This is a genomic window from Roseateles sp. P1_C6 (assembly GCF_056406315.1).
This window is the reverse complement of record NZ_JBFUAK010000009.1, coordinates 1-115343: the sequence shown is the minus strand read 5'-3', so window position 1 is coordinate 115343 and position 115343 is coordinate 1. Positions and strand designations below refer to the sequence as shown.

At 69.1% G+C, this 115343-nt stretch carries 98 protein-coding genes (1 of these 98 running past the window's edge); 54 read left to right on the top strand and 44 right to left on the bottom strand.

Features of this window, described 5'->3' with window-relative positions; all coding sequences use genetic code 11:
* The 5 genes from AC1D29_RS20190 to ileS all read left to right on the top strand — a co-directional run.
* A protein-coding gene (locus tag AC1D29_RS20190) for an acyl-CoA dehydrogenase family protein (RefSeq protein ID WP_477900726.1) crosses the window boundary here: on the top strand, positions 1-598 show its 3' portion. 530 nt of this gene lie to the left of the window's left edge; 598 of the gene's 1128 nt are visible here — the last part of the coding sequence; its start codon lies off the left edge, out of view; the stop codon is at positions 596-598.
* Positions 599-614: 16 nt separating this feature from the next.
* A complete protein-coding gene (locus tag AC1D29_RS20185) occupies positions 615-1169 on the top strand; it encodes a DUF3617 domain-containing protein (protein WP_477900724.1) in 555 nt (184 codons plus the stop codon).
* Positions 1166-1903, top strand: coding sequence for a pseudouridine synthase (locus AC1D29_RS20180; protein WP_477900722.1), 738 nt, complete (start codon positions 1166-1168; stop codon positions 1901-1903). Before AC1D29_RS20185 ends, AC1D29_RS20180 begins: the two co-directional genes overlap by 4 nt.
* Before the next feature lie 22 nt (positions 1904-1925).
* Entirely contained in the window at positions 1926-2942 is a 1017-nt protein-coding gene (locus AC1D29_RS20175; RefSeq protein ID WP_477900720.1) for a bifunctional riboflavin kinase/FAD synthetase, read from the top strand.
* 73 nt (positions 2943-3015) lie between these two features.
* Positions 3016-5838, top strand: coding sequence for an isoleucine--tRNA ligase (ileS, locus tag AC1D29_RS20170; protein WP_477900718.1), 2823 nt, complete (start codon positions 3016-3018; stop codon positions 5836-5838).
* A gap of 92 nt (positions 5839-5930) precedes the next feature.
* On the opposite strand, the gene AC1D29_RS20165 is transcribed toward ileS, so the two are convergent.
* Positions 5931-6437, bottom strand: a complete 507-nt coding sequence (locus AC1D29_RS20165) for a DUF1269 domain-containing protein (RefSeq protein ID WP_477900716.1) — start codon at positions 6435-6437, stop codon at positions 5931-5933.
* A gap of 118 nt (positions 6438-6555) precedes the next feature.
* On the opposite strand from AC1D29_RS20165, the gene lspA reads away from it, so the two are divergent.
* A complete protein-coding gene (lspA, locus tag AC1D29_RS20160; protein ID WP_477900714.1) occupies positions 6556-7047 on the top strand; it encodes a signal peptidase II in 492 nt (163 codons plus the stop codon).
* A gap of 93 nt (positions 7048-7140) precedes the next feature.
* Complete coding sequence (locus AC1D29_RS20155; RefSeq protein WP_477900712.1) at positions 7141-8634, top strand: sensor histidine kinase; 1494 nt, start codon at positions 7141-7143, stop codon at positions 8632-8634.
* A gap of 6 nt (positions 8635-8640) precedes the next feature.
* Here the strand turns inward: AC1D29_RS20155 and AC1D29_RS20150 are convergent, their stop codons facing one another.
* Positions 8641-9630, bottom strand: a complete 990-nt coding sequence (locus AC1D29_RS20150; protein ID WP_477900710.1) for a quinone oxidoreductase family protein — start codon at positions 9628-9630, stop codon at positions 8641-8643.
* A 60-nt stretch (positions 9631-9690) separates the two neighbouring features.
* Between AC1D29_RS20150 and AC1D29_RS20145 the strand changes: the two genes are divergently transcribed.
* The 8 genes from AC1D29_RS20145 to AC1D29_RS20110 all read left to right on the top strand — a co-directional run bounded on the left by AC1D29_RS20145 (position 9691) and on the right by AC1D29_RS20110 (position 18112).
* Positions 9691-10593: a DMT family transporter gene (locus tag AC1D29_RS20145; RefSeq protein ID WP_477900708.1), complete on the top strand. Its 903-nt coding sequence runs from the start codon at positions 9691-9693 to the stop codon at positions 10591-10593.
* Positions 10593-11183 carry an RluA family pseudouridine synthase gene (locus AC1D29_RS20140; protein ID WP_477900706.1) on the top strand — a complete coding sequence of 197 codons (591 nt, stop codon included), beginning with the start codon at positions 10593-10595 and terminating at the stop codon, positions 11181-11183. The genes AC1D29_RS20145 and AC1D29_RS20140 overlap by 1 nt, the downstream gene beginning before the upstream one ends.
* A gap of 147 nt (positions 11184-11330) precedes the next feature.
* Positions 11331-12917 (top strand): hypothetical protein, encoded by a 1587-nt coding sequence (locus AC1D29_RS20135; protein WP_477900704.1) that lies wholly within the window; start codon positions 11331-11333, stop codon positions 12915-12917.
* Between the two features lie 43 nt (positions 12918-12960).
* On the top strand, positions 12961-13659 hold the full coding sequence (locus tag AC1D29_RS20130; RefSeq protein ID WP_477900702.1) for a hypothetical protein: 699 nt from the start codon (positions 12961-12963) through the stop codon (positions 13657-13659).
* A gap of 70 nt (positions 13660-13729) precedes the next feature.
* Entirely contained in the window at positions 13730-14374 is a 645-nt protein-coding gene (locus AC1D29_RS20125; protein WP_477900700.1) for a hypothetical protein, read from the top strand.
* Between the two features lie 32 nt (positions 14375-14406).
* On the top strand, positions 14407-15111 hold the full coding sequence (locus AC1D29_RS20120; protein WP_477900698.1) for an SDR family NAD(P)-dependent oxidoreductase: 705 nt from the start codon (positions 14407-14409) through the stop codon (positions 15109-15111).
* Between the two features lie 58 nt (positions 15112-15169).
* Positions 15170-16015, top strand: coding sequence for a Tim44 domain-containing protein (locus tag AC1D29_RS20115; RefSeq protein ID WP_477900696.1), 846 nt, complete (start codon positions 15170-15172; stop codon positions 16013-16015).
* Positions 16016-16099: 84 nt separating this feature from the next.
* Positions 16100-18112, top strand: coding sequence for a S9 family peptidase (locus AC1D29_RS20110; RefSeq protein ID WP_477900694.1), 2013 nt, complete (start codon positions 16100-16102; stop codon positions 18110-18112).
* On the opposite strand, the gene AC1D29_RS20105 is transcribed toward AC1D29_RS20110, so the two are convergent.
* The 9 genes from AC1D29_RS20105 to rpsP all read right to left on the bottom strand — a co-directional run bounded on the left by AC1D29_RS20105 (position 18087) and on the right by rpsP (position 24374).
* The gene (locus tag AC1D29_RS20105) at positions 18087-18617 is read right to left on the bottom strand and encodes a histidine phosphatase family protein (RefSeq protein WP_477900692.1); all 531 of its coding nucleotides are present in this window, start codon (positions 18615-18617) and stop codon (positions 18087-18089) included. The two genes, AC1D29_RS20110 and AC1D29_RS20105, sit on opposite strands and share 26 nt — an antisense overlap.
* Positions 18617-19378, bottom strand: coding sequence for an adenosylcobinamide-GDP ribazoletransferase (gene cobS, locus AC1D29_RS20100; RefSeq protein ID WP_477900690.1), 762 nt, complete (start codon positions 19376-19378; stop codon positions 18617-18619). The genes AC1D29_RS20105 and cobS overlap by 1 nt, the downstream gene beginning before the upstream one ends.
* A gap of 3 nt (positions 19379-19381) precedes the next feature.
* Complete coding sequence (gene cobT / locus AC1D29_RS20095) at positions 19382-20404, bottom strand: nicotinate-nucleotide--dimethylbenzimidazole phosphoribosyltransferase (RefSeq protein WP_477901102.1); 1023 nt, start codon at positions 20402-20404, stop codon at positions 19382-19384.
* Between the two features lie 21 nt (positions 20405-20425).
* A complete protein-coding gene (locus AC1D29_RS20090; RefSeq protein WP_477900688.1) occupies positions 20426-21415 on the bottom strand; it encodes a CobD/CbiB family protein in 990 nt (329 codons plus the stop codon).
* A gap of 23 nt (positions 21416-21438) precedes the next feature.
* Positions 21439-22122 (bottom strand): CoA pyrophosphatase, encoded by a 684-nt coding sequence (locus AC1D29_RS20085; RefSeq protein WP_477900686.1) that lies wholly within the window; start codon positions 22120-22122, stop codon positions 21439-21441.
* A gap of 143 nt (positions 22123-22265) precedes the next feature.
* The gene (gene rplS, locus AC1D29_RS20080) at positions 22266-22619 is read right to left on the bottom strand and encodes a 50S ribosomal protein L19 (RefSeq protein ID WP_310259721.1); all 354 of its coding nucleotides are present in this window, start codon (positions 22617-22619) and stop codon (positions 22266-22268) included.
* Positions 22620-22745: 126 nt separating this feature from the next.
* Positions 22746-23510 (bottom strand): tRNA (guanosine(37)-N1)-methyltransferase TrmD, encoded by a 765-nt coding sequence (gene trmD / locus AC1D29_RS20075; RefSeq protein ID WP_477900683.1) that lies wholly within the window; start codon positions 23508-23510, stop codon positions 22746-22748.
* A 10-nt stretch (positions 23511-23520) separates the two neighbouring features.
* Positions 23521-24042, bottom strand: coding sequence for a ribosome maturation factor RimM (rimM, locus tag AC1D29_RS20070; protein WP_477900681.1), 522 nt, complete (start codon positions 24040-24042; stop codon positions 23521-23523).
* Between the two features lie 74 nt (positions 24043-24116).
* Entirely contained in the window at positions 24117-24374 is a 258-nt protein-coding gene (gene rpsP / locus AC1D29_RS20065; RefSeq protein WP_477900679.1) for a 30S ribosomal protein S16, read from the bottom strand.
* Positions 24375-24564: 190 nt separating this feature from the next.
* On the opposite strand from rpsP, the gene AC1D29_RS20060 reads away from it, so the two are divergent.
* The gene (locus tag AC1D29_RS20060) at positions 24565-25104 is read left to right on the top strand and encodes an N-acetyltransferase family protein (RefSeq protein ID WP_477900677.1); all 540 of its coding nucleotides are present in this window, start codon (positions 24565-24567) and stop codon (positions 25102-25104) included.
* The gene (locus tag AC1D29_RS20055) at positions 25101-25529 is read left to right on the top strand and encodes an NINE protein (RefSeq protein ID WP_477900675.1); all 429 of its coding nucleotides are present in this window, start codon (positions 25101-25103) and stop codon (positions 25527-25529) included. Before AC1D29_RS20060 ends, AC1D29_RS20055 begins: the two co-directional genes overlap by 4 nt.
* Here the strand turns inward: AC1D29_RS20055 and AC1D29_RS20050 are convergent.
* The 10 genes from AC1D29_RS20050 to murJ form a co-directional block, all read right to left on the bottom strand.
* Positions 25523-26533, bottom strand: a complete 1011-nt coding sequence (locus AC1D29_RS20050; protein WP_477900673.1) for an inorganic phosphate transporter — start codon at positions 26531-26533, stop codon at positions 25523-25525. The genes AC1D29_RS20055 and AC1D29_RS20050 overlap by 7 nt on opposite strands.
* A 12-nt stretch (positions 26534-26545) precedes the next feature.
* On the bottom strand, positions 26546-27193 hold the full coding sequence (locus AC1D29_RS20045; RefSeq protein ID WP_477900671.1) for a DUF47 domain-containing protein: 648 nt from the start codon (positions 27191-27193) through the stop codon (positions 26546-26548).
* A gap of 64 nt (positions 27194-27257) precedes the next feature.
* The gene (locus AC1D29_RS20040; protein ID WP_477900669.1) at positions 27258-27611 is read right to left on the bottom strand and encodes a DMT family protein; all 354 of its coding nucleotides are present in this window, start codon (positions 27609-27611) and stop codon (positions 27258-27260) included.
* A gap of 16 nt (positions 27612-27627) precedes the next feature.
* On the bottom strand, positions 27628-28098 hold the full coding sequence (gene folK, locus AC1D29_RS20035) for a 2-amino-4-hydroxy-6-hydroxymethyldihydropteridine diphosphokinase (RefSeq protein ID WP_477900667.1): 471 nt from the start codon (positions 28096-28098) through the stop codon (positions 27628-27630).
* 13 nt (positions 28099-28111) lie between these two features.
* Complete coding sequence (gene pcnB / locus AC1D29_RS20030) at positions 28112-29668, bottom strand: polynucleotide adenylyltransferase PcnB (RefSeq protein WP_477900665.1); 1557 nt, start codon at positions 29666-29668, stop codon at positions 28112-28114.
* On the bottom strand, positions 29665-30333 hold the full coding sequence (locus tag AC1D29_RS20025; protein WP_477900663.1) for a histidinol-phosphatase: 669 nt from the start codon (positions 30331-30333) through the stop codon (positions 29665-29667). The genes pcnB and AC1D29_RS20025 overlap by 4 nt, the downstream gene beginning before the upstream one ends.
* A 16-nt stretch (positions 30334-30349) precedes the next feature.
* On the bottom strand, positions 30350-31015 hold the full coding sequence (gene hda, locus AC1D29_RS20020; RefSeq protein ID WP_477900661.1) for a DnaA regulatory inactivator Hda: 666 nt from the start codon (positions 31013-31015) through the stop codon (positions 30350-30352).
* Positions 31012-32085, bottom strand: a complete 1074-nt coding sequence (locus tag AC1D29_RS20015) for an AI-2E family transporter (protein ID WP_477900659.1) — start codon at positions 32083-32085, stop codon at positions 31012-31014. Before AC1D29_RS20015 ends, hda begins: the two co-directional genes overlap by 4 nt.
* Positions 32086-32113: 28 nt before the next feature.
* Positions 32114-32971 (bottom strand): SirB1 family protein, encoded by an 858-nt coding sequence (locus tag AC1D29_RS20010; protein ID WP_477900657.1) that lies wholly within the window; start codon positions 32969-32971, stop codon positions 32114-32116.
* Positions 32971-34533: a murein biosynthesis integral membrane protein MurJ gene (gene murJ, locus AC1D29_RS20005; RefSeq protein WP_477900655.1), complete on the bottom strand. Its 1563-nt coding sequence runs from the start codon at positions 34531-34533 to the stop codon at positions 32971-32973. The genes AC1D29_RS20010 and murJ overlap by 1 nt, the downstream gene beginning before the upstream one ends.
* Positions 34534-34653: 120 nt before the next feature.
* Between murJ and rpsT the strand changes: the two genes are divergently transcribed.
* Positions 34654-34950 (top strand): 30S ribosomal protein S20, encoded by a 297-nt coding sequence (rpsT, locus tag AC1D29_RS20000; RefSeq protein WP_477900653.1) that lies wholly within the window; start codon positions 34654-34656, stop codon positions 34948-34950.
* A 240-nt stretch (positions 34951-35190) separates the two neighbouring features.
* Here rpsT and AC1D29_RS19995 read toward each other — a convergent pair whose 3' ends face one another.
* Positions 35191-36069: an alpha/beta fold hydrolase gene (locus AC1D29_RS19995; RefSeq protein ID WP_477900651.1), complete on the bottom strand. Its 879-nt coding sequence runs from the start codon at positions 36067-36069 to the stop codon at positions 35191-35193.
* A gap of 82 nt (positions 36070-36151) precedes the next feature.
* Positions 36152-36490 carry a DUF3579 domain-containing protein gene (locus AC1D29_RS19990; protein WP_477900649.1) on the bottom strand — a complete coding sequence of 113 codons (339 nt, stop codon included), beginning with the start codon at positions 36488-36490 and terminating at the stop codon, positions 36152-36154.
* 152 nt (positions 36491-36642) lie between these two features.
* Between AC1D29_RS19990 and AC1D29_RS19985 the strand changes: the two genes are divergently transcribed.
* Together AC1D29_RS19985 and argF are read left to right on the top strand one after the other, a co-directional pair.
* Positions 36643-37848, top strand: coding sequence for an acetylornithine/succinylornithine family transaminase (locus AC1D29_RS19985; protein WP_477900647.1), 1206 nt, complete (start codon positions 36643-36645; stop codon positions 37846-37848).
* A complete protein-coding gene (argF, locus tag AC1D29_RS19980) occupies positions 37845-38807 on the top strand; it encodes an ornithine carbamoyltransferase (protein WP_477900645.1) in 963 nt (320 codons plus the stop codon). The genes AC1D29_RS19985 and argF overlap by 4 nt, the downstream gene beginning before the upstream one ends.
* Positions 38808-38869: 62 nt before the next feature.
* Here the strand turns inward: argF and AC1D29_RS19975 are convergent, their stop codons facing one another.
* Entirely contained in the window at positions 38870-39463 is a 594-nt protein-coding gene (locus AC1D29_RS19975) for a PEP-CTERM sorting domain-containing protein (RefSeq protein ID WP_477900643.1), read from the bottom strand.
* A gap of 186 nt (positions 39464-39649) precedes the next feature.
* Between AC1D29_RS19975 and AC1D29_RS19970 the strand changes: the two genes are divergently transcribed.
* The 9 genes from AC1D29_RS19970 (at position 39650) to atpE (ending at position 50102) form a co-directional block, all read left to right on the top strand.
* On the top strand, positions 39650-40105 hold the full coding sequence (locus AC1D29_RS19970) for a copper chaperone PCu(A)C domain-containing protein (protein WP_477900641.1): 456 nt from the start codon (positions 39650-39652) through the stop codon (positions 40103-40105).
* A gap of 117 nt (positions 40106-40222) precedes the next feature.
* On the top strand, positions 40223-42508 hold the full coding sequence (locus tag AC1D29_RS19965; protein ID WP_477901110.1) for a hypothetical protein: 2286 nt from the start codon (positions 40223-40225) through the stop codon (positions 42506-42508).
* 202 nt (positions 42509-42710) lie between these two features.
* On the top strand, positions 42711-43511 hold the full coding sequence (locus tag AC1D29_RS19960) for a peptidyl-prolyl cis-trans isomerase (RefSeq protein ID WP_477900639.1): 801 nt from the start codon (positions 42711-42713) through the stop codon (positions 43509-43511).
* A complete protein-coding gene (locus AC1D29_RS19955; protein WP_477900637.1) occupies positions 43508-44467 on the top strand; it encodes a HupE/UreJ family protein in 960 nt (319 codons plus the stop codon). Before AC1D29_RS19960 ends, AC1D29_RS19955 begins: the two co-directional genes overlap by 4 nt.
* Positions 44464-45090 (top strand): putative 2OG-Fe(II) oxygenase, encoded by a 627-nt coding sequence (locus AC1D29_RS19950; protein WP_477900635.1) that lies wholly within the window; start codon positions 44464-44466, stop codon positions 45088-45090. Before AC1D29_RS19955 ends, AC1D29_RS19950 begins: the two co-directional genes overlap by 4 nt.
* Positions 45087-47519, top strand: a complete 2433-nt coding sequence (locus AC1D29_RS19945) for a spermidine synthase family protein (protein ID WP_477900633.1) — start codon at positions 45087-45089, stop codon at positions 47517-47519. The genes AC1D29_RS19950 and AC1D29_RS19945 overlap by 4 nt, the downstream gene beginning before the upstream one ends.
* A gap of 15 nt (positions 47520-47534) precedes the next feature.
* Entirely contained in the window at positions 47535-48341 is an 807-nt protein-coding gene (locus tag AC1D29_RS19940; RefSeq protein ID WP_477900631.1) for a metallophosphoesterase family protein, read from the top strand.
* Positions 48338-49786, top strand: coding sequence for a protein kinase domain-containing protein (locus AC1D29_RS19935; protein ID WP_477900629.1), 1449 nt, complete (start codon positions 48338-48340; stop codon positions 49784-49786). The genes AC1D29_RS19940 and AC1D29_RS19935 overlap by 4 nt, the downstream gene beginning before the upstream one ends.
* A 73-nt stretch (positions 49787-49859) precedes the next feature.
* A complete protein-coding gene (atpE, locus tag AC1D29_RS19930) occupies positions 49860-50102 on the top strand; it encodes a F0F1 ATP synthase subunit C (protein ID WP_457427064.1) in 243 nt (80 codons plus the stop codon).
* A 3-nt stretch (positions 50103-50105) separates the two neighbouring features.
* Here atpE and AC1D29_RS19925 read toward each other — a convergent pair whose 3' ends face one another.
* Positions 50106-50777, bottom strand: a complete 672-nt coding sequence (locus AC1D29_RS19925; protein ID WP_477900626.1) for a cupredoxin domain-containing protein — start codon at positions 50775-50777, stop codon at positions 50106-50108.
* Between the two features lie 59 nt (positions 50778-50836).
* On the opposite strand from AC1D29_RS19925, the gene AC1D29_RS19920 reads away from it, so the two are divergent.
* On the top strand, positions 50837-51163 hold the full coding sequence (locus tag AC1D29_RS19920) for a YkgJ family cysteine cluster protein (protein WP_477900624.1): 327 nt from the start codon (positions 50837-50839) through the stop codon (positions 51161-51163).
* On the opposite strand, the gene AC1D29_RS19915 is transcribed toward AC1D29_RS19920, so the two are convergent.
* On the bottom strand, positions 51160-52365 hold the full coding sequence (locus AC1D29_RS19915) for a tetratricopeptide repeat protein (protein WP_477900622.1): 1206 nt from the start codon (positions 52363-52365) through the stop codon (positions 51160-51162). The genes AC1D29_RS19920 and AC1D29_RS19915 overlap by 4 nt on opposite strands.
* 269 nt (positions 52366-52634) lie before the next feature.
* Here AC1D29_RS19915 and pulA point away from each other — a divergent pair, with 269 nt between their 5' ends.
* The 3 genes from pulA (at position 52635) to AC1D29_RS19900 (ending at position 57660) form a co-directional block, all read left to right on the top strand.
* Positions 52635-56240, top strand: a complete 3606-nt coding sequence (gene pulA / locus AC1D29_RS19910; RefSeq protein ID WP_477900620.1) for a pullulanase-type alpha-1,6-glucosidase — start codon at positions 52635-52637, stop codon at positions 56238-56240.
* 10 nt (positions 56241-56250) lie between these two features.
* Positions 56251-56814 carry a PEP-CTERM sorting domain-containing protein gene (locus tag AC1D29_RS19905; protein ID WP_477900618.1) on the top strand — a complete coding sequence of 188 codons (564 nt, stop codon included), beginning with the start codon at positions 56251-56253 and terminating at the stop codon, positions 56812-56814.
* 75 nt (positions 56815-56889) lie between these two features.
* Positions 56890-57660, top strand: a complete 771-nt coding sequence (locus tag AC1D29_RS19900; protein ID WP_477900616.1) for a substrate-binding periplasmic protein — start codon at positions 56890-56892, stop codon at positions 57658-57660.
* On the opposite strand, the gene AC1D29_RS19895 is transcribed toward AC1D29_RS19900, so the two are convergent.
* Complete coding sequence (locus AC1D29_RS19895; protein WP_477900614.1) at positions 57657-60362, bottom strand: alpha-1,6-glucosidase domain-containing protein; 2706 nt, start codon at positions 60360-60362, stop codon at positions 57657-57659. The genes AC1D29_RS19900 and AC1D29_RS19895 overlap by 4 nt on opposite strands.
* A gap of 117 nt (positions 60363-60479) precedes the next feature.
* On the opposite strand from AC1D29_RS19895, the gene AC1D29_RS19890 reads away from it, so the two are divergent.
* The 3 genes from AC1D29_RS19890 to AC1D29_RS19880 are packed head-to-tail and all read left to right on the top strand — an operon-like array spanning position 60480 to position 65574.
* The gene (locus AC1D29_RS19890; RefSeq protein ID WP_477900612.1) at positions 60480-62129 is read left to right on the top strand and encodes an alpha-amylase family glycosyl hydrolase; all 1650 of its coding nucleotides are present in this window, start codon (positions 60480-60482) and stop codon (positions 62127-62129) included.
* A 5-nt stretch (positions 62130-62134) separates the two neighbouring features.
* A complete protein-coding gene (locus tag AC1D29_RS19885; RefSeq protein ID WP_477900610.1) occupies positions 62135-63739 on the top strand; it encodes an alpha-amylase family glycosyl hydrolase in 1605 nt (534 codons plus the stop codon).
* Complete coding sequence (locus tag AC1D29_RS19880; protein WP_477900608.1) at positions 63736-65574, top strand: glycoside hydrolase family 13 protein; 1839 nt, start codon at positions 63736-63738, stop codon at positions 65572-65574. The genes AC1D29_RS19885 and AC1D29_RS19880 overlap by 4 nt, the downstream gene beginning before the upstream one ends.
* 3 nt (positions 65575-65577) lie before the next feature.
* On the opposite strand, the gene AC1D29_RS19875 is transcribed toward AC1D29_RS19880, so the two are convergent.
* A complete protein-coding gene (locus tag AC1D29_RS19875) occupies positions 65578-66201 on the bottom strand; it encodes a hypothetical protein (protein WP_477900606.1) in 624 nt (207 codons plus the stop codon).
* A 112-nt stretch (positions 66202-66313) separates the two neighbouring features.
* Here AC1D29_RS19875 and AC1D29_RS19870 point away from each other — a divergent pair, with 112 nt between their 5' ends.
* The gene (locus AC1D29_RS19870) at positions 66314-67171 is read left to right on the top strand and encodes a LysR substrate-binding domain-containing protein (RefSeq protein ID WP_477900604.1); all 858 of its coding nucleotides are present in this window, start codon (positions 66314-66316) and stop codon (positions 67169-67171) included.
* A 46-nt stretch (positions 67172-67217) separates the two neighbouring features.
* On the opposite strand, the gene malQ is transcribed toward AC1D29_RS19870, so the two are convergent.
* From malQ to AC1D29_RS19850, 4 genes are read right to left on the bottom strand one after another with little or no spacing between them, the layout of a single operon-like run.
* Positions 67218-68729 (bottom strand): 4-alpha-glucanotransferase, encoded by a 1512-nt coding sequence (gene malQ, locus AC1D29_RS19865; RefSeq protein ID WP_477900602.1) that lies wholly within the window; start codon positions 68727-68729, stop codon positions 67218-67220.
* On the bottom strand, positions 68726-70810 hold the full coding sequence (glgX, locus tag AC1D29_RS19860) for a glycogen debranching protein GlgX (protein ID WP_477900600.1): 2085 nt from the start codon (positions 70808-70810) through the stop codon (positions 68726-68728). Before glgX ends, malQ begins: the two co-directional genes overlap by 4 nt.
* Before the next feature lie 11 nt (positions 70811-70821).
* The gene (gene glgB / locus AC1D29_RS19855; RefSeq protein WP_477900598.1) at positions 70822-72999 is read right to left on the bottom strand and encodes a 1,4-alpha-glucan branching protein GlgB; all 2178 of its coding nucleotides are present in this window, start codon (positions 72997-72999) and stop codon (positions 70822-70824) included.
* Positions 73000-73001: 2 nt separating this feature from the next.
* On the bottom strand, positions 73002-75464 hold the full coding sequence (locus AC1D29_RS19850) for a glycogen/starch/alpha-glucan phosphorylase (protein WP_477901100.1): 2463 nt from the start codon (positions 75462-75464) through the stop codon (positions 73002-73004).
* A 362-nt stretch (positions 75465-75826) separates the two neighbouring features.
* On the opposite strand from AC1D29_RS19850, the gene AC1D29_RS19845 reads away from it, so the two are divergent.
* The 9 genes from AC1D29_RS19845 to AC1D29_RS19805 all read left to right on the top strand — a co-directional run bounded on the left by AC1D29_RS19845 (position 75827) and on the right by AC1D29_RS19805 (position 86870).
* Positions 75827-76948, top strand: a complete 1122-nt coding sequence (locus tag AC1D29_RS19845; protein ID WP_477900596.1) for an ABC transporter ATP-binding protein — start codon at positions 75827-75829, stop codon at positions 76946-76948.
* Positions 76945-78120: a maltose/maltodextrin ABC transporter substrate-binding protein MalE gene (gene malE, locus AC1D29_RS19840; protein ID WP_477900594.1), complete on the top strand. Its 1176-nt coding sequence runs from the start codon at positions 76945-76947 to the stop codon at positions 78118-78120. Before AC1D29_RS19845 ends, malE begins: the two co-directional genes overlap by 4 nt.
* On the top strand, positions 78117-79712 hold the full coding sequence (gene malF / locus AC1D29_RS19835) for a maltose ABC transporter permease MalF (RefSeq protein WP_477900592.1): 1596 nt from the start codon (positions 78117-78119) through the stop codon (positions 79710-79712). Before malE ends, malF begins: the two co-directional genes overlap by 4 nt.
* 6 nt (positions 79713-79718) lie before the next feature.
* Positions 79719-80609, top strand: a complete 891-nt coding sequence (gene malG, locus AC1D29_RS19830; RefSeq protein ID WP_477900590.1) for a maltose ABC transporter permease MalG — start codon at positions 79719-79721, stop codon at positions 80607-80609.
* Between the two features lie 4 nt (positions 80610-80613).
* Positions 80614-83001 carry a glycoside hydrolase family 13 protein gene (locus AC1D29_RS19825; RefSeq protein WP_477900588.1) on the top strand — a complete coding sequence of 796 codons (2388 nt, stop codon included), beginning with the start codon at positions 80614-80616 and terminating at the stop codon, positions 82999-83001.
* Positions 82998-83876, top strand: a complete 879-nt coding sequence (locus AC1D29_RS19820; protein WP_477900586.1) for an aldo/keto reductase — start codon at positions 82998-83000, stop codon at positions 83874-83876. The genes AC1D29_RS19825 and AC1D29_RS19820 overlap by 4 nt, the downstream gene beginning before the upstream one ends.
* The gene (locus AC1D29_RS19815) at positions 83858-84949 is read left to right on the top strand and encodes a hypothetical protein (RefSeq protein ID WP_477900584.1); all 1092 of its coding nucleotides are present in this window, start codon (positions 83858-83860) and stop codon (positions 84947-84949) included. The genes AC1D29_RS19820 and AC1D29_RS19815 overlap by 19 nt, the downstream gene beginning before the upstream one ends.
* Positions 84950-85061: 112 nt before the next feature.
* Complete coding sequence (locus tag AC1D29_RS19810; RefSeq protein ID WP_477900582.1) at positions 85062-85916, top strand: hypothetical protein; 855 nt, start codon at positions 85062-85064, stop codon at positions 85914-85916.
* Between the two features lie 177 nt (positions 85917-86093).
* On the top strand, positions 86094-86870 hold the full coding sequence (locus AC1D29_RS19805) for a substrate-binding periplasmic protein (protein WP_477900580.1): 777 nt from the start codon (positions 86094-86096) through the stop codon (positions 86868-86870).
* Between the two features lie 16 nt (positions 86871-86886).
* Here AC1D29_RS19805 and AC1D29_RS19800 read toward each other — a convergent pair whose 3' ends face one another.
* The 9 genes from AC1D29_RS19800 to glk form a co-directional block, all read right to left on the bottom strand.
* A complete protein-coding gene (locus tag AC1D29_RS19800) occupies positions 86887-87726 on the bottom strand; it encodes a PA4780 family RIO1-like protein kinase (RefSeq protein ID WP_477900578.1) in 840 nt (279 codons plus the stop codon).
* A 22-nt stretch (positions 87727-87748) separates the two neighbouring features.
* The gene (locus tag AC1D29_RS19795; RefSeq protein ID WP_477900576.1) at positions 87749-88483 is read right to left on the bottom strand and encodes a sugar nucleotide-binding protein; all 735 of its coding nucleotides are present in this window, start codon (positions 88481-88483) and stop codon (positions 87749-87751) included.
* Complete coding sequence (locus AC1D29_RS19790) at positions 88480-89868, bottom strand: glycoside hydrolase family 32 protein (RefSeq protein ID WP_477900574.1); 1389 nt, start codon at positions 89866-89868, stop codon at positions 88480-88482. The genes AC1D29_RS19795 and AC1D29_RS19790 overlap by 4 nt, the downstream gene beginning before the upstream one ends.
* Entirely contained in the window at positions 89865-91148 is a 1284-nt protein-coding gene (locus tag AC1D29_RS19785) for an alpha-amylase family glycosyl hydrolase (RefSeq protein WP_477900572.1), read from the bottom strand. The genes AC1D29_RS19790 and AC1D29_RS19785 overlap by 4 nt, the downstream gene beginning before the upstream one ends.
* Positions 91149-91158: 10 nt before the next feature.
* Positions 91159-92658, bottom strand: a complete 1500-nt coding sequence (locus AC1D29_RS19780; RefSeq protein WP_477900570.1) for a tryptophan halogenase family protein — start codon at positions 92656-92658, stop codon at positions 91159-91161.
* Between the two features lie 16 nt (positions 92659-92674).
* Positions 92675-94204 (bottom strand): tryptophan halogenase family protein, encoded by a 1530-nt coding sequence (locus tag AC1D29_RS19775; protein ID WP_477900568.1) that lies wholly within the window; start codon positions 94202-94204, stop codon positions 92675-92677.
* A 3-nt stretch (positions 94205-94207) separates the two neighbouring features.
* A complete protein-coding gene (locus AC1D29_RS19770) occupies positions 94208-95725 on the bottom strand; it encodes a tryptophan halogenase family protein (RefSeq protein ID WP_477900566.1) in 1518 nt (505 codons plus the stop codon).
* A gap of 82 nt (positions 95726-95807) precedes the next feature.
* A complete protein-coding gene (locus tag AC1D29_RS19765) occupies positions 95808-98549 on the bottom strand; it encodes a TonB-dependent receptor (RefSeq protein WP_477900564.1) in 2742 nt (913 codons plus the stop codon).
* 466 nt (positions 98550-99015) lie between these two features.
* Entirely contained in the window at positions 99016-100017 is a 1002-nt protein-coding gene (gene glk, locus AC1D29_RS19760) for a glucokinase (RefSeq protein ID WP_477900562.1), read from the bottom strand.
* A 352-nt stretch (positions 100018-100369) separates the two neighbouring features.
* On the opposite strand from glk, the gene AC1D29_RS19755 reads away from it, so the two are divergent.
* The 7 genes from AC1D29_RS19755 to AC1D29_RS19725 all read left to right on the top strand — a co-directional run bounded on the left by AC1D29_RS19755 (position 100370) and on the right by AC1D29_RS19725 (position 110180).
* Positions 100370-102277: a glucokinase gene (locus AC1D29_RS19755; RefSeq protein WP_477900560.1), complete on the top strand. Its 1908-nt coding sequence runs from the start codon at positions 100370-100372 to the stop codon at positions 102275-102277.
* A gap of 183 nt (positions 102278-102460) precedes the next feature.
* On the top strand, positions 102461-103609 hold the full coding sequence (locus AC1D29_RS19750; protein ID WP_477900558.1) for an efflux RND transporter periplasmic adaptor subunit: 1149 nt from the start codon (positions 102461-102463) through the stop codon (positions 103607-103609).
* Positions 103610-103692: 83 nt separating this feature from the next.
* Positions 103693-105720 carry an ABC transporter permease gene (locus tag AC1D29_RS19745; RefSeq protein ID WP_477900556.1) on the top strand — a complete coding sequence of 676 codons (2028 nt, stop codon included), beginning with the start codon at positions 103693-103695 and terminating at the stop codon, positions 105718-105720.
* 5 nt (positions 105721-105725) lie between these two features.
* Complete coding sequence (locus tag AC1D29_RS19740) at positions 105726-107108, top strand: TolC family protein (RefSeq protein WP_477900554.1); 1383 nt, start codon at positions 105726-105728, stop codon at positions 107106-107108.
* A complete protein-coding gene (locus AC1D29_RS19735) occupies positions 107105-107443 on the top strand; it encodes a low molecular weight protein tyrosine phosphatase family protein (RefSeq protein WP_477900552.1) in 339 nt (112 codons plus the stop codon). The genes AC1D29_RS19740 and AC1D29_RS19735 overlap by 4 nt, the downstream gene beginning before the upstream one ends.
* A gap of 4 nt (positions 107444-107447) precedes the next feature.
* Complete coding sequence (locus AC1D29_RS19730; RefSeq protein ID WP_477900550.1) at positions 107448-108239, top strand: glutaminyl-peptide cyclotransferase; 792 nt, start codon at positions 107448-107450, stop codon at positions 108237-108239.
* A gap of 195 nt (positions 108240-108434) precedes the next feature.
* Complete coding sequence (locus AC1D29_RS19725; protein ID WP_477900548.1) at positions 108435-110180, top strand: methyl-accepting chemotaxis protein; 1746 nt, start codon at positions 108435-108437, stop codon at positions 110178-110180.
* A gap of 59 nt (positions 110181-110239) precedes the next feature.
* Here AC1D29_RS19725 and AC1D29_RS19720 read toward each other — a convergent pair whose 3' ends face one another.
* Complete coding sequence (locus AC1D29_RS19720; RefSeq protein WP_477900546.1) at positions 110240-110701, bottom strand: YybH family protein; 462 nt, start codon at positions 110699-110701, stop codon at positions 110240-110242.
* A gap of 62 nt (positions 110702-110763) precedes the next feature.
* The gene (locus AC1D29_RS19715) at positions 110764-111942 is read right to left on the bottom strand and encodes an acyl-CoA dehydrogenase (RefSeq protein WP_477900544.1); all 1179 of its coding nucleotides are present in this window, start codon (positions 111940-111942) and stop codon (positions 110764-110766) included.
* Positions 111943-112084: 142 nt separating this feature from the next.
* Between AC1D29_RS19715 and AC1D29_RS19710 the strand changes: the two genes are divergently transcribed.
* Positions 112085-112957 (top strand): LysR family transcriptional regulator, encoded by an 873-nt coding sequence (locus AC1D29_RS19710; RefSeq protein ID WP_477901098.1) that lies wholly within the window; start codon positions 112085-112087, stop codon positions 112955-112957.
* 6 nt (positions 112958-112963) lie between these two features.
* Here AC1D29_RS19710 and AC1D29_RS19705 read toward each other — a convergent pair whose 3' ends face one another.
* Positions 112964-115030, bottom strand: a complete 2067-nt coding sequence (locus tag AC1D29_RS19705) for a hybrid sensor histidine kinase/response regulator (protein ID WP_477900542.1) — start codon at positions 115028-115030, stop codon at positions 112964-112966.
* Positions 115031-115343: the final 313 nt, after the last annotated feature.

The following is a 115343-nucleotide window of genomic DNA, read 5'->3' as shown; positions in this document are numbered from 1 at the left end:
GCTCTATCTGGTCGAACGCTCGGCCGCCGGCGTGCAGACGCGCTCCTACGCCCTGTACGACGGCTCGCGCGCTGCCGAGGTGCACTTCGACAACACGCCAGCCCAGCTCATCACCGGCCCCGACCAAGGCCTGATGCTGCTGGAACTGGCGGCCGACGTCGGCATCGCGGCGCAGGCCGCCGAGGCCGTGGGCGTCATGGAGAAATACCTGGCGCTGACGGTCGAGTACATGAACACGCGCAAGCAGTTCGGCGTGGCCATCTCCAGCTTCCAGGTGCTCAAGCACCGCATCGCCGACGTGAAGATGCAGCTTGAGCTGGCCCGCTCCATGAGCTACTACGCCACGCTGCGCCTGGGCGACGTGCCGGCCGTGCGCCGCCGCGCGCTGTCGCAGGCCAAGGTACAGCTTGGCAACGCGATGCGCTTCGTCGGCCAGCAGTGCACACAGCTGCATGGCGGCATCGGCGTGACGGACGAGTACGCCGGCAGCCACTACTTCAAGCGCCTGACGGTCATGGAGATGCAGTGGGGCGATACGCTTCATCACCTGGGTGAAGTCAGCGCGCGAATGCAGGACACTGCGGGGGTGTTTGCCTGACCGTGGAGGTCACCCGATGAAGTTCCCTGCCCTGCTGCTGGCGGCCGGCCTGGCCGCCGTCATTCCCCTCAAGGCCCACGCCCAGACGATGAAGCCTGGGCTGTGGGAGTTCAAGCAGACGCCCCAGCTCGACGCGGCGCGCCAGGCCCAGATGGCCCAGGCACAAAAGGCGATGGAAAGCATGCCGGCCGATCAGCGCAAGATGATCGAGCAGATGATGGCCCAGAAGGGCGTCAACGTGAGCATGGCCGGCGGCGTCATCACTGTGAAGGCCTGCATCACCAAGGAGCAGGCCGAGCGCAACATGGCGCCCGTCAACCAGCACGGCAACTGCACCCAGGACGTCAAGCGCAGCGGCAACGTCATCCAGACGCACTTCGTCTGCACCGATCCGGCGTCCGAGGGCGATGCGACCGTCACGCTGCGCGGCAACGACGGCTTCACGAACGACGTCACGATCCGCCACCAGCGCCAGGGCAGGACAGAGACCACCAAGGTCAATGGCGAAGGCCGCTGGCTTGGCGCCGACTGTGGCGACGTGCAGCCGATGAAGTCCCAGGCCAAGCCTTGAAGCAGAAGCTATCGCAGATCCTGTTCAGCCAGGGTTTCGGAACGCGCCGCCTGTGCGCGGGCCTGGTGTGGCACGGTGAGGTCATGGTCAACGGCGAAGTGGTGGAAGAGCCGGACACCGAGTTCGAGACCGAGGGCTTGCGCTTCACGGTCAATGGACAGGAATGGCCCTGCTTCGACAAGGCGCTGATCCTGCTGAACAAGCCCGCGGGCTTTGAGTGCTCGCAAAAGCCCAAGCACCACCCCAGCGTGTTGAGCCTGCTGCCGGCGCCGCTGCGCGAGCGCGGCGTGCAGCCCATCGGCCGGTTGGACGAGGACACGACCGGCCTCTTACTGCTGACCGACGACGGCTCGCTGATCCACAAGCTCACCTCGCCCAAGCACCACGTGCCCAAGGTCTACGAGGCGCGCTGCAAGCACCCGCTGACGCCCGCGATGGTCGAGCAGCTGCTCGCTGGCGTCGAGCTGAAGGAGCCCGAAAGCAAGGTGCCCGGCAAGTTCCAGCGTCCGCCCGAGATCAGCAAGGCCGAAGGCGCCGAGATCGTCGACGACACGCTGCTGCGTCTGACGTTGATCGAAGGCAAGTACCACCAGGTCAAGCGCATGGTCGCCGCCGTGGGCAACCGCGTCGAGGCGTTGCACCGGCCGCAGTTCGGCGCGCTGACGCTGTCGGCCGACCTCAAGCCCGGCGACTGGCGTTGGATCGCGAGCCCGGCGGAGGTCTGGGGCCCATGACGCAGCAGGGACAATGAGCCCGATGCGAGTTTTCAGAGGCTTTCACCACCGCGGCATCGCGCCCGCCTGCGCGCTGACCATCGGCAACTTCGATGGCGTGCACCGCGGCCACCAGGCCATGCTGGCACTGCTGCAGTCCGAGGCCAGGCACCGCGGCCTGCCGAGCTGCGTGCTGACCTTCGAGCCCCACCCGCGCGACTTCTTCGCGGCCAAGGCCGGCAAGCCGGAACTGGCGCCCGCCCGCATCGCGACGCTGCGCGACAAGCTGGGCGAGCTGGAGCGCTGCGGCGTAGACCAGGTCGTCATCCTGCGCTTCGACGAGGCGCTGGCCTCGCTGCCGGCGCAGGATTTCATTCGCCAGGTGCTGGGCGAAGGCCTGGGCGCGCGCTACGTGCTGGTCGGCGACGACTTCCGCTTCGGCGCCAAGCGCCAGGGCGACTACGCCACGCTGGACGCCGCCGGCCAGGCGCGCGGCTTCGACGTCGCCCGCATGATGAGCTACGAGGTGCACGGCCTGCGCGTCAGCAGTTCGGCCGTGCGCGAGGCGCTGGCCGCCGGCGACATGGCGGGCGCCGCGGCGCTGCTGGGCCGGCCTTATGCGATCTCCGGCCATGTCACGCACGGCCGCAAGCTGGGGCGCCAGCTCGGCGAGAGCCAGCCCGGCGCCGCGGACGGCTTTCGAACGCTGAACCTGGGCTTCGGCCACGACAAGCCCGCAGCGAGCGGCATCTTTGCGGTGCTGGTGCACGGCCTCGCGCCCGAGCCGCTGCCCGGCGTCGCCAGCCTGGGCCGCCGGCCCACGGTGGAGGACGCCGGCCGCGTGCTGCTGGAAGTCCATTGCCTGCGCTGGCCCCTCGGCCTTGAGGGGGGCTACGGTAAACTTGCCCGCGTGGAACTGCTGCACAAACTTCGCGACGAAGCCAAGTACGACGGGCTTGACGCGCTGACGGCCGCGATTGCCGCCGACACCGAGGCAGCTCGCGCCTTCCTGGCCACCCACGCCTCTCAGCGCCGCCAGACCACGCGCGACCGAATTTGAAGCGGCTCCCCGCCGCTGTCGTTCCGCCCTCCCCGCCTTTCTGACCGCCAGGCCCGCCGCCTGGCCGCACGCCATGACCACCCCGGACTACCGTTCCACGCTCAACCTGCCCGACACGCCCTTCCCGATGCGCGGCGATCTGCCCAAGCGCGAGCCGGGCTGGGTCAAGGCCTGGGACGAGCAAGGCCTGTACAAGCGCCTGCGCGACGCCAGCTGCGGTCGCCCGAAGTTCGTGCTGCACGACGGCCCGCCCTATGCCAATGGCCAGATCCACATCGGCCACGCGGCCAACAAGATCCTGAAGGACATGATCGTCAAGGCGCGCCAGCTGGCCGGCTTCGACGCGGCCTACATCCCCGGCTGGGACTGCCACGGCCTGCCGATCGAGAACCAGATCGAGAAGACCTTCGGCCGCGGCCTGCCGCGCGACGAGGTGCAGGCCAAGAGCCGGGCCTACGCGACCGAGCAGATCGACGGCCAGCGCACGGACTTCAAGCGCCTGGGCGTGCTGGGCGAGTGGGACAACCCGTACAAGACGATGAACTTCGCCAACGAGGCCGGCGAGATCCGCGTGCTGAAGCGCATGTTCGAGCGCGGCTTTGTCTACCGTGGCCTGAAGCCGGTCAACTGGTGTTTCGACTGCGGCTCATCGCTGGCCGAGTTCGAGATCGAATACGCTGACAAGCAGTCGCCTGCCGTTGACGTGGCCTTCCTGTCGGCCGAGCCCGAAAAGCTCGCTGCCGCATTCGGCGTGCCTGTGCTGACCAAGGAAGCGTTCACCGTCATCTGGACCACGACGCCCTGGACCATCCCGGCCAACCAGGCGCTGAACCTGAACCCCGAGCTGCCCTACGCACTGGTCGATACGCCCAGGGGCTACTTCGTCGTCGCCGAGGCGCTGGTGGAGAAATGCCTGGCTCGCTGGCAACTGGAAGGCAGTGTCGTCGCCACCACGCCGGGCCGTTCGCTGGAGCTGCTGAAGTTCAAACATCCGCTGGCCCACGTGGACCCCGGCTATGACCGCGAAAGCCCCGTTTACCTGGCGGACTACGCGACAGCCGAGGACGGCACCGGCGTTGTCCACTCCGCGCCCGCCTACGGCCTGGACGACTTCCAGTCCTGCGTCGCCCATGGCCTGGCTTTCGACGACATCCTGAACCCCGTGCAAGGCAACGGTGCCTACGCAGCGGACCTGCCGCTGTTCGGCGGCCAGCACATCTGGAAGGCCAACCCCGTCATCGCGCAGGCGTTGCTGGATGCCGGCCGGCTGATGGCGCAAAGCAAGATCACCCACAGCTACCCGCACTGCTGGCGCCACAAGTCGCCTGTCATCTACCGCGCCGCCGCCCAGTGGTTCGTGCGCATGGACGAAGGCGACGGCCTGTTCACGACCAACAAGGCGCCGCAAAGCCTGCGCGAGACCGCGCTGGCCGCCATCGAAGCCACCAGTTTCTACCCCGAGAACGGCCGCGCCCGCTTGCACGACATGATCGCTGGCCGGCCCGACTGGTGCATCTCGCGCCAGCGCAGCTGGGGCGTCCCGCTGCCCATCTTCCTGCACAAGGACACGGGCGAGGCGCACCCCAACACGCTCGAGTTCATCGAGCGCGCCGCGCAGCTGGTGGAGCACAACGGCATCGGGGCCTGGTCCAAGCTGGACGCCGCCGAATGGCTGGGCGACGAAGCGGCCCAGTACACCAAGGGCCAGGACATCCTGGATGTCTGGTTTGACTCGGGCTCCACGTTCGAGCATGTGCTCAAGGGCAGCCACAAGGGCGCCGCGCACGACACCGGCCCCGAGGCCGACCTCTACTTGGAAGGCCACGACCAGCACCGCGGCTGGTTCCACTCGTCCCTGCTGATCGCCTGCGCGCTGTACGGCCGCGCGCCCTACCGGGGCCTGCTGACCCACGGCTTCGTCGTTGACGGCCAGGGCCGCAAGATGAGCAAGTCCATGGGCAACGTGGTCGCGCCGCAGGCCGTGTCGGACAAATACGGCGCCGAGATCCTGCGCCTGTGGACGGCGGCGACCGACTACTCAGGCGACCTCGGCCTGGACGACAAGATCCTGGCCCGCGTGGTGGACAGCTACCGCCGCGTGCGCAACACGCTGCGCTTCCTGCTGGCCAACGTCAGCGACTTCGATCCGGCAACGGATGCCGTCGCGGCTGCAGACCTGCTGGAAGTCGACCGCTACGCGCTGGCCCGCGCCACCGAGCTGCAGGCCGACATCCTGGCCCACTTCGAGCGTTACGAGTTCCACCCGGTGGTCTCGAAGCTGCAGGTCTACTGCTCCGAGGACCTCGGCGCGTTCTACCTGGACGTGCTGAAAGACCGCCTCTACACGACGGCGCCCAAGAGCCTGGCGCGCCGCTCGGCGCAGACGGCGCTGTGGCAGATCACCCAGGCCATGCTGCGCTGGATGGCGCCCTTCCTCAGCTTCACGGCCGAAGAGGCCTGGGCCATCTTCGGCCAGGGCGAGAGCATCTTCACCGAGACGTACTGGGACTTCGGCACCACCGACGCCGGCCTGCTCGCCAAGTGGAACCGCATCCACGAGATCCGCGACGAGGTCAACAAGGCCATCGAAGCCGTGCGCACGACCGGCGCCGTCGGCGCGTCGCTGCAGGCCGAGCTGGTGCTGAAGGTCGACGAGCAGGATCAGGCCCTGCTCGCCAGCCTGGGCGACGACCTGCGCTTCGTCTTCATCACGTCGGCGGTCAAGCTGATGTCGGCAGCGCAGTTCGGCGTCACGGTCACGCCCAGCAGCCACGCCAAGTGCGAGCGCTGCTGGCACTACCGCGCGGACGTGGGCAGCATCGCTGCCCACCCGACGCTGTGCGGGCGTTGCGACAGCAACCTGCACGGTGCCGGCGAGACCCGCACCGTGGCCTGAATTTCGTCAGATGCGGACCGGCACCGGGCCGCCCCAAGCAGGCCCGCAGGCGATGAGCTTGCGGCTCAACACCGCAAGACCGGGCGAGGGGCTCAAGGAAACGCCGGCACGTTCGGCTCCACGCCCTCGAAGTGCGCTTCGGGGTGGGTGCGCGCCAGCAGCTCCTCGATCTCGGTGATGCGCGAACGCGGCACGTCGACGATGAGCAGGTATTGGCCCTCGGCGAGCGCTTGTTCGAAACGTTTCAAGCGCCGGCTGGGCGTGGAGCTGCCGATCATGCTGGACGACCAGGTGCCCAGCATCGCGCCCACGGCCGCCAGGCCGATGACGACGGCCGCGGGCGAGGCCGCGCTGATCGCAAACGCCGCCGCCACGCCGCCCGCCGCGCCCAGGCCCGAGCCGATCAGCGCGCCGGACTGCGCCGCCTCGACAAGGTCCGAGGTCTGCAGCACGTTGGCCGCGTGTAGGCCGTCCATGGACGCCCCCTCGGTCGCGACGAAATGGATGTGGGGCTCGGTGATGCGGGCGAGCAGCAACTCGTCCATCGTGCGCCGCGCGCTGCCCAGGTCGGGCAGCAGCCAATAGATGCGTTTGCGCATGGCGTCATCCTCCAACGGGAAGGGAGAGTTCTTCTTCTACGCCCCTTTCCTACAGGCCACAAGCCCCGGCCCGGGTACATTGGCGCCCCTGCCCGACCCAAGCTTTCGGCTCTAGACCATGCCCTCCCGCTCCTCCGCCGCGCCCGGCCTCACCCAGTGGCTGCTCATTGCCGGCCTCATCATCCTGGCCGACCAGTTCACCAAGATCCTCGTCATCGGCAGCTTCCAGCTGGGTGATGTCCGCCCCGTCACTGGCTTCTTCAACCTGGTGCGCGCCCACAACTACGGCGCTGCCTTCAGCTTCCTGCATGGCGCGTCGGGCTGGCAGCGCTGGTTCTTCCTGGGCCTGGGCCTGGTGGCCGCAGGCTTCATCATCTGGATGCTGCGCCGCCACGGCCATCAGCGGCTGTTCGCCTGGGCGCTGACGCTGATCCTCGGCGGCGCGTTAGGCAACGTCATCGATCGCGCCATCCATGGCTATGTGGTCGACTTCATCCAGGTCCACGCCGGCGGCTGGTTCTTCCCGGCCTTCAACATCGCCGACAGCGCCATCACCATCGGCGCTGTGCTGCTGGTGCTGGACGAGTTGCGCCGCGTGCGGCGCGGCTGACCGCCCTGGGGTTTGCCCGCCGTCGTCGGCGCATTAGTTCACGCATCGGGCTTGTGACAAGAGGTGACAATCGCGCGCCTCTCGCCGACCCCCATGCTTCTCGACTTTGCCAGCCTGAGCCACTACGACTGGCTCGACGTCCCTCTGTGGGTCTTTGACCCCGACCAACAGCGCAACCTCTGGGCCAATGCGGCAGCCCTGCGCTTTTGGCATGCCGACAGCGCCGAGGAGTTCCTGTCGCGCGATTTTTCCGAGCATGGCGACGCCGTACGCGAGCGCCTGGCGGTCACGGCGGCCGACCATGCCCAGGGCAAGATCGTCCGCGAGCAATGGACGCTGTACCCCAAGGGCGAGCCCACCACGGTGATGCTGGTGTCGCGCGGCATGCGCACGCCGGAGCGCCGCCAGGTCATGCTGTTCGCGGCCGACTCGCTGGGCGGCGGCGCCGACCTGGCCATGCTGCGCGGCGTGGAGGCCCTGCAGCACACCTCCGTGCGCATTGCCGTCTTCAGCCTGGAGCGCGGCGAGCTGCTGATGCGCAACCCCGCTGCAGCCGTCACCTTCGGCGACACGCCGCCGGCCGCCGGCGGCAGCGAGTTCAGCCGCCTGTTCGCCCACGCGCATGACGCAGACGGCACCCTGGGCCGCGTGCAGCGTGGCGAGACCTGCCGCCAGGACGTCGAACTGCAGACGCTGGCCGGCCCGCGCTGGCATGCGCTGGACGCGCGGCCCATGCGCGACCCGGTCACCGGCGACACGGTCATGCTTTTCAACGCCCGCGACATCGCCGACCTGAAGGCCAGCCAGGCCGCCCTGGTCGCCGCACGCGAGGCCGCCGAGGCCGCCAGCCAGGCCAAGAGCAGCTTCCTGGCCAACATGAGCCACGAGATCCGCACGCCCATGAACGGCGTGCTGGGCCTGACCGAGCTGGTGCTGCAGACCGACATGGACGAGCGCCAACGCCGCTTCATCAGCATGGCCCACGACTCGGCCAAGGGCTTGATGACCATCATCAACGACCTGCTGGACGTGGCCAAGATCGAGGCCGGCCGCATCGTCATCGACGAGCAGCCCTTCTGCCTGCACGACTGCCTGACCGAGTCGCTGCAGCCGCTGCTGCTGCAGGCACATGCCAAGGGCATACAGCTGAATGCGCGCGTGCAGCCCAGCGTGCCGCAGCAGTTCGTCGGCGACGCCGTGCGGCTGCGCCAGGTGCTGATCAACCTGATCGGCAACGCGCTCAAATTCACGGAGCACGGCGAGGTGCGCATCGAGATCGCGCTGGCCGATGCGCTGGCGGACGATGCCGCCGACAGGCTGCGCCTGCGCATCGCCGTGACCGACACCGGCATCGGCATGACGCGCGACCAGATCGGCCAGATCTTCGACCCCTTCACGCAGGCCGACGGCAGCATCACGCGCCGCTACGGCGGCACGGGCCTGGGCCTGACCATCGTGCAGCGCCTCGTCGGCCTGATGGGCGGCGAGGTGCGCGTGGAAAGCGAGCCCGGCGTCGGCTCCAGCTTCAGCTTCGAGATCGCGCTGGGCTACGAGGCCCAGCAGATCGACGAACGCCGCAGCGCCTGAGGCCGCTCAGGGCAGCAGCACGGCGCTGCCGACGAGCCGGCGCGCCTCCAGGTCGCGGTGCGACTCGGCCACGTCGCCCAGCGCATAGCGCTTGTCGATGCGGATCTTGACCTGGCCGCTGGCCACCATGTGGAACAGGTCGTCGCCCATGGCCTGCGTGGCCTCGCGACTGGCGATGTGCGTGAACAGCGTCGGCCGCGTGACATACACCGAGCCCTTGGCCGCCAGCGTGCCGATGCTGAGCGGCGGCACCGCGCCCGAGGCCGCGCCGAAGCTGGCCAGCAGGCCGAACGGCGCCAGGCTGTTCAACGAGCCCTCCCAGGTGTCGGCACCCACCGAATCGTAGACGACCTTCACGCCGCGGCCGCCTGTGATCTCGCGCACCTTGGCCGCGAAGTCGGCGTCGGTGCGGTAATTGATCGCGTGCGCCGCGCCGTTGTCCAGCGCCAGTTGGCATTTCTCGTCGCTGCCCGCCGTGCCTATCAGTTGCAGGCCAAGCGCTTTGGCCCATTGGCAGGCAATCAGGCCCACGCCGCCCGCCGCGGCATGAAAGAGCACGAAGTCCCCGGCCTGCAGCCCGCCCTGCGGCAGCGTCTTGCGCAGCAGGTATTGCACCGTCAAGCCCTTGAGCATCATGGCCGCGCCGGTCTCGAAGGAGATCGCGTCGGGCAGCTTCAGCACACACTTGGCCGGCATCACGCGCGCCGTGGCGTAGGCGCCGGGCGGCTGGCTGGCATACGCCGCGCGGTCACCCACCTTCAGGTGCGTGACGCTCTCGCCCACCGCCTCGACGACGCCCGCGCCTTCCATGCCCAGGCGCGCCGGCAGCGGCAGCGGGTAGGTGCCGTTGCGGTGGTAGACGTCGATGTAGTTCAGCCCGCAGGCCTCGTGGCGGATGCGGATCTCTCCCGGCCCGGGCGCGCCGACCTCCACGTCCACCAGCTTCAGCTGTTCGGCCCCGCCTGGGGCTTCGATGACCACGGCTTTGTCATTCATGCGGCGTCTCCTGTTCAGAGGCGGTATCGTGCCAGCCCTTTGCCCAGCGCGCCGCCACGAATGAAGCTGACCCCACGCCTTGCCCTGCTGCTGACCGTGCCACCCCTGCTGTGGGCCGGCAACGCCGTGGTCGGCCGGCTGGTGCGCAACGACATTCCGCCGATGACGCTGAACGCGCTGCGCTGGGCGCTGGCGCTGCTGCTGCTGGCGCCGCTGGCCTGGCGGCTGCTGGCCGACCCACGCGAAGCGCTGAAGCGCTGGCGCGGCCTGGCCTGGCTGGGCTTCCTGGGCATGGGTTGCTACAACGCGCTGCAATACCTGGCGCTGCACACGTCGTCGCCGCTGAACGTGACGCTGATCACCGCCAGCATGCCGGTGTGGATGCTGGGCGTGGGCGCCGTGTTCTACGGCGTGAAGCCGACGCGCCGCCAGCTCGCGGGCGCCGGGTTGTCGCTGCTGGGCGTCGCGCTGGTCATTGCGCGTGGCGACCCGGCGGCGCTTCTGGCCGTGCACTTCGTACCGGGCGACCTGTTGATGCTGCTGGCCATCTTCACCTGGGCCGTCTACTCGTGGATGTTGTCGCGACCCATGAAGGGCCTGCGGCCCGGCGAAAAGCCAGACTGGAACTGGGCCGAGTCGCTGATGTCGCAGCTGATGTTCGGCGCGGTGTTTGCCGGCGCGGCCGCAGGCGTGGAGCAGGTCGTCGCACCGGCCGCCATCCACTGGAGCCCGATGCTGGCGGCGGCGCTCGTCTACGTGGCCGTCGGCCCATCGCTGATTGCCTACCGCTGCTGGGGCGTGGGCGTGGCCGAAGCGGGGCCAGCGCTGGCGGCCTTCTTCGTCAACCTGACGCCGGTGTTCGCCGCCATCATCTCGGCCGCGCTGCTGGGCATCGCGCCGGCCTGGTACCACGGCGTGGCCTTCGCGCTGATCGTGGCGGGCATCGTCGTGTCGTCACGCTGATGCAGGTGCTGCACGCCGACAACCGCCTGGTCGTCATCCACAAGCCCGCCGGCATGCTCAGCGTGCCCGGCCGCACGGAGTCCGACTGCGCCAGTGCGCGCGTGCAGGCGCTCTACCCGGACGCGCTCATCGTGCACCGGCTGGACCAGGCCACATCCGGCCTGTTGCTGTTCGCGCGTGGCGTCGAGGCGCAGCGCGAGCTGAGCGCCGAGTTCGCCGAACGCCGCGTCGGGAAGGGCTATGTCGCCATCGTCGCCGGCCGTCTCGACGGTGAAGGCCTCATCGACCTGCCGATAGGCGCCGACTGGCCCAACCGCCCGCGCCAGCAGGTCGACCACGCGCATGGCAAGCCGTCGCAGACGCGCTGGCGAGTGCTGGCGCATGAAGGGCCCCACACCCGCGTCGCGCTGGACCCGCTGACCGGCCGCACCCACCAGCTGCGCGTGCACCTGGCCGCGCTGGGCCACGCCATCCTGGGCGACACGCTGTACGCGGCGCCCGACATCGCCGCGGCCAGCCCGCGGCTGCTGCTGCATGCCCACGAACTGCGCGTAAGCGGCAAATACTTCACTTGCCCGGCGGAGTTCTAGCGCGAGCCCGCGCGGACACGTCCCTAACATTTTCGACTGCTTGTTGCCGCGCGCCGCGCTGCAACGCCACAAGCCTGCTCGCACGGTGCACGGGCTTGGAGGCAAGTCTGAAGAACAAGGCGACGTATGAAGAATTCCGTGAGGTGGATGCGGATCGTGCTGTGCATGGCCATCGTATTGCCGCCAGTTGCCCGCGCGCAGGAGGCCGACCCGGCGGTCTGGGGCGTCTATGCCCGCCTGCTGGGGGCCAAGATGGCGTGGGAGAAGACCGCGGCGCTGACTTACACCTGGTATTGGAATGGCGCAAAGACGGCCATCGTCGAAGACCAAGGCCAGAGCAACCTGGACACCGGCGAGATCAAGTCGCTCGGCGGCGGAAGGCTGGCCCGTTACGTCAAGGATGAGCTGCTCTGGACCGGCAGCATCCAGCCCGACGGCTCGGTCATCTGGAAGCCGGAGGGTGGTTTTTTCACAGGCCGCGGCGGCGGCCCGTTCCGGGTTCGTCTGCAGGGCGATTCGATGCTCGTGCAAGAGGGCGTGACCCTGGAGAACGGGCGGGTCACCAGCAGCTCGGTCTGGCAGCGCTGGGTCGGCAGCCTGCCCGCCCCGATGCCCGTGGTCGCGGCTGCATCGGCGCCCGAGGCAGCGGCATCGTCTGCGCTGGCCGTGGCGGATGCCCAGCCCGCCGAAGAAAGGGCGGGGCCGCGCGCGCTGTCAGCAGCCGACCTCGCCAAGCTGCAGGCCAGCATGGTGCGCGACAAGCAGCTGCGCGCCGAGACGCTCAAGCGCCAGGCCGAGGAAGCGCGCCAGCAGGAAATCGCCCGGCGCCAGCAGGCCGAGTTCGAAGCCCAGATGGCGGCGCAGCGCGCCGAGGCAGAACGCCAGGCGCGCGCCGAGGAGCGCGAATCCGACAACGCGTTTGCGAGCGCGCTGATGGGCGGCCTGAACACCTTCAAGAACGAGATGGCCAAGAACCAGGCGCAGCAAGCGCAGCAGGCGGCCTTCGTCGCCAACCTGCAGCGCCAGCAGCAGGCCAACGATGCGCGCCAGCGCGAGCAGGAGCGCCAGCGGCAGGTGGCGGCGCAGGAGCAACTGGCGGCCCGCCAGCGAGCTGCTGCTGCTGCGGCGGCGGCAACCCCGCAGCAGCCGGCCGCGCTGGCACAGCAGCCGCGCCAGTTGACCGTTGCCGGCAACAGCACGGCAGGCAACACGACGAACCGCACGACGCCGACGCAGCCGGCCCCGGCGAGCAAGGCCTACGACCCCGAGAAGGAGTTGCGCGAGAACGCCGCGGCAGACCGCCTGCGACGCCAGCAGATCGCCGATTACCAACGGTCCCAGCAGCAGGCGAATCAGCCGCCCCAGAACACGACGACCGTCGCATCGAACACGGCGTCCAAGGCCTTGCCGACCGCCACGCCGACATCGACGCATAGTGGACCCGACGCGTCGAAGTCGTCCTGCCGCGTCGAACGCAACACGACCATGGCCGTGGGCCGCAACAAGACCGAGGAGTCGACGCGCGCGGATGTTCAGGCGATGGCGGCCCGGCAGTGCGGGGGCAAGGGCCAGCTCGGCCCGATGCAGTGCTCGTCCTACAAAGACATCTCGATCGACAGCCATGGCCAGCAGCACGACCTCGGCACACGGACCTATGACTGCACCGCCGTGGTGGACTGCGGCACCACGCGGGACATTTGCTACGGCGGCCCGGGACAAGGCTCCGCTCAGTGACACCGCCTTCGACAGTCCATCAATCACGACAACGAGAAATTCAATGACCAACAAGACGCAATGGATGGTCGGCCTCAGCGCCCTCGCCTCGGCCCTGTCGTCCCCGCTGGCCCTGGCCCAGCAGACCGAGCCTGCGCAAGCCAAGCCCCAGGCCGGCCAGACCGCGGAAGGCGCGCAGCGCTTCCTGGCGGCCGTTGTCAAGAAGGGCAATGCCACGACGTGGTTCGTCGATGCGCAAGGCCGCACCAACCACGTCCGCGGCAAGGCCAGCAAGACCACCACTTACATTGGCCTCATCAGCAACGACGAGGAGAAGTCGGAGCGCGTCGTCGAGAAGCAGCTGCCGGCTTTCACCGTCACGGAGATCGACACGCTGGCCACCAGCGGCAAGACGGACGCCTGCCTGACCCGCATCAGCAAATGGGAGTTCGGCGCCCAGCTGACCGAAAACCGCACCTGGAACACGACCAACGAAGGCATCCTGGTCGACATGCCCATCGTGCATGTCGAGAACAGCACCTACGAGCCGGCACCGGAGCTGAACTCGCCGCATTGGATCGACTGGCGCAACGTCAAGCTCAGCCGCTCCACGAACGGCGCGCAGATGACCGCGTCATTCAAGGAAAAGACCTTCTGGGTCCATCTGGCGTTCGCCGGTGAAGCGGAGTTGGTGGACCGCGTCGAGTACGCGATGAAGTTCCTGAAGCTGAGCTGCGACGACACGACCGCGACCGGCTTCTGATCCCCACCAACCTCGGGCGCCAGCGATGACCTCCGCACCACGAACACCAGGCACACACCGCTTGCCCTTGATGGCGCTAAGCCTGGCGCTGGCGGCGCTCACGGCACAGGCCCAACCCGCACAGACCGCCGACGGCGCGCAGAAGTTTCTTGCGACGCTGGTCGCCAAGGGCAATGCCACGGCGTGGTTTGTGGATGCCCAGAACCGGCGCAACCACGTTCGGACCATGGCGAAAGTGACCACGGTCGAATTCGCCGCCGTGTTCTTCGACGACCCTGTGGATTGGCAGAAGCCGATCGAGAAACAGCTGTTGCCGTTCACGGTCAGCGAGATCGACACGCTGGGGCCGAAAGGCAAGCCGGACGCCTGCATGACCCGGCTCGCCAACTGGGCCGTGAATGCGAACGAGCAGGTGGTCGAAACCCAGACCTGGCGCACCACGAAACCGGGCGTTCTGAAAGACAGGCTGTACGAACACCGGCTGACCGGCACCCACGAGCCGTCGCCCGAGTTGCGGGCGCCGCACTGGATCGACTGGCGCAACGTCACGCTGGCCCGCTCGCCGGAGGGCACGCAGATGACGGCGTCCTTCAAGGAGAAGGACCTCAGCGTCAACCTGGGCTTCACCGGCGAGACGGATCTCATCGACCGCGTCGAGTACGCGATGAAGTTCCTGAAGCTGAGCTGCGACGACAGCACCGCCACCGGCTTCTGACGCCTGCGGCGGCGGGCCGCTAGAGTCGGCCCATGCACCTCTACATCGTCACCGGCAGCTCGCGCGGCCTGGGCGCCGCCCTCGTCGAACAACTGACCCAGCCCGGCCACACCGTCATCGGCATGGCGCGCGGCCTCAACCCGGCGCTGAAGGCCGAGCAATGGACGCTGGACCTGGCTGACCCGCTGCCCGCCGCCGAGCGCCTGCAGGCCTGGCTGCGCGCCCACACCGGCTGGACCAGCGCCACGCTGGTCAACAACGCCGCGCTGCTGAGCGAACCGGGGCCGCTGGCGGCGTCGGACCTGCACAGCCTGTCCGCCGCGCTGCGCGTCGGCCTGGAGGCGCCCACGCTGCTGAGCCGTGTCTTCCTCGCCGAAACGGCCGGCGTGCCGCAGCGCCGCCTCCTGAACATCTCCTCGGGCCTGGGCCGCCGCGCGATGGCCGGCAGCGCCGCCTATTGCGCCGTCAAGGCGGGGCTGGACCACCTCAGCCGCGCGCTGGCGCTGGAAGCCCCGGACGTGGGCGTCGTGTCGCTCGCGCCCGGCGTCATCGACACCGACATGCAGGTGCAGTTGCGCGCTGCCGACCCTGAGCGTTTCCCCGAGCAGGCGCGCTTCCAGGGCTTGCAGGACGGCGGCCAGTTGCAGACGGCCGAGGCCACGGCAGCGGCCATTGTTCGGTTTCTCCTGCGGCCAGACTTCGGAAAAACCGTCGTCGCGGACATCCGCGAGGGTTGAAAATGCACCGGCGAGCCACCACGTGTGGTCTCGTTTCCCCACTCTCTGGAGACTCTCCTTGAACCGCATCCTTGCGCTCTGCCTGGCCACGCTGCTGGCCTTCGCCCTGCCTCTGCACGACGCCGAGGCCAAACGTCTGGGCGGCGGCGGCATCAAGCGCAGCGTGCCGACCCAGACCGCGCCGCAGACGCCGCCGGCCCAAACCCCGCAGCAGGCCGCGCCGGCCAAGCAGGCCGCCGCCACGCCGGCTGCGCCTGCCGCCGCGCCCAAGCGCTCCTGGCTGGGCCCCATCGCCGGTATTGCCGCCGGCCTGGGCCTGGCCGCGCTGGCGAGCCACTTCGGCTTTGGTGGTGAACTGGCCAACATCATGACCATGGTGTTGCTGGGCCTGGTGGCGGTGTTCGTGATCCGCTTCCTGGTGCGCCGCTTTGCTGCGCCCAAGCCGCAACTGGCCGGTGCCAATGGCGCCCATTTCCAGGCCGAACCGGCGTGGAACGCGCAGCCCGCCCCCGTCGCTGCCGCCCAGCCGCTGGCGGGCGCACCGGCCGACTTCGACGCGGCCGGCTTCGAGAAGCTGGCCAAGCAGGTCTTCATCCGCCTGCAGGCCGCCAACGACGCCGGCGACCAGGCCGACCTGCGCCGCTTCACGACGCCGCAGATGTACGCCAGCATCCAGCACGACCTGCTGGAGCGCGGCGGCAAGGCGCAGCGCACCGAGGTGCTGCAGCTGGACGCCCGCGTCGTGGAGGTCGCCACCGAAGGCGGCGAGCAGATCGTCTCGGTGCGCTTCTGGGGCCTGGTGCGCGAAGCCAGCGAGCAGGCCGCCGAAGACTTCGACGAGATCTGGCACCTGGTCAAGGCCGGCGACGGATGGCTGATCGCCGGCATCCAGCAGACGGCATGACCCAGGTCACAGCGGGTTAGACCCGAGTCTGACCCGCACGAGAATGGGCGCTTCGAGCGCCCATTTTTCTTTTGAGGCCCCCCCATGATTCGTCTGCGTCTTTCCCTCTGCGCCGTCGGCGCCACATTGCTGGCCGCCTGCGCCGCTCCGCCCGCGCCGCCGCCGGTGTCCTCGGCCGTCATCGCGCCCAATGCCAACCTGGTCGTGCAAGGCATCCCGGCGGTGCCGCAGAGCCTGGCCGATGCCATCGGCCGCTACAACGATTTCCGCGGCCATGCCTTCTCGGACTGGCACCCGACGCAACGCGAAATGCTGGTCAGCCACCGCAAGGCGGGGGCCAACACGGCGCAAATCTTCCGCGTCACGTCGCCGCTCGCCGAGGGCGAACAGCTGACGGACGGCGCCGACCCGGTGGCCCGCGCAACCTATGAGCCGCGCACCGGCAAGTACATCGTCTTCGAGCGCGCCACCGGCGGCAACGAGGTCGGGCAGATCTATCGCCTGCCGCTCGGCCAGGCGGGTGCCCAGCCCGTGCTGCTGACCAGCCCGGACGAGCGCCATGCGATCAACACCTGGCTGCGCAAGAGCGGCCAGCTAATCTACTCGTCCGTGCCCATCGACCGCACGGCCCAGGGCGGCACGCGCACCAGGATCACGACGACCTTCTGGCTGATGGACCCCGAGAAGCCCGAGGGCCGGCGCAAGCTGGCCGAGCTGGACGGCGGCGGCTGGTCGGCCAGCCGGCCCTCGCCCGACGAGAGCCGCGTCTCGCTGACGCGCTACCTGTCGGCCAATGAGTCGCAGGTCTGGATGATGGACCTGGCCAACGGCGCGACTAAACAGGTCGTGCCGGCGGCCGGCAGCCAGGAGGCCAAGGCCACCTACTCCCCGGCCGGCTGGGCGCCCGATGGCCGCTCGCTGTGGATCGCCAGCGACCGCGCCGGCGAGTTCCGCGAGCTGATGAAGCTGGACCTGGCCAGCAACCGCATCGACCGCGTCAGCAGCCACATCCCCTGGGATCTCAGCGGCGTCACGCTGACGGAGGACGGCAGCAAGCTGGCCGCGCAGTTCAACGTCGATGGCCGCGACGAACTGCATTTCTTCGATGCCGCGACGGCCAAGGAAGTGCCCGCCCCGGGCGCGCTGCCCAACGGCAACGTGGGCGCGGCGTCCTACCACCGCAGCCGCGGCGAGCTGGCCTTGTCGATCAGCAACGCCCAGGGCCCCAGCCAGATCTATTCGCTGGGCACGGACGGCAAGCTGCAGCAGTGGACGCGTGCCTCGGCCGCGCCGGGCATGGACACGTCGGGCTTCAGCGAGCAGAAGATCGTGCGCTGGAAGAGCTTCGACGGCACGACCATCTCCGGCATGCTGACCGCGCCGCCCAAGAAGTTCAGCGGCAAGCGCCCGGTGCTGATCTCCATCCACGGCGGCCCCGAGTCGCAGGCCAGCTTCGGCTTCCTGGGCCGCAACGCCTACTTCGTGCAGGAGCTGGGCATGGCGCTGATCCAGCCCAACGTGCGCGGCTCCAGCGGCTACGGCAAGAGCTTCCTGGCGATGGACAACGGCTTCAAGCGCGAGGACTCGGTCAAGGACATCGGCGCGCTGCTGGACTGGATCGCGACCCAGCCAGACCTCGACGCGTCACGCGTGCTGGTCACCGGCGGCAGCTACGGCGGCTACATGACGCTGGCCGTGTCGACGAACTACGCCGACCGCATCGCCGGCGCCATCGACGTGGTGGGCATCTCGCACTTCGTGACCTTCCTGAACAACACCGAGAGCTACCGCCGCGACCTGCGCCGCGTCGAATACGGCGACGAACGCGACCCGGCGATGAAGGCCCACCTGGAGAAGATCTCGCCGCTGACGAACGCCGCGCGCATCAAGAAGCCGCTGTTCGTCATCCAGGGCAAGAACGACCCGCGCGTGCCCTACACCGAGGCCGAGCAGATCGTCGCCACCGTCCGCCAGGGCGGCACGCCGGTGTGGTACCTGCGCGCCGAGAACGAAGGCCATGGTTTCCAGAAGAAGGACAACCAGGACTTCCAGTTCTACGCGACGGTGTTGTTCATGCAGCAGACGGTATTGAAATAGGTCGGCCATAGCCCGGCGGCAGTGGCCAGGTCTCTGGCGTCGGCGCGGCCCGCCCGGCCCAAGACCGGGCGGTGATCCAGCCGCCATGCCCCACGGCCAGCACGCAGGACGGCTGCCAGGCGGCGGCGCGCGCCAGCAGCGCGGCAACCGACTCACCGCCATCGAAGTCGAAGCCGCAAAAGTTGGCCATCCAGCGGTCGAACGCTACCGGCGGGACGGCGCTCCACGCCTTGCCGTCCCAGGCGCCGAAGTTCATCTCGGCCAGCGCCGCGTCGATCCGCCAGCGGAAGCCCCAGCGCTTCAGCCAGCGGCCCACTGCGGCGGCACGTGCCAGCGGCGACGTGACGACCTCGCGCGGCAGGCCATGATGGCGCGCGTGAGCGCGGATGCGGTGCGCCAAGCGCTTGGCCTTGCGTGGGTCCACCGGAAGATCGGTACGCCCGCCGATGCAACGCCCTGCCGTGCCACGCGGCTTGGGGTGGCGCCAGATCGTGAACGCCGCCATCAGAACGCAGCCGTGAAGGCCAGCAGCACGGCAATCTCGGCGAGTTGCTCGGTGGCACCCAGCCCGTCGCCGGTGTAGCCGCCCAGGCGGCGCTTGAGCCACTGGCGCATCACGAGCGCCACCAGTGCGGCCGCCGCAACCGAAACCAGCAGCTTGGGCAGGTAGACGCCCATGCCCGCTAGCGTGAGCGCCAGCAGCCCGCACCAACCCAGCGCGATGCCGAAGTTGCGCGACGCGACGGCCAGCGCGAGCGGCTTGGCCTTGGCATGCTCGGCGTCGCCGCCATAAGGCAGGCTGACCATGACGCCCACGGCCGCAGCGCGGGCGAAGGCATGGCTGGCCAGCAGCGCGGCGACCACGCCCAGCGTCGGCCGCGTCGCCAGCACCGCCAGCAGCGCCGCGCGCAGCAGCAGCGACAGCCCCAGCGCCAGCGCGCCATAACTGCCGATGCGCGAGTCCTTCATGATGACCAGCGCCTTGTCGCGCGGCACGACGCCGCCCAGTGCGTCGAAGGTGTCGGCCAGGCCGTCCTCGTGGAAGCCGCCGGTCAGCGCGACGGTGGCCGTCAGCGCCAGCACGGCGGCGACCCAGGCCGGCCAGAGCTGCGCAGCACCCAGCAGCACCAGCGCACCCACCGCCCCCACCAGCACACCGACGAGCGGGAAGTGCCGCACGCAGTCATTCAGCCAGGCCGGCTCGAAGCGACCCAGCTGCACAGGCAGCCGCGTCAGGAACTGCAGCGCGACAAGGAAGAGCCTCACCGGCTACTCGCGGTTGCTGACGCCGGCGCTGTCGAAGCTGGCCATGTCGGCCAGCAGCGCGCAGGCCGCCGTCAGCAGCGGCCAGGCCAGCGCGGCACCACTGCCCTCGCCCAGGCGCAGGTCCAGGTCCAGCAGCGGGCGTGCATCGAGTTGTTGCAGCCAGCGCGCATGCGGCCCCTCGGCCGAGCGGTGTGCAAACACGCAGGCTGGCAGTACGCCGGGGCGCAGTGCCTCGGCCAGCGCAACGGCAGCCGTCGTGATGAAGCCGTCGACGAGGACCACGCGCCGCTGCGCCGCGGCGGCGATGACGCTGCCGGCCATCGTGACGATCTCGAAACCACCCAGTGCCGCGGCCATCTGCAGCGGCGTCTGCGCCCCTGCATTGGCAGCCAGCGCCTGTTGCAGCACGGCCAGCTTGCGTGCCAGGCCGGCGTCATCCAGCCCGGTGCCTCGGCCGACGCAATCCGCCAGCGGCAGGCCGGTCAGGCGCGCCATCAGCAGGCTGGCCGAGGAGGTGTTGCCGATGCCCATCTCGCCCAGCAGCAGCGCGTTGCCGGGCAGGCGCTCGACCAGGGCCATGCCGTTGCGCAGCGCGCGCTCGGCCTGTTCGGTCGACATGGCCGGGCCGACGCTCGCATCGGCAGTGCCGGCGGCAATGCGCAGGTCCACGGCGCCGTCGGCCAGCGGCGCATCGACGCCGCAGTCGGCAATCGTCAGCGCCAGGCCTTGCTGGCGCGCCAGCACCGACACGGCCGCGCCGCCGGCCAGCATGTTGGCCACCATTTGCGGCGTGACCTCGCGCGGATAGGCCGACACGCCGCGCCGGGACAGGCCATGGTCGGCCGCGAAGACGACGAGTTGGGGCTCGCGCAGCGCAGGCCGCTCGACGCCCTGGATCAGCGCCAATTGCAGCGCCAGCGCCTCGATGCGGCCCAGTGCCCCCAGCGGCTTGGTCTTGTGGTCGATGGCGTGCTGCACGCGCGCGTTCAATTCAGGCTCGGCCAACGCCGGCAAGTCAGGAAACATCATCGGGTGGGTGGTCGGCGGTCAGCCGACGAGATTGGCCAGGGTCAGCAGGGCCAGCAGCAGCATCCACAGCACGACGGAACGCCAGACCAGGCCCACGACGCTCTGCAGATGGCCCAGCTGGGGTGGCGCGCCGGACGTCGAGCCGGCCGCGCCGGTGGCATCGGGCTCCGAGCCGGCATCAAAGGTCTTGCTGCGGTCCGGCGTGATGCCAGGCGCTGCCGCGCCGCCCAACTGCAGCCCCACTGCGCCAGCGGCAGACGCCAGGATGATGCCCTCGTTGGGATGCAGCCACAGGCTGGCATCGCGGCGCCAGGCGTTCACGGCCTCCTCGAAGTTGCCGACGATGGCAAAGCCGGTGGCCGTCAGCCGCGCGGGCAGGTGGTCAATCAGCGTGAAGGCCTGGCGCGACAAGGCCAGCAGGCGCGGATTGGTCGGCGCATCCAGCGTACGGCTCTTGAAGGCCCAGTAGCGGCCGGCGAACTCGGCCATGCGATACAGCACGGCGCCGGCCGGGCCCAGGCCGATGGTCGAGCAGACGATGAACCAGAAGAACACGCCGAAGACATGCCGGTGGGCAGCCAGCAGCGAATGCTCGATGACGTGGCGGATCAGCTCGGTGCGCGGCAGCTCGCTCGCGTCCAGGTGCCGCCACTCGGCCAGCAGTTGACGCGCGGTCGCGTCGTCGCCGCGCTCCAGCGCGTCACGGATGTCGGTGAAGTAGTGGCTGAACTGCCGGAAGCCCAGCGTGAGGTACAGCACCAGCACGTTCAGCCCAAGCGCCAGCAGCACGCTGAAGTGGCGCAGGGCCACGTAGAGCAGCGCGACGACCAGACCCGGCACCAGCACCGTGATGGCCCAGACGATGGCGGCATGGTGCTCGTCACCGGCGTCGAAGTTGCGGCCGGTCCAGCGCACCCAGCCGATGACCGACTGATGCACGCGGTTGCCATGCCTCAGGGGCTTGAGTTGCTCACACAACAGGGCCAGCAGCACCGCGAAGAAATTCATGGGCCGGGATGATAGTGGCGCGATCAGGTGGCGCTGAGCAGACGGTAGAAGTTGCGCAACATCGCGGCCGTCGCGCCCCAGATGAAGTACTCGCGTTCCGGCCCCTGCCAGGGCATGGAAAGGAAGCGGCGCTCGCTGCCGGCGAACTCGAAACGATGATGGCGGTGGTGGGCCGGGTTCATCAGAAAGGACAGCGGCACCTCGAAGGCTTCAGCCACCTCGAAGTCGTCGAGCTTGAGCGTGAAGCCCGGTTCGACGAGGGCCACGACCGGCGTGACCTGGAAGGCCGTCACTGTCGAATAGACCGGCAGCTGGCCGATGACCTCGATGAAGCGGCGCGCCAGGCCAATCTCCTCCTCGGTCTCGCGCAGCGCGGTCGCCACGGGGCCGTTGTCCTCGGGCTCGACGCGGCCGCCGGGGAAGCTGATCTGGCCGGCATGGTCACGCAGATGGTCGGCACGGCGGGTCAGCAGAAGGCTCAGGCCGGCGTCGTGCTGAACCAGCGGGATCAGCACAGCCGCGCCCGATGGCTCACGACCGGGGAAGAGACCGCCATCGCCGGGGAACTCGGGCGTCCAGGCCGACAAGGCCGCCAGCCGACCGCGGATGGCCTCGGCGGTCAACGCGGCCGCGGACACGGCGGGCAGGTGGTCGTCGACGCTCGTGACCGGCACGAGCTGGGGTTGCGTGATCGCGGGACGGGTCATTCAGCCAGCATAGGACGACGCCAATGAAAAAGCCGCCGGGAGCGGAGCTCCGGGCGGCCTTGCCGTGGAAAGCAGGCGAATTGGGCCAGCTTTTGTCTGCGTTAACGGCGCAAGCTGCGCCATTAACTCCGACGAAAACTCGCTTAAGCGAGCTTTTCCTTGATACGTGCCGACTTGCCCGAACGCTGGCGCAGGTAGTACAGCTTGGCGCGGCGGACATCGCCACGGCGCTTGACTTCGATCGAGGCGATCAGCGGGCTGTACAGCTGGAACGTACGCTCGACGCCTTCGCCGCTGGAGATCTTGCGGACGATGAAGCTGCTGTTCAGGCCGCGGTTGCGCTTGGCGATGACGACGCCTTCGTAGGCCTGCACGCGCTTGCGGCTGCCTTCAACGACGTTCACGCTGACGATCACGGTGTCGCCAGGGGCGAAAACGGGGATGGTCTTGTTCAGGCGAGCAATTTCTTCTTGCTCAAGGGTTTGGATCAGGTCCATCTGTACTCCTACGGATCTTGGCGGCTCGCTATTTATCGGGATGTTTGCAGAACTGGAATTTCCAGCCCACTCGACCCGCCAGAGGATCGGACAGCCCGTTAGTATAACGCGGACCGCGGGTTTTGCCTAGAGCTTGGCGAGGTAGGCTTCGTCGGCCTTGCTCAGGCGGCCTGCTGCGCGGGCGGCCACGATCAGCTCGGGCCGGCGCGCTGCCGTCAGTGCCAGCGACTGCTCGCGCCGCCAACGCTTGATGTCGGCATGGTGGCCGGACATCAGCACGGCCGGCACCGCGCGCTCGGGCTGCTCGCCGGTGGCGGGCAGCAGTTCCGGGCGGCTGTAGTGCGGGCAGTCCAGCAAGCCATCGCTGGTCTCGGAAAAACTATCCTGCTGGTGGGACTGGGCATCGCCCAGCACGCCGTCCTGCAGCCGCGCGACGGCATCCAGCAGCGCCAGCGCCGGCAGCTCGCCGCCGGACAGCACGAAGTCGCCCAGGCTCAGTTCCAGCGTCACATGGCGGTCCAGCACGCGCTGGTCGATGCCCTCGTAGCGGCCGCACAGCAGCACTGCACCGGGGCCGACCGCCAGTTGCTGCACGCGCGCCTGGTCGATGCGTGCGCCGGTGGGCGTGAAGTGGATGACCGCGGGCGACGCATCGCCGCGGTCGGCCTTCACCGCCGCGAGGGCACGCTCCAGCGGTTCGGCCAGCATGACCATGCCGGGCCCGCCACCATAGGGGCGGTCGTCGACGCGGCGGTAGTTGTCCTCGGCGAAATCGCGCAGCGGCCACAGGCGCACGTCCACTTGGCGGTTCTCGAAGGCACGCCGCGTGACGCCATGCGTCAGATGCGGCGCGAACAGCTCCGGGAAGATCGTCAGGACGTCGAAGCGCATGGCCGGCGCCTCAGAAATCCACACCCCAGTCGACACGGATCTGGCGTGCTTCCAGGCTCACGTCGTCGACAAAGGCGCCGACGAAGGGAATGAGCTTCTCCTGGTCGGGCTTGGCTGGTTCTTCGATACCCTGGGGCAGGATGCGCAGCACCGCGTGCGGGCCGGTGTCGATCAGGCCGATGACGCGACCCAGTGCCTGGCCCTCACGGTTGACGACGTCCAGGCCGATCAGGTCGACCCAGTAGTACTCGCCGTCACCGGCGCGGGGGAAGTCGGCGCGCGAGATCCAGACCTCGAATCCGCGCAGCGCCTCGGCACCGTTGCGGTCGTCGACGCCCTCGGCATTCGCGACTAGGCCCTCGCCATGCTCACGCATGGACAACACCTTCAAGGTCCGTCGACCCGATTTAGGGGCGACACTCTTCAGGAACCAGTGCTTGGCCGAAGAAAGCGCGTCGGCCTGATTGGAATAGGCCTGCACCTTGAACCACCCCTTGACGCCCCAGGCATCCAGGATGTGGCCGACCTGCACCAGATCATCCGGCTCAGAAGCAAAAGACGGCGCCGAAGCGCCGTCTTGTTGAGGCTTGTTGCCAACCACGAGGGTCAGGCGGCAACGGCAGCCGTCTTGGCGTCACCGACCAGGCGGGCCACCGTGGGCGACAGCTGTGCGCCGACACCGATCCAGTAGCTGACGCGGTCTTGTTCGACGCGCAGCTTCTCGGCGGCACCGGAGGCGACGGGGTTGTAGAAGCCGACGCGCTCGATGAAGCGGCCGTCACGACGCTGCTGGCTGTTGGCAACGACGATGTTGTAGAACGGGCGCTTCTTGGAGCCGCCGCGGGCCAGACGAATCACAACCATGATGTTTCCTTAATTGATGATGGGTTGGGCGATCACCGCACCAGGAGACACTCAGGGCGAGCAGATCGGTTCGCGGTGATTAACCGCCGGCGTTGCCGCCGTCTCAGGTGCCGTAGATACGCTGCAGCTCCCCGCAGCCGACACCAGAACTCAGCATTATAAACTCGATCAGAAGTTAATCCAGCAAGATATGTCTCAGCCCTCTCCATTGCGCATCCGCCCCAGCACCGACGCCGACATTCCCGCCATCCAGGCCATCTACGGCCAGGCCGTATTGGAGGGTACGGGCACCTTCGAAACCGAGGTGCCCGGCATCGACGAGATGGGCCGCCGCCGCGCCGAGGTGCTGGGCCGCAACCTGCCCTGGCTGGTCGCCGAGCGGGACGGCGAGGTGCTGGGCTATGCCTACGCCAACTATTTTCGCCCGCGCCTGGCCTACCGCTTCTGCGTCGAGGATTCCATCTACCTCTCCCCTGCCGCCCAGGGCCAGGGGGTCGGCCGGCTGCTGCTGGCCGAGTTGATGGCCCGCTGCGAGGCGGCCGGTGCGCGCCAGATGCTGGCCGTCATCGGTGATGCGGCCAATGCCGGCTCGGTCGGCGTGCACACGGCGCTGGGCTTTCAGCACACCGGCGTGCTGAAGAGCGCCGGCTGGAAGTTCGGCCGCTGGCTGGACGTCGTGCTGATGCAGCGCACGCTGGGCCAGGGCGACAGCGTCGCGGCCGCCGAATGAGCGGTGGCGTCAAGCACAAGGCCGTCGCGACCTGGCTGGCCCTGCTCCTGGGCGTCTTCGGCCTGCACCGCTTCTATCTTCACGGCCTGAAGGACCGGTGGGCCTGGCTGTTCCCGCTGCCGACGCTGCTGGGCCTCGTCGGCCTGCAGCGCATGGACCAGCTCGGCCAGGACGACCGCCTGGCCTGGTTGCTGATCCCGCTGCTGGGCGTCAGCCTCGTCGCCGCACTGATCGGCGGCATCGTCTACGGCCTGATGCCCGACGAGCGCTGGAATGCGCGCTTCAACCCCTCCCAAGCGGCCCCGGCCAGCGGCTGGGGCGCCGTCATCGGCGTCGTGCTGTGCCTGTTTGTCGGCGGCACCACGCTGATGGCGACCATCGCCTTCAGCGCCCAGCGCTATTTCGAATCCCAGGTCGATCAGTAAAGCGCAAAACTGATCCAGTAGCAGATGCCGGCCATGGTCGCCGCGGCGGGGATCGTGAAGATCCACGCCCAGACGATGCTGCCGGCCACGCCCCAGCGCACGGCCGACGCCCGCTGCACGGAGCCCACGCCGACGATGGCGCCGGTGATGGTGTGCGTGGTCGAGACCGGAATGCCCAGCGCAGTGGCCAGGAACAGCGTGATGGCCCCGCCCGTCTCGGCGCAGAAGCCGCCCACCGGCTTGAGCTTGGTGATGCGCTGACCCATGGTCTGCACGATGCGCCAGCCACCGAACATCGTGCCCATGCCGATGGCGACATAGCAGGCCAGGATGACCCACGTGGGCGGCGCCTTGTCGCCCACGGCGACCATGCCGGCGGCAATCAGCAGCATCCAGATCAGGCCGATGGTCTTCTGTGCGTCATTGCCGCCATGACCCAGGCTGTAGAGCCCGGCGGACACCAGTTGCAACCGGCGGAACCAGCGATCTATTCGTATCGGTGACTTGTGACGACAGATCCACGCCACCAGCACCATCATCAGCGAACCGAGCAGATAGCCCAGCAGCGGCGACACGATGATGAAGGCCACGGTCTTCCAGATGCCTGCGCCCACCAGCGCCTGCGGGCCGGCCTTGGCCACGACGGCGCCGACGATGCCACCGATCAGCGCGTGGGATGAGCTGGACGGAATGCCCCACCACCAGGTGATGAAATTCCAGGTGATGGCGCCGCACAAGGCGCCGAACACGACATGGTGGTCGACAACGCCCGGCTCGACGATGCCCTTGCCGATGGTGGCGGCCACCTTGAGCTGGAAGAAGGCGATCGCGACGACGTTGAAAAAGGCCGCGAACAGCACGGCCTGCTGGGGTTTCAGCACGCCGGTGGAAACGACGGTGGCGATGGAATTGGCCGCGTCGTGGAAGCCGTTCATGAAGTCGAACAGCAGCGCCAGCACGACGAGCAAGGCCACCACCCAGAAGGCGATCTCAGCGGATGCCATGAGGGCGCCTGATCAGGAGTTCTCGAGGACGATGCCCTCGATCAGATTGGCGACGTCCTCGCAACGGTCGGAGATGGATTCCAGCTGTTCGTAGATCGCTTTCAGCTTGATGAGCTCGCGCACGTCCGGCTCCTCGCGAAACAGGCGCGACATCGCCGAGCGCATGACACGGTCGGCATCGGACTCGAGGCGGTCGATCTCCTCGCAGGTCTTGATCGCGGCCTCGGTCGTCGCTGGCTTGCTCAGGTGCGGCAGCAGCGTCACGGCATGCTGCACACGCTCGCAGCAGCGCACGGACAGCGTCGCCAATTGCAGCACCTGTTCGGGCACGGCACGCACATCGTACAGCGACAGCGTCTCGGACGAGTCCTGCAGCAGGTCGAGGATGTCGTCCATCGCGTTGATCAGGCCGTGGATCTGCTCGCGGTCGATCGGCGTGATGAAGGTGCGGTGCAGCAGTCGGTTGACCTCGGCCGTCACGCGGTCGGCGGCGTGTTCCGCCTCGTCGACGCCGTCAGCGTACTGCTGGCGCAGCGCTGGATCGGCGTAGTTCTCGATCATCTTCAGGAAGGCTCGGGCGCCTTCCGCGATGTGGTTGCCGTGCTCGTTGAACAGCTCAAAAAAATTGCCCTCACGGGGCAGCAGTTTGCCGAACAGCATGGCCGTCCTTGTCTTGTTCTGATGGGAAAGGCGAGAGTTTACCTAGCCCGCCCTCGTGACGTCGTCATGACCGGAAGATGAAATACACCGCACCCATCAGACACAGCCCCGCCCACAGGAAGTCCAGCTTCAGCGGCTCGCCCATGTAGAACACCGAGAACGGCACGAAAACGCCCAGCGTGATGACCTCCTGGGTGATCTTCAGCTGCGCCAGGCCAAAGCCGGCGCCATGGCCGATGCGGTTGGCCGGCACCTGCAGCAGGTACTCGAACAGCGCGATGCCCCAGCTGATCAGCGCGGCGATCCACCAGGGCTTGGTGGCCAGGCCTTTGAGGTGCCCGTACCAGGCGAAGGTCATGAAGACGTTGGACAGGATCAGCAGCCCGACGGTCTGCCAGCCAGCAACAGTAGAAAACATCGCAGGTCTCCGGAATTCAGCGCGGGATGGCGCCGCTGAGTTCGATGCGCTGGGTCTGCCAGGCGTTGCCAGCGGCCAGCGGCGCCAGTTCGGGCGCGATCTCCAGCAGCGGGCGCAGCACGAAGGCACGCTCGCCCAGGCGCGGATGAGGCAGCGTCAGGCGCGGTGTGTCGAGGACCAGGTCGCCGTACAGCAGCAGGTCCAGGTCCAGCGTGCGCGGCGCGTTGCGGTACGGGCGCTCGCGACCATGGGTCTGCTCGATGGCCTGCAGCGCGTCCAGCAGTTCAATGGGTGAAAGCGCCGTGTCCAGCGCGGCGACCGCGTTCAGGAAGTCCGGCCCGCCGGCATCCACCGGCGCGCTGCGCCAGGCACTGGACAGCGTGACAAGGCGGGTATCGGGCAGCGCGGCCAACGCGCGCGCCGCCTGCGTCAGCGTGGCCAGCAGGTCGTCACCGAGGTTGGCGCCCAGGCCCACGTGAACGCGCATGGACCGCGCGAACTCACTCGGCGCTGGGCGCGGGCGCCGCAGCGCCCTCCCCGCCACCGGGCTTGCGGCGACGGCGACGGCGCTTCTTGGCCGGCGCGTCTGCGGCGGCTGGCTCAGTCTCGTCGTCCTCGGTGGCGGTCGCCGTCTCGGCGCGCGGCGCGCGCACGACGCGCGGCGCCTTTTGCTGGCTGCTGCGGGCGTCGGCCAGCAAGGCCTGGCGGTCGTCGTCGCTGCCCAGCGCAAAGTCTTCCCACCAGTCGGCCAGCGCCGGGTCGATCTCGCCGGCGTCGGCGCGCAGGCGCAGGAAATCGAAGCCGGCGCGGTAGCGTGGCTGCTCGATGAGGCTGAACACGCCCGAGCCGCTGCGGCGCTCGAAGCGGGTCTGCATCATCCAGATCTCGCGCATGTCGGCCGCCAGCTTGCCGCGCCCGGAGATGTCGCCGATGCGAGCGTCGAAGACGGCATCGATGGCCTGGGCCAGCGCGGGCACGGCCGGCTCGCCGCCGTTGCGGATCTTGGTCCAGCGGTCCAGCACCTCGTACCAGAGCATGCAGGCCAGCATGAAGCTGGGGCTGACGCCGCGGCCCTCGGCGACACGGCGGTCGGTGTCCTCGAAGGCCTGGCGCACGAACTTGCCGCGCACGCCTTCGTGCAGGTCGCCGGTCTCGGTCAGCATCGCGTCCAGCACGGCGAACACGCCGCGGGCCAGGCCCAGCTTCTTCAGCTGCGCGATGCTGGCCAGCGAGTGGCCGGTCTGCAGCAGCTTGATCATCTCGTCGAACAGGCGCGAGGCCGGCACGTTGGCCAGCAGTGCGGCCGAGGTCTTCACCGGCGCCAGCGTCTTGGGCTCCAGCGTGAAGCCCAGCTTCGCGGCGAAGCGCACGGCGCGGATGATGCGGACCGGGTCTTCGCGGTAGCGCGTCTCGGGGTCGCCGATCATGCGCAGCAGCTTGGCGCGCGCGTCGGCCAGGCCGCCGTGGTAGTCCACCACCAGCTGGCGCTGGGGGTCGTAGTACATCGCGTTGACCGTGTAGTCGCGGCGCGCGGCATCCTCGATCTGCGGGCCCCAGACGTTGTCGCGCAGCACACGGCCGCTGGCGTCCACGGCGTGGGACTTGCCTTCCAGCTCGGCCTTGGACGTCTTCTCGTTGCCGCCAACGGCGGCGCTGGCGGACTCACCCTCAGTCGGCAGCGCGCGGAAGGTCGACACCTCGATGACCTCATGCTCGCGGCCGCGGCCGTAGACCACGTGGACGATGCGAAAGCGCCGGCCGATGATGAAGGCGCGGCGGAACAGGCCCTTGACCTGCTCGGGCGTCGCGTTGGTGGCGACGTCGAAGTCCTTGGGCCGCACACCCAGCAACAGGTCGCGCACGGCGCCGCCGACGATGTAGGCCTCGAAACCCGCGTCGGTCAGCGTCTTGACGACCTTGACGGCGCGCTCGTCGAGCAACTCGGGATTGATGCCGTGTGTTTCCGCCGTGATCTCGACGCGCTTGCCGAGCGGGCTGGTCTTGGTGGCCGCAGCGGCGGGCTTGCCGAGGAGCTTGTCGATGAACTTCTTGATCATGCGAAGAGTTGGAGCTGGGGCCAGCCGCGCTCGGCAGCGATGCGCGCAAGCGCGGGACTGGGGTTGGTCGCCACCGGGTGGCTGACGCGTTCGAGCAGGGGCAAGTCGTTGGTCGAGTCGCTGTAGAACGTCACGCGCTCGAAACCGCCCGATTGTGCCCCCAGCCCTCGCAGCCAGGATTCGACGCGCTCGATCTTGCCCTCGCGGAAGCTCGGCACGCCGCGGATGGCGCCGGTGTAGTGGCCGGTGACGTCGCACGCCAACTCGACCGCGATCAGGTGCTCGATGCCGAAGGCCGCGGCGATGGGCGCGGTGACGAATTCATTGGTGGCGGTGACCAAGGCGATCAGATCACCCGCAGCGCGGTGCTTCTCGACCAGCGCCCTGGCCTCGGGCCGCAGCGCCGGCTGCATGACCTCGGCCATGAAGCGCTCACGCATCGCCAGCGCCTCGGCCAGCGGCCGGCTGCGAAAGGCCGACGTGGCGAACTCGACATAGGCCGGCAGGTCCAGCGTGCCGGCGTTGTACTGGGCGAAGAACTCGTCGTTGCGCCGGCCCCAGACCTCGCCGTCGACCCAGCCGACCTCGACCATGAAGGCGCCGAAGGAGTGATCGGAATCCACCGGGATCAGCGTCCCGTCGAGGTCAAAAAGCGTCAGATTCATAAAATGGGGTCAGAGTCTATTTCTCATCGGCCAGCATGGCCTTCAGCAACGGCAAGGTCAGCGGTCGCTTGCTGGCCATGGCGAACTCGTCCAGCCGTTCCAGCAAGGCCATCAAGCCCTTGAGGTTGCGCTCGAAGCGGGTCAGCAGATAGGACAGCACCTCGTCGCCCAGCAGCAGGCCGCGGCGGTCGGCCTCGCGGCGCAGCACGGCGCGCATCTCCGCCTCGCGCAGCGGCTCGAGCGCGAAGCTCGGCCCCCAGCCCAGCCGGGTGCGCAAGTCCTCGCGCACGGGCAGGTCGACGGCCGGCGCATCCGCGGCCGCGACGACGGTGTAGCCCTGCCCTGCCGACGCGACAAACAGCGCAAACGCCGCATGCTGCTGGCCGGCGTCGAAGCGCTGGCAGTCGTCGAGCAGCAAGAGGCTCTCGTGCGCCGGCAGCTCCCAGGGCAGGGGCGTGTCGGCGTCATACCAGGCCACGCGATGGCCGGCGGCCTGCCAGCGCTCGGCCAGCGCCTGCAGCAGATGCGTCTTGCCCGAGCCCGTCGGGCCCCACAGCAGCGCGGGCGGGTCGCCGGGCATCAAGCCCTTCAGGTAGGCCAGCGCCTCGGCATTGGCGCCGGGCAGGAAGTTGTCAAAGCTGTGCGCGGGCGGTGCCAGCAGCGCGAGCGGGATCTGCCTCATCGGGACGTTGAGTGGAACAGTGAACTCGCGAGATAGGTGCGGTGCAGGCGGCGTGCTGCGACCGCGGCCACGGCCGACAGCGGCAATGCGATCAGCACGCCGACAAAGCCGAACAGATGGCCGAAGGCGAGCAACGCGAAGATGACCATCAACGGGCTCATGCCGATGCGCTCGCCGACGAAGCGCGGCGTCAGCACGAAGCTCTCCAGCAACTGGCCGACGCCGAAGACGACGGCCACGGCAACGACGCCATAGAGGCTGGCGAACTGCAGCAGGCCGGCCAGCAGCGCGAGCAGCAGGCCCACGCCGAAGCCCAGATAAGGGATGAAGACGGCCAGGCCGGTGAAGATGCCGATGGGCAGGGCCAGCTCGAAGCGCGCCAGCGCCAACCCGACGCTGTAGAAGATGGCCAGCGCACCCATGACCAGGAGCTGGCCGCGCAGGTATTGGCCCAGGGTCTCGTCGCAGTCCTGCAGGAAGCTGCCCACCGACTGGCGCGCCGTCGGCGGCACCAGCGCCCAGGCGCGCGCCATCAACGTGGGCCAGTCATTCAGCAGGTAGAACAGCACGACCGGCAGCAGCACCGCGTTGCCGACAAAGGCGAGCAGGAAGCTGCCACCGATGCGGGCCGAGCTCAGCACGGTGGCGAGCCAGTCCTCGAGATTGGCGTCCAGGTACTTCAGCACGAAGGCCTTGATGCTGGCCTGGTCCAGCTGCAGGTGGATGCCGTACTGCGCCAGCCAGGGCGAGAGCTTGTCGTTGGCGACCTTGGCCAGCGCGGGAATCTGCTCGCGCAGCGCCGGCAACTCCTTGCTGAGGATGGGCAGCACCAGCAGCAGCAGCGCGAGCAGCGCCAAGCCCAGCAGCAACTCCACCACCAGCACCGCGACCGATCGCGGCACGCGCCGGTTGACCAGGGCCTGCACGGCGGGCGCCAGTGCATAGGCCAGCACCAGGGCCGCGATGAAGGGCGCCAGCACGGGCGACAGCAGCCACAGCAGCACGACGCCCGCGAACGCAACACCACCCCAGACCAGGGCGGTGCGTTGGGGCTTGCTGAGCTTCATCATGGTGGGCGGGGCGCGAGGGCGCGGATTGTCACTGAAGCGGTGGCGAGCGCCGTTCGAGCAGAACGGCCAGGCGGGCGCGCAGCTCGGCGGCGTCCGGCGCGTCGCCGCGCTCGTCGAGGTAGAAGGCCAGGTCCTGCGCGGCGGCTGCCGTCGCGCCCAGCGCCTCGAGCACCAGGCCGCGGTCTCGGCGCTCGGTCGCATCGCCCGGCAGCAGCACGACCAGCCGTTGCTGCACCGCGAGCAGCCGCTGCCAGTCGCGAGCGGCGCGGTGCACCTCCTTCAGGTTGCGCAGCATGCGGGCCAGGACCTGGCGCTTGGTGGCGGCACGCAGGAAGAACTCCAGCGGCAGCTCCAGCTCCTGCGGCAGGTCGCTGCCATGGCGGTAGACGGCCAGCCGCTCGTCCAGGCGCGCCGGTGACAACGACTCGCCGGTGAAGGGATCGATGACGACCTCGCCCAGGCCGATGCGGCACTTGACGAGGAAATGCCCCGGGAAGGCGACCCCGGCCGCGCGCAGGCCGGCCTGCTCGGCCAGTTCCAGCAGCAGGACCGCCAGCGTGATCGGGATGCCGCGCCGGGTCTCCAGCACGCGGTGGACATAGCTGTTGTCGGCCGCGTAGTAGTTGTTCAGATTGCCGGCAAAGCCCAGCTCGCCATGGAAGAAGCGCGTCAGCTGGCGCAGCCGCTCGGCCGGTGCGGTGTCGGGCGTCAGGCGCTCGCGCAGCCGGCGCGCCAGCGTGTCCACGTCCGCCAGCACGGCCTGCACGTCCAGCCGCGGGTGCTCGTCCTGGGCCAGGCTGATGGCAGCCTCGAGCAGGTTCAGGCCGTCGTCCTCCGCCACCAGCGTGGCGAAGTACTCCAGCGGAGTCGGCGCGGCGAACTTCATCAACCCGGCCTGCCCAGCGCCTTGGGCCGCATGCCGACCAGCAGCAGTACCGAGAAGTAGACGACGGCGCTGCCGGCCAGGCTGCCCGCCATGACCGCGCCGCGCTGGAACTCATGCGCGCCCAGCGCGATCCAGTCCAGCCGCTCCGCCAGCTGCCACTGCAGCAGGCCCATGGCCACGCAGCCCAGCACCACGCGCAGGCCGAAGCCCAGCCAGCCTGGCTCGGGGCGGTAGCTGCCAAGCTTCCTCAGGCCCCACAGCAGCCAGGTGGCATTGACGAGCGCGCCCAGGCCGATGGACAGCGCCAGGCCGGCGACACCTATCCAGGGCACGAAGACGAGGTTGAACAACTGGGTCAGGATCAACACGGCGATGGCGATCTTGGCCGGCGTGCCGGTGTCCTGGCGGGCATAGAAGCCCGGCGCCAGCACCTTGACGGCGATCAGGCCCAGCAGCCCCACGCCCCAGCCCATCACGGCCTGCGAGGTGTGCACGACGTCATCGGCCCGGAAGGCGCCGCGGTGATAGAGCACCGCGGTCAGCGGTTCGGCAAAGACCAGCAGCGCGACGGCGCAGGGCAGCGCCAGCAGCATCACCATGCGCAGGCCCCAGTCCAGCAACCGGCTGTAGCGCTCGCTCTCGCCCGCCGCCTGAGCGCCCGAAAGCTGCGGCGTCAGCACGGCGCTCAGCGCCACGCCCAGCAAGCCGATGGGGAACTCCATCAGCCGGTCGGCATAGTTCAGCCAGGAAGTTGCGCCGGCGCCGAGGTTGCTGGAGATCTGCGTGTTGATCATCAGCGACAGCTGGGACACACCCACGCCCAGCAGCGCCGGGCCCATGTTCAGCAGCAACCGGCCCACGCCCGGGTGGGCCTGCGACTCGCGCAAGCCGCGCCAAGTCCAGCGCAGCCTGGGCAGCATGCCGATGGCGCGCAGGGCCGGCCACTGCACGACCAGCTGCAACACGCCGCCCAGCATCACGCCCAGCGCCATCGCGTAGATGCCTGGGTAGCCGGCGCGCTCCAGCGGCTTGACCAGCGCCAGGCAGACGGCGATCGTGCTCAGGTTCATCAGCACCGGCGTGGCCGCCGGCACGACGAAGCGCCGGTACGTGTTCATGATGCCGGCCGACAGCGCCACCATCGACATGCAGCCGATGTACGGAAACATGAAGCGGGTCATGACCACGCTGGCGTCGAACTCCCGCGCCGGCAGGCCGGAACCGAGCAGCCACACCAGCACAGGCGCGGCCACGATGCCCACCACCGACGTGACCACCAGCGCCCAGGCGAGCACGGTGGCGACGGCGTCGACCAGCCGTTTCGTCGCCGCTTCGCCCTCCGTCGTGCGGCAGGCAGCCAGCAGCGGCACGAAAGCCTGGGAGAACGCCCCTTCCGCCAGCAGACGGCGCAGCAGGTTGGGGATGCGGAAGGCGACGAGAAAGGCGTCGGTGAAGAACGTGGCGCCGAACAGGCCGGCCACCATCTGTTCACGAACGAGCCCGGTGATGCGCGAGGTCAGGGTCAGCAGGGATATGGTCGACGCAGCGCGCAGCAGATTCATGGCGCGGGATTATCTGTGTCGTCCATAGGCCCCTTTTTGAAACTCCGCCCAGGTACTTGGCTTTAACCCTGATTCCGGGCTATACTCGTCGTCTTTGCACCAACTGGGTATAGATACAGCATGGCAACCAGCTCCAAAGCCAAGAAGAAGACGGTTCGCCTGGCATCGGGCCGCAAACGCGCCCGCCAGGACGTCAAGCTCAACGCCGCGAATACGGCTCTGCGCTCCAAATTCCGTACGGTCGTCAAGAACGTGCAAAAGGCCGTGGTCGCGGGCGACAAGTCCAAGGCTGCTGACCTGTTCAAGGCTGCCCAGGCCGTGATCGACTCGGTCGCTGACAAGGGCATCTTCCACAAGAACAAGGCCGCTCGTCACAAGAGCCGCCTGTCCGCCAAGATCAAGGCGCTCGCCGCCTGATTACAAATCCAGCTCTGGTGCAAGCTGAAGGCCCGCGAAAGCGGGCCTTTTGCTTTGAGGCCCGCTCTGCGGGCCTCTCGCATTTGGCGATGTATTGCGGGCCGAGCGCCTGGCCGCTCCCAAGCCGGCCCACTCAGGGCGATGCGCTTGCCGGTTGATCCGGCAAGCATCGGCGTCCGCCAGGGGGACCGACCAGGCTCGCCGCGTTCAGCGGGCGAGACTGGACGAGGAGCCAACCATCTAGTGCCACTCGCCGGGGCCCACGCCCTGGATGCTGCGGTCGCGCAGCCACTCCGCCACGGCACGCGCGACCCATTGCGGATCGTCCAGCGGCAGATCGTGGCCGGCCTTGGTGTGCAGTCGCAGCGGCGCCCCCCAGGCGCGGCTGATGGCCTGCGAGCAGCGCCAGTCGACCAGGTTGTCGCCCTTGCTGCACAGCAGCAGCATGGGCGCAGCGGGCCGGGTGCGGCTGGCGCGATAACGGGAGCTGGCGAGCAACTGGCGCATGGTGTTGCGCACACCCAGCGGATGCTGGCGCTGCAGTTCAACCCAGCGGTCGATGACCGCCTGCGCGGGTGTCAGCCGCGTCGTCAGACTCAGCACGCGTTCCTCGCGCATGCGGGCACTGAAGCGGCTCAGCGACAGCAGCAGCAGACCGAGATAGTTCAGAGGCCGCGGCTTGCGGAACAACTCGCTGAACGGCCGCAGGCTGGGATTGATCAGCACGCCGGCCTCGACCTCCTTGGGGTAGCGATTGGCCCAGTCGCTCAAGACCGCCGCGCCCAGCGACATGCCGATCAGCGACGTCGGACCCGTCACGCCACGCCGCTGCAACTCGGCCCGGCAGGCATCGACGATGGCCGACACCTGCGTCGGGCTGGCCTGGCGGCGCAGGGTGCCGGTGCCAGGCAAATCCAGCATCAGCAGCTGTGAGGCCGGTTGCAGCGCGCGCAACTCGCGCAGCAGATGCTCGGGGAAGACGCCCCAATGCCCGCTCTCGCGCGACAGGCCGCGCAGCAACACCCACACCGGCGCCGAGACGGCCGACTGCGGCGCCTGGCCCAATGGGGCCGCGGCGAGGAAGGGGTCGGGAGCAGCAGAGGCTGCGTTGAGGGTCATCGGCAGGTATCGAAACGTTGCCGGCGAGGATAACGGCGCCCCGCAACAACCGGGCTCGGGAATGTCGCTAGGACGTAGGACGTCAAACGCCCGGCTTGCCTGCGGGCCCGTCGGGCAGCAGGCAGGCGTCGGCCACCTGCAGGTTGTTGTCACGCGCGAAGTTCATGACGAAGTCCCAGGCCATCGGCTCGAGGCGCTTGAGCTCCTCGTTGACGACGACGCACTTCACGCCATTGATGACGGTGGGCACGCAAAGCGGCGAATAACCGATGTAGGCGCCAATGCCGCCACGCGCGCCGCCGGGGCGAAAGCAGGACATCGCGCCGGCCAGTCGTTCGGCCCAGTCGCTGGGGCGGAAGGTGCGTCCGTCCAAGGTGACACCTTGGATGAAGACTTCGCGCGGCGAGGGGGCAACGGTCATGGACAACGGGGGGCTTCGCGGTACAGCGGAGCTCCGCTGTCAAAGACCGCTATTGTGCCTCGGCGAAGCCGCATCTGTTGCGGCGCAGCAAATGTCACCGCATGGACTCTAGAATCAAAAGCCCACTTTTTCTCAACCCAATCGGAGACCCGATGAACGCTGTCCCCTCCTCGTCCGAGCCCCATGTCATGCCGACCTATGGCCGCCTGCCCGTTGCGCTTTCGCACGGCCAGGGCTGCTGGGTCTGGGACACGGAAGGCCGACGACTGCTGGATGGGCTGGGCGGCATCGCGGTCAACACGCTGGGCCACAACCACCCGCGCCTCGTGCCGGCGCTGCAGGAGCAGATCGCCAAGCTGATCCACACCAGCAACTACTACCTCGCGCCGCTGCAGGAACGGCTGGCCGCCAAGCTCTGCGAGATTTCGGGGCTGGCGAACGTCTTCTTCTGCAACAGCGGACTGGAGGCGAACGAGGCGGCCTTGAAGATCGCCCGCAAGTTCGGCCACGACCGCGGTAATGACAACCCGGCCGTGCTCGTCTTCGAGGGCGCCTTCCATGGCCGCTCGATCGCGACGCTGTCGGCCACGGCCAACCCCAAGATCCAGGCCGGCTTCGCGCCGCTGGTGCCGGGGTTCGTGCGCGTGCCCTTGAACGACACCGCGGCCGTCGAAGCGGCGCTCGATGCCAACCCCAACGTCACGGCCATCTTCCTGGAGACCATCCAGGGTGAAGGCGGCATCAACCCGGCCCGCATCGAGTTCCTGCAGGCGCTGCGCCGCATCTGCGACGCGCGCGACCTGCTGCTGATGCTGGACGAGGTGCAATGCGGCATCGGCCGCACCGGCAAGTGGTTCGCGCACCAGTGGGCAGGCATCAAGCCGGACGTGATGCCACTGGCCAAGGGCCTGGGTTCGGGCGTGCCCATCGGCGCCGTCGTCTGCGGCCCGCGCGCGGCGAGCGTGCTGAAGGCCGGCAACCATGGCACCACCTTCGGCGGCAACCCGCTGGCCATGCGCGCCGGCGTCGAGACGCTGACCATCATGGAAGAGGACGGGCTGCTGGCCAATGCTGAAGCCGTCGGCGCGACGCTGCGTGGTGCACTGGCCGAAGGTCTGGCCGGTGAAGCCGGCGTCGTCGAGATCCGCGGCCAGGGCCTGATGCTGGGCATCGAGCTGGACCGCCCGGCCGGCGTGCTGCTGACACAGAGCCTGGACGCCGGCCTGCTGATCAGCGTGACCGCCGACCGCGTCGTGCGCCTGCTGCCGCCGCTGATCCTGACGCATGACGAGGCCCGTGAGATCGCGGCCCTCCTCGTGCCGTTGATCAAGGCGCTGCTCGCGCAGCCCAAGCCATGAAGCCGGGGCAAGGACTGATGCGTCACTACCTGCAGTTCAAGGACTTTCGCGCCGAGGAATACGCCCACCTGTTCGACCGCGCCGCCATCATCAAGCGGCGCTTCAAGAACTACGAGCGTTACCAGCCACTGGCCGACCGCACGCTGGCGATGATCTTCGAGAAGGCCAGCACGCGCACGCGCGTCAGCTTCGAGGCGGGCATGTACCAGATGGGCGGCTCGGTCGTGCACCTGACGACCGGCGACAGCCAGCTGGGCCGCGCCGAGCCGGTGGAGGACTCCGCGCGCGTCATCAGCCGCATGGTCGACATCGTCATGATCCGCACCTTCGAGCAAAGCAAGATCGAGGCGTTCGCGGCGCACTCGCGCGTGCCGGTCATCAACGGCCTGACCAACGAGTACCACCCCTGCCAGATCCTGGCCGACCTGTTCACCTTCATCGAGAACCGTGGCATGGACCGACGCGGCGCCATCGACATGGACTGCCTGAAGGGCCGCGTCGTGGCCTGGGTGGGGGACGGCAACAACATGGCCAACACCTGGCTGCAGGCGGCCGAGATCCTCGGCTTCACGGTGCATGTCAGCACGCCCAGCGGCTATGGCGTGGACCCGGCTGTGGCCGGCGTGAAGGACAGCAGCTGCTACAAGGTCTTCAGCGACCCGCGCGAGGCCTGCATCGGTGCCGACCTGGTGACGACCGACGTCTGGACCAGCATGGGCTACGAGGCCGAGAACGAGGCCCGCAAGGCGGCGTTCACGGACTGGTGCGTGGACCGCGACATGATGGCCCGCGCCAAGCCGGACGCGCTCTTCATGCACTGCCTGCCGGCCCACCGCGGCGAGGAGGTGGCGGCGGACGTCATCGACGGGCCGCAGTCGGTGGTCTGGGACGAGGCTGAGAACCGCATGCACGTGCAGAAGGCGCTGATGGAGTACCTGCTGCTGGGCCGCATCGGCTGAAAACCTTGCGCCCACAAAAAAGCCGGCTGCCAACAGCCGGCTTTTCTTTTGGCGCGTGCCGATCAGGCGCGGCGACGGCGGGCCAGCAGCAGCGCGCCACCCGCGAGCAGCAGCGCAACGCTGGTGGGTTCCGGCACGGCGGCGATGTTGTCCAGGCCGACCAGATTGGCCGTGCCGGTCAGGTCGAAGGACTGGGCGGTACCGCTGAAGCTCAGCACGGCCTTGTTCCAGGCCGTGTAGTCGGCCGAGTTGGCGCTCAGGCTGATCGTGCCCAGCAGCGTGCCGGTGCCGTTCAAGCCGGAGTAGGCCTTGATCGCGCCGGTCACGGCTTCGGGAGACGAGTAGTAGAAGCTCAGGCCACCGGTGACGCCACCGGCGACGTTCATGTAGGCGGCCGTGTTGTCGCCACCGAGCTGCGCGAAGGCCGTGCCCAGCATCGATGGTGCGCCGGCGTAGTAGTCGCCGTTGGGCAGATTGCCCAGGCCGTCGTTGTTGGACACGCCCAGCACGTTGGTGAAGGTCACGCCATCGGCCGCATAGGCGTCGGCAATGTCGGTGCCGTAGACCCAGCTCTTTTCGAAGTCGACGGACAGGGGGGCGGCAGCGAAGGCCGGCGAGGCCAGGCCGAGGGCCAGGGCGAGGGTGGCGAGCTTCATCGAGTGAACTCCAGAGCTTGAGTGGTTGGGCGGCGACGGCCGCGACGTTTGAGTCGGGGCGCAGTGTGTTCGGCGAAGACGACAACTGCGTGACGCCCCCAAGTCAAAGTGCCGCCGTTCGGCGCTCGTCACCGCGCTGTCACTGGCCGCTGCCATGGTCGCCGTCTTCGTCCGCCCGTCCCGTCCATGCCGCCACGCGCCCTGCCCCGCCGTCATCTGCTGCTCGCCGCCGGCGGCACCTTGCTCGGCCTGGCACGCCCGGCGCAGGCCTGCGAGTTCTTCAGCAGCCACTTGCGCATCTGGCACCCGTGGACGCGTGCCACGCGTGTCGATGCCGACACCGCCCGGCTGTGCATGCGCTTCGACGAAGTGCAGAAGACCGACCGGCTGATCGGCGTCGAGACCCCCGTGGCTGGGGGGGCCAGGCTGGCCGGCGCGGGTGCACCCGAGAAGGGGCAAGCCCTGTCACTGCTGATCCGCGAGGGCGAGACGCTGACGCTCGCCGAGGACGGCTTGCACATCGAGTTGCTGGACCTGCAGCAACCCCTGCAGCTCGGCCGCAGCTTCCCGCTGCGGCTGCTCTTCGAGTCCGCCGGACCGGTCGACGCGGCGCTCAACGTCGACTACGCCGGCCTGCGCTGAGCCGGCACGCGTTTCGGCCCACGCCGTGTCGCATGGCCGTCACGCCAGGGTCACGACCGCTTCCTAGCATCCGCCCCGTTTCACGCCCACCCCAAACAAGTCCTGGAGCCGCACCCCATGAATCATTTCTTCAGCAAGAGCCAGCTCGCCTTGGCCGCCCTCGCGGCGCTCGGCAGCGCTGCGGTCATTGCGCCCAACCTGGCCACCGCCGCCGGCAAGACGGCCGGCAAGTACGTGGCCGGTGACTTCCACAACCACACCACCTGCTCGGACGGCGCGATCTCGATGCAGAAGCTGGTGAAGAAGGTCACCGACAAGACCGAGACGCCCTGGGGTCTGGACTGGTTCGTGCAAGCTGGCCACGGCGGCAACGGCAACCGCAACTGCACGCTGGTCGAGGACGCCACGCTGTCCACGCCCGCCTACCCGTTCGTCGCCGGCCAGGGCCCGACGACGACCTGGGCCAACAGCATCGGTGCGGCCAACCTCAAGGGCACCGGCGGCGGCGTGGGCGGCACCGGCAACATGTGGCGCTGGCAGTCGCTGCAGGAGTACCAGTACCAGGTGGTCGAATACCTCGCGGCCTCCAAGAACCTGCCGCTGTTCATCGGCCTGGAGTCGGTCGTCGCCGGCCACGAGCACAGCTCGATGTCCGTCATCACCGGCCAGATGCCGGTTGCGCTGGACAGCGCCACGATGCCCACGACGCCCGGCTACACGGCGCTTGGCAACGCCAACGCGCTGGCCCAATGGTCCTATTGCTTCGACCGCGGCGACACCGACACCAGCCGCGGCAACGTGACCGGCTCGGCCATCGGCAACAACTGGAATTGCAGCAACGCCGCCAGCGCCGACTCCACGTCCGCAGCGCTGGGCTGGAACGACGCCGCCAAGAAGCTGCTCCAGCCTGGTGGCACGGGCACCGGCGAGAAGGGCCATCTGAAGACCGTTGAAGCGCTGAAGTGGATGGCAAATTTCCATGGCCAGGGCAGCTACTACGTGCCGGCCCACCTGGAGCGTGCCGGCCCGTTCAACCCGAACGGCAACAACGGCTTCAACATCGAGCACCTGCGCAACTTCAACAACGCCGCGCCCAACGTCGCCTTCGGCTTCGAGTCGCAGCCCGGCCACGGCGCGTCGGCCAACCGTGGTGAATACCAGGTCAACCGCAACAACTTCGGCAGCGGTGTCGGCCTGGTCGACTCCGTCGGCGGCACGACCTACGGTGGCACGGGTGTCTACGCCGGCCAGGTCGGTGGCGTCTGGGACGCCCTGCTGGGTGAAGGTCGCAACTGGTGGTTCTTCGCCAGCTCCGACTGGCACAACCGTGGCAGCTTCAGCCCCGATGACCGCCGCTCCACGCAGGACTTCTACCCGGGCGAATACCAGCGCACCTACGCCATGGTCCGCAACGGTGCCGACAAGCTGCGCCCGCAGACCATCGTCGACGGCCTGCGCACCGGCAACGCCTACTCCAGCTCCGGTCAGCTGATCGACCGCCTGGCCTTCGTCGCCTGCACGTCCTACCCCGGCATCGGCGCGCGCAGCAATGCCGCCGTCGAGGCGCTGGCCATCGCTGCCGCCACCAATGGCACCGACATCGACAAGGCCGGCTGCGCGACCATGGGTGAAAAACTCGCGGCCCGCCCGGGCGCCGAGATCGTCGTCGCCGTCGTGCTGCGCGACCCGGAAGGCGCGAACTTCTCGCCCTACAGCTTCCCCAACCCGTCGCTGGCCCAGATCGGCGTCAACCAGCCGCTGAACAAGCCGGTGCTGGACCACGTCGACCTGATCCGCGGCATGGTCACCGGCTACAAGACGCCGGGCGCAGCGGACTACTCGGGCGAATGGCCGCGCAACACGGCTTGGCTGACGGCCACCGGTGACACCACCGGCCTGGGCGCCGTGCCGGCTGCCGCCAAGAACACGACGGCCGCCATCCTGAAGACCTTCAGCGGCAACGGCAGCTCGGCGTGGACCCAGGTGCAGTCGGGCGTGGACAACACCGTCTTCCTGAAGATGAGCTTCCGCATCCCGGCCGTCCAGGCTTCGCAGTACGTGCGTCTGCGCGGCAGCAACCTGCCCGCCTCCGTGCCCTACGAGACCGATGCCAACGGCAACCCGCTGGCTGACATCTTCACCAACGCCAGCAACACGGCCATGCTGCGCATCCCCTGCACGACGGTGGGCAACAACGTGCCGGCCAACGGCGTCGAATGGAAGCAGGCCAACGGCACCATCAACGGCTGCCCGGCCCACCTGGCCACGGCCACGGGCGCCAGCCCGATCGCCGGCCAGAAGGCCGTGTCGTACGACGTGGCCGCTTGGTCCGACCTGTGGTTCTACAGCAACCCGATCTACGTCGAAGTGGCGAACTCCACCGCCGTTGCCGGCGTGAAGTGATCCGCCCGCGAGCCTGAGGCCTGACCGTCCCAGGGGTGCCGCAGCGATGCGGCACCCTTTTTCCATCTGACGGCGACGGGTTGGCCCGCGCCGCCTGTCTTCGTCCTGTCTTGTTTGCTGCCTAGCATCGCTGGCTCACTCCGCCGCCACCATGTCCAGCGTCCTGCCGCCCGTTTCCCTGCCCACCCGATCCCGTCCCCCGTTGCCTCACTGGGTCCGGGAACCGCTGCTGCACTTCCTGCTGCTCGGCGCCTTGCTGTTCGGCGTCGACCGCCTGGTCAACCGCGGCACGGGCGAGGCCAACGAGATCCTCATCAGCGCCGAGGTCGACGCCGAGGCGCGTGAGCTGTTCAAGGCGCAGCGCGGCAAGGAACCCAATGCCGAGGAAATGACCGCGCTGCGCAAGGTCTGGCTGGACAACGAGGTGCTCTACCGCGAAGGCCTGGTCTTGCAGCTCGACAAGGGCGACACCGCCATCCGCGAGCGCGTCATCTTCAAGGCGCTCAGCGTCGTCGACGGCGGCACCAAGCTGCCGCCCGCCACCCAGGAGCAACTGCGCGACTGGTTCGAGAAGCACCGCGCCAAGTACGACGAACCGGCCCGCTTCGACTTCCAGGAAGCCGTGCTCGGCGGCGAGGCCGGCGAGGCCGCCGTGCGCGCCTTCGTCGACATGCTCAACACCGGCACGCCGGGCGACGCCAAGGCCGGCCTGCGCGTCTTCAAGGGCCGGCCGCACGGCAATCTGCTGCAGAGCTATGGCGAGGATTTCGCCAAAGCGCTGGAGGCTGCAACGCCGGGCCAGTGGCTGGCCCTGCAATCGCGCGCCGGCTGGCATGCCGTGCGCCTGGACAGCGCCAGCCCTGCCCGGCCCGCCAACTTCGAAGCCCTGCGCAACATCGTGCAGCAGGACTGGACCGACGCGACGCTGGCCGAGCAGCGCAGCGCCGCCGTCGCCCAGCTGGCCAGGAAGTACACCATCAAGGTCGAGGCGCCCGCGCCATGAAGCGCCTCGTGAACTGGCTGCGCGCAGCGTTTCTGCTCGCGCTGGCCGCCGCCGCGCTGCCGGGCTCGGCCCACGAGATGAGCATGGCCGAGCTGCAGCTGCGCGAGACGCGGCGTGGCGAATTCCTCTGGCAGTGGGGCGCCGGCGAGAAGCGGCCCATTGCGCAGGACCTCACGCCCGTCTGGCCGCAGGGCTGCGCGGTCGCGGGCAATGTGCTGCGCTGCGGCGAGCAAGGCCTGTCGGGCGCGATGTTCGTCAAGGGTGTCGGCGAGCGCTACTCGGCGGCCATCGTCAAGGTCATCTGGCAGGACGGCGAAAGCCATGTCTACACGCTCACCAAGTCCCAGCCCACGGTGCAGCTCTACGGCGCGGCCAACGACCCACGCGGCATGGGCGAGATCGCCAACGCCTACACGCTGCTGGGCGTGGAGCACATCCTGGGCGGCATCGACCACCTGCTGTTCGTCGTCGGCCTGCTGTTCCTGGTGGGCTTTCGCCGCCGGCTGGTCTGGACCATCACCGCCTTCACGGCCGCGCACAGCCTGACGCTGGCCAGCAGCGCGCTGGGCTGGCTGACGCTGCGCTCGGCGCCGGTGGAAGCCAGCATCGCGCTGTCCATCGTGCTGGTGGCCGTCGAGGCGCTGCACAAGCGTGACACGCTGGCGCGGCGCTGGCCGGCCGTCGTCGCCTTCCTGTTCGGCCTCGTGCACGGCCTGGGCTTTGCCGGTGCGCTGAAGGAGATCGGCTTGCCGGAGAACCACCTGCTCGTTGCGCTGCTGACCTTCAACGTCGGCGTGGAGCTGGGCCAGTTGATGGCCGTCGGTGTCTGCTGGTGCCTGTGGCGCCTCAGCAGCCGCTGGCCGGCCGCGCAGCGGCTGCGCACCGTGCTGCTCTACATGATCGGCAGCGTGGCAGCCTACTGGTCGTGGCTGCGCATTGCGGCGGTGCTGGCATGACGGATGAGGTGATCGGCCTGTTCCCGGTGCCGCTGCTGCGTGTGCCCGGCGCGCTGCCGCGGCCGCTGGTCAACGCGCTGGTGGACCACTTCAGCACCCGCGCGCTGCAAGCCAACAACAGCTCCGACGCGCTCTCCCACACGCGCATGCTGCAGCCAGCCGACAGCCCGCTGCTGGTGCAGGCTGCTGCCCTGCTCACGCCCAAGATCGCCGAGTTCGGCCGCCTGCTGTTCGGCGAGACGCTGGGCTGGGCCATCAAGGAGATGTGGGTCAACGTGCTGGACACCGGCGGCCGCCAGGCCATGCACAACCACGCCAACAGCTTCGCGTCCGGCGTCGTCTACCTGACCGAGACCGACGACTCGGCGCGCACCGTGTTCATGAAGTCGCCCGGCGGCCATGACTTCGCGCTGAAGAACGACCACGCCGGCGTGGCGACCGGCCCCTACAACGCCGAGAAATGGGTCAGCCCCGCGCCCAGCCCGGGCGACCTGGTGCTGTTCCCGAGCTACCTGATGCACGCCGTGCCGCCCAACGCCGGCGGGCGCCGCATCAGCCTGGCCTTCAACGCGATCCCGACGCGGCTGGAGAGCTGGGGCTACACCTTGAGCTTCAACGCTTGAGCGGGCTGGCCCTTGCGCTGATGGCCGCGTCCGGCTTTGCCGGGCTGGGTTACCAAGTCGTCTGGACGCAGCAATTCGGCCTGGTGCTGGGCCACGAGTCGGCCGCCGTGCTGGCCGTCGTCGCCGCCTTCTTCGGCGGCCTGTCGCTGGGCGCGCTGGCACTGGGCCGGTGCATCGAGGCCAGCGACAAGCCGCTGCGCTGGTATGCCGGCTGTGAGGCCTTGATCGGCGCGTGGGGCCTGGTGCTGATGGTGGCGATGCCCGCGGCCAGCAACGCCGCGCTGGCGCTGATCGGGCCGGATGCGACGCCGCTGTGGCACTGGTGCGTGGCCTTTGGCGCGAGCTTTTTGCTGCTGCTGCCCGCCACGGCCGCGATGGGTGCGACGCTGCCGGCCATGGCCCGCATCGCCAGCGCCGGCGTGGCGCCGCTGTACGCCGCCAACACGCTGGGCGCCGTCATCGGCGTGCTGGCCACGGCGTTCTGGCTGATCCCGGACTGGGGCCTGACGCGCAGCGCCGGCCTGTGCGTCGCGCTCAATCTCGGCTGCGCGACATGGGCCGGGTTGGCGTTGCAAGCCTCGCCCGCGGTCACGCCGGCCAGGCCGTCATCGAACCGACCGTTGTGGCTGCTGACACTGACCGGCCTGCTGGGCATCGCCTACGAAGTGCTGGCCGTGCGCGTGCTGAGCCAGGTCGCCGAGGACACGGTCTACACCTTCGCGTTGCTGCTGGCCGTTTACCTGGCCGGCAGCGCGTTGGGCGCCGCGGCCTTTGCGCGCTGGCAGCGGCTTCGCAACACGCCGAGGCTGCTGCAGGCGCTGGCCTTGAGCATCCTGCTCGGCATGGCAGCGCTGTGGAGCGCGGAGGCGATCAAGCAGGCCTTGCAGCCCGAGACGCTGGCCGCCGCCCTGGCCACCGAGGCCTTGCTCGCCGTGGCTGCCTTCGCGCTGCCGACGCTGCTGATGGGCGCCCTGTTCTGCCAGCTCAGCGCCGATGCAGCCGAGGCCGGCATCCCGTTCAGCCGCGCCCTGGGTGTCAACACGCTGGGCGCGATGCTGGCCGCGCCGCTGTTCGGCGTCGCGCTGGCGCCGGCCCTGGGCCCGAAGCTCGCGCTGCTGCTCGTGGTGGCCGGCTACCTGGCGCTGGCGCCGGCCTGGCGAAGTCCGGCCTGGTGGCTGCCCGCGGCGGCCACGGCGGCACTCGCGCTGCTGGCACCGCCGCTGGCCTTCATCGACGTGCCCGAGGGCGGCCGCGTGCTCAGCTACCGCGACGGCGCGATGGCGGCAGTCAGCGTCGTCGAGGACGGGGCCGGCGTCGCGCGCCTGCGCATCAACAACCGCCAGCAGGAAGGCAGCAGCGCCACGCTGCTGGTCGACGGCCGCCAGGCCCTGCTGCCGCTCCTGTTGCACCCGGCGCCGCAGCGGGCGCTGTTCCTGGGCCTGGGCTCGGGCGTCACGGCCGGTGTTGCCGCGCAGGTGCCGGGCGTGCAGGTCGACGCGGTCGAGCTGCTGCCCGAGGTCATCACCGCCTCGGCGCTGTTTCGCCCGACGCTGGGCGACGGTCCCCTGCCCCGCCTGCACGCCGCCGACGCGCGTCGCTACGTTCGCACGGCCACGCAGCGCTACGACGTCATCGTGTCGGACAACTTCCACCCGGCCCGCAGCGGTTCGGGTGCGCTGTACACGGTGGAGCATTTCCACGCGGTGCGCGAGCGACTGACGGCCCACGGCCTGTTCTGCCAATGGCTGCCGCTGCACCAGCTGGACATCGCCACGCTGCGCAGCATCTCGGGCGCCTTCCTGCAGGCCTTCCCCGATGGCGCCGCGATCCTGGCGAGCAACAGCCTGGACACGCCCACCGTGGGCCTGGTCGGCCGCGCCGGCGGCACGCGCTTCCAGCCCAACGGCATCAAGCCCGAGCTGGCCGCGCGCTTCGGCCTGGCTGACGACTTCGCCGTGCTGGGCAGTTTCGTGGCCGACAACGCCGCGCTGCAGCGCCTGGCCACCGGCGCGCCGCTGAACACCGATGACCGCCCCTGGGTGGCCTACCGCGCGCCACGCGTCACCTACGCGCCCGACGCCGCGCCGCGCGACCGCCTGCTGGCGCTGCTCGCTCAAGTCGACGTCGACGCGGCAACGCTGCTCATCGCACCGGACGCGGCGCTGGCCGCACGCCTGACCGCCTACACCCAGGCTCGGCGCGGCTATCTGGCGCTGGGCGGCCGCACCACGCCCAGCGCCGACCCCGCCGTCATGCTGGCCCGCGTCGGTCAGCCGCTGCTGGCCGTCCTCAGGCAAAGCCCCGACTTCCAGCCGGCTGCCGAACCGCTGCGCCGCCTGGCGCAAGCCCTGGCACCACGCGACCCGGGCGGCGCGCAACGCCTGTTGTCATCCTTAGCCGATATCCGCCCCGAGCTCGCCGCCCCCTGAACCCGTGTTGGGCCGGTGTCAGTCCTTCGTGGCAAGCTCGGGCCCATGCGCTGGGCCTTCATCACCGATATTCATGCCAACCGACAGGCCTTCGAAGCCGTGCTCGCCGATGCCAAAGCCCAGGGGGCGACACGCTATGCCTTGCTGGGCGACTTTGTCGGCTACGGGGCCGACCCGGCCTGGGTGTTGGACCAGGTCATGGCCATGGTCAGCGACGGCGCCATCGCCGTGCAGGGCAACCACGACGAGGCGGTGGCTCATGGCAGCACGCCCGGCATGCACCCCGACGCGCGCGCCGTTGTCGACTGGACCCGCTCGCAGCTGGATGAAGACCAGTTGCGCTTCCTGACCCGGCTGCCGCTGCAAGCCCATGGCGAGCCCGGCCAGGTCCTCTTCGTGCATGCCAACGCCTTCGAGCCCAACGGCTGGGAGTACGTGCAAGGCCGCTCCGAAGCGGTAAAGAGCCTGCACGCCAGCCCGGCGCGCATCCAGGTGTGCGGCCACATGCACGAGCCCATGCTCTTTCACCTGTCGGGCACCGGCAAGGCGGGCGACTTCCGGCCCGTGGCCGGCGTGCCCATGCCGCTGCCGGCGCACCGCCAGTGGCTGGCCATCCCCGGCTCCTGCGGCCAGCCACGCGACGGCAACCCGGCGGCCTGCTACGCGCTGCTGGACCCGGGCAAGTCCGACCTGGACGATGCCCGCATCACCTTCCAGCGCGTGGCCTATGACGTCGAGGCCGCCTGCGACGCGCTGCGCGCGACGGAGATGCCGGCCCAGATCACCGATCGCCTGGCGCGCCGCCTCACCCTCGGCGAATGAGCATGACCGGTGCCGCGCCTCCCGCTCCGCTGGAAGTCGGCCAGGTGCTGGACGGCTTCCGGCTGGAGGAACGTCTGCACCAGGGCGGCATGGCCAACCTGTGGCGCGTCAGCCGCACCGACGCCACGGACGCTGGCGACGACGGCTGCGAGCTGCTGATGAAGGTGCCGCGCATCAAGGGCGGCGAGGACCCCGCCACCATCGTCGGCTTCGAGGTCGAGCAGATGCTGATGCCGCAGCTCAGCGGCCCGCACGTGCCGCGTTTCGTCGCGCGCGGCGACTGGACCAAGCAGGCCTACATCGTCATGGAGCGCATCCCCGGCGAAACGCTGCGCCCGCGGCTGGACGATGCGCCGCTGCCGCCGGAGGAAGTGGCCGGCATCGGGGCCCGCGTGGCCACGGCGCTGGCAGCGCTGCACCGCCAGCATGTGGTGCACCTGGACGTGAAGCCCAGCAACATCCTGTTCCGCCCGGACGGCACGGCCGTGCTGGTCGACTTCGGCCTGAGCCGCCACGAGCACCTGCCCGACCTGCTGGAAGAAGAGTTCACGCTGCCCATGGGCACGGGGCCCTACATGAGCCCGGAGCAGGTGCAGTTCGTGCGCAACGACCCGCGCAGCGACCTGTTCGCCTTGGGCGTCATGCTGTATCACCTGGCCACCGGCGAGCGGCCATTCGGCCAGCCGGACTCGGTGCGCGGCCTGCGGCGCCGCCTGTTCGTCGAGCCCGTGCCGCCGCGCGCGTTGCGCCCGGAACTGCCGCCGTGGTTGCAGGAGGTCATCCTGCACTGCCTGGAGGTGCGGGCCGACCGCCGCTACCAGAGCGCCGCGCAATTGGCGCTGGACCTGCGCGAGCCCGGTGGCGTGGCGCTGACGGCGCGCGCCGAGAAGCTGCAGGTCAGCGGGGCGATGCGCCGCCTCAAGCGCTGGTTCTTTGCGCTGGGCTCCGAGCCCGAACCCGCGGCGCCGGTGGGCCAGCAACTGGCCCGCAGCCCCATCGTCATGGCGGCGGTGGACGTCGACCACGCCACGCCCGAGCTGCTGAACCAGCTTTGCGAGACGGTGCGCCGCATCGTGCAGACCGAGGCCAGCGCGCGACTGGCCTGCGTGTCCGTCATGCGCGTGAACCGCATCGGCATCGACGAGCTGACCGACCAGCACGGCCAGAGCCTGCACGTGAAGCAGCTCATCGCGCTGAAGCACTGGGCGCGGCCCATCAGCAAGGCGCTGGCGTTGGAGGACGGGCGGCTGACCTTCCACGTGCTGGAGGCGCCCGACGCCGCCGGCGCCATCATCGACTTTGCCCACCGCAATGGCGTGGACCACATCGTCATGGGCGCGCGCGGCGCGTCGGCACTGCGGCGCTACCTCGGCAGCGTGTCGGGTCAGGTCGTGGCGGAGTCGGACTGCACGGTGACCGTCGTGCGGGAGCCGGCGGCGACTTGATGACCTCGGAGGTCATCGACGCGGCGCGGCCCGCGCTGCAGACTGCTTGTCATCAACACAAGGAGTCCAAACGATGCCCGCCTTCGATTCGCTGCCTCTTGCCGTCGCCCTGCTGATCGGCATCCCCGCCTTCGGGTCCTGCCTGGGCATAGGCCTGGCCAGCATGAAGCTGCTGGAAGGCATCGCCCGCCAGCCCGAGATCGCGCCGGAGCTGCAGACCAAATACTTCCTGGCGGTGGGCGTGACCGACGGCGCCTTCATCATCGCCACCGGCATCGGCCTGTGGTTCGCGACGGCGAATCCCTTCGCCCGCTAGGACTCAGCCGCCGAAATACGGGTCGCCCGCCGGCCGCTTCTTGCGCGCCGGCGCGATCTGCGTGTGCACGGTCACCGCGCTGCCGTTGGCCGCGACCTGCACCGCGGTGGGCGTGCCTTCGACGAGCTGGTCCGGGTGCCAGATGCGCACGCGGGCGGGGCCTTCGGGCAGGCTCTGCAGCACGGCCTTGCCGTCCTCGCCGCCGAGCTTGGCCCAGGGCGTATCGGCGACAAAGATGTGGCCGCGCATGGAACCGTGGATGTGGCAGCCCAGCAGGTAGGCGCCGGGCTGGGACAGCGTCTTGCTGTCCGCCGCCGGCGGCTTGCCCGCCACGCGGCCGGCCAGCCGCATCTGCGTGTTCAACCCCGGGTCGACATAGACGCCACCGGCGCCCATCAGGCCCAGGATGACGTGGTGGTCCCAGCTGTCGAGGTTGCTGAAGTTGACCTTGGCGCCCAGGCCCACGACGGTGACGGTGGGCACGAAGCGCAGCTTCTCCTGCGTGATGCTGGCTTCCATGACGGGCGCCGGGCGCGGGCCCTGCACGCTGCTGTCCACCAGCACGACAGCGTCGGCCAGCGGCTTGCCGCTGCGGTCCAGCACGGTGACGGTCAGGTCGGCAGCCTGGGCCACGGCGGCCACGAGCAGCAGGGTGGAGATCAGCGTGGCGCGCATGGTGCGTGAGGTGTGAACTGGGACCGAACCAGTGTCTCACCGCTGCCTACACTGGCGAGATGAGTGACAACCCCTGCCTGAGCTGCGGCGCCTGCTGCGCGAGCTTTCGCGTCGACTTCGACCGCAGCGAACTGGAGAGCGAGGGCGGCCGCGTGCCGGACGGGCTGGCGGTGGCGCTGACCGGGCGCCTGGTGCGCCTGCGCGGCACCGACCACGCGCAGCCGCGCTGCGCGGCGTTCACTGGCCAGGTGGGCGTGAAGGCCAGCTGCGGCATCCACGAATGGCGGCCTTCGCCCTGCCGGGAGTTCGGCGAGCGCGCGCCCATGGGCATTGGCGATGACGCCTGCGCGAGGGCCCGCGCGCGGCACGGGCTGGCGCCGCTCTAGGACCCTGTCGAGCCCCGCAACGGCTCACGCCGGCGCTGCTGCTCGCGCAGCTCGTTCAGCCAGGCCAGCTTGGCGCCGTACATCTCGCGGTCGCGGCTGGTGGCGCTGTTCTCCAGCGCCTTGGCAATCTCGCCCCGCGCGGCAGTCACGTCGCCCAGACCCCAGTTGGCCAGGCCCAGCCAGAAGTGGAACTCGGGCACATAGGCGGCGCGCGCGACCTCCTTGCGGAACAGCTGGCGCGCGGCCGCGAACTCGCCAGCCTTCATCGCTTCCACACCCTCGTCGAAGAACTTGTACGGCGGCACGGGCTGGATCTGCGCCAGTTGGGTGGCGTAGAGCTGTGCCTCCTGGCGCCGGCCGGTGTCGCTCAGCACGAGCACGAGGTTGGACATGGCCTGCACGTTCAGCGGCTCGCGCTCCAGCACCAGGCGCAGCGTCGATTCGGCGCGGTCGAACAAGCCCTTGCGGCGGTACAGCACGGCCAGCGTGTTGTAGGCAGACAGCCAGCGCGAGTCCGTCATGATGGCCGCGCGCGCCCACCAGTAGGCATCGTCCACCTGGCCCACCGTCAACGCCTCTGCGGCGCGGTTGTTCAGGTACATCGCGAGGATGGTGGATTCCTCGATGACGCGGCTGCGGTGGCGGCGCACTTGTTCGGGCGGCAGGAAGTCGATGGTCAGCAGCTCGGGGTCGCCGAAAACGGTCACGCGTGAGGACGTGGCCAGTGGCCGGGACAGGCTGATGTTGACGTGGCCGGCGACGAAGAAGATGCCGTTGGAGCGCGTCCAGTTCTCTTCCAGGAAGACGCTGTTGAAACGCACCGGCAGGTTGAGGTGGCGGGCGAAGGCGGCCGTCATCAGCACCAGCGACATGCAGTTGCCGCGCTTGGCGTCGAAGGCTTCCGAGGCAGTGCGCGTGGCATCGCTGTCGTAATCCAGTTGCAGCCTGCCCTTGGTGTAGAGGGCGTCGATGAGACCGTCGCGCAAGCCCTTGTTGCGGATCTCGCTGGCCATCTCGGTGTCGGCGAAGCGCTGCATCGCCGGGCTGAGTCTGAGCGCTTCCTGCGCGTCGATGCGCACGCTGGCCGGCTTGAACGCCGAGTCCAAAAACACCTCCTGGCGCGGCGGCGCCACGGGTTCGACGGCGCAGCCGAACAGGCTGATGAGCGCGAGTCCAGCGATCGAGGCGCGGATTTTTTTCATGTCAGTCTCCTGACACAAGCTTAGTCCCGCCCCGCTCTCCTGTCTTGAGTCATCCCGCACGCTTTGGACGATGTCGACGCCGTGCCACAGCTGACGGCGGCAGCGCTTAAAAGGCGGAGCAAAACTACAAAAAACCTCCAAGAACGGCGCGTGAAGGCTGCGCTTGCCAAACATCGCACGACCAAGCACCGGACGGCCGCGGGATTCCACCAGCTTCCTCATGTAGTTTTACTCCAATAGCATGCGCAAAATTCCAAGGAGACTCGGACATGACGACATGGGCAGACGGGCTCGCGCGGCAGGCGCGGCGGGTGGTCGGGGCGATGACCCTGGGCGTGTTCGGGTTGTTTTCGGCCTGTGGCGGCGGGGGCACTGCAGCGCCGGAGCAGGCGGCCTTGAGCAGCGTGGGCACCGCCGCGGCCGCCGATGAGAACGGTGTCGCGCTGCTGGCCGCCCTGCCCGCCGCCGGCCAGGTGCCGCGCGCCAAAATCGCCGCCGTGGCCACGCCCGGTGCACCGGCCACGTCGCTGCGCGTGCACTACCGCCGCGCCGACGGCAACCATGCCGGCTGGCAGATCCACACCTGGAACGCCGCGCAGAGCCCCAACTGGAACGAAGGCTGGAACGCCGCCGGCAGCGACGACTTCGGCGGGTACTACGACGTGCCGCTGGCCGCGGGCAGCGGCACGGTGGGTTTCCTGCTGCACAACGGCGACAACAAGGACAACGGCGGTGCCGACCAGAGCTATGTGCTGCAGGCCGGCGCCAACGAGATCTGGCGCCTGCAGAACGACGGCACCAACTACGCGACCAACCCGCTGCTGCTGCCGGTGCCCGACATCAAGACCGTGCGCGTGCACTACAAGCGCTTCGACGGCGGCTACAGCGCCTGGGGCCTGCACCTGTGGGGCAGCAGCGGCCTGAACGCGGCCGCGCTGCCGGCCGGCGTCAACATCGACGTCTGGAACCAGCCCGTGCCGCTGAGCGCGATGCCCGGCTACGCCGCCGGTGACGGCGAGGTGGTGTTCGACATCCCCGTGCTGAACCCGCAGGGCGACGTCAACCGCAAGGGCCTCGAATTCATCATCCACGGCATGCCGCCCAACGAGAACGACAAGGACGGCCGCGACAACAACATCCGCGTCGAATACTCGGCGCTGACGGTGCAGAACCAGGTCGGCCAGATCTGGCTGGTGGAGCGCGACGCCACGGTCTACACCGCGCCCCCTGACCTGCGCCAGGTCTCCAGCACCGACGCCCGCGCCGTGTGGCTGAACAAGACGCTGGTGAAGTGGCCGCGCATGGCGACCTCCGGCAGCGTGCGGCTCTATCACTCGGCCACGGGCCAGATCAGCGTCAGCGCCGACGCTCCCGTGCAAGGCGCGGACGGCTTCATCACGCTGGACGCCTTCACCGGCACCGTGCCGGCGGTCGATGCGCTGCGCTTCAAGTACGTCGCCAGCGGTGCCGTGTTCAGCGTGCGCCCCGCCGACGTGGCCCGCCTGCCTTCGCTGCACCAGCAGCAGCTCGTGCTGGTGCAGGAGGACGCCAACGGCAAGGTGCAGAACGCCACCACCGCGCAGATCGCCGGCGCGCTGGACGACCTCTATGCCGCCGCCAACAACGTGCCCGACCTGGGCGCCGTCATCGACCATGGTGCCACCACCTTCAAGGTCTGGGCACCGACGGCGCAGAACGTGTCGCTGGTGCTGACGACGCCCGTCAACGGCTCGCCGCTGCTGGCCCGCACGACCACCGACGCGATGACGCGCGACGCCGCCACCGGCGTGTGGCGCCTCACCAAGCCCGGCCATCTGCATGGCTCCAGCTACCGCTACCAGGTGCAGGTCTTCGTGCGCGGCGTGGGCCTGGTGCGCAACCTCGTCACCGACCCCTACTCGCTGGGCCTGACGCTGGGCGGCCAGCAGAGCGTGGTGGTGGACCTGCAGTCCCCCACCACCAAGCCACCCGGCTGGGACGGCAGCGCGCCGCCCACCACCGTGGCCGCGCCGTCGGACCTGAGCATCTACGAGCTGCACGTGCGCGACTTCTCGATCAACGACGCCAGCGTGCCCGCCGCCAAGCGCGGCAAGTACCTGGCGTTCGGCGAGGCCAACTCCAACGGCATGCGCCACCTCACGGCGCTGGCCGCCGCGGGCCTGACCGACGTGCACCTGCTGCCGGTGTTCGACATCGCCAGCGTCAACGAGAAGAGCTGCGTGACGCCTGCCGTGCCGAGCGCCGCCGCCGACAGCGACGCGCAGCAGGCCGCGGTCGGCGCCACGGCCGGCACCGACTGCTTCAACTGGGGCTACGACCCGCACCACTTCACGACGCCCGAGGGCAGCTATTCGAGCAACGCGGCCGACCCGCTCGCCCGCGTCGTCGAGTTCCGCCGCATGGTGCAGGCACTCAACGCCGCCGGCCTGCGCGTGGGCATGGACGTGGTCTACAACCACACCACGTCATCGGGCCAGAACGCGACCTCCGTGCTCGACAAGGTCGTACCCGGCTACTACTTCCGCTACAACGCCAGCGGCGGCATCGAGCGTTCCACCTGCTGCGAGAACACCGCGGCCGAGAACCTGATGATGGCCAAGCTGATGATCGACTCCGCCGTCACGTGGACGCGCGACTACCGCATCAGCTCGCTGCGCTTCGACATCATGGGCCACCACCCAAGGGCGGTCCTCGAGGCGCTGAAGGCCCGCGTCAAGGCCGCCGCCGGCCGCGACGTGCAGATCGTCGGCGAGGGCTGGAACTTCGGCGAAGTGGCCAACGGCGCGCGCTTCGTGCAGGCCGAGATGCTGTCGCTGAACGGCTCGGGCATCGGCAGCTTCAACCCGCTGATCCGCGACGCGGTGCGCGGCGGCGGCTGCTGCGACAGCGGCAATGCGCTGGTCGCGTCCCAAGGCTATGTGAACGGCTTCTTCTACGACAGCAACGCCAGCGCGTCCGGCCAGAGCCGCGGCGAGCTGATGTGGCAGGCCGACCGCCTGAAGGCGTCGCTCGCCGGCTCCATCCGCAGCTTCCAGATGCAGACCAGCTGGGACGCCAACCTGCGCCTGGACCAGATCGACGTCGGCGGCATCCCGGCTGGCTGGGTGCTGGAGCCGGGCGAGGTCGTCAACTACGTGGAGAACCACGACAACCTGACGCTGTTCGACAACAACGCCTTCCGCCTGCCCACCAACACCAGCCGCGAAGACCGCGCCCGCGTGCAGATCCTGGCCAGCGCCATCAATGCCTTCAGCCAGGGCGTGGCCTATTTCCACGCCGGCGTGGACACGCTGCGCAGCAAGTCGCTGGACCGCAACAGTTACGACAGCGGCGACTGGTTCAACCGCCTGGACTGGAGCTACGGCGACAACAACTTCGGCGTGGGCCTGCCGCCTTCGCGCGACAACGCCGACAACTGGGCCCTGGCCCGGCCGCTGCTGACCAACGCGCTGATCAAGCCGACCACGGCCGACATCGCCTGGACGCGCGACGCCTTCCGCGACCTTCTGCGCATCCGCAAGAGCACGACGCTGCTGCGCCTGCGCACGGCCGACGACATCAAGGCGCGGCTGTCGTTCCTGAACACCGGCTCCACACAGGAAGCCACCGTGCTGGTCGGTCGCCTGAATGGTGCCGGCTACCCGGGCGCCAACTTCGACGAACTGGTCTATTTCATCAACGTCGACAAGACCGCCAAGCAGCTGACGCTGCCCGCGCTGGCCGGCCACGCACTGGAACTGCACCCGGTGCACACCGCCGCGGGCGCCGCCGACAAGCGCGCCGCGCAAGCGGGCTTCAACCGCGCGACCGGGGCCTTCAGCCTGCCCGCCCGCACGGTCGTCGTCTTCGTTGCCCGTCCTGCCGCATCCAACTGAAAAACCAGCCATGAAGCACTTCAAACACCTGGCCGCCACGGCCGCCCTCGCCTTCGCGGGCCTGCTCGCCACGCCCGCCGCCCAGGCCGCCAGCGTCGTCGTCGACATCAGCGGCGCGCAAAGCATCAACCAGCAGGGCGAGGCCGGCAACACCGTCTGGCTCGTCAACATCGGCGCCAACACCGTGCTGACATCGCTGGACTGGACGCTGACGCTGAACGCCTTCGCGCCCAGCAGCCTGTCGGAGCTGCAGGTCAGCTTCGGCGACTCCAGCGGCGCCAACCTGCTCACCGTCATGCCGGCTGCGCTCGACGGCGGCTTCAGCGGCATCGGCCATTACAGCAACACGCTGAACCTGGCGGGCCTGGGCGTCGGCGCGGGCGCCGATGGCCTGCTGCGCATCGAGTTCAGCGAGGACCACAAGGACTTCGCGCTGGGCGTGGCGGAGGGGCAATGGGTCAGCGGCAACCTGACGTTTGGCGTGACGGCCGTGCCCGAGCCCGCCAGCGCCGCGCTGGCTGTGCTGGGCCTGGGCCTCGTGGGCCTGCAGGCGCGCCGCGCACGACGTGGCTGAACGGCGTTCACAAAAATAAACCGACGGCCGCGCATCGCACTTGCGGCGTTAGCCCGACGCTGAGAGGATGCTGCGGTGCAACCTAGCCGCCGCAACACCCTCACCCTCCTGCCTGCGCTGACCTGGCCCTGGACCTCGCCGTCAGCCCAGCCCCCGACCGCGCTGACACTGGTCACCAGCGACCTGCCACCGATGACGATGCCGGGCGAGCCCGGCCAGCGCGGTGTGCTGCTGGACCTGGTGGAGGCCATGCTCAGGCAGGCCGACCTGGCTGCGCAGCCTGAGTTCTATCCCTGGGCCCGCGCGATGCTGCTGGCGGGCGACAAGCCGCGCACGCTCATCGTGCCGCTCAACCGCACGCCCGAGCGCGAGGCGCGATTCCAGTGGCTGGTGAAGCTCTACGCACAGCGCTTCACCTTCATCACGCTGGCCGGCAAGCCGCGCGTGGAAACTGCAGAACAGGCACGCCGCCTGCGCATCGCCTGCCTGCGCGGCTCGTCCAACCTCGACCAGTTGCAAAAGCAAGGCGTGCAGCCGGGGCGGGTCTACCAGTCGACCAGCGTGGCCGACATGCAGCGCGCGCTGGAGCGCGGCCTCGTCGACGCGCTCTACGGCAGCGAACTGATACACACCGACGCCTGGCGACGCAGCGGCCGCAACCTGGCGCTGCTGCAGACAGGGCTGACGCTGGAGTCCGCCGACATCTGGCTGGCCGCGCAAGGCGGCATCACCGAGGCCGAACAGGCGCGGCTGCAGCACGCACACGAGGCCCTGCTGGCGGACGGCAGCGTGGAGCGCTTGTTCAAGCGCTACGGCCTGAAGTTCAGGCCGGAAGACTTGCGCTAGTTCAAGACGAAAACCGCCGCGCTGCGCGCCGGCACCTCGAACCGCCCGGCCTGGAAGCGCGCCTCGCGCTTCACGCGCGCATCGGCACCCTGGCGCTGCACCGGGTGCAACACCCAGCCCGCCTTGGCCTCGTCGGGCAGCGCCAGCGCCTGGGCCGTCGGCGCCACGTTGATCAGCGTCATCACGGCCTTGAAGCCGGCATGGGGCAGGCCGCGGCCGTCGATGCGCGTCGCGACCAGCACGGGGTTCTGGCCCGCGCCGCTGCCGGGGAAGCTGACCCGTTTCTGGATCTCTGCCGCGCTGGCCAGCCGCAGCAGCGGCGTGCTGGCGCGGATCTTCAGCAGGTCGCGGAAGACGTCGCGCGCCCAGGCGATCTCGGCCGGGCCGGGCGCGATGGACGAGTCGGCCAGGCGCTCGCGGGCCAGCGCCCAGTCGCGGCCGTCCTTGCCAAAGTTGTCCTGCTTCGGCGGCAGGCCGGTGCCGAAATGGTTGGTCTGGTAGGTCCAGTCCAGCCGGTTGAACCAGTCACCGGAGTCGTAGCTGTTGCGGTCCATGCTCTTGCTGCGCAGGATGTCCTGGCCGGCGTGGAAGTAGGCCACGCCCTGGCTGAACGCCACCAGCGCCGCGCCCAGCATCTGCACGCGGGCGCGGTCCGCGCGCGGGGTGTCGCGCGGCAGCTTCAGTGCGTTGACGTCGAACAGCGTCTGGTTGTCGTGGTTCTCCACGTAGTTCACAACCTCGCCGGGCTCGCTGGCAAAACCGGCCGGCTGGTCGCCGTAGGCGATCTGCTCCAGGCGCCGGGTCTCGCCGCGCCAGGTCCTCAGCTCATAGCCGCGCAGCGAGCCGGCGAGGCCGATGCGGACCATGTCGGCCGCCGCCAGCAACTCCTCGGGCTTCGCCGGCGTCAATGCCGCCAGCGCATTGGGCGCGTAGACCAGCCCGTTGAGCCAGCCCTGGCGGCGCACGCTGTCGTCACCGCCCTCGCCCGCGCTGCCGCCGCGCGCCGCGTCACGCCCACGGTCGCTGAACGAGCCGATGCCGCTGCCGTTCAGGCTCAGCTGCGAGGCCTGCACGAAGCGCGCGCCGTTGGCCACCTCGCCAAAGTTCCAGCCCTCGCCCAGCAGCTGCACGGGCCGGCCAGCCTCGGCGTTGACGCGCTGTTGCAGCCGCTCCATCGCCGCGCGCGGCTGGTGCCCCATCAGGTCGAAGCGCATCGAGTCGATCTTGTATTCGCGCACCCACAGCGCCGCCGAGTCGATCATCAGCTTGGCCATCATGCGGTGCTCGGTGGCCGTGTTGTCGCAGCAGGTCGAGCGCTCGATCTCGCCCTTGGCGTTGAGGCGGTGGTAGTAGCCCGGCACCAGGCGGTCCAGCACCGACTTCTGCGCCTGCCCGGCTGCGGACATGTGGTTGTAGACCATGTCCATGCCCACGCGCAGCCCGGCCTGGTGCAACGCCATCACCATCTGGCGCAACTCGACGACGCGCTTCAGCGGGTCGGTCGCGAAGCTGCCCTCGGGCGCGTTGAAATGCCAGGGGTCGTAGCCCCAGTTGAAGCAGTCGTCCGCGGCCACGGCCATCACGGCCGCCTGCTGCGCGTCGCTGTCGGCGGGCGCCGCCGGCACCGTGGGCGTCTTGCAGCCCAGCTCGGGCACGCTGGCGAGGTCGAACACGGGCAGCAGGTGCACGTCCGTCATGCCCGCCTTGGCCAGCGCCTTCAGGTGCCTCATGCCGCTCGACGCACCCTCCGTGAAGGCCAGGTATTTGCCACGCCAGGCCGGGCGCACGCTCGTGTCGCTGATGGAGAAGTCGCGCACGTGCAGCTCGTAGATGACCTGGTCGGTCGCGGCTTTCACGCGGGTCGGGCGCGGCGCGGCATCCCAGCCGCGCGGCTTCAGCATCGGTGACGCCAGGTCGGCGACGACGCTGAGCCGCGAGTCCGCCGTCAGCGCGACCGAGTAGGGGTCGGTGACGAGGTTGCGCACGCGGCCATGGGTGGGCGTAACGACATCGACGAGGTAGCGGTAGGCCTGGCCGCTCAGGTCGCCCGGCAGCTCGGCGCGCCACGTGCCGGTGGCGGCGTCCAAGCGCATCGCCTCGGCGGCGACCGCCGGGGATGCGGTGTCGATGTGCCGGCACAGCACGACGCGCTGGGCCGTGGGCGCCCAGACGGCAAAGCGCGTTCTGGCCTTGCCAGGCTGCGCGCCCAGGTCGGGCAGTTGTTCCGCCGCCACGTACAAGTCATCCAAGGCGCCGGCGATCTGCAGGCCGGTGGCCGCGATGACGCGTCCGTCCGCCGCTTCGTGCACCAGCAGCAGTTGCTCGCGCAGCAGCGCGGCAACGTCCACGCCCGCCGCGACCGCAAAGCGCGGCCCGTCGCCGATGAAGCGCAGGCGCGCCGGCAGCGCGGCCGTGCTGGGTGCCAACTCGAGGGCGCCGTCAGCCCCGGCCACCGCTTCGCCCACCGCGGCCTGCAGACCCGCGGCCTTTGCGTGATGCAGGCGCAGGCGCTCGCCGGCCCGCAGCCTCAACCCCGGCCATTGCACGGTCCGCGCGTCCAGCCAGTAGGCCTCGGACAAGGCCTTGGCCCCCGCAGGCGGCACCGGCACTTCGGCATTGCAATCGTCGAGATCACCCGCCCGCGCCGTGGTGGCGATCAAGGTCATGCCCAGCAGCACGCACAGCATCGGACGGGATGGCATCAAGGTCTCCTTTCGTTGTTTCGAAATAGTAGCAAAACTACATTCATCGAAATCCCCATGGCGCTTTCCAATTGGAACTCGCTATGCTCGCGCCGATTCGTTGAGTAGTTTGATTACATGAATCGCTTCATCAACCAAGTTTGGCAAGCCGCCGCCACGCTGACCCTGTGGGCGCTGGCGGCCTGCGGCGGTGGCGGGTCGGGCAGTGCCGCGCCACTGCCGGCGCCTGCTCCGGCCCCCTTGGCATTGCCCGCGCCCGACATCGGCGCCGTCACCGCGGCCGACCCCGGCAGCACGCTGCCCGAAGGCTGGCAGCGCGGCGCCTTCATGCAGGTCTTCGTGCGCAGCTACCAGGACAGCGACGGCGACGGCATCGGCGACCTGCGCGGCCTCATCAGCCGCCTGGACTACCTGAAGGACCTCGGCGTCAGCGGCCTGTGGCTGATGCCCATCACCAAGAGCCAGGACGGCGACCATGGCTATGCGGTGACCGACTACCGCGACACCGAGCCCGCCTACGGCCGCCTGGCCGACCTGGACGAACTGCTGAAGCAGGCGCATGCGCGCGGCATGGGCGTCATCCTCGACCACGTCATCAACCACAGCGCCGCCCAGCACCCGCTGTTCGTCAACGCCAAGGATGCCGCCACCAACCCCTGGCGTGACTGGTACGTGTGGCAGAACCCGGCGCCCAGCGGCTGGAGCATCTACGGCGGCAACCCCTGGCGCAGCACGGCCAACGGCGCCTACTACGCGCCGTTCTCGGACCAGATGCCCGACTTCAACCTGCTGAAGACCGAGGTCGTCGACTTCCACAAGAACGCGCTGCGCTTCTGGCTGAACCGCGGCGTGGACGGCTTCCGCTTCGACGCGGTCGGCAACCTGGTCGAGCACGGCCCTGGCGCCTGGGAGAACCAGCCGCGCAACTACACGCTGATGAACGAGGTGCGCCAGTTGCTCAACGGCTATGCGCGCCGCACCATGGTCTGCGAAGGGCCGGCCGACCCGCAGGGCTTCGGCGCGGCGTCGGCCTGCGGCGGCGCGTTCGCCTTCGACCTGCAGGCGGCGCTGATCGGTGCCGCGCGCGGCCAGGCGACGTCGGTGGCGGCGCTGGCCAACTACTTCAGGACGGCGCCGGCCGGCATGTCGCCCTTCCTGTCCAACCACGACGGCTTTGCCGGCCAGCGCCCGGCCGACCAGCTCGGCGGCGACGTGGCCCAGCTCAAGCTCGCGGCCAGCGCCTACCTGCTGCTGCCGGGCACGCCCTTCATCTACTACGGCGAAGAGATCGGCCTGCGCGGTGCCGCCACGCTGAGTGGCGACGCGGCACTGCGCACGCCGATGGCCTGGAGCACCGGCGCGACCGCCGGCTTCACGACCGGCACGCCCTATCGGGCGCTGGCGGCCAATGCGTCGACAAACCATGTCGCCGCCCAGCTGGCCGACGCGGATTCGCTGCTGAACCACTACCGCACGCTGCTGGCTCTGCGCAACGGCCTGCCGGCGCTGCACGACGGCGACTACGTCAACCCCAGCGCCAGCGGCACGCTGCTGAGCTACCAGCGCCACGCCGCTTCCCAGGGCGCCGTCGTGCTGATCAACTTCGGCAACGCGCCGGCCGAGGCCGCCTTGAACGGCCTGCCGGCCAACACGACGCTGCAGGCCGCCTACCCGACAACAAGCGCCAAGGCCGGCAGCGACGCCACCGGCCAGGCGCGCATCACCGTCCCCGCGCAGTCCCTGCGCGTCTACACCCACACCCGCTGACCGTCATGCCCAAGCGACTCCTGCTCACCCTCGCGCTGGCCACGGCCGGCCTGGCCCAGGCCCAGATCGACACCCGCCCCGTGCCGCCTCAACCCCGCGCCAGCGCCCTGCCCGCGAACTGGCAGAAGGGCGTGCTCATGGAAGTCTTCGTGCGCGGCTACCGGGACAGCGATGGCGATGGCATCGGCGACCTGAAGGGCCTGACGAGCCGGCTGGACTACCTGAAGAAGCTGGGCGTCAGCGGCCTGTGGCTGATGCCCATCACCGCCAGCTCCGACCACGACCATGGTTACGCGACGACCGATTTCCGCAGCATCGAGCCGCAGTACGGCACGCTGGCCGACTTCGACGAACTGATCCGCGAGGCGCACAAGCGCGGCATCGGCATCGTCATGGACTACGTCATCAACCACGCGTCCTGGCAGTTCCCGCCCTTCCAGCAAGCCCTGGCCGACCGCAACAGCCCCTGGCGCAGCTGGTTCGTCTGGAACCCCGAGCCCGGCCCGGGCTGGGACATCTGGGGCAAATACCCCTGGTACGACGGCGCCGCCAAGCCCTGGGACTGGACCGGCGAATGGAAGGACCTGCCGCCCATCAAGCCCGGCTCGCCCGACATCTTCTTCGGCACCTTCGGGCCGCACATGCCCGACTTCAACCTGCGCAACCCGGCCGTCGTGCAGTACCACGAGGACTCGCTGCGCTTCTGGCTCAACCGCGGCCTGGACGGCTACCGGCTGGACGCCGTGCCGCACCTGATCGAGAACAACGCCAAGGACTGGAACGACCAGCCCGAAAGCCGTGTGCTGACCAAGCAGTTCCAGGACTTGATCAAGAGCTATCCCAGCCGCTACGTCGTCTGCGAGGCCACGGCCGAGCCCATCGCCTACGGTGACCCGGGCCTGTGCGGCGGCGCCTTCGCGTTCAACCAGAACTACGAGCTGATGAAGGCGGCCAAGGGCGACGCCGCGGCGGTGCAGAAGGTGGCCGACTACTACCGCGCGATGTCGCCCACGATGGCGACCTTCCTGCACAACCACGACATCTTCACCGGCCAGCGCGTGTGGGACCAGTTGCACGGCGACGAGGCGCGCTACCGGCTGGCGGCCGCCAGCTACCTGCTGCTGCCCGGCACGCCCTTCGTCTACTACGGCGAGGAGATCGGCCTGGCCGGCATCGACGGCAAGAACGCCCAGGACGATGCGCCGCTGCGCGCGCCGATGAGCTGGACGCCCGCCGGCGGATTCAGCGCCAGCGACAAGCCCTTCCGCCCGCTGTCGCTGAACCGCAGCCGCAACAACGCTGACACGCAGCAGCGCGACGCGGGTTCGCTGTTCAACTTCTACCGCGAGCTGATCGCGCTGCGCCACGCGTCGCCTGCGCTGACGCTGGGCCGCTACGAAGCCGACAAGGTCGAGGGCCAGGTCTGGCACTTCCAGCGCGTGCAGGGCAGCGAGCGCGTGCTGGTCGCCATCAACTACGGCGACACGCCGGCCGCCGTCGACCTGCCGGCCGGCGCCCGCCCGCTGTACCCGAAGCACGCCGCCGCATCGCGCGCCCGCGCGACGCTGCCGCCGCTGTCCTTGCGCGTCTACCGCCTGGAGCCGCGATGAAAGCCCTGATCACTTTTGCCACTGCCCTGCTGATGAGCCTGCCCACGATGGCCGCCGAGCCAACGCGCCGCGTCGAACCGCCCCACTGGTGGGTCGGCATGCGCGACACCTCCCTGCAGCTGATGCTGCACGGCGCCGGCATCGCCGATGCCAAGCCCACGCTGGCCGCCTACCCAGGCGTTGCGCTCAAAGCCAGCCACCGCGCCACCAGCGCCAACTACCTCTTCATCGACCTCGACATCGCGCCCGATGCCAAGCCCGGTGAGCTCGTGCTGAACATTGCCGGCAAGACGCTGCGCTACCCGCTGCTGGCCCGCGCGCGCGGCTCGGCCGAGCGCCAGGGCTTCGGCCCCAAGGATGCGATCTACCTCGTCGTGCCGGACCGCTTCGCCAAGGGTTCGAATGGCAGCGGCAAGCAGGCCGACATGAAGGAAGGCGTCAACCGCGCCGATGACAGCGGCCGCCATGGCGGCGACCTGGCCGGCATGCGCCAGCACCTGGACTACATCGCTGGCCTGGGCTTCACGCAGGTCTGGCCGACGCCGCTGGTGGAGAACAACAGCGCCAAGTACAGCTATCACGGCTACGCAGCGACCGACTTCTATCGTGTCGACCCGCGCTTCGGCACGAATGACGACTTCGGCGCCTACGTGGCCGAAGCCAAAGCCAAGGGCGTCGGCGTCATCCAGGACATCGTGCTCAACCACATCGGCGGCGGCCACTGGTGGATGGCCGACCTGCCCGCGCCGGACTGGGTCAACCAATGGCCTGCGGGCTACACGGAAACGCACCACGCGCGCATGACGCTGCAAGACCCCTACGCCGCGCCCAGCGACCGCCAGCGCTTCACCGACGGCTGGTTCGTGCCCGGCATGCCGGACCTGAACCAGCGACGGCCCGAACTGGCGACGTATCTCACGCAGATGACGCTGTGGTGGATAGAGAACTACGGTCTGTCGGGCATCCGCACCGACACCTACTCCTACTCCGACCGCGACTTCCTGACCCGCTGGTCGGCCCGTGTCATGCAGGAGTACCCGCAGCTGAACATCGTCGGCGAGGAGTGGAGCCCGCACCCGGCCGTCGTGTCCTACTGGCAGCGCGGCAAGCGCAACCACGACGGCTATGTGTCCCACGCGCCCAGCCTGATGGACTTCCCGATGCAGACCAACCTGCTCGCCGGGCTGCTGGAGACCGACGGCCCCCACACCGGCCTGACCAAGCTCTACGAGGGCCTGGCGCATGACTTCGTCTACCCCGACCCGGCCAACCTGGTGCTGTTCGACGGCAACCACGACACGCCACGGCTGTTCTCGGTGCTCAAGCGCGACGTGGGTCTGGCCAAGATCGCGCTGGCCTACCTGGCCACGACGCGGCGCATCCCGCAGGTCTTCTACGGCAGCGAGCTGCTGATGCAGAGCCCCACCGAGCGCGACGACGGCCGCGTGCGCGCCGACATGCCGGGCGGCTGGCCAGGCGATGCAGTCAACGCCTTCACGGGCGCAGGCCTGACGGCCGAGCAACGCGACATGCAGGACTGGGTGCGGCGGCTCTTCACCTGGCGCAAGGGCGCGGGCGTCATCCACGACGGCGCGCTGATGCAGTACGCGCCGTTGGATGGCGTGTACGTGTTCTTCCGCTACGACGCGGGGCGGGCGGTCATGGTGGTGCTGAACAAGAACGCCAAGCCGGTCGAGCTGGCGACCGCGCGCTTTGCGGAGCGCGTGCGGCCCGGCGACCGTGCGCGCGACGTGCTGGGCGGCCAGTCCTTCAGCATCGGCACGGCCATCCACGTGCCGGCGCGCGCGCCGCTCATCCTCGAACTCACGCGCTGAGGGCTAGGGCCGGCGCGGCTGGCCGCGATCGCAGAGCTGGCCCGCATCGCCACGCGTGAATTCGGCCGTCCAGTTGGTCTCCCAGGTGCTGTCGTCGTAGGAGAAGGCCTGCTGCCAGCGCGCGTGGTCGGCGTCCAGCTTGTCCCAGATGTAGCGCACCTTGACCGGCCGGCCCTCGTCCTCGTCCTCGGCGTAGAACTCGCCGTGGCTGCCCTGGAAGCCACCCACCGTGGGGATCGGGTCCAGCTTGCCGGTCGCGCTGCTGACCCAGTAGATGGACCACTGACGCTTGTGCACGTCAAAGGTCCGCAGCGACAGGCCGGAGCGGCCCAGCGTCGGCATGTGCAACTCGTCCACCGTGACGAGGTGGCCGAGGTAGGGCGTCATGCACAGCACGGTCGGGAATTCATACCACTCCGTGCTGCCAACGCCGCGCGCCTTCAGCCGCCGCTGCTGGGCGCGCCAGCCGCCGGCGAAGTAGTCGAAGTCGCGCACGTCGCCGGTCCGCGCCATCGTGTAGCCCGGCGGCAGCGCGGCACTGGCGGCAGGTGCGAAGCCCGCGGCCAACGCGCAGGCGAGCGTGGCCAGCCAGGCCCGCGGTGAAGCGATGATGAGGGGGTCGTTCATGCCTGCGTCTCCTTGCGTTGCGACGCACTCTAGGCAGCGGGCATGGCGGCGCAAAACGATGATTGCTGCAGGTCACCTGAACCTGCGCTTCAGATGCCGCCCCAAGCAAGCCATGGCACAGCCGCCCCTGCCACTTGAATCCCTGCGCGTCTTCGCCGCCTGCGTGCGCCACGGCAACTTCACGCGCGCGGCGGACGAGCTCGCCATCACGCCCACGGCCGTCAGCCAACGCATGCGGGCACTGCAGGCACAGATCGGTGTGCAGCTCTTCAGCCGCCATGGCCCGCGTCTCGTCGTGACCGAACGGGCACTGGCACTGGCACGGGACATCGATGCGGCGCTCGCGCAGATGCAATCGGCGCTGGACGACTGCCGGCGCGCAAAGCCGCCGCTGCGTGTCACCTGCGCGCCGACCTTTGCCGCCTGCTGGCTCGTGCCGCGGCTGGCGGCCTACCAGGCGCTGCCCGGCGCCGACGCGATCGAGCTGGACGCCAGCGCCGCCCTCACGGGCCCCGGTCGCTTTGACGTCGCCATCCGCAGCGGCACCGGCCCCTGGCCCGGCTATGAAGCCGCGCCGCTGCTGGCCGAGGAAGGCACGCCCATGCTCAGCCCCGGGCTCGCCGGCCGGCGGCGCCGCTGGAGCGTCGATGCGCTGTTGGCGCTGCCGCTGATCCCCGACCCGCGCTGGCCGGCCTGGTTCGCCCTCGCCGGCCGAGCCGATGCGAAACCCCGCTTCGTCGCGACACGTTTCCCCAGCTACGAGCTCGAAGCCCGCGCCGCCGTCCAGGGCCTGGGTGTGGCGCTGCTGTCGCCCGCGCTGTTCACCGACTTGCTGGCCCGCCGTGACCTGCTGGCGCCCTTCACGGCGCGGGTCAGCGGCCCCGAGCGCTACTGGCTGCTGTGGCCGCGCGGCGCCGAACCGCCGCATTTCGTGCAGTGGCTGCGCGCGCAGCTTCCTGGCGACGGCTGAGTTCCCCAAAACCGATCCGCGGGGCATGCAGCCACCGTCTCGGCGATCAGCCCGGCAGCTTCAGCAGCTCGAACGGCCCACGGCCCGAGGCGGCCGTGATGAGCCCCAGCACGCGCGCCGGCTCGCTGCCCAGCATGCCCCAGTGGAAGCGCCAGCCCCAGTTGCCGCCCAGCACGCCGGGCACGTTCATGCGGTGGGCGCTGCCCAGGCCCAGCACGTCCTGCAGCGGGTAGACGGCCATGTTGGCGACCGAGTTGGCGCAGGCGCGGATCATGGCCCAGTGCACGTCCCGCTCGCTGCAGGCGAGGTAGGAGCCGGCGAAGGCGCGCTCCCGCGGCTTGGCCTGGTCCCACCAGCCGCGCACGGTGTCGTTGTCGTGGGTGCCGGTGTAAGCCACCGAGCTGGTGGGCCACATGTGCGGCAGGAACTCGTGGTCGCCCTCGGCACCGAAGGCGAACTGCAGGATCTTCATGCCGGGGAAACCGCAACCGTCGCGCAACGCGTGCACGTCGTCGGTGATGAAGCCCAGGTCCTCGGCGACGATGGGCAGCGGGCCGAGCGCCTTCTTGATCGCGTCGAACAGCGCCATGCCGGGACCGGTGAGCCAGCGGCCCTGCTTGGCATCGGGGCTGCTGGCGGGGATCTCGTAATAGCCGGCGAAACCGCGGAAATGGTCGATGCGGAACACATCGGCCTGGCTCAGCGCGCGCTGGATGCGCGCCGTCCACCAGGCGTAGTTCTCCTGGGCCATCTTGTCCCAGTTGTAGAGCGGGTTGCCCCAGCGCTGGCCCAGCGGGCCCAGGTCGTCGGGCGGCACGCCGGCCACGACGGTGGTCTGGAAGTTCTCGTCGAGCTCGTACAGGTCGGGGCGCGACCAGCAGTCGGCGCTGTCATGGGCGACGAAGATGGGCAGGTCGCCCATCAGGTGCACGCCGCGCTCATTGGCGTAGGCCTTCAGCGCACCGGCCTGCACGTCGAACTGCCATTGCACGAACTGCCAGAAGGCGATCTCGTCGGCGTAGTCCTTGCGGGCCTTGGCAATCGCCTTGGGCTCGCGCTTCTTCAAGCCGTCGCTCCATTCCCACCAGGGCTGGCCGTTCAGCGGCGAGCGGATGGCCATGAACAGCACGTAGTCATCCAGCCAGCTCTGCGCCTCCAGGCACCACTTGGCGAAGGCGATGCGGTCGGCGTCCGCGGCGTTGGCGAAGAAGCCCTTGGCGGCGGCGCGCAGCTGCTGCTCGCGCCAGGGCGTGACCGCACCGTAGTTGATCAGCTCGCCGCTGAAGGCCGGCACGTCGGGCTGGGCCAGCCAGCCCTTGGTGACGAGCGGCTCCAGCGCCACCATCCACTGGCTGCCCGCAAAGGCCGACACGCCCTGGTAGGGGCTGTCGCCGGGGCCGATGGGCGTGGTGGGCAGCAGCTGCCAGACGGACTGGCCGGCGGACTGCAGCCAGTCGACGAAGCGGTAGGCATCGGGGCCGAAGTCGCCCATACCGTGCGGGCCGGGCAGCGAGGTGATGTGCAGCAGCACACCGGAGGAGCGTTGGTTCAGATTCATGGCTGTGCGTGCCTCAGCACGAGTAGGGAGCGGGCCGGCACGTTCAGTGGCTGGCCGGCCAGGATGGTGTCGCGGGCGGACTCGCCGCTGCTGTCCAGCACCAGCTGCCAGGGGCCGTTGCAGAGCAGGAAGGGCAGCGGCGCCGGGTCGGGGTTGAAGACGATCATCAGCCGCGGCGCGCTGGCACCCGCCTCGCGCAGCTGGGCGCCGAAGGCACGCTGGCCGGCGTCATGCCAGTCGTGCGGCGCCATCTCGTGGCCGCTGGGCGCGTACCAGGCGATGCTGGCTTCGCCAGGACCGCTGGCGAACCAGCGCGGGTGGCGCAGCAGCGGTTCGGCGGCGCGCAGGGCCAGCAGTTGCGCGACCAATTCGGTCATGCGGCCGTCGGCCTGATCCCAGTTCAGCCAGGTCGTCGCGTTGTCCTGGCAATAAGCGTTGTTGTTGCCGCCCTGGCTGTTGGCGATCTCGTCGCCGGCGCACAGCATGGGCGTGCCCTGGGCCAGCAGCAGCGTGGACAGCAGCGCGCGGCGCACGCGTTCGCGCATGGCGTTGATGTCCGCGTCCGCCGTCGGCCCCTCGGCGCCGAAGTTGGCCGCCAGCTCGCCGTCGCGTCCGTCGCGGTTGTCCTCGCCGTTGGCCTGGTTGTGCTTCGTCGAATAGCTGGTCAGGTCGGCCAGCGTGAAGCCGTCGTGCACGGCAACGAAGTTGACCGAGGCCGTCGGCAGGCGCTGGCCATGGTGGAAGACATCGCTGGACGCCATGAAGCGCCGCGCAAACTCGCCGCGGCCGACGCCAGCCCCCGCGCCCAGCCAGTAGCCGCGCACCGCGTCGCGGAACTTGTCATTCCATTCCAGGAATCGGCCGGGGAAGCGGCCGACCTGGTAACCGTCGTAGGCCGCGTCCCAGGGTTCGGCGATCAGGTGCACGCCGGCCAGCACCGGGTCTTGCCGCAGCGCCGTGAAGAAGGCGGCGTTGGCATCAAAGCCGTGGGCGGTGCGGCCCAGCACCGGCGCCAGGTCGAAGCGGAAGCCGTCGACACCCATCTCGGCGACCCAGTAGCGCAGCGAATCCAGCACGAACTGCGTCACGCGCGGGTGGGCACAGTTGACGGTGTTGCCGCAGCCAGTCAGGTTCTCGTTGCGGCTCTTGTCGTCGGCCACCAGCCGGTACCAGGTCTTGTTGTCCAGACCACGGAAGGACAGCGTCGGGCCGAACTCGTTGCCTTCGGGCGTGTGGTTGTAGACCACGTCGAGCGTGACCTCCAGGCCGGCGGCGTGCAGCGCGTCGACCATCTGCCGGAACTCGGCCGTCACGGCGCTCGGGTCATGGCGATGCTGGGCCTGGGCCCAACGCGGGTCGGGGCAGAAGAAGCCCAGCGTGTTGTAGCCCCAGTAGTTGTGCAGGCGGCGCTCGGCCAGATGCGGTTCGTCGACGCAGTACTGCACGGGCAGCAAAGACAGCGTCGTCACGCCCAGGCGCTTGAAATGCGCGATGGCCGCCGGATGGGCCAGGCCGGCATAGGTGCCACGCAGCTGCTCCGGCACGCCGGGCAGCAGCCTGGAGAAGCCCTTGACGTGGACCTCGTACAGCACGACGTCGGCCGGCGCGCGGCGTGGGTGGTGAACACGCACGTGAGCCACGGGCGGCGGTGCGACGCGCGCCTTCAGCGCCTGCGTGGCGTTGTCGCGCACGTCGAGCGAGCGCGGGCCGTCCGGGTGGCCCAGCTCGTAGCCATGGTGCTCGGCCCGCCAGCCAAAGTGGCCGACGATCTCGCGGGCCCACGGGTCCAGCAGCAGCTTGTGCGGGTTGAAGCGGTGACCCTGCTCCGGCACATAGGGGCCGTGCGCGCGCAGGCCGTAGACCAGGCCGGGGCCGACGCCGGGCAGGAAGCCGTGGAAGACGCCGTCGTGCGGGCCGTCCAGCGTGTAGCGGCGCAACTCGCGTTGGCCTTCGCCGTCGAACACGCACAGCTCGATGCGCGTCGCGTTTTCGCTCATGACGGCGAAGTTCACGCCACCGTCGCGGGCGAGGGAACCCAGCGGCTCGTGCCAGCCGGGTTGGAGGTCAGGGAGGTGAGCCATCGACTGCAGACTCAGATCGGGACGAAGAACAACGTGGCCAGCGGGGGCAGGTTGATCGTGATGGACAGGCGCTTGCCATGCGCCGGCTGGGCCTGCACGGGCAGACCGGCGGCCGCGACGCCATTGCCCATGTTGCTGCCGCCGTAATACGCGGAATCGGTGTTCAGCGCCTCGCGCCAGGCAGTCACGCCGTCCGGCACGCCCAGCGAGTAGCCCTCGCGCGGCACCGGCGTCATGTTGCAGACGACGATGACCATGCGCCCCGTGCCGTCGCGGCGCACCCAGGCGTAGATGGAGTGCTCCGCGTCGTGCGAGCTGATCCACTCGAAGCCGCCGCTCTCGCAGTCCAGCCGGTGCAGGGCCGTGTGGTCGCGGTAGAGCTTGTTGAGGTCGCGCACCAGGCGCTGCACGCCGGCGTGGCGATCGTCTTCCAGCAGGCCCCAGGGCAGGCTTTCGGCGTGGTTCCACTCCTGGCGCTGCGCAAACTCCTGACCCATGAAGAGCAGCTTCTTGCCCGGGTGGCCCCACATGAAGCCGTAGTAGGCGCGCAGGTTGGCGAACTTCTGCCAGTCGTCGCCCGGCATCTTGGCGAGCATGGAGCCCTTGCCGTGCACGACCTCGTCGTGCGAGATGGGCAGCATGAAGTTCTCGCTGAACGCGTAGATCAGGCCGAAGGTCATCTTGTCGTGATGCCAGCGGCGGTTGATCGGGTCCTCGGCCATGTAGCGCAAGGTGTCGTTCATCCAGCCCATGTTCCACTTGTAGTGAAAGCCCAGGCCGCCCGCGTAGGTGGGCGCCGAGACGCCGGGGAAGCTGGTGCTCTCCTCGGCCACGCTGATGGCACCCTCGACCTCGCCGACGTGCTCGTTCATCTCGCGCAGCAGCGAGATGGCTTCCAGGTTCTCGCGGCCGCCGCGGATATTTGGAATCCATTCGCCGGCGGGGCGCGAGTAGTCGCGGTAGAGCATGCTGGCCACCGCGTCCACGCGCAGGCCGTCCACGCCCCAGCGCTCGATCCAGTACAGCGCGCTGCCGATCAGGAACTGGCGCACCTCCGTGCGGCCGAAGTTGTAGATCAGCGTGTTCCAGTCGCGATGGAAGCCTTCCTTGGGATCGGCGTATTCGTAGATGCGCGTGCCGTCGAACTCCGCCATGCCGTGCGGGTCGGTCGGGAAATGCGCCGGCACCCAGTCCAGCAGCAGGCCCAGGCCCTGGTCGTGGCAGGCCTTGACGAAGCGGGCAAAGCCCTCGGGCGGGCCGAAGCGGGCGCTGGGCGCGTACAAGCCCAGCGTCTGGTAACCCCAGGAGCCGTCGAAGGGGTACTCCGTGATGGGCATCAGCTGCAGGTGCGTGAAGCCCATGTCGGCGGCGTAGGCCGGCAGGTGCTCGGCCAGCTCGTCCCAGGTCGGGAATTCACCCGACACGCCGCGGCGCCAGGACGCGGCATGCACCTCATAGACGCTGATGGCCGCCTGGCGCTGGTTGGCGCGCTCGCGCTGGCGCGGCAGCGGCGTCACCGCCGGCAAGGCCGCGACGATGCTGGCCGTGTCCGGGCGCAGCTGGGCGCGGCGCGCGTAGGGGTCGGCCTTCAGCGGCAGCAGCGTGCCGCCGCCGGAGACGATCTCGAACTTGTAGAGGTCGCCCTCGATGGCGTGGGGGACGAAGATTTCCCACACGCCCGCCGTGTGCCGCAACCGCATCGGGTGGCGGCGGCCATCCCAGTTGTTGAAGTTGCCGACCACGCTGACGCGCTTGGCGTTGGGTGCCCAGGTTGCGAAGCGCACGCCGCTGACGTCGCCGTACTGCACGACATGCGCGCCCAGGCTCAGGTAGGGCCGCACATTGCGGCCTTCGGCCAGCGCCTTCAGCTCGTCGTCGCCGAGTTGGGGGTAGAAGTTGTAGGGATCGGCATAGACGCCCTCCCCGCCCCCCGTCCAGCGCACGGCCAGCCGGTAGTCGAAGCGGTGCTTGCGCCGCGGCACCAGCGCTTCCCACAGGCTGTCGCGGCGGCGCTCCAGCGTGACGATGCGCTTGTTGCTGCCGGCATCCAGCAGCGCGACCTCGTCGGCGCCGGGCAGCAGCACCCTCACCCAGAGCCGACCGTTGTCATCCGCGTGCAGGCCGAGCCGGCCGAAGGGATCGGCATGGCGGCCCGCCAGCAGGGAGTCAACGTCGGCGTCGTTCAGCATCGTCAGGTGTTGAGACTTTTTACGGACCAGACCCGGTCCACGTACTCGGCGATCGTGCGATCGGACGAGAACGGGCCCATGCCGGCAATGTTTCGCAGCGCACGTTCCGCCCAGGCGGCGCGGTCGGCAAACAGCGCGTCGACCTTGGCCTGGGTGGCGACGTAATCGGCGAAATCGGCCATCAGCAGGTAGACGTCACGGTGCAGCAGGCTGTCCACCAGCGCGCGATAGCGCTCCGTGTCGCCGTTGCTGAAGACGCCGGCCGAGATGGCGTCGATGACGCGCTTGAGCTGGCGATTCTCTTCGACATACAGGCGCGGGTCGTACCCCAGCTGCTTGATCTTGGCGACCGCGTCGGCGCGCAGGCCGAACACGAACATGTTCTCGACGCCCATGGCCTCGGCCATCTCGATGTTGGCGCCGTCCCAGGTGCCGATGGTCACCGCGCCGTTCATGCCGAACTTCATGTTGCCGGTGCCCGAGGCCTCGGTGCCGGCCGTCGAGATCTGCTCGGACAGGTCGGCCGCGGGGATGATGCTTTCGGCCAGCGTGACGCTGTAGTTGGGCAGGAAGACCAGCTTGAGCTTGTCGCCCACGCGCGGGTCGCTGTTGATGACGCGGGCGACGTCGTGCGCCAGGCGCACGATGCTCTTGGCCGTCTGATAGGCCGAGGCCGCCTTGCCGGCAATGATGACGGTGCGCGGCACCCAGTTCGCGTCGGGGTTGTCGCGGATGGCCTGGTAGCGGCTGATGACGTGCAGCAGGTTCAGCAGCTGGCGCTTGTACTCGTGGATGCGCTTGATCTGGATGTCGAACAGGCTGTCGACGTTGACGCTGAGCCCCAGCTCGCGGCGGATGACGGCCGCCAGGCGCTCCTTGTTGGCGCGCTTGACGGCCAGGAACTCCTCGCCCAACTCGCGGTTGGCGGCCAGGGTGCTGAGCTCGCCCAGCTCCGACAGGTTCTGGCGCCAGCCGTCGCCGATGCGGCTGTCCAGCAGCCCGGACAGCAGCGGGTTGGCCTGCTCCAGCCAGCGCCGCGGCGTGACGCCGTTGGTGACGTTGTGGAAGCGCTCGGGCCAGACGCGGGCGTAGTCGGCAAAGATGGTCTGCACCATCAGCTCGGAGTGCAGTGCGGCGACGCCGTTGACGCGGTGCGAGGCCACCAGCGCCAGCGACGCCATGCGCACGCGGCGTTCGCCGCCGTGACTGCCTTCGTCGATGAGGGACACGCGCGACGCGAATGCGTGATCGCCGGGGAAGCGGGCCTGCAGCTCTTCCAGGAAGCGGTGGTTGATCTCGTAAATGATCTCGAGATGGCGCGGCAGCAGGTTCTCGAACATGCGCACCGGCCAGGTCTCCAGCGCCTCGGGCATCAGCGTGTGGTTGGTGTAGGCCACCGCCTGGCGCGTGATCTTCCAGGCCTCGTCCCAGCCCAGGCCATGCTCATCCAGCAGCAGGCGCATCAGCTCGGCAGGTGCCAACGCGGGATGCGTGTCGTTGAGGTGGATGGCGTTGGTCTTGCCGAGGTTGTGCAGCGAACCGAACTCGCGCAGATGACGCGCGATCAGGTCTTGCAGCGACGCGCTGACGAGGAAGGCCTCCTGCTTCAGGCGCAGCTCACGGCCTTGCTCCGTGGAATCGTCCGGGTACAGCACCCAGTTCAGCGCGTCGGCCAGCACCTGGTGACGCGCGGCGCGGGCGTAGTCGCCCTCGCAGAACGGTTTGAAGGCGATGGGCGCGGCCGTGGCCTGCCATTGGCGCAGCGTGGAGACACGCTCGCTGTGATGGGCGGGCACGATGAAGTCGAAGGCCTGGGCCTCGATGCTGTCGGCCGGCTGCCAGCGGCGCACGCCTGATGCATCCACCTCCACGCGGCCGCCGAAGCCCACGTGGAAGCGCACATCGTGGCGCGGCAGCTCCCAGGCGGGCGAGTCGCGCGTCCAGTCGTCGGGCTGCTCCAGTTGGCGGCCCTGCTGGATGACTTGCGCGAATGTGCCGTAGCGGTAGCGCAGGCCATAGCCGAAGGACGGCAGTTCCAGCTCGGCGAACGAGTCCAGGAAGCAGGCGGCCAGGCGACCCAGGCCGCCATTGCCCAGCGCCGCGTCGGGCTCGCGCTCCAGCACGTCACCCAAGGCCACACCCTGCTCGGCCAGCTTGGCTTCCAGCGGCTCCGTGAGCTTCAGCGCGGCGAGCGCGTTGGACAGTGCGCGGCCCATCAGGAATTCCATCGACAGGTAGTGCACGCGGCGCACCGGCGCCTTGTCCCCACGCTGCGCATCGGCGGCTTGCGTGGCGGCCCAGCGGGTGGCCAGCGTCTCGCGGCAGGCAATGGCTGCGGCGTGCAGTGCAGCCTGCGGCGTGGCGCCATGGCTGGATTGGGAGAGTTCGCGCTCGTAGGCGGTCTCGAACGCCGCGCGCAAGGCCAGGGTTTCAGACGAGACGGCGGGGGAGACGGACGGCTTCATCGCGGTGGCGGCCTTGGCCTTGGGCTTGCGTTGAATAGTCAGCGCGGAGCTGAGGCGGGTTGGGGTGTTCATCAGTGCCAGCCCCCGGCTACGGGGGCAAGAATGCTACCCGAGCGGCAGCGCTGGGCGAAGTATCGGGCAGCTCCGACCCGTTGTGTAGTTTGACTACATCGGGAAAACCCGGAACGTTTTGCAAACCCTTGATTTGTATGGGTTTCATGAAGATTCTATCGGGTAGTCGCTGTTGTTCTTGCCGACGTCGATCTGTATATTGTCTACAAAGACGGTCGCAGAGCTGAAATTTGCGCCCTGAAACGTTGAGACAAGCCGGCTGCGCAGCACCGGCGACTGAAAGGTTAGAAGTGGCAGACGTTCGACTGACCGGCGTGGAAAAGGCCTATGGCGACATCCGCATCCTGCACGGCATCGACCTGGAGATCCGCGACGGCGAGTTCATGGTCTTCGTCGGCCCCTCGGGCTGCGGCAAGTCCACGCTGCTGCGCTCCATCGCCGGCCTGGAAGAGATCACCGGCGGCGAGCTGACCATCGGCGGGCGCGTCGTCAACGACGTGCCGCCCAGCGAGCGCGGCATCGCGATGGTGTTCCAGTCGTATGCGCTGTACCCGCACATGAACCTGTTCGACAACATGGCGTTCGGGTTGAAGCTGGCCAAGGTGCCCAAGGCCGAGATCGAGACCGCCGTGCAGGCCGCAGCCAAGATCCTGCACATCGAGCACCTGCTGGACCGCAAGCCCAAGGACTTGTCCGGCGGTCAACGCCAACGCGTCGCCATCGGTCGCGCCATCGTGCGCAAACCCGAGGTCTTCCTGTTCGACGAGCCGCTGTCCAACCTCGACGCGGCCTTGCGCGTGCGCATGCGCTACGAGTTCGCCAAGCTGCACGAAGACCTCAAGACGACCATGATCTACGTGACCCACGACCAGGTGGAGGCCATGACGCTGGCCGACCGCATCGTCGTGCTGTCGGCCGGCAAGATCGAACAGGTCGGCTCGCCGCTGGAGCTGTACGAGCACCCCTGCAACCTGTTCGTGGCCGGCTTCATCGGCAGCCCCAAGATGAATTTCATCGACGCGGAGCTGGTCGCGATCGAGCCCGGCCATGTCGACGTGAAGCTGAGCGGCAGCAAGGTGGTGCTGCGCGCGCGGGTGGATGGCAGTGGCTCGGCGGTGGGCGACAAGGTCACGCTGGGCGTCAGGCCGGAACACATCCGCCAAGGCGGCGACAGCAACCTGCTGCACAGCACCGTGGCCTTCGTCGAATCGCTGGGCGGCATCACCTTTGCCTACTGCCCCTATCCCGGCGTCGAAGAGGCCCTGACCTGCCAGTTCGAAGGTCGCAACGGCTGCGACCGCCTGCGCAGCGGCCAGGACCTGGAGCTGCACCTGCCCGCCGAGGCGCTGTACGTCTTCAACGCCGACGGCCGCGCGCTGCGCCGCCTGGCTGCACCGGAGCTGCACGCATGAGGCTCATGGCAATGCTTGCCGCGGCCGCCTTCGCCGCGGGACCGGCGCTGGCCGAATCACCCAAGCTGCTCGTCTGGATCAACGGCGACAAGGCCTACAACGGCTTGCAGAAGGTCGGTGACGCGTTCGAGAAGGCTTCGGGTGTCAAGGTCGTCGTCGAGCACCCGGTGGACGCCACCGACAAGTTCCAGCAGGCCGCCGGTGCCGGCAAGGGGCCGGACATCTTCTGCTGGCCGCACGACCGCGTCGGCGAATGGGCCAAGGCCGGGCTGCTGACGCCGCTGCGCCCGTCGGCCCGGCTGAAGGCCGAATCCGAGGACCAGGCCTGGGCGGCCCTGAGCTACCGCGGCCGCATCTGGGGCTACCCGATCGCCATCGAAACGACCGGGCTGATCTACAACAAGGCGCTGGTGCCCAAGCCGCCGGCGACCTGGGACGAGCTGATCGCCATCGACAAGCGGCTCGCCGAGCAAGGCAAGCACGCCATCCTCTGGCACTACAGCAAGAGCTTCTTCACCTGGCCCATGCTGGCCGGCGCAGGCGGCGTCATCTTCGGCCGCGACGCGCAGGGCGACTTCGACCCCAAGCAGGTCGCCGTCAACAACGAAGGCGCTCTGGCCGGCGCCCAGATGCTGGAGCGCCTCATCAACGACGGCCACATGCCCAAGGGCGCCAACTACGCCGAGATGGAATCGTCCTTCGCCCGCGGCGAGACGGCGATGATGATCTCCGGCCCCTGGGCCTGGGACAACGCCAAGCGCGCCAAGATCGACATCGGCGTGGCTGGCATCCCGGCCGTCGTCGCCGGCAAACCCAGCAAGAGTTTTGTCGGCGTGCTGGGCTGCATGATCTCGGCGCCTTCAAAGAGCAAGGACATCGCCAAGGAGTTCATCGAGAACCACCTGATGCGCCCCGAGGCGTTGAAGGTGCTGGACGCCGACGTGCCCATTGGCGTGCCCGCCAACAAGGCCTTCTACGCCGAGTTGTCGGTCAACCCGTTGATCGCCGCCAGCATGACCAACGCCCGCAACGGCGCGCCCATTCCCAACATCCCCGAGGTGGGCCGCTTCTGGACCGCGATGGACGCGGCGCTGGAGGCCATCACCAACGGACTGCAAAGCCCCAAGGACGCGCTGGACGGCGCCGCCGCACGGATGCTGCTGAACAAATGAACGCTGCGACCTCCACTCTGGGACAAGGCAGCTATTCGACGCTGCCGGCGACGACCACCGAGAAGCTCGCCAAATGGCTGCACTGGCCGCTGGCGGTGGCCGCCATCGTGGCTGCGCTGTATCTCGTCTTCGTCGTCTACACGACCGGCCAGGCTGCCTGGGCCATGGGCCTGCTGGTGCTGTTCACGGCGGGCTTCTACGTCTACCTGAGCCGCGGCGGCTTTGCCTGGCGCTACCTGTTCCCCGGCGTGGCGGGGATGCTGGTGTTCATCGCCTTCCCGCTGGTCTACACGGCGCAGATCGGCTTCACCAACTACTCGTCCACCCACCTGCTCAGCGAGAGCCGCGTGCGCGACTACTTGCTGGAGCAGCACGACGCCGTGGAAGACCAGGTTCAGGCCTACACGCTGCATGCCGACGGCGCCGAGTTCCGCCTCGTGCTGCGCACCGAGGGCGAGGCCAGGCCGCGCTGGGTGTCGCCGCCGCTGGCGCTGCGTGGCATGGGCCGCGACCTGCGCGTGGACCTGGCCGCAGCCGATGCCGAGCGCCTGCCGCTGACCGCGCCGCTGCAGGCCGCCCTGCCCCTGCCCGAGCTGATCAAGCACCGCGACACGCTCGCCAAGCTGGTGCTGGTGCTGCCCGACAGGACGGAGTTGCACTATCTGGGCCTGCGCGAGTTCGGGCCCGTGAAACCGCAGTGGCGATCAGAGGCCGACGGCAGCCTGACGCGCGCACTGGACGGCGCCGTGTTCAAGGCCAACCGCGAGACCGGCTTCTTCCAGACGGCGGCCGGCGAGACGCTGCAGCCCGGCTTCAAGGCCTTCATCGGCGTGGGCAACTACACGCGCATGCTGTTCGACGCCGAGTTCCGCGGGCCCTTCCTGTCCATCTTCACGTGGACCGTCGTGTTCTCCGCGTTGACCGTCGCCTTCGCCACCGCCATCGGCATGCTGTTCGCCGTGCTGCTGAACTGGGAGGGCATGAAGTACCGGACCACCTACCGCACGCTGCTGTTCCTGCCCTACGCGGTGCCGGGCTTCATCTCCATCCTCGTGTTCAAGGGCTTGTTCAACCAGAACTTCGGCGAGATCAACGCCATCCTGAACGCGGCCTTCGGCGTGAAGCCAGCCTGGTTCGCCGATCCGCTACTGGCCAAGACGATGCTGCTCATCGTCAACGTGTGGCTGGGCTATCCGTACATCATGATCCTGTGCTCGGGCCTGCTGAAGGCGATTCCCGCGGACCTGTACGAAGCCTCCGCACTGGCCGGCGCCAGCCCCGCGACCAACTTCTTCAAGATCACCGCGCCGCTGATCATCAAGCCGCTGGCGCCGCTGCTGGTGAGCGCCTTCGCGTTCAACTTCAACAACTTCGTGCTGATCGCGTTGCTGACCGACGGCCGGCCGGACTTCCTGTCCACCAAGCTGCCCGCGGGACAGACGGACATCCTCGTCAGCTACACCTACCGCATCGCGTTCAAGGACTCGGGCTCCGACTTCGGCCTTGCCGCAGCGATCTCGACGCTGATCTTCTTCCTGGTCGCGGCGCTGTCGCTGATCAACCTGCGCATGAGCGCGAAAGCCCAGAGGTAAACCGGCATGGCCATCGTCCTCGGCAAACAAGCGCGCTGGCGCACCTTCATCGGCCACGCGGTGATGTGGCTGTTCATCGCCGTCACCATCTTCCCGCTGCTGGCAGTCGTGTCCATCTCGCTGCGGCCCGGCAACTTCGCCACCGGCAGCCTGATCCCGACCGAGATCAGCCTGGAGCACTGGAAGCTGGCCCTGGGCATCCCCTACCAGGCCGCCGACGGCAGCCTCGTTCAGCCGCCCTTCCCCGTGCTGACCTGGCTGTGGAACTCCATCAAGATCGCGACGATCTCGGCCTTCCTCATCGTCGCCATCTCGACGACCGCGGCCTACGCGTTCGCGCGCATGAAGTTCCGCTTCGACAAGCCCGTGCTCAACGGCATGCTGCTGCTGCAGATGTTCCCGCCGGTGCTGGCGCTGGTGGCCATCTACGCCATCTTCGAGACCATCGGCACCTATGTGCCGGCCCTGGGCATCGAGACGCACGCTGGCCTGGTGCTGGCCTACCTCGGCGGCATCGCCACCCACGTGTGGACCATCAAGGGCTACTTCGAGACCATCCCCGTCGAGATCGAGGAGAACGCCAAGGTCGACGGCGCGACGCACTGGCAGGCGTTCTCGCGCGTGCTGCTGCCCATGGCCGTGCCCATCCTGATGGTGGTCTTCGTGCTGGCCTTCATCGGCACCATCATCGAGTACCCGGTCGCATCGATCCTGCTGCGCGAGGAGGGCAACCTCACGCTCGCCGTGGGCTCCAAGTATTTCCTGCACGACCAGCGCTTCCTGTGGGGTGACTTCGCGGCTGCGGCCGTGTTGTCGGGCCTGCCGATCACGCTGGTCTTCCTGCTTGCCCAGCGCTGGATCGTCTCCGGCCTGACCGCGGGCGGCGTCAAAGGCTGATCCCATGCTGAAAACACTCGCGCTGTGCGCAGCGCTGCTTTCGTTCGTCTCCGCAACCCAAGCCGCCGACTGCAAGCCCGCACCGCTGGGCGACGCCACGCTCTACCTGCGCGGTGGCCTCAACAACTGGGCCGCGCAGGACGAGCAGGCCTTCGAGTACCGCTGCGATGCCTACTACCTGAACCTCAAGTCCCAGGGCACGCAGGAGTTCAAGCTCGCCGACGAGGACTGGACTGCCAACCTCACCTTCGGCTTCGACGCCAAGGGCCGGCTCGCGCGCGGCGCCGCCGTGGTCGGCAACATCAAGCGCGACTTCAGCGGCGAGCACACGCTGCGCCTGGGCCTGGCCGCCGACGGCCGGCCGACGCTGGATGTGGGCCCCAAGACCTTCAAGCCCTCGCCGCCGCAAGCCATCACCGACCCCGCCGCGCTGAGCACGCATTTCCACTCGCGCGCCCAGACGGCGAAGACGCCCTTCGGCGCCCAGCCCGCCGGCACCGAGATCCAGTTCAGCATCGGCAACAACGTGCCCGGCCTGCGCCATGCCACGCTGGTCATCGAGCGCCGGCAGATGAGCGGCAACCAGGAGCAGCTGGCCTACGAACCGCTGGCCCGCATTCCCATGACGCCGCATTCGCGCGGCATGGGCATCGGCTTCTCGGCCAAGTACCGCTTCGACGCGGTCGGCATCTACGGCTACTGGTTCGAGATCGAGACGGACTTCAACGGCGGCACGCGGTATGCGCTGCAGAACAACAAGGACACGATCTACTGGACGCGCGAGAAAGGCTCGATGGGGCTGTCCACCGTCGAGCGCCTGCCGGCCAACGCGAACCGCATCCGCCGCTACCGCCAGACCATCTACGCGCCCGACTTCAAGGTACCCGACTGGGCGCAGGACATCGTCTACTACTACGTCTTTCCGGAGCGCTTTCGCAACGGCGACAAGGCCAACGACCCGCGCCCCGGCGGCGGCCGGCCGCAGGACCGCTACCAGGACGGCGACGTCGAGCGCCACGCCAGGTGGAACGAGAAGCCTTTCAAGCCCGGCACGGGCGATGGGTCAGACAAGCTCTACAACAACGACTTCTTCGGCGGCGACCTGGCCGGCATCATCGAGAAGCTGGACTACATCAAGGGCCTGGGCGCCAACGCCATCTACCTGACGCCGGTGTTCCGCGCGCCCAGCAACCACAAGTACGACGCGGCCGACTACAAGAACATCGACCCCGCGTTCGGCAGCAACGACGACTTCACGCGGCTGTGCGCCGAGGCCGCCAAGCGCGGCATCCGCGTCATCCCCGACACCTCGCTGAACCATGTCGGCGCGGACTCGCCCTACTTCAACCGCTACGGCAACTTCCCCAAGGGCGGCGCGTTCGACAACGGCAAGATCAACCCGGCCTCGCCTTACGCCAGCTGGTTCAAGTTCAAGCCAAACGAGACCGCCCCAAACAAGCAATACCAGGGCTGGGTCGGCGTGGCCGACCTGCCGGAGATCGACAAGAACAGCCCATCGTTCCGCGCCTACGCCTATGGCGACACCGACTCGGTCACCAACCTCTGGCTGGACCGCGGCGCCGCCGGTTGGCGCATGGACGTCGCGCCCTGGGTGCCCGACGACTTCTGGCGCGAGTGGCGCCAGGCCGTCAAGGCCAAGAAGCCCGACGCCCTGACGGTGGCCGAAACCTGGTTCGATGCCAGCAAGTATTTCCTCGGCGACATGTTCGACAGCACGATGAACTACATCTTCCGCAACGCGGTGCTGGACTACGCCGCCGGCAAGTCGGCGCGGCAGATGGCCGCCAACCTGGAGCTGATGCGCGAGGCCTATCCGCCCCAGGCCTTCTCGGCGCTGATGAACCTGCTGTCCACGCACGACCAGCCGCGCGCGCTGCACCACTTCGGCGAGGACCGCGACCTCGCGCTGGCCAAGCGCCGGCTGCGCCTGGCGGTGTTCTTCCAGATGACCTACCCCGGCTCGCCGACGATCTACTACGGCGATGAGGTGGGCCTGGGCGGCGGCGACGACCCCTACAACCGCGCGCCCTACCCCTGGGCCGACGAAGGCGGCCAGCCCGACGAGGCGCTGCTGGCCGACTTCAAGCGCCTGACCCAGCTGCGCAACGACCTGCCGGTGCTGCGCCGCGGGCGCCTGAGCGAGCCGCTGCACGTGGACGACCACGTCGTCGTGCTGGCCCGCCAGGACGGCAAGACCTGGGCTCTCACGGCGACCAACAACAGTACCGAGGCCCGGACGGTGACCTTCTTCGTGCCCGTCGACGTCGCGCGCCTGCGCGACGCGCTGGGCGGCACCGACGTCATCGTCAAGAACCATCAGATCCAGCTGACCGTGCCGCCGCTGTTCGGCCGCGTCCTCATCAACGAATGATCTTGAACACTCTCGGCCACACCGGCCTCAAGGTGTCCGCGCTCGGCTTCGGCGCGATGCACATCAACGACGAACGCACCACCGAAGCCGAGGCCGGCGCACTGCTGAACCAGGTGCTGGACCTCGGCATCAACCTCGTCGACACCGCGCGCGGCTACGGTCTCAGCGAGGCACGCATCGGCCGCCACCTGGCGCACCGCCGCGCCGACTTCGTGCTGTCCACCAAGGTGGGCTACGGCGTCGACGGCGTGCCCGACTGGACCTACGCCTGCATCGTCCAGGGCGTGGAGCGCGCGCTCCAGTTGATGAAGACCGACTGGCTGGACATCGTCCACCTGCATTCCTGCCCGCTGCACGTGCTGCAGCAAGGCGACGTGGTGCGCGCACTGAACGACTGCCGGGCGGCCGGCAAGCTGCGCGTGGCGGCCTACTCGGGCGACAACGCCGAGATAGCCTTTGCCATCGACAGCGGCGCCTTCGGCAGCCTGCAGACCTCCATCAGCATCTTTGACCAGGCCCACCTCGCGCAGCGCGCCGCGCTGGCCGACCATGCCGGCATTGGCGTCATCGCCAAGCGTCCGCTGGCCGGCGCGGTCTGGCGCCATGCCCAGCGGCCTGCGGACTATGCCGAGGGACAGTATTGGGACCGTTTCCGGGCCATGGGCCTGGCCGCGCAGGAGGACTGGGCCGACGTCGCCTTGCGCTTCGTCGCCTTCCACACCGGCGCAGCGAGCGCCATCGTTGGCACGGCCAGGCCGGCCAACCTGCGCCGCAACCTCGACGCCATCGAGCGCGGCCCGCTGCCGCCCGCGCTGGCCGCCGCGCTGCGCGATGCCTTCACGAGCCGCCACGCCGAATGGCCGGGCCTGATCTGACGCTGGACGAGGCCCGCCAGCGGGCCAACCTGGCCTTCATCGCCAGCGGCGCCGAGTTCGCCTTTGGCGACACGGCCGCCCTTCCCCTGCCGATCCGCGCGTTGCAGGCGTTGACGGCCGACAGCCCCGGCGTCGAAGCCGTGCACGGCGGCGGCCTGACCGCCGAGGTCCTCTGCCTGAAGCACGCCGGCCGGCGATGGGCCATCAAGCGCGCCCGCGCCGAATGCCTGGTGCGCAATCCCGACGGCCAGACGTCCTTCCTGAACGAGCTGCACCGCCACGCCGAGCTGGCCGCGCTGCGTGCCGAGGGCGCTGCGCTGCCCGGCATCGTCGCGCCCGTCTGGGGCTCGCTGCGCGACGGCCTCGTCGTGTCGCCGTGGATCGCCGGCCGCCATCCGGGTGTGCCGGACGAACGCCAGGCCCGCACGCTGCTCGAAGCGGGCTGCGCGCTGATCGAACACGGATTCTTCGAGTGGGACTACAGCGCCGGCAACCTGCTGGACGACGGCGAACGCCTGTGGCTGTACGACTTCGGCTACTGCTACCGCTTCAACCCGCTGACCCAGTTCAACAGCGCCGGCCACGGGCGCGACGCGCCCCACCACCACCTGGCCGAGCGCATCGAAGGCCGCCACCTGTTCGGCGCGCTGCTGGACGCCGGCAGCGACGCCGACGCGCTGCCGCATTTCCTGCGCTTCAAGCGCCAGGCCACGCAGGCTTACGAGAATCTCGCCGGCCGCCTGGCCAGGCGCGGCGCCGCGCCGCAGGTGCTGAACCACTACCTGGGCCTGGCCAGCCGCTGGCGCCATGAGCTGGCCCACGAACCGGGCCCGCTCTACCTGGCCGATGCCTGGCAGGCACACCGCAGCGACCTCGACGACGACTTGCGCGGCCGCTCCTGCACACCCCGCACGCTCAGGCGCGCGCAGTGGCTGCAGCGCGCACTGCGCGAGCATGGCCCGGCCTTGCGCGCCCGCGGCGCGCTGGCGCCGGATGACGCGGCACTGGGTGACGCGGCACTGCTGCATCGCCTGCAAGAGCAGGCGCTGCAGGCCGGCCGCTACCAGCTCTGAGCCGGGCCTTGTCCCCAGGCCGCCTGGGGTTGACGCCAGCGCCTGCCGGCGGCCCGCTGTCGGATGATCCGGGCCGATGCCACCCCCTCCAAGCTCCCTGCGGCGCCGGCCCTTGCTGGCATTGACGGCGCTGCTGGCCGGCCGCCCGCTGCGGGCCCAGCCGGCGGAGCAGGTGCGCCTGCCGCGCCACGTCAGCATGCCCGACCCGCAACTCGGCTATGTGCGCCGCGTCATCGAACTGGCCCTGAGCCGCGCTGGCAGCAAGGCGGAGATCCGCCTCGTCGACCTGGACATGACCCAGGGCCGCACGCTGGTTGAGCTGGCCACGGACCGCAGCCCCATCGACGTCATGTGGACCATGACCGACCGCCAGCGCGAGTCCTCGGGCCTGCTGCCGGTGCGCATCCCCATCGACCGTGGGCTGCTGGGCTGGCGTTTGCTGCTGGTGCGCCGCAGCGACCTGGCGCAATGGCAGCGCGTGCGCACGCTGAAGGACTTGCGCCAACGCCTGGCCGGCCAGGGCCATGATTGGCCGGACACGACCATCCTGCGCGCCAACGGCCTGCAGGTCGGCACCAGCAGCGGCTACGACTCGCTGTTCCGCATGCTGGCGGCGGGCCGCATCGACTACTTCCCCCGGTCCATCCTCGAGATCGACGCCGAGATGGCCGGTGGCCGCTACCCGGAGCTGGCCATCGCGCCCGAGCCCATGCTGCATTACCCGGCAGCGGCCTATTTCTTCGTCAACCCGCAGCGGCCCGAGCTCGCGGCAGAGCTGAAGGCGGGGTTGGAGGCGGCCGTGGCCGACGGCAGCTTCCAGCGGCTGCACCGCGAGCAGTACGGCGCCGTGCTGAAGGCCCACCCGATCACGCCCAGCCGCGTGCTGCGGCTGAGCAACCCGCTGCTGCCGCCCGAGACACCCATCCAGCGCCTCGAGCTGTGGATGCAGCCGGGCGAGGCCGCTTGAGCCTGGGCCACGCGATGACAACGGGAACTCACTCTCCCCGTCATTCCTGAGCGGCTGGCATGATCGATCACCATGTCTCACCCCCAGGCCAGTCTGCCCCGGCGTGCCCTGCTGCTCGGCGCTCTCGGGGCGCCCTTGGCCCATGCAGCCACCGTGCGCGTGTGGCTGCCCCGGCACATGAGCACCGCCGACCCGCAGCTGCCCTATGTGCGCCGGCTCGTGCTGCTGGGGCTGGAGCGGGCCGGCGCCCATGGCGACGTGCAGCTGGTGAACCTGCAGATGTACCAGGGCCGCAGCCTGGTGGAACTGGCGCGCGGCGGCAGCCCCATCGACGTGATGTGGACGATGACCGACCGCGAACGGGAGTCGTCGGGCGTCTTGCCGATTCGCATTCCCATCGACCGCGGCCTGATGGGTTGGCGCGTGCTGCTGGTGCGCAAGGCCGACCTGCCAGGCTGGGCCCAGCTGCGCAGCCTGGACGAGCTGAAGCAACGCGTGGCCGGCCAGGGCCATGACTGGCCCGACACGGCCATCCTGCGCGCCAACGGGTTGCAGGTCAGCACCAGCAGCGGCTATGACGCGCTGTTCCGCATGCTGTCCTCGGGACGCTTCGACTACTTTCCGCGCGCTGTGTTCGAGGTGGACGCCGAGCTGGCCGACAACCGCCACCCCGACCTGGCAGTGGTGCCCAACCTGATGCTGCACTACCCGACGGCGGCCTATCTGTTCGTGTCGCCGCAGCGGCCCGAGCTGGCCGAGCTGCTGCGAGTCGGGCTGGAAAAGGCGGTGACCGACGGCACGCTGCAGCAGCTGCACCTTGAGCACTTCGGCCCGCAGATGCGGGCCCACCCGGTCAGCCGTGACCGCGTGCTGAGGCTGAAGAACCCGCTGCTGCCGCCCGACACGCCGCTGAATCGCCGCGAGCTGTGGCTGCAGCCGGGAGAGCCCGTCTAGCGCACTGAGGCCCCGGTCAACTCATGCGCAGCAAGCGCGCCGCCTCTTCCAGCCGTGCATCCTCGATCTCGCGCAGCACGCCGGACAAGTCCACCTCGCCGGCCTTGTGCTCGTAACGTCCCGTCAACGGCATGCCGGGCACCAGCAGGCCGGCCGCGTACAGCGCCCAGATCTCGGGGCCGTACTGCGTCTTCAGCAGCGCCGGTGCGTACTGGCCGAAGAAGTTGCGCAGGTTGTCGACGTCGCGCAGCAGCATGCGCGGCGCGTGGTTGTTGCCGGCCGCATCCACGGCCTGCGGCAGGTCGATGATGACCGGCCCGTCGGCGGCCAGCAGCACGTTGAACTCCGACAGGTCGCCGTGGATGACGCCGGCGCACAGCATGCGCACCACCTCGTCGATCAGCGTGGCATGGTGCTGCCCGGCCTCGGCGTCGCTGAAGCTCAGGTCGTTCAGGCGCGGCGCGGCGTCGCCCTGCGCGTCGGCCACCAGCTCCATCAGCAGCACGCCGTCGTGGAAGTTGCCCGGCTGCGGCACGCGCACGCCGGCCGCGGCCAGGCGGTACAGCGCGTCGACCTCGGCGCTCTGCCAGGCGGCCTCCTGCTGCTGGCGGCCGTAGGCGGTGCGCTTGCTCATCGCGCGGGCCTGGCGGCTGTTGCGCACCTTGCGGTTCTCCGTGTAGTCGACGGCCTGGCGAAAGCCCCGCTTGTTGGCCTCCTTGTAGACCTTGGCGGCGCAAGTTTCGTCGCCGCAGCGCACGACGTAGACATCGGCTTCCTTGCCGCTCTTGAGCTGCCGCACGACGCTGTCGATCAGGCCTTCGTCCATCAGTGCCTGCAGGCGTGGGGGTGCTTTCATGGCCCGATTGTCGGGCCCGCCGCTACCGGGTCAGCCGGGCGGACAGCGGCGGCAGGCCACTGGGCCCGCCGACCAGGCGCTGGTCGTGTCGGTAGTCCTCGTTCGGCTCGACGCGCCAGTCGCGGCCGAACTTGCGGGCCAGCGCACGGGCCAGCTCGTCGAAGCGCCAGGCCTCGTCGGCATTGCTGTCCAGGTGGTGGACGCCGGGCAGCGGCCGCTCGATCAGGCCCAGCAAGGCCGTGGCCGTGTCGGTCATGAAGGAGCAGGCCGGCGTCCAGGCGCTGCTCGCCTTGACGCAGCCATCGCGCTGCTGCCACTCGTCCAGCGTCAGCAGCATGTTGTTGCCGGGCCGGGTCTCGTCGATCTGCCAGCCGATGCGGGCGATGACGGGCCGCTCGTTGGCCAGCAGCACCGCGTCCTCGCAGGCTATCTTGTAGCGGCCGTAGTCGTCCTTGGCGGTGCGCGCATCGGCCACGTCGTGCGGACCGTCGGGCTCGTGGTCGAAGACCATGACCGTGCTCGTGAACAGGAAGTTCGGGCAGCGCGACGCCAGCCAGCCGGCGAACCGCGCCGGGGCCATGCCCAGGTGGGCGATGGCGTCCACCGACTGCGCGGACAACCACGCACCCGCCAGCTTCTCGTCGTCGGGGTTCACGGCGGCGCGGTCCCAGGTCGTGACGGTATGGCCCGCCGCGCGCGCCGCCTCGGCCAGCCGCGGGGCCAGCGTGCCGTTCATGCCGGTGATCAGGATGTTCATGGGTTCAGGGTCCAGCAGGTCAGCACGGCGCGCGTCCACGCGCCGCCCTGGGCCAGCACGGCGACGTCGCCGCTCGTGTCGGCCGGGAAGATGAGTTCGGTCAGCGAGACGAGGCCGTCGCCGGAGAAGACCTCGACGGAGCAGCGATCGACGAAGACCCGCAGTACCAGCGGCCCGCACGCGCCGGCCCAGGCCTGCTCGCGCCGGCCGGCCCAGTGTGCCGCGTCGACGAGCGTACCGCTGCGGCTGCGGTCGACCCAGACGAGGCCGCGGCGGTGATCGATGCCGACCTCGGTGTACTGGCCGTCGGCGCCGCAGCGCAGGTTGAGCGTGGAAGTGGCCGCGTCGCCCGGGTCCAGCTCCCAGCGCAATTCGCAGCTCGCACCCGCCTCGGCCATGACGCCGGCGCCCACCAGGTAGCGCGGCTCGCCCCGCAGGCGCTCGGTCGCAATGGGCGCCTGTGCGAGCCGCCAGCCGGCCGCCGTCTGCACGAGGGACAGCTCGCGCGGCAGCGTCATCGCGCCACGCCACGGCGCCGTGGGCGTGGCCTTGGCATAGGCATGCTGGTTCATCCAGGCCAGCCAGACGGGCGGCCGGCCCGCCGGCAGGCCGGCGAAGGACAGGGCCGCGTAGAAGTCGCTGCCATGGTCGGCCCAGGCGGCCTCGGTCTCGGCGGTGAAGCGGGTGCCGTCGAAGCGCCCGACCCAGACCTGCGCGCCGCTGCCGGCCGGGTGGCCCGCGAAGGTGTCGACCTTCAGCAGCCAGCGGTCCTGGGCGGCGAAGTGGATCAGGTCGGGGCATTCCCAGATCGCCCGCGTCTCACCGGCCGGGCCGAAATGGCTGAGCAGCGTCCACTCGCGCAGGTTGGCGCTGGCGTAGAAGGCCACGCGGTGCTCGTCCGGCAGCATGACGGCCATGACCCAGCGGCCGGTGCCGGCATGCCAGAACACCTTGGGGTCGCGGAACTCGCGCAGGCCGAGGTCCAGCACCGGGTTGCCGGCGAACTTCGTCCACGTCAGGCCGGCGTCGCGGCTGTAGGCCAGCTCCTGGGCTTGCCCGCCTTCGGGCCGGCGCAGGCAGCCGGTGTAGCAGGCCACCCAGGCACCGGCGCCAAAGCCGGCCGTGTCGTCATGATCGATGACGATGCTGCCCGAGAAGATCGAGACGCGCTCGTCCTCGGGGATGGCCAGCGGCAGTTCCGTCCAGTGCAGCAGGTCGACGCTGGTCGCATGGCCCCAGCTCATGTGGCCCCACTCGTTGCCGAAGGGGTTGTGCTGGAAGAACAGGTGGTAGAGCCCCGTGGCCGCGTCGAACACGAGCCCGTTGGGATCGTTGATCCAATGCTGCCGCGCGGCGAAGTGGTAGCGGGGCCGGTGGTCGGTCACGACAGATGCCAGCCCCAGGGCTTGAGCTTGTGGCCCTGCCAGGTCTGCTCGCTCTTGGACAGGTTGACGGCCACGCGCACGACGTCCTTGCCCTGCCGGCGCTCGAAGGCGACGACATCCGGCGGGCTGTCCAGCAGCGTGACTGGCGCGCCGTACTGGCCGGCGGCCAGCGCCGGGTGCTTGTGCTTGAGCGCGGTGAGCTGCTGGTAGAAGCCCGTCAGCTCGTAGGTCTTCCAGGCGATGGCGTCCTTCTCGAAGAACGCCAGCTTCTTGGTCAGCCGCGACTCCTGGCCGTTGTAGATCAGCGGCATGCCCGGCAGCGTGAACGTCAGCACCGCCAAGGCCGGGTAGGCGTCGCCGTACAGGTCGGCATCGGTGCCGTGCCAGGAGTTGAAGTCGTGGTTGCTGGTGAAGCGCATGCGGTAGGCGTGGGCCGGGTAGCCCGCAGGCTGCCTGGCCAGCCAATCGCGCAACAGCGGCCCGCCCGCCTCGCCCTTGCCGATCTTCTTGAACACCTGGTCGGCCAGGTCCCACGAGTAGGTCATGTCGAAGGCGCCGCTGCTGTGCAGTTCGATGGCGTCGGACTCGGCCAACATGAACATGGGCTTCACAGCGTCCAGCTCCTGGCGCGCGCGCACCCAGAAGTCGGTCGGCACCAGGCTGGCCACGTCACAGCGGAAGCCGTCCAGCCCCGTCTCGCGCACCCAGAACTTCATCGCCTCGACCATCGCGTCGCGCAGGCCCGCGCTCTGGTAGTTCAGCGCGATGACGTCGTCCCAATGCTCCTCGCTGGGCTGACCCTCGTTGAAGGTGACCGCGTAGACCTCGCCCTTGGCATTGAGCTTGAACCAGTCCTTGTGTGCCGTGGCCCAGGGGTGGTCCCAGGCCGTGTGGTTGGCCACCCAGTCCAGGATGACCTTCAGGCCCAGCTTGTGGGCCGCGGCGACGAAGGCCTTGGCATCGGCCAGCGTGCCGAACTCGGGGTTCACGGCCGTGTAGTCGCTGATCGAGTAGTAGCTGCCCAGCGTGCCCTTGCGGTTGAGCTTGCCGATGGGCTGCACGGGCATCAGCCACAGGATGTCGACACCCAGCTTCTTGAGCCGCGGCAGGTCGGCCTGCACGGCCTTGAACGTGCCCGCCTGGGAGTACTGGCGCACGTTGATCTGGTAGATGACGGCCTGGCGGGACCAGGGCTGATGGGGCATGTCGGCAGCGGTGGCGTTCATCGTGGGCAGGGCAAGGGCAGTGGCGGCGGTCAGCACGGTGCGGCGGGTGGGCATGGGGTCCTCGTCAAAATGCCCCGCAGTGGCGGGCGATGTAGTCGGCGTGGTCGGGCATCAGCGCCACGCCGGCGGCGACGGCGCGGTGCACGGCCTCAAGGTAGTCGTGCACGCGGTCCTCGGGCTGCAGCGCGGCGAAGGGGTGGAAGCTCCGGGGCAAAAGGTTCTGCCCGGCCATGACTTGCAGCCAGGCGGTCTCGGTGAACAGCTCGCTGTTGAAGCGGAACACGCGGCCATGGGCCTTGTAGAGCTCGATCTTGTCGCGCAGCGAATCGGGCACCGGCATGGCCGCGCAGTCGCGCCAGAAGGGGGCGTCGTCGCGCTGGTTCACGTGGTAGTGCAGCACGATGAAATCGCGGATGCGCTCCCAGTGGAAGCGGCTCTGCGCATTGAACTCGGCGATGTCGGCCGCGCTGAAGCCACGGTCGGGGAAGAACTCGATCAGCAGCTGGATGGTCTGCTGGACCAGGTGGATGCTGGTGGACTCCAGCGGCTCCAGGAAGCCACCGGCCAGGCCGATGGCGATGACGTTGCGGTTCCAGGTCTTGCGCCGCATGCCGGCCTTGAAGCGCAGCGGGCGCGGGTCGGCCAGCGGCTTGCCGTCCAGATTCGCCAGCAAGGTGGCCGCGGCCTCGTCGTCGCTGACGTGAGCGCTGCAATAGACATGGCCGTTGCCGATGCGGTGCTGCAGCGGGATGCGCCACTGCCAACCGGCGCGGTGGGCGGTGGAGCGGGTGTAGGGCGTCAGCGGCGCGACCGACTCACACGGCACGGCCAGCGCGCGGTCGCAGGGCAGCCAGTGGCTCCAGTCGTCCAAGCCGGTCTGCAGCGTCTGCTCGATCAGCAGCGCGCGAAAGCCCGAGCAGTCGATGAAGAGGTCGCCCTCGATGCGCTCGCCACTCTCCAGCACCACCGCATCGACATCGCCCGACGCGCCCTGCGTCGCATGCGTGATGCGTCCCTGCGTGCGCCGCACACCGCGCGCCTCGGCCAGGCGGCGCAGGTAGCGCGCATAACGGCCGGCGTCGAAGTGGTAGGCGTAGGCGATGTCGGCCAGCGGCGAATTGGCCGGCTCGGGCCGCGCCGGCATGAAGCGGTTGGCGCGCGCGGCCATTTGCGTGATCGCGTAGTCGCCCAACGGCCGCGCCCGGCCCAGGCTGCGCATGCGATGCCAGTACTGCTCGAAGCCGACGGTCCACAAGTCCTGGCCGACGCGGCCGAAGCCGTGCATGTAGCGGTCGCCCAGGCGACCCCAGTTGACGAACTCGATACCCAGCTTGAAGGTGCCACCGGTCTCACGCAGGAAGTCGCTCTCGGCGATGCCGACGATGCGATTGAAGCGCTGGATCAGCGGGATGGTGGCCTCGCCCACGCCGACGATGCCGATCTCGTCGGACTCGACGACGCGGATGCGGTAGCGGTCGCCAACCACCGTGGCGAGGCCCAGCGCCGTCATCCAGCCGGCGGTGCCGCCGCCGACGATGACGATGTCCTGGATCAGCGGCGCCATGGCGGGGTCGACGTGGCTAGCCCCGCGGGGCCGCGCAATTAGCGGCGATGTACTCGGCATGGCCGGGCATCACGGCCACGCATTTGGCGATCACCTGGCGCACGCTCTCCAGGTACTCGTGCGTCTCGGCGTCGGGCTGCAACTCGGCCAGCGGGTGGTGGCGTTGCGGCACGAGGTTCTGGCCCTCCATGACCTGCAGCCAACCGACCTCCGTGAAGAGCTCGTTGTTGAAGCGGAACAGGCGGCCATGCCCGCGGTAGAGGTCGATCTTCTCCTGCAGCGTCTGCGGTATCTGCATGTGGGCGCAGGCCTTCCAGAACTCCGAGTCCTCGCGCTGGTTGAGGTGGTAGTGCAGGATGACGAAGTCGCGGATGCGTTCGTAGTGGAAACGGCTCTGGCGATTGAACGCCTCGATGTCCACGGGGTTGAAACCGCGGTCGGGGAAGAAGTCGATGAGCTGCTGGATGGCCGACTGGATCAGGTGGATGGAGGTCGACTCCAGCGGCTCCAGGAAGCCGCTGGACAGGCCGATGGCGACCACGTTCTGGTGCCACGCCAGCCGGCGCATGCCGGTACGGAATTTGATCAGCCGCGGGTCGGCCAGCGGCTTGCCGTCGAGGTGGCTCAGCAGCGTCGCGGCAGCCTCGTCGTCGGACACGTGCGTGCTGCTGTAAACGTGGCCGTTGCCGGTGCGGTGCTGCAGCGGGATGCGCCACTGCCAGCCCGCGCGATGCGCCGTCGAGCGGGTGTAGGGTGTCAGCGGCGCGACCGACTCGCAGGGCACCGCCAGCGCGCGATCGCAGGGCAGCCAGTGCGTCCAGTCCTCGTAGCCTGTCTGCAGCGTCTGCTCGATGAGCAGGCCGCGAAAGCCCGAGCAGTCGATGAAGAGATCCCCTTCGATGCGTTCGCCGCTTTCCAGCACGACGGCGTCGACATGGCCCGCCAGAGCGGCATTCGCGCCCTCGCTGCGGCGCGTGGCATGGGTGATCCTGCCTTCGGTGCGCAACACGCCCCGCGCCTCGCTGCGCTTGCGCAGGTAGCGGGCGAAGAGGCTGGCGTCGAAGTGGTAGGCGTAGGCGATGTCCGCCAGCGGCGAGTTGCCCAGGTCCGTGCGCGGCGGCATGAACTTGTTGGCCAGGCTCGCCATGCGCGTGATGGAGTAGTTCTCCAGCGGCTGCGCGCGGCCCAGCGCGCGCATGCGATGCCAGTACTGCTCGAAGGGCACGGTCCACAGATCCTGCCCCAGCCGGCCGAAGCCGTGCATGTAGCGCTCGCCCAGCCGACCCCAGTTCACGAACTCGATGCCCAGCTTGAAGCTGCCCTGGGTCTCGCGCATGAACTCGTTCTCGTCGATACCGACGATGCGGTTGAAGCGCTGGATCATGGGGATGGTCGCCTCGCCCACGCCGACGATGCCGATCTCATCGGACTCGACGACGCGGATGCGGTAGCGGCCGCGCAGCACCGTCGACAAGGCCGCGGCGGTCATCCAGCCGGCGGTGCCGCCGCCGACGATGACGATGTCTTGGAGCAGGGAATCGGACATGGGTTAGGCCTGGGGCGCGGCGCAGTGCGCGCGGATGAAGTCCTGGTGCAGTGGCAGGCTGGCCACCTGGCGGCGCACCGCGTCGCCCACGCCGGCAACGAAATGCGCGGCCTCGTCGGCGCTCAGCAGGTCGGCCAGCGGATGGTAGGCGCGGGGCTGAAGCCGCTGGCCCTGCAGGACCTGCAGCCAGCTGACCTCGGTGAAAATGTCCTGCGGCGCGCGCAGGATGCGGCCGGTGTGGCGGAACAAGTCCAGCTTGTGTTGCAGCGACTCGGGCACGGCCATGTCGCGGCAATGGCGCCACAGCGGGCTGTCGTCGCGCTCGGTGGCCTTGTAGTGCAGGATGATGAAGTCGCGCACGCGCTCGAACTCCTCGTCCGCCTGGCGGTTGTGGGCATCGATGTCGGCCTGCGAGAAACCGGCATGCGGAAAGAACTGGATCAACCGCGAGATGCCGGACTGCACCAGGTACAGGCTGGTGGACTCCAACGGCTCCAGGAAACCGCTGGCCAGGCCCATCGCAACGACATTCTTGTGCCACAGCTGGCGCCGCTTGCCGGTCGTGAAGCGCAGCGGCCGCGGGTCGGCGAGGGGCCGGCCCTCCAGATTGCCCAGCAGCACCGCGGTGGCTTCGTCATCGCTGATGAATCGGCTGCAATACACATGGCCGTTGCCCACGCGATGCTGCAGCGGAATGCGCCATTGCCAGCCGGCGCCATGCGCCGTGGCGCGCGTGTACGGCGGCGGTGGGCCGGCCGATTCGCAGGGCACGGCGACGGCGCGGTCCATGGGCAGCCATTGCGACCAGTCGACGTAGCCGGTCTTGAGCACCTCCTCGATCAGCAGGCCGCGAAAGCCCGAGCAATCGATGAAGAGGTCGCCCTCGATGACCTCGCCCGAGGCGAGTTGCAGGGATTCGATGAAGCCGTCGTGCGCGCGCTGGCGCACGTCAACCACCCTGCCCTCGTGGCGCCGGACACCGGCGGCCTCGCTGAGACGGCGCAGATAGGCCGCGTACAGCCCGGCGTCAAAGTGGTAGGCGAAATGAAGGGGTGCGGGCGGCAGCCCCGGCGCGTGCGCCTCGGGAGCGAAGCGACCGGCGCGCGCGGCCAGCGTGTTCAGGACGTAGGCGGACAGATCGTCCGCCCGCCCGTCGCGACGGGCCTTGAGCCAGTAGTGCTGGAAGGCCACCATGCCCAGATCCTGGCCCACCGCGCCGAAGCTGTGCATGTAGCGGTCAACCAGCCCGCCCCAGTTGACGAACTCGATGCCCAGCTTGAAGGTGGCCTGGGTCTGGCGCACGAACTCGGCCTCGTCCAGTTGCAGGCCGGCATTGAACTGACGGATCTGCGGGATCGTCGCCTCACCGACGCCGACCGTGCCGATCTCCTCGGACTCGACGACATGCAGTTCGACCTGCCCCATCAGCACCTTGGACAAGGCGGCGGCCGCCATCCAGCCGGCACTGCCGCCGCCCAGGATGACGATGCGCCGCACCGGCGCCTGCGAAAACTCGCTCATGTCACGCTCGACCCATCAGGATAAAAAAACCCTTGCCGGATTGCTCCGACAAGGGCTGTCACGCTAGCACCGGTTCGGTGGATCAGAACTTGTAGTTCACCCCGAACAGGTAGGTCTTGCCGTACTTGGTGTACTGCTTGGTCTGCGTCAGGTCGTTGTTGTAGTACTCGACGTAGGGCTCGTTGTTCAGGTTGTTGATCTGGAACAGCAGCGACAAGCCCTTGGCCGCGCCGTTCTGGAACTCGTAGCCGAGCTGCAGGTCGGTGACCTTCTCCTTCTTGACGTATTCGAAGGTGCGGTCCGCGCCGAAGCCCGTCACTTCACCGACGAAGCCATCACGGATGCGCGAGCTGATGCGCGCCGAGAAGCCGTACTTCTCGTAGTAGGCCGTCAGGTTGTAGGTGTTGGGCGACAGGCCCGGCAGCGGGCGGGTGTCGCCAGGGCCGAAGGGCGAGATCTTGCTTTCCGTGTGGCCCCAGGCGAGCTGCACGCCGAAGCCGTCCAGCATCGGGGTCACGAGCTGCAGCGGCAACGACACGGCCAATTCGGCGCCCGACAGCGAGCCGCCCGTGCCATTGGCCTGGGTCTCGAACTCGCCGATGTCCGATGCCGGCGTGATGTTGCCCGGAGGCGTCAGCGTGCCGAAGCGGTCGCGGAAGTTGATGTTCAGCTTCTGCTTGTAGATGTAGGTCTTCAGGTCCTTGTAGAAGGCCGCGATCGACACATAGCCCTTGTTGCCGAAGTACAGCTCGTAGGACAGGTCGGCCGCGTCGGCCTTCCAGGGCTTCAGCTCAGGGTTGCCACCGTCGCCGGTCCAGATGCCGCGCTGGTTGTCGACGCCGTACGACTGCGTGGCACGCATGTCGTCCATGCGCGGCCGCGTGATCTGGCGGGCCAGGGCGAAGCGCAGGTTCTGGTTGCTGGCGACCTGCCAGGACAGGTTCAGGCTGGGCAGCCAGTCGGTGTATTTGGTGCCACGCGTCGTCGGGTTGGTCGAGCTGCCCTGGATGCTGAAGGCGTTGGACTTCTGGTCCGCGTGGATGGCCTGCACGCCGAAGTTGCCGCGCAGAGGCATGCCCAGCAGTTCGGTGTCGACATCGGCCTTGACGAAGGCGGTCGTGATGTCTTCCTTGACCGTCCAGTCCTTGTTGATGATGTCGTGGTTGCCCAGGTTGGCGCGCAGGTTGTAGAACTGCGCCGCGGCGGCGCGGGCGTCATACGAGATGAAGTTGCCCAGGCCCGCGTAGGCCATGCTGTTGGGGTCCGACAGCATGCTGGCCGGGATGGTGGTCGGCGAGGTCTTCAGGTCCATGAACCATTCCGGCACGACGCGAGACTTCTGGCGCTGGTTGAAGCCCAGGCCGAACTCGGCGCCGCTGAAGATGGCGAAGTCCTGCGTGTACTTGGCCGAGACGCGCGCGGCCTTGATCTCGTCCTCGACCTGCGGCTTCTTCAGGTAACCCGCCTGGCCCCAGCCGCCCGAATCCACCAGCTTGATCAGCGCCGGATCGGCGTAGTTCAAACCCGCCGTGATGCTGGGCAGGCCACCGCCCACGGGCAGCACGACCTTGAACGTGTCGGTGGCGCCCGCGCCGCCCTGGCCGGTGCCGGCGTACATCTCCATGATGGACTCTTCACGCTTGGCCTTGGACCAGCTCAGGTCGCCCACCAGCGTCACGGCCGGGCTGAGCACGAGCTTGCTGTTCCAGCCCAGCGCGGAGATGGTGTCTTCGCGATCGTTGACGTCGTGGCGCAGCACCGGCTTGACGCCGACATAGTCGCCCTTGGTCAGCACACCACCGGTGAAGGTGTTGGGACCCGTCGCGGTTGCGCCCTCGACGACCGGGTTGGTCAGCGTCGCGCCGGACCAGGCCAGGCCCGCCTCGAAGCCGCGCTGCAAGGCGATGCGCTCATACGTCGAGTGATAGGCGTCGACGACGGTCTCGAAGTCCTTGGACGGCTTCCACTGCAGCACGCCCATCAGGCCGTTGCGCTTCTGCGAGGCCGACTCGTTGCGCAGCTGCACGCCGCCCGGCACACGAACGTCGTTGTAGGTGTTGCCGTTGATCGTGCCGCTGCCCTGCGGGTAGCCCCAGTTGCGGAAGTAGTTGTTCTGGTTGGGCGAATCCAGGCGCGCATAGCCCAGGGCCACGCCCACGGTGCGGTCGGCGAACTGGTCGATGTAGGAGACGCTGAAGCGGCTGCCCTTGTCGCTGGCGGCACCCGGGTTCAGGCGGCCCAGCGAGTTCTTCTCGCCACGCAGGTTGATGGCCATCGTGCGGCCGGAGAACGACAGCGGGCGCACGGTCTGCAGGTCAACCGTGCCCGACAGGCCCTGGCCCACCAGCGCGGCGTCGGGGGTCTTGTAGATGGTCACGCCGCTGAGCAGCTCAGACGGGTACTGGTCGAACTCGGCGGAACGGTTGTCGCCGGTGCTGACCTGCTCGCGGCCGTTCAGCAGCGTCGTCGCGAACTGGCCGGCCAGACCGCGGATCTGCACTTCCTGGGCGCGGCCGTTGACGCGCTGAGCGGTCAGGCCGGGCAGGCGGGCGATGGACTCGGCGATGGACGTGTCCGGCAGCTTGCCGATGTCTTCCGCGGAGATCGCCTCGACGATGGAGTCGCTGTTGCGCTTGACCGAGATGGCGGCCTCGATGCCCTTGCGGATGCCGGTGACGGTCACCGTTTCCAGCTGCTGCGGCGTGGCGGCTTGTTGCGCGCTCGCGCCTGCGGCAACGATCAGCAGCGCACAGCCGACAGCTACCGGGCTGATGCGGAAGGACGCAGCGGCGGCCGCGCCGCGCTTGTCTTTGCTCATGGTCATGAATGTCTCCTCTGGTTCATTGGAAAGCGGCTTGGCCCGGAGCGCGCGCGCCGAGGCTGGCGGTGCACATCTCTTGGGCGAGAACCCAACGTCTCGACCAGGTTTGTATCAAAACTAGATTTTCTTCCGCACCTGCGTAAACCCTAGACGTTGCGCAGAAGCGACCCGATTTCGCACCAATACCACGGGTAAACCAGCATGGATTTGATACTTACGTACTTTCCAGCGCTCGGGTTCGCCCCAAGATTGGGCAAACTTGTAGCGCAACTACAGCCTCGCACGACAGCAGCCGACAGGCACCGAAGGCGTGAACAAATCCACATCCCGGTGCCCGCAGGCACGGCAAAGCAGCCGGCGCACGCAGGCACCGGCCAGCGAAACGCCGCGGTGAGAAGGAGGTGTCGCGCGGTGCCAGCCGGTGGCGCCGCGGGCGATCAGGCGGCCGGGCGGAGCCAGGCCCGCCAGGTCAGGCGTCGGCCTGCTCCAGTGCCAGCGACGCGCCCGACAGCGCCGCCAGCGTGTCGGTGATGAGGGCCGTAGGGATGCCCGCCAGGAATGACTGGAAGCGACCCTTGGCCTCGAAGCGGCGGCGGAACTCGGACCGGAAGAAACGCTCGCCCAGGCGCGGCACGATGCCGCCGCCGATGAAGACGCCGCCACGCGAACCCAGCGTTAGCGCCACGTTGCCGGCAAAGCCGCCCAGCATTGCGCAGAAGAGATCCAGCGTGCGCGAGCAAGCCGCCGACTCGCCGGACAGGCCACGCGCCACGATCTGCTCGGTCGGCAGCGCGCCGACGTCCTCGCCGGCACCCGATTCGGCCAGCACTGCAGCCACGGCGCGACACAGCACCGGCAGGCCGATGCCCGACAGGAAGCGCTCGGCCGACACATGCGGGAACTCGCGCCGCGCCTGGCTCAGCACGGCGCTTTCGAAATCATCCGCCGGCGCCAGCGTCGCATGGCCGCCCTCGCCCGGCAGTGCCAGCCAGCGCCCGGGCGCGCGCACGATGCCACCCACGCCCAGGCCGGTGCCGGGGCCGATGACGGCCAGCACGGTGCCGACGGCTACATCCTGCGCGGCCGGTGGCGACGCGCCCCAGGCACGCAGCTGATGCTCGCCCAGCTTGGGCAGCGACAGCGCCTGGGCCTCGAAGTCGTTCAGGCACAGCAGCGTGCTCAGCCCCAGTTCGGCCTGCGTGCCCGCTCGCGAGAAGCTCCACGCGCCGTTGGTCAGCTCGATGTGGTCGCCGTCCAGCGCCGTCGCCAGCGCAAAGGCGGCACTCCGGGGCGCGGGCCGGCCGGGAGCCTGGCCCGACAGATAGGCGCGCACCGCGGCAGCCGGGCCGGCATGACCCGCGACCGGCAGCACGCGCACGTCTTCCACCGCCGCGCCGGGGCCGGCCACGGTGCCGAAGCGGGCATTGGTGCCGCCGACGTCGGCGACCAGCCAGGGGTAGGCGGCGCTCATGCCAGGGCTCCTGACGAAAGGGACGAACGTGCCGAACGGCGGCGGATATTCAGGAGTCGGGCTTTGGCAAACACAGGGTCGAAAAAGGTGAAATTGCGGTCGCGGCGGACGGTAGCAAAACTACATCATTCCGACAATACACGCTCACCCGTACGCGACTCCCATCGACCCAAAAACGCTTTCGAGTTTTCCTAACTCCCCGTCCGCCCTGGGGAAACTCGATTGCTGCAGCGCTGTAGTGAAGCTACAACCACTATCGACGCCCGGTGCGTCGGGCTGGCTTTCAGCCCCGGCGCGCGTGTACTGAATAATCCGCCGGTCATTCATCCGCAGTTTCTGCCAGCGCCAGCCCATGCCCCGTTTCGACAGCCCCCGCCTGCTTGCTGATATTGGGGGCACTTATGCCCGCTTTGCGCTGGAAACCGGCCCCGGCGAATTCACGCAGATGGCCTCGCTGCGCTGCGCCGACCACGCTGATTTCCATGCCGCCGTGCGCGCCTATCTGCAAGGCCTGAGCTGGGCCGAAGGCGGCCCGCAGCAGATTGCACACGCGGCCATCGCCATCGCCAACCCCGTCGAGGGCGACGAGGTGCGCATGACCAACTACCACTGGCAGTTCTCCATCGACGAGATGCGCCAGCGCCTTTCGCTGGATACGCTGGTGGTCGTCAACGACTTCACCGCACTGGCCATGGCCTTGCCTCGGCTGGCGGAGGTGGACGTGCGCCAGGTCGGCGGCGGCCAGGCCCGCCGGCCCAGCGTCATCGGCCTGCTGGGCGCGGGCACGGGCCTGGGCGTGTCGGGGCTGATCCCGGCCGGCGAAGGCTGGATCGCGCTGGGCACTGAAGGCGGCCACGTCAACTTCGGGCCGCGCGACCCGCGCGAGATGGATCTGCTGAAGTTCGCGTGGAAGACACTGGACCACGTTTCCTACGAGCGCCTGATCTCCGGCCCTGGCCTGGAGCTGATCTACCGCGCGCTGGCCGACCGCAACGGCGTGGACGCCGCGCCGCTGCAGGCGCCCGCCATCACGCAGCGCGCGTTGGAGGACGGCGACGCGCTGTGCCTGGAGACGCTGGAAGTCTTCTGTGGCCTGCTCGGCACCGCAGCCGCCAACCTGGCCGTCACGCTGGGTTCGCTGGGCGGCATCTACATCGGCGGCGGCATCGTGCCGAGGCTGGGCGAGTACTTCGACCGCAGCCCCTTCCGCGCCCGCTTCGAGGACAAGGGCCGCTTTCACGACTACGTGTCGGCCATCCCCACCTTCGTCATCACCGCCGAGCACGCCACGTTCAAGGGCGCGTCGGCCATCCTCGAGAACCAACTGCGCAACCTGCAGGCCTCGCCCGGCTCGGCCATCCTGGGCCAGATCCGCCGCGCACGCAGCGAACTCTCGCCGGCCGAACTGCGCGTGGCCGACTTGGTGCTGGCGCAACCGCGCTCGGTGCTGAACGACCCCATCGCCGAGATCGCCCGCGCCGCCGGCGTCAGCCAGCCCACCGTCATCCGCTTCTGCCGCTCGCTCGGCTGCGAGGGCCTGTCGGACTTCAAGCTGCGCCTGGCCTCCGGCCTGACGGGCACGGTGCCGGTCACGCACACGCAGGTCAACACCAACGACTCCATGCTGGAGCTGGGTGCCAAGGTGCTGGGCAACACCGCCAGCGCCATCCTGCAGGTGCGCAGCCACCTGAACCGCGACACCATCGACCGCGCCATCGAGATGCTGCTGGCCGCCGGCCGCATCGAGTTCTTTGCGCTGGGCCATTACGGCGTCGTCGCGCAGGACGCGCAGTTCAAGTTCCTGCGCTTCGGCATGCCCTGCGGCGCCTACACCGACCCGCGCCTGCAGCTGCTCGCCGCCGACGTGCTGCGCGAGGGCGATGTGGCCGTCGTCATCAGCAGCGGCGGCCGCCTGCCGGAGCTGCTGTCGGTCGTCGAGAAGGCGCAGGAGCGCGGCGCCAAGGTGGTGGCCATCACGGCCAGCCAGAGTCCGCTGGCCAAAAAGGCCGACGCGACGCTGATCGTTGACCACATCGAGGACATCGCGACGCACCTGCCCATGGTCAGCCGCATCCTGCACCTGCTGTTCATCGACATCCTGGCCGTGGGCGTGGCCATGCGCCGCAACCCGGACAGCATCGCCGCGCTGTCGGCGGGCACCGAGGACGACGAGACCAAGCCCGTGCGCGGTGCCAGCACGGCGGCGCCCGGCGTCAGCCTCGCGTCGCCGCTGGCGCGCCTGACGTCGCACAGCCGCTGAGCACGTACGGGCAAGCCTTGACCCCCACACCTTGACGTGACTTTCGCCAAGGCGAACTTCACTCACGACGATGAGTCGCTGCCGCACGGCGGGCTACCGTCCGCCTGCTACGCTGGATCCGACATCGACCCAACACGCTGACGTCAGCAAGCGGGGCGAAGACCCCGAAGTCCTGGGAGGGACATGAAAGCTTTTCTGAAACGCTGGCGCACGCGCCTGATCGTGATCGCCGTGCTTGCCGCTGCCGGCGCCGCCTGGTGGTTCACCCACCGCCCGCCACCGCCCCCTCCCCCGCCCAGCGGCGTCGTGGCGCTGGCCGACGTGACCCAGACCGTGCAAGCGGCCGGCGTGCTGCAGGCCAAGACCCGCGTCGACGTCGGCGCCCAGGTCAGCGGCCAGATCCAGACGCTGCACGTCGAGCTGGGCCAGCAGGTCAGGAAGGGCGAGCTGCTCGTCAGCCTGGACCCGGAGCTGGCCCGCAGCGACGTGGCCCAGGCCGAGGCGTCCGTCGCCCAGGCCAGCGCGGCGCTGGACCGCTTGCGCATCGACATCGAGGCCGCGCGCCGCGAACTCAAGCGCCAGCAGCGCATGCTGGCCGGCCAGGCCACGGCGGCCAACGAGGCCGAGAAGGCCGAGACCGACCTGGCCAAGCTGGAAGCCGACATCCGCGGCCAGGCGGCCACGCTGGCGCGGCTGCAGGCCGAGCTGGACAAGAAGAAGGTCAGCCTCTCCTACACCCGCATCACCGCGCCCATGGACGGCACGGTCGTCAACCTCCCCGTGCAGGTGGGCCAGACGGTCATCTCGGTGCAGATCACGCCGGTCATCCTGACGCTGGCCGACCTGGACACCATCACCGTGCGCACCAAGGTGCCCGAGGCCGACATCCAGGCCATCAAGGTCGGCCAGACGGCGCGCTTCTCGACGCTGTCGGGCGAAGGCAAGCGCTACGAGGGCAAGGTGCGCGTCATCCAGCCCGTGCCGGAGCGCGCCGGCAACGCGGTCTTCTACAACGTGCTGTTCGAGGTGGACAACCGCGACCGCTCGCTGTTCAGCGACATGACGGTGCAGGTGGACATCGAGACCGGCACCGTCAAGCAGGCGCTGACCATGCCGATCGTCGCCCTGGGCGAACGCGGCAAGGACGGTCGCTTCACGGTGCAGGTGCTGGACGCGGCCAACAAGCAGACGCCCAGGCAGGTCAAGGTCGGGTTGCAGGACGGCGCGAAGGTGCAGGTCATCGACGGCCTGAAGGCCGGCGAGAAGGTGCTGCTGGCGCCGCCGAGCGCGGCGGATGCGGCGGCGTCCGCGGCCAGCGCAGCCAGCAGCTGAGATGAGCATGCCCCCACGCTCGTTTCACTCGCTGCCCCCCGCGGGGGCGTGCCAGCGCCTTCGGGCGGCCGGGCGCCGCTGACATGGCTCTCATCGAGCTGAAGGACGTCGCCCGGCACTACCAGCTGGGCGAGATCGACGTGCCCGCGCTGGACGGCGTCAGCCTGGCCATCGAGGCCGGTGAGTTCGTCGCCATCATGGGTCAGTCGGGCTCGGGCAAGAGCACGCTGATGAACGTGCTGGGCTGCCTGGACAACCCCACGCACGGCCAGTTCTTCATCGGCGGCAAGGATGCCGGCAAGCTGGGCCCCGACGAACTCGCCGCGCTGCGCCGCGAGCGCTTCGGCTTCATCTTCCAGCGCTACCACCTGCTGCCCCACCTGGACGCGCGCGCCAACGCGGCGTTGCCGGCCGTCTATGCCGGCGTCGGCACCGGCCCGCGCGGCGAGCGGGCGCGGGCGCTGCTGCAGCGCCTGGGCCTGGGCGAGCGGCTGCACCACCGGCCCAACGAGCTGTCGGGCGGCCAGCAGCAGCGCGTGTCCATCGCGCGGGCGCTGATGAACGGCGGCCAGATCATCCTGGCCGACGAACCCACCGGCGCGCTGGACTCGGCCTCCGGCGCGGAGATGCTGCGCCTGCTCGAGGAGCTGAACCAGCGCGGCCACACCATCATCCTGGTCACGCACGACGCCGCCGTGGCCGCGCATGCGCGCCGCGTCATCGAGCTGAAGGACGGCAAGGTCGTGGCCGACAACGGCACGCCGGCCGGCCACGTCGCACCCACGGAACTGCCCAGCGATGCGCCGCCGGTCAAGGAAGGCGGCCGGCTGCGCCGGCTGCAGGTGCAATGGCGCGAGGCCATCGCCACCGCCGTGCTGGCGCTGCGCGGCAACCGGCTGCGCACGGCGCTGTCCATGCTGGGCATCAGCATCGGCATCGCCTCGGTGGTCAGCATCGTGGCGCTGACCACCGCAGCGCGCGCGTCCATCGAGACCGACCTCAGCAGCCTGATCTCGGGCCGCATCCCCGTCTGGCGGGGCAACCCGGGCCTGCCGCCGGGCGCCGTGCCGCAGCCGTTCCGGCCGCACGAGATCGACTCGCTGCGCGCGCTGGCCGGCGTCAAGAGCATCACGCTGAACCGCCAGATGCAGCTGACCGCGCGCCACCAGTCGCGCGACGCGATGCTGGAGGCCATCGGCGGCGACCCGGCAACGCTGAAGGCGCGCAAGCTCAAGCTCGTGCAAGGCCGCTACCTGAGCGCGATGGACTACGAGACGCGCAGCCAGGTCATCGTCATCGACGAGAAATCGCGCGACGCGCTGTTCAAGAAGGGCGAGTCGCCGCTGGGGCAGCTGGTGTTCGTCAACCCCATGGGCGGCAACCCCGCCGACGCGCCGCAAGCCGCGCCGGGCGCACCCGGCGCGCCGCCGCCGCCCACGGCCGCCCTGCCCTTCACCGTCGTGGGCGTCGTCGCGCCCGAGGGTGGCGCGTTCAGCTTCGGCAGCTGGCTGGGCCAGCTCTACATCCCGCACACCACCTTCTCGCGCAAGCTGGACGCGCGCGCCGATGTCGACAACTTCGACGTGCTGCTGGACCTGACGGTGCCGCCGCAGCAGGTGCGCGAGCAGATCATTCACCGCCTGAAGGCGCTGCACGGCCGCGAAGACTTCGGCACCTGGAACGGCGAGGAAGAGTTCCGCAAGTTCCAGAGCGTGACCAGCGCGATGGCGGCGCTGTTCGCTGGCGTGGCGGCCATCTCGCTGCTGGTGGGCGGCGTGGGCGTCATGAACATCATGCTGGTGTCGGTGTCGGAGCGCACGCGCGAGATCGGCATCCGCATGGCGGTCGGCGCGCGCCAGGGCGACGTGCGGCTGCAGTTCCTCATCGAGGCCGTCGTGCTGTGCTGCCTCGGTGGGCTCGTCGGCGTGCTGCTGAGCTGGCTGGCGGCACAAGGTGTCAACGCGGCGCAGCAGCATCTGCAGATGGACATCAGCTGGGCCGCGCTGGGCGTGGCCTTTGCGGTGTCCAGCGGCGTGGGCCTGGTGTTCGGCACGCTGCCCGCGCGACGGGCGGCAGCGCTGAGCCCCGTCGATGCCCTTGCCCGGGAATGAAGACCATGAAAAGACTGACCTGCATTGCCCTTGCCGCGCTGCTGCTCACCGGCTGCGCGCTGGGCCCAGCAGCACGCGCGCCCGACGTGGCCGCACCCACCGCCTGGGCGCTGACCGGCGGCGACGCCACACCCGACTGGGCCGGCCTGCTGGACCCCACGCTGGCCGCGCTGCAGGCCCGCGCGCTGGACGCCAACCGCGACATCGCGCTGGCCGCGCAGCGCTGGAAGCAGGCCCAGCTGCTGGCCGACCAGAGCGCGCTGCGCTGGTCGCTGAGCGCCGGCGGGTCGGCCAACGCCAGCCGGCCGCTGGAGACGCAAAGCTCCACGCGCAATGTCGACATCGGCGGCGTCACCGTGCCCGTGACCACTTCCACCGGCTGGAGCCGCAGCTACGGCGCGTCGCTGAGCGCCGGCTACGAGCTGGACCTGTGGAACCGCCTCTCCCACGCCGAGGCCGCCCAGCGCGCCCAGGCCGAGGCCGCGCGCACGGACATCGACGCCGCGCGCCTGTCCATCCGCAGCCAGGTCGCCGAGGCCTATTGGCAGTTGGCGTCCATCCGCGAGCAGCAGCCGCTGGCCGAGACCCAGCTTGCGCTGACGCGTGAGACGCTGGCGCTGACCCGCAGCCGTGTGCGCGAGGGCAAGCTGCTGCCCATCGAGGTCGACAAGATCGCCGTCACCGTGCAGGCCGCCGAGTCGCGCCTGGCCGACCTCGCGGCCGACGCGCAACTGCAGCGCCACGTGCTGGCGCTGTTGCTCGATGAACCCCTGCCCGGCCCGACGCCTCAGGCCGCCTTGCCCAGCGGCGAGCCGCCGCGCTGGCGCCTGGCCGAGCCCGCCGCCCAGTTGGCCCGCCGGCCCGATGTGCAGCGCGCCCGCCTGGGCGTGGACAACGCGCTGGCCCGGCTGCGCGCCAGCGAGGCCGACCGCTACCCGCGGCTGAGCTTCTCCGCGGGGGTCAGCACCGGCGGCACGCGCGCCAGCGACTGGCTGTCGCAGCCGCTGGCCTCGTTCGCCGCCAACCTGGTCGTGCCCATGATCGACTGGCAGCGCCTGAACCTGCAGCGCGACGGCGCGCGCAGCGAACTCGACACGTCGGCGCTGACGCTGCGCGACACGCTGCAAAAGGCGCTGGCCGACATCGAGACCCAGCGCATCGAGGCCGAGCGCGCGGCCCAGCAGTTGGCGGCCAATGCGGGCCGGCTGCGCGAGGCCACCGAGAACGAACGCCTGGCCGCGCTGCGCTACGAGGTCGGTGCCATCGCGCGTGCCGACTGGCTGCAGACGAAGAGCGCCGTGCTGGACGCCGAGCAGACCCGCATCCGGCTGCGGCTGACGCAGTGGCTGCGGCAGGCGGCGCTGTTCAAATCGCTGGGTGGCGCTTGAGCAGCAAGCTGAACGTGCTGTTCATCTGCAGCCGCAACCAGTGGCGCAGCCCTACCGCGGAACAGGTGTTTCGGCGCCACCCCGCGCTCGCCGTGCGCTCAGCGGGCACCAGCGCCAGCGCGCGTCGCCAGGTGAGCCACATCGATCTGGTCTGGGCCGATGTCATCCTCGTCATGGAAGGCAAGCACAGGTCGCGGCTCATGCAGGACCATGCCGAGCTGCTGGCGGGCAAGCCGATGCACGTGCTGGACATCCCCGACGACTACCGCCTCATGGACTCGGAGCTGGTCGAGCTGCTGCAAGCGGTGGTGCCGCCGCTGCTTGATTTACGCTGACGGCATGAACTCGATCTTCGCCCCCCGGCGGCGCACGCTGCTGGCCGCACTGGCCGGCACCCTGGCCGCCCCGCTGGCCTCGGCCGCGCCCGCTGCCATCCCCGTCCACGGCTTCAAGGTCGTCCACAGCTACCCGCACGACCCCGACGCCTTCACGCAAGGCCTGTTCTTCCACGATGGCTTCCTGTTCGAAGGCACCGGCCTGCGCGGGCGCTCCAGCATCCGCAAGGTGGACATCGCCACCGGACGCATCGTGCAGGCCGTGGAACTGCCACCGGAGGTGTTCGGCGAAGGCATCACGCAGTGGGGCGACCGCATCATCGGCCTCACCTGGCAGGAAGGCGTCGCCTTCGTGCTGGACCTGAAGACCTTCAAGCTCTGGCGCAAATTCAACTACGCCGGCGAGGGTTGGGGCATCACCCACAACGACAAAGAGCTGGTCATGAGCGACGGCACGGCCGAGCTGCGCTTCCTGGACCCGCTGAGCTTCAAGGAACTGCGCCGCGTGCGCGTGACGGCGGGCGGGCGGCCCGTCGATCAGCTCAACGAGCTGGAATGGGTCAACGGCCAGGTGTTTGCCAACATCTGGCAGACCGACCGCATCGCGCGCATCGACCCCAAGACGGGCAACGTGCTGGGCTGGATCGACCTCGGCGGCCTGTTGCCGCCCAACCAGCGCACCGGCCAGGACGACGTGCTCAACGGCATTGCCTACGACGCGGCAGGCAAGCGGCTGTTCGTCACCGGCAAGCTGTGGCCGCGGCTGTTCGAGATCCAGCTCACGGCACCGCGCTAGGCGGCAGGCCAGGCGGCTTGCGGGCCACCGGACCCTGTGAACCGGCGTGCAGGACGCGCGCCGAGGCCAAGTAATCCACGGTCCTCGAACCCACGATGCGGTTAGGGGGTGGCGTTCGAGTTGAAGGGCCAATGAGAATCGTTTGCGCGACAGGCCCGCGCCTGTCCGCGAGCAACCCAACTCCCAAGCGCCATCATGTTTTCACGCCATGCGTCGGTCGCACGACGCCTCATCGTCGGCTTTGGCGCCATCACGCTGCTGATCCTGCTCTTCTCGGGGACCTCGTGGTGGCTGCTGCGGGACATCCGCAGCCTGGTTGTGCAGGTCGTCGACGACCGCTACCCCAAGGTCGACATCTCACGCGACATCTTTGACGGCGTGAACGTGCAGGCTCGCATGCTGCGCAACGCGATCATCGCGGCGGGCCAGAACAAGCCCACGGACGTCAACGACTTCCTCGCCACCATGGAGAAGGACGTCGTGGCGAACAACGAGCGGATGAAGAAGCTCGAAGGCATGATCAACACGCCCAAAGGCCAGGAGTTGCTCAAAGGCATGGTCGAGACGCGCGCCGAGTACGGGAAGGCCCGCAACGAGGCCGCGCGCCTGTTGCGCGACGGCCAGACCGAGCAGGCCGGGGCCTTGACCCTGGGCGAGCTCCGCACCAAACAGAACCTGTTCTTCGCGGCGATCGAGAAGATGGTCGATTTCCAGCAGGACCTGATGCAGAAAAGCGGCGGCGATGCCAAGGATCAGGTCGGCGCTGCCATCACCATCACCGTCGGTGTCGCCCTCGGCGTGCTGGCCCTCGCGATCGCGATGACCTGGATGATCACGCGCTCGGTGCTGGGCGAGCTGGGTGGTGAGCTGTCCGACGCCCGCGAAGCCGCGCAACGCATCGCCCAGGGTGATCTCTCCCAGCCGCTGGCCGTTCGCGAAGGCGACTCCCACTCCTTGTTCGCCGCGTTGAGGGCCATGCAGCACTCGCTGGCTGAGACCGTTGCCGATGTCCGCCAGGGCAGCGAGTCGGTCGCCACGGCGTCGGCACAGATCGCCCAGGGCAACCAGGACCTGTCCAGCCGTACCGAGGAACAGGCCAGCGCGCTGGAGGAAACCGCGGCCACGATGGAGGAGCTCAACAGCACCGTGCGCAACAACGCCGACAACGCCCGGCAGGCCGACCAACTCGCCCAGGCCGCGGCCGGCATCGCCTCAAAGGGCGGTCAGGTCGTCGGCCAGGTGGTGTCGACGATGGAAGGCATCAACGACTCCAGCCGCAAGATCGGCGACATCATCGGCGTGATCGACGGCATTGCTTTCCAGACCAACATCCTGGCGCTGAATGCGGCCGTCGAAGCGGCCCGCGCCGGCGAGCAAGGCCGGGGCTTCGCCGTGGTGGCAGGCGAAGTGCGCAGCCTGGCGCAGCGCAGCGCAGAGGCGGCCAAGGAAATCAAGGGCCTGATCTCGCGCAATGTCGAACAGGTGGAGCAAGGCACCGCGCTGGTGGACCAGGCCGGCAAGACCATGGATGAGATCGTCGGCTCGATCAAGCGGGTCAGCGACATCGTCGGCGAGATCAGCTCGGCCACGACCGAGCAGAGCAGCGGTATCCATCAGGTCGGCGAAGCCGTCAGCCAGATGGACCAGGTCACGCAACAGAACGCTGCCCTCGTCGAGGAGAGCGCGGCAGCCGCGGAGAGCCTGGAAGGCCAGGCCCGCAAGCTGGTTCAGGCCGTCGCCGTGTTCAAGCTGGGGCGCGACGCCGACCCATCGCCGGCCCTGCGCAAGGCCGTGACTCGACCTGCGACCGTACCCAAGCCGTCGCGCCCGGCGCCCGCTGCTCAACCCCGTCAAGCGGCGGCGCCCGTGAGCCATCCCGAACCCGCAGCGCCTGCGGTCCGCGAGGCCAAGGTGGAAAGCGACGAGTGGGCCGAGTTCTGAGCAGGCGTCTGCCCGACCACAGCAAAGCCGGCCCATGGCCGGCTTTTTCTTTCAGCGCGTCAACGGCAAACCTCGGAGCCCTGGTCGAACACGATCTCCCAGCCGCCGCCGGCCTTGCGCCGCCACACGGACTGGAAGCGCGAGAACACCTTGCCGTCGGGGCTGGTGACCGGCCCGCTGCTCTGCGCCAGGTCCCCACTGGGCAGCACGATGACGAGGTCGGGCGCCCAGGAGAACGGCGGCTTGGCGCCTTCGAAGAACTTGGCCCAGGTGCTGGCCACCGCGTCCGGCCCGTTCAGCGGCGTCTTGCCGTTCAGCCAGATCGTGTCCGGCGCCAGGAAGCGCCGGAAGGCCGCCGCGTCGCGGTCGGCCAGCGTCTTGGCGAATGCCGTCTCGGTGGCCGTGACCTCGGCGACGCGCTTCGCGATCTCGTCGGCACTGGGCCAGGCGGCGGCAGTGGCCGTACCCGCCGCCGCGGGCAGCGCAGCGGCGGCGAACAAGGCGTTGCGGCGGGTGGTCATCGGCGGCTCCTCGGGTTGAATCCATGGAGCATGCCTCGCCCCACCCGCCGTGACTCAAGTCATCAGAACGCGGCAATCCCCGTCTGCGCGCGGCCCAGGATCAGCGCGTGGATGTCGTGCGTGCCCTCGTAGGTGTTCACCACCTCCAGGTTGACCAGGTGGCGGGCGATGCCGAACTCGTCGGAGATGCCGTTGCCGCCCAGCATGTCGCGCGCCATGCGGGCGATGTCCAGGCTCTTGCCGCAGCTGTTGCGCTTCATGATGGACGTGATCTCGACGGCTGCCGTGCCCTCGTCCTTCATGCGGCCCAGGCGCAGGCAGCCCTGCAGGCCCAGCGTGATCTCGGTCTGCATGTCGGCCAGCTTCTTCTGGATCAGCTGGTTGGCCGCCAGCGGCTTGCCGAACTGGGTGCGGTCCATCACGTACTGGCGGGCCGTGTGCCAGCAGTCTTCGGCCGCACCGAGCGCACCCCAGGCGATGCCGTAGCGCGCGCTGTTCAGGCAGGTGAACGGGCCCTTCAGGCCGCGTACGTCAGGGAAGGCGTTCTCCTCCGGCACGAACACCTTGTCCATGACGATCTCGCCGGTGATGGACGCGCGCAGGCCCACCTTGCCGTGGATGGCCGGGGCGCTCAGGCCCTTGGCGCCCTTCTCCAGCACGAAGCCGCGGATCTGGCCGCCGTCGTCCTTGGCCCAGACGACAAAGACGTCGGCGATGGGGCTGTTGGTGATCCACATCTTGCTGCCGGTCAGCTCGTAGCCGCCGGCCACGGCCCGGGCGCGCGTGAGCATGGAGCCGGGGTCGGAGCCGTGGTTGGGCTCGGTCAGGCCGAAGCAGCCGATCCACTCACCCGTGGCCAGCTTGGGCAGGTACTTCTGCTTGGTCGCCTCGTTGCCGAACTCGTTGATGGGCACCATGACCAGCGACGACTGCACGCTCATCATCGAGCGGTAGCCCGAGTCCACGCGCTCCACCTCGCGGGCGATGAGCCCGTAGGACACGTAGTTCAAGCCGGCGCCGCCGTACTCGGCCGGGATGGTGGGGCCCAGCAGGCCCAGCTCGCCCATCTCGCGGAAGATGCCGGCGTCGGTCTTCTCGTGGCGGAACGCCTCCAGCACGCGCGGCTTCAGGCGATCCTGGCAATAGGCCGCGGCCGCGTCGCGCACCATGCGCTCGTCGTCGCTCAGCTGCTCGTTCAGCAGCAGCGGGTCGTCCCAGTGAAAGCTTGCCTTGGTGGCCATGGTGGTGTCCTCGAGTGTTGGTTTTGCCGGGCGATGAACCGGGCGCAGTGCGCCCAGTATTCCTCTGGCTGCGATTCGTGTCCAATTCAAGAAACGACTTCGACGATTCGCAATGCCTATCGACACTGCCGCCACCCGTTCACTGGAGTTCCGCCACCTGCGCTACTTCCTGGCGCTGGCCGAGGAGCTGCACTACGGCCGCGCCGCGCAGCGGCTGGCCATCTCGCAGCCGCCGCTGTCGGTGGCCATTCAGCAGCTGGAGGCCAGCGTCGGCGCCCGGCTGTTCGATCGCGACAGCAAGGGGGTGCGCCTGACGCCCGCAGGGGACGCCTTTCGCGGCAGTGCGCAGGTGCTGCTGGACCGCGCCGAGGACGCCTGCGCGCTGGCCCGCGAGGTGCAGGCCGGCGAGGTCGGCCGGCTGCGGCTGGGCTTTGTCGGCTCGACGCTGTTCAACGGCCTGTCGGCCTGGCTGCAGGCCTTCCAGGCCGCCCATCCCAAGGTGGAGGTGGTCGTCGTGGAGCTGAACTCGCAGGACCAGATCGACGCGTTGCTGGGCGAGGAGCTGGACCTGGGCCTGGTCCACACCGACCGCCTGCCGCCCGCGCTGGCGGCCCGGCCGCTCTACAGCGAACCCTTCCTCGCCTGCATCCCTGCCAGCCACCCCGGCGCCGGCCTGGCCGAGATCCCGCTTGCTTCGCTGAGCGACCAGCCCTTCATCCTGTTCTCCCGCAAGGGCTCGCCCGACTACCACGCCCGCATCGTCGAGATCTGCCGCCAGCACGGCTTCTACCCGCGGCTGCAGCACGAGGGCCGGCACTGGCTGTCCGTCGTGTCGCTGGTGGCGCAAGGCATGGGCGTGAGCATCGTGCCGGCGGCGTTCCAGCGCGCCGGCATCCAGGGGGCGGTGTTCAAGCCACTGGCCGAGGCCATCGAGCCGTCAGCCGTGTTCGCGGCCTGGCGCCGGGATGCGCCGCCGGTGCTGCGCGAGCAGTTCCTGGCGCTGCGGCCGGCCTGACGCCCGTCAACCGCCGCCGCCGGCCTTCGCCGCCAGCAGGGCGTCCACCGTGTCGTAGTCCACCGGCTTGACCAGGTGATGGTCAAAGCCCGCCTCGGTCGACAGGCGCCGGTCGCCCGGCTGGCCCCAGCCGCTGGTGGCGATCATCAGCACGCTGCGCCCCCAGGCCGTCTCGCGCACCTTGCGGCACAGCGCATGGCCGTCCAGGCCGGGCATGGCGATGTCCACCAGCATCGCGTGCGGCTGGAAGGCCTGCGCGATCTCCCAGGCCTGCAGGCCGTCCATGGCGGTGCGTACGTCGTTGCCACTCAGTTCCAGCAGCATGGACAGGCTCTCCGCGGCGTCCGCGTTGTCGTCGGCCACCACCACGCGCAGGCCCAAGGCCGCGAAGCCGGCGTGCGCCGCCTGGGCCGGTGCGGGCGATGGCACGGGCAGCTCGGCCAGCGGCAGGCGCACGATGAACTCGCTGCCCTGGCCCGTGCCAGCGCTGTGCGCCTCCACGCTGCCGCCGTGCCGCTCCACCAGCTGCCGCACCAGCGTCAGGCCGATGCCCAGCCCGCCGCCCACGTGGGCATGGGAGCGCTGCACCTGCGTGAACATGTCGAACACGCGGTCCAGCATCTCCGCCGGGATGCCGATGCCGTCGTCGCGCACCGACAGCACCGCCACCGCCGCCTCGCACCGCAAGCCGACCTCCACGTTGCCGCCGCGCGGCGTGAACTTCGACGCGTTGTTGATCAGGTTGGACAGCACCTGGATCAGCCGCGTCTCGTCCGCAGCCACGACGCAGTCGTGCCCGGGCAGGTGCGCCGTCAGCCGCTGCCCCGCCTGCTCCACGACCGGGCGGCTGGTCTCCACCGCCTGGCGCACGACGCTGATCAGCGACAGCGGCTCGCGTCGCAGCTCGACGATGCCGCGCGTCAGCCTGGAGAGGTCCAGCAGGTCGTCGATGAGCCGCACCATCTGGCCCATCTGCCGCTCGATGATGTCGCGGCTGGACTGCACGATGGCCTCGTCGTGCCGCGCGTGGCGTTGCAGTGCCAGCGCGTTGCGTATGGCCGCCAGCGGGTTGCGCAACTCGTGCGCCAGCGTCGCCAGAAACTCGTCTTTGGTGCGGTTGGACTCCGCCAGCGCCAGCGACAGCTCGCGGTATCGGGCCTCGTTCGCGCGCAGCGCGGCATCGGCCAGTTCACGGTCGGTGACGTCCGCACCCTCCACGAAGATGCCCACCGCGCCGCCGTCCTTGCCCTTGATCGGCTGGTAGACGAAGTCCACGAAGCGCTCGGCCGCAGGCTCGCCCGGGCGGCTTTGCGACATGAACTTCGCACCCTTGGCGATGTAGGCCTCGCCGGTCGCGTAGACGTGGTCCAGCAGCGCGCCATAGCCCTGCTCCACGGCGTCCGGCATGGCCTCCGCCAGCGTCTTGCCGACGACCTGGCGGTCCACCAGCCTCAGGTAGCTGGGGTTGGCGATCTCGAAGCGGTGGTTGGGGCCGCTGAGCAGCGCCATGAAGGTGGGCGCCTGCTCGAAGAGCTGGCCCAGCTGGTCGCGCTCCGCGGCCATGCGCTGGTTCGCCAGCACCTGTTCCGTCGTCTCCGTGCACACCACCAGCACGCCGCCGATGCCGTTGGGGCTGTGCTCGTCGTCGATGGGGCTGTAGCTGTACGTCCAGTACACGTCCTCGCGCCGGCCGTGGCGCGTGATGGGCACCAGCTGGTTCACGTTCCACGTCGCACCGCGGCCTTCGCGCACCTGCTGGATCTGCGAGCCGATGATGGGCCAGATCTCCTCCCACACCTCGCGCGCCGGCCGGCCCAGCGAGCCTGGGTGGCGCTCCGGGCCGATGCACTCTCGGTAGGCGTCGTTGTACAGGCAGGCGCCCTCGGGGCCCCACCAGATGTACATCGGATGCCCCGTGTTCAGCATCAGCCGCACGACGGTGCGCAGCGGCTGCGGCCAGGTCAGCGGCGGGCCGATGGGCGATGAACCCCAGTCATGCGCGCGCATCAGCGCACCCATCTCGCCGCCGCCGGCCAGGAAGGCCAGCGATGCCGGGGCGGCGTCCTGCGTCAAGGTGGAGCTCGATGGGGCGGCTTGCATCGTCCTGCGGGGTGTCGGCGTGGGCCGATTGTCAGTCGAGTCGGCGCTCGCCGCTGCCGTCACCATTGATTGCAATTGCCCGGTCCGGCAGGCCGTGGCGCCGCGGGCGCGCTTGCTTCAATGGACCCATGCGAAGCGACAGCATCAAGAACACCGGCCGGCTCGTGCTGCTGGCCACGGCCGTCGGCCTGGCGGCTTGCGGCGGCGGCGGTGGTGGACCCGGCCCTGCCCCCGCGCCGGGCGGCGGCGCCCCTGCGCCCGTGCCGGCACCGCCGCCCCCTGCCCC

Coding starts and splice junctions, on each gene's coding strand:
- AC1D29_RS20060 (WP_477900677.1), top strand. CDS start 24,565: ATGTCTCAGCCCTCTCCATTGCGCATCCGCCCCAGCACCGACGCCGAC.
- AC1D29_RS20010 (WP_477900657.1), bottom strand. CDS start 32,971: ATGAAGTTCGCCGCGCCGACTCCGCTGGAGTACTTCGCCACGCTGGTG.
- AC1D29_RS19815 (WP_477900584.1), top strand. CDS start 83,858: ATGGCCGGGCCTGATCTGACGCTGGACGAGGCCCGCCAGCGGGCCAAC.
- malQ (WP_477900602.1), bottom strand. CDS start 68,729: ATGAATCTGAACCAACGCTCCTCCGGTGTGCTGCTGCACATCACCTCG.
- AC1D29_RS19745 (WP_477900556.1), top strand. CDS start 103,693: ATGGCTCTCATCGAGCTGAAGGACGTCGCCCGGCACTACCAGCTGGGC.
- AC1D29_RS20120 (WP_477900698.1), top strand. CDS start 14,407: ATGCACCTCTACATCGTCACCGGCAGCTCGCGCGGCCTGGGCGCCGCC.
- glgX (WP_477900600.1), bottom strand. CDS start 70,810: ATGGCTCACCTCCCTGACCTCCAACCCGGCTGGCACGAGCCGCTGGGT.
- AC1D29_RS19780 (WP_477900570.1), bottom strand. CDS start 92,658: ATGGCGCCGCTGATCCAGGACATCGTCATCGTCGGCGGCGGCACCGCC.
- AC1D29_RS20145 (WP_477900708.1), top strand. CDS start 9,691: ATGAAGCTGACCCCACGCCTTGCCCTGCTGCTGACCGTGCCACCCCTG.
- trmD (WP_477900683.1), bottom strand. CDS start 23,510: ATGCGCTTCGACGTCCTGACGATCTTCCCGGAGCTGTTCGCGCCGCAT.
- AC1D29_RS19935 (WP_477900629.1), top strand. CDS start 48,338: ATGAGCATGACCGGTGCCGCGCCTCCCGCTCCGCTGGAAGTCGGCCAG.
- AC1D29_RS19895 (WP_477900614.1), bottom strand. CDS start 60,362: ATGCCATCCCGTCCGATGCTGTGCGTGCTGCTGGGCATGACCTTGATC.
- AC1D29_RS19890 (WP_477900612.1), top strand. CDS start 60,480: ATGAATCGCTTCATCAACCAAGTTTGGCAAGCCGCCGCCACGCTGACC.
- AC1D29_RS19965 (WP_477901110.1), top strand. CDS start 40,223: ATGAATCATTTCTTCAGCAAGAGCCAGCTCGCCTTGGCCGCCCTCGCG.
- AC1D29_RS20175 (WP_477900720.1), top strand. CDS start 1,926: ATGCGAGTTTTCAGAGGCTTTCACCACCGCGGCATCGCGCCCGCCTGC.
- AC1D29_RS19720 (WP_477900546.1), bottom strand. CDS start 110,701: ATGACCACCCGCCGCAACGCCTTGTTCGCCGCCGCTGCGCTGCCCGCG.
- AC1D29_RS19990 (WP_477900649.1), bottom strand. CDS start 36,490: ATGACCGTTGCCCCCTCGCCGCGCGAAGTCTTCATCCAAGGTGTCACC.
- AC1D29_RS19755 (WP_477900560.1), top strand. CDS start 100,370: ATGCCCCGTTTCGACAGCCCCCGCCTGCTTGCTGATATTGGGGGCACT.
- AC1D29_RS19915 (WP_477900622.1), bottom strand. CDS start 52,365: ATGAAAAAAATCCGCGCCTCGATCGCTGGACTCGCGCTCATCAGCCTG.
- lspA (WP_477900714.1), top strand. CDS start 6,556: ATGCCCTCCCGCTCCTCCGCCGCGCCCGGCCTCACCCAGTGGCTGCTC.
- cobT (WP_477901102.1), bottom strand. CDS start 20,404: ATGTTTCCTGACTTGCCGGCGTTGGCCGAGCCTGAATTGAACGCGCGC.
- AC1D29_RS20150 (WP_477900710.1), bottom strand. CDS start 9,630: ATGAATGACAAAGCCGTGGTCATCGAAGCCCCAGGCGGGGCCGAACAG.
- malE (WP_477900594.1), top strand. CDS start 76,945: ATGAGGCTCATGGCAATGCTTGCCGCGGCCGCCTTCGCCGCGGGACCG.
- AC1D29_RS20050 (WP_477900673.1), bottom strand. CDS start 26,533: ATGGCATCCGCTGAGATCGCCTTCTGGGTGGTGGCCTTGCTCGTCGTG.
- malF (WP_477900592.1), top strand. CDS start 78,117: ATGAACGCTGCGACCTCCACTCTGGGACAAGGCAGCTATTCGACGCTG.
- AC1D29_RS20165 (WP_477900716.1), bottom strand. CDS start 6,437: ATGCGCAAACGCATCTATTGGCTGCTGCCCGACCTGGGCAGCGCGCGG.
- AC1D29_RS19750 (WP_477900558.1), top strand. CDS start 102,461: ATGAAAGCTTTTCTGAAACGCTGGCGCACGCGCCTGATCGTGATCGCC.
- AC1D29_RS19955 (WP_477900637.1), top strand. CDS start 43,508: ATGAAGCGCCTCGTGAACTGGCTGCGCGCAGCGTTTCTGCTCGCGCTG.
- folK (WP_477900667.1), bottom strand. CDS start 28,098: ATGCGCGTTCACGTGGGCCTGGGCGCCAACCTCGGTGACGACCTGCTG.
- AC1D29_RS19985 (WP_477900647.1), top strand. CDS start 36,643: ATGAACGCTGTCCCCTCCTCGTCCGAGCCCCATGTCATGCCGACCTAT.
- AC1D29_RS19870 (WP_477900604.1), top strand. CDS start 66,314: ATGGCACAGCCGCCCCTGCCACTTGAATCCCTGCGCGTCTTCGCCGCC.
- AC1D29_RS19805 (WP_477900580.1), top strand. CDS start 86,094: ATGAGCACCGCCGACCCGCAGCTGCCCTATGTGCGCCGGCTCGTGCTG.
- AC1D29_RS19905 (WP_477900618.1), top strand. CDS start 56,251: ATGAAGCACTTCAAACACCTGGCCGCCACGGCCGCCCTCGCCTTCGCG.
- AC1D29_RS19875 (WP_477900606.1), bottom strand. CDS start 66,201: ATGAACGACCCCCTCATCATCGCTTCACCGCGGGCCTGGCTGGCCACG.
- AC1D29_RS19775 (WP_477900568.1), bottom strand. CDS start 94,204: ATGTCCGATTCCCTGCTCCAAGACATCGTCATCGTCGGCGGCGGCACC.
- AC1D29_RS19740 (WP_477900554.1), top strand. CDS start 105,726: ATGAAAAGACTGACCTGCATTGCCCTTGCCGCGCTGCTGCTCACCGGC.
- AC1D29_RS19925 (WP_477900626.1), bottom strand. CDS start 50,777: ATGCGCGCCACGCTGATCTCCACCCTGCTGCTCGTGGCCGCCGTGGCC.
- AC1D29_RS20045 (WP_477900671.1), bottom strand. CDS start 27,193: ATGCTGTTCGGCAAACTGCTGCCCCGTGAGGGCAATTTTTTTGAGCTG.
- AC1D29_RS20025 (WP_477900663.1), bottom strand. CDS start 30,333: ATGAATCTGACGCTTTTTGACCTCGACGGGACGCTGATCCCGGTGGAT.
- atpE (WP_457427064.1), top strand. CDS start 49,860: ATGCCCGCCTTCGATTCGCTGCCTCTTGCCGTCGCCCTGCTGATCGGC.
- AC1D29_RS19850 (WP_477901100.1), bottom strand. CDS start 75,464: ATGAAGCCGTCCGTCTCCCCCGCCGTCTCGTCTGAAACCCTGGCCTTG.
- AC1D29_RS20155 (WP_477900712.1), top strand. CDS start 7,141: ATGCTTCTCGACTTTGCCAGCCTGAGCCACTACGACTGGCTCGACGTC.
- glgB (WP_477900598.1), bottom strand. CDS start 72,999: ATGCTGAACGACGCCGACGTTGACTCCCTGCTGGCGGGCCGCCATGCC.
- AC1D29_RS20105 (WP_477900692.1), bottom strand. CDS start 18,617: ATGGCGGCGTTCACGATCTGGCGCCACCCCAAGCCGCGTGGCACGGCA.
- rplS (WP_310259721.1), bottom strand. CDS start 22,619: ATGGACCTGATCCAAACCCTTGAGCAAGAAGAAATTGCTCGCCTGAAC.
- AC1D29_RS19885 (WP_477900610.1), top strand. CDS start 62,135: ATGCCCAAGCGACTCCTGCTCACCCTCGCGCTGGCCACGGCCGGCCTG.
- AC1D29_RS20140 (WP_477900706.1), top strand. CDS start 10,593: ATGCAGGTGCTGCACGCCGACAACCGCCTGGTCGTCATCCACAAGCCC.
- AC1D29_RS20110 (WP_477900694.1), top strand. CDS start 16,100: ATGATTCGTCTGCGTCTTTCCCTCTGCGCCGTCGGCGCCACATTGCTG.
- hda (WP_477900661.1), bottom strand. CDS start 31,015: ATGAGGCAGATCCCGCTCGCGCTGCTGGCACCGCCCGCGCACAGCTTT.
- AC1D29_RS19920 (WP_477900624.1), top strand. CDS start 50,837: ATGAGTGACAACCCCTGCCTGAGCTGCGGCGCCTGCTGCGCGAGCTTT.
- ileS (WP_477900718.1), top strand. CDS start 3,016: ATGACCACCCCGGACTACCGTTCCACGCTCAACCTGCCCGACACGCCC.
- argF (WP_477900645.1), top strand. CDS start 37,845: ATGAAGCCGGGGCAAGGACTGATGCGTCACTACCTGCAGTTCAAGGAC.
- AC1D29_RS19825 (WP_477900588.1), top strand. CDS start 80,614: ATGCTGAAAACACTCGCGCTGTGCGCAGCGCTGCTTTCGTTCGTCTCC.
- AC1D29_RS19995 (WP_477900651.1), bottom strand. CDS start 36,069: ATGACCCTCAACGCAGCCTCTGCTGCTCCCGACCCCTTCCTCGCCGCG.
- AC1D29_RS19820 (WP_477900586.1), top strand. CDS start 82,998: ATGATCTTGAACACTCTCGGCCACACCGGCCTCAAGGTGTCCGCGCTC.
- pcnB (WP_477900665.1), bottom strand. CDS start 29,668: ATGATCAAGAAGTTCATCGACAAGCTCCTCGGCAAGCCCGCCGCTGCG.
- AC1D29_RS20040 (WP_477900669.1), bottom strand. CDS start 27,611: ATGTTTTCTACTGTTGCTGGCTGGCAGACCGTCGGGCTGCTGATCCTG.
- pulA (WP_477900620.1), top strand. CDS start 52,635: ATGACGACATGGGCAGACGGGCTCGCGCGGCAGGCGCGGCGGGTGGTC.
- AC1D29_RS19725 (WP_477900548.1), top strand. CDS start 108,435: ATGTTTTCACGCCATGCGTCGGTCGCACGACGCCTCATCGTCGGCTTT.
- rpsT (WP_477900653.1), top strand. CDS start 34,654: ATGGCAACCAGCTCCAAAGCCAAGAAGAAGACGGTTCGCCTGGCATCG.
- AC1D29_RS19970 (WP_477900641.1), top strand. CDS start 39,650: ATGCCGCCACGCGCCCTGCCCCGCCGTCATCTGCTGCTCGCCGCCGGC.
- glk (WP_477900562.1), bottom strand. CDS start 100,017: ATGAGCGCCGCCTACCCCTGGCTGGTCGCCGACGTCGGCGGCACCAAT.
- murJ (WP_477900655.1), bottom strand. CDS start 34,533: ATGAATCTGCTGCGCGCTGCGTCGACCATATCCCTGCTGACCCTGACC.
- AC1D29_RS19950 (WP_477900635.1), top strand. CDS start 44,464: ATGACGGATGAGGTGATCGGCCTGTTCCCGGTGCCGCTGCTGCGTGTG.
- AC1D29_RS20085 (WP_477900686.1), bottom strand. CDS start 22,122: ATGACCCGTCCCGCGATCACGCAACCCCAGCTCGTGCCGGTCACGAGC.
- AC1D29_RS19770 (WP_477900566.1), bottom strand. CDS start 95,725: ATGAGCGAGTTTTCGCAGGCGCCGGTGCGGCGCATCGTCATCCTGGGC.
- malG (WP_477900590.1), top strand. CDS start 79,719: ATGGCCATCGTCCTCGGCAAACAAGCGCGCTGGCGCACCTTCATCGGC.
- AC1D29_RS19975 (WP_477900643.1), bottom strand. CDS start 39,463: ATGAAGCTCGCCACCCTCGCCCTGGCCCTCGGCCTGGCCTCGCCGGCC.
- AC1D29_RS19765 (WP_477900564.1), bottom strand. CDS start 98,549: ATGACCATGAGCAAAGACAAGCGCGGCGCGGCCGCCGCTGCGTCCTTC.
- AC1D29_RS20135 (WP_477900704.1), top strand. CDS start 11,331: ATGCGGATCGTGCTGTGCATGGCCATCGTATTGCCGCCAGTTGCCCGC.
- AC1D29_RS19730 (WP_477900550.1), top strand. CDS start 107,448: ATGAACTCGATCTTCGCCCCCCGGCGGCGCACGCTGCTGGCCGCACTG.
- AC1D29_RS20185 (WP_477900724.1), top strand. CDS start 615: ATGAAGTTCCCTGCCCTGCTGCTGGCGGCCGGCCTGGCCGCCGTCATT.
- AC1D29_RS20090 (WP_477900688.1), bottom strand. CDS start 21,415: ATGAATTTCTTCGCGGTGCTGCTGGCCCTGTTGTGTGAGCAACTCAAG.
- AC1D29_RS19715 (WP_477900544.1), bottom strand. CDS start 111,942: ATGGCCACCAAGGCAAGCTTTCACTGGGACGACCCGCTGCTGCTGAAC.
- AC1D29_RS20130 (WP_477900702.1), top strand. CDS start 12,961: ATGACCAACAAGACGCAATGGATGGTCGGCCTCAGCGCCCTCGCCTCG.
- AC1D29_RS20125 (WP_477900700.1), top strand. CDS start 13,730: ATGGCGCTAAGCCTGGCGCTGGCGGCGCTCACGGCACAGGCCCAACCC.
- AC1D29_RS19785 (WP_477900572.1), bottom strand. CDS start 91,148: ATGCCCACCCGCCGCACCGTGCTGACCGCCGCCACTGCCCTTGCCCTG.
- AC1D29_RS19880 (WP_477900608.1), top strand. CDS start 63,736: ATGAAAGCCCTGATCACTTTTGCCACTGCCCTGCTGATGAGCCTGCCC.
- AC1D29_RS19800 (WP_477900578.1), bottom strand. CDS start 87,726: ATGAAAGCACCCCCACGCCTGCAGGCACTGATGGACGAAGGCCTGATC.
- AC1D29_RS20015 (WP_477900659.1), bottom strand. CDS start 32,085: ATGATGAAGCTCAGCAAGCCCCAACGCACCGCCCTGGTCTGGGGTGGT.
- rpsP (WP_477900679.1), bottom strand. CDS start 24,374: ATGGTTGTGATTCGTCTGGCCCGCGGCGGCTCCAAGAAGCGCCCGTTC.
- AC1D29_RS20055 (WP_477900675.1), top strand. CDS start 25,101: ATGAGCGGTGGCGTCAAGCACAAGGCCGTCGCGACCTGGCTGGCCCTG.
- AC1D29_RS19795 (WP_477900576.1), bottom strand. CDS start 88,483: ATGAACATCCTGATCACCGGCATGAACGGCACGCTGGCCCCGCGGCTG.